The 92,853-nt window shown below is 64.4% G+C and carries 85 protein-coding genes and 1 pseudogene (1 of these 86 running past the window's edge); 32 read left to right on the top strand and 54 right to left on the bottom strand.

Features of this window, described 5'->3' with window-relative positions:
• The first annotated feature begins 84 nt into the window (after window positions 1-84).
• From AAHM40_RS08970 to AAHM40_RS08955, 4 genes are all read left to right on the top strand, one after another.
• Window positions 85-1,998, top strand: a complete 1,914-nt coding sequence (locus tag AAHM40_RS08970; protein ID WP_342244327.1) for a sensor histidine kinase — start codon at window positions 85-87, stop codon at window positions 1,996-1,998.
• Window positions 1,995-3,317: a sigma-54-dependent transcriptional regulator gene (locus AAHM40_RS08965; RefSeq protein ID WP_342244320.1), complete on the top strand. Its 1,323-nt coding sequence runs from the start codon at window positions 1,995-1,997 to the stop codon at window positions 3,315-3,317. Before AAHM40_RS08970 ends, AAHM40_RS08965 begins: the two co-directional genes overlap by 4 nt.
• Before the next feature lie 112 nt (window positions 3,318-3,429).
• Window positions 3,430-4,722 (top strand): NTP/NDP exchange transporter, encoded by a 1,293-nt coding sequence (locus AAHM40_RS08960; protein WP_342244319.1) that lies wholly within the window; start codon window positions 3,430-3,432, stop codon window positions 4,720-4,722.
• On the top strand, window positions 4,719-5,642 hold the full coding sequence (locus AAHM40_RS08955; protein ID WP_342244318.1) for an aldo/keto reductase: 924 nt from the start codon (window positions 4,719-4,721) through the stop codon (window positions 5,640-5,642). The genes AAHM40_RS08960 and AAHM40_RS08955 overlap by 4 nt, the downstream gene beginning before the upstream one ends.
• Window positions 5,643-5,719: 77 nt before the next feature.
• On the opposite strand, the gene AAHM40_RS08950 is transcribed toward AAHM40_RS08955, so the two are convergent.
• Window positions 5,720-6,469, bottom strand: a complete 750-nt coding sequence (locus AAHM40_RS08950) for a 3-oxoacyl-ACP reductase family protein (protein ID WP_342244317.1) — start codon at window positions 6,467-6,469, stop codon at window positions 5,720-5,722.
• Between the two features lie 121 nt (window positions 6,470-6,590).
• Between AAHM40_RS08950 and AAHM40_RS08945 the strand changes: the two genes are divergently transcribed.
• A complete protein-coding gene (locus tag AAHM40_RS08945) occupies window positions 6,591-7,529 on the top strand; it encodes a LysR family transcriptional regulator (protein WP_342244316.1) in 939 nt (312 codons plus the stop codon).
• Window positions 7,530-7,575: 46 nt separating this feature from the next.
• Here the strand turns inward: AAHM40_RS08945 and AAHM40_RS08940 are convergent, their stop codons facing one another.
• Window positions 7,576-8,850: a CynX/NimT family MFS transporter gene (locus AAHM40_RS08940; protein WP_342244315.1), complete on the bottom strand. Its 1,275-nt coding sequence runs from the start codon at window positions 8,848-8,850 to the stop codon at window positions 7,576-7,578.
• A 292-nt stretch (window positions 8,851-9,142) separates the two neighbouring features.
• On the opposite strand from AAHM40_RS08940, the gene AAHM40_RS08935 reads away from it, so the two are divergent.
• On the top strand, window positions 9,143-9,385 hold the full coding sequence (locus AAHM40_RS08935) for a hypothetical protein (RefSeq protein WP_274800629.1): 243 nt from the start codon (window positions 9,143-9,145) through the stop codon (window positions 9,383-9,385).
• A 163-nt stretch (window positions 9,386-9,548) separates the two neighbouring features.
• On the opposite strand, the gene AAHM40_RS08930 is transcribed toward AAHM40_RS08935, so the two are convergent.
• Entirely contained in the window at window positions 9,549-10,181 is a 633-nt protein-coding gene (locus tag AAHM40_RS08930) for a class I SAM-dependent methyltransferase (protein WP_342244314.1), read from the bottom strand.
• 113 nt (window positions 10,182-10,294) lie between these two features.
• On the opposite strand from AAHM40_RS08930, the gene potE reads away from it, so the two are divergent.
• The 4 genes from potE to AAHM40_RS08910 all read left to right on the top strand — a co-directional run bounded on the left by potE (window position 10,295) and on the right by AAHM40_RS08910 (window position 13,961).
• Window positions 10,295-11,644 carry a putrescine-ornithine antiporter gene (potE, locus tag AAHM40_RS08925; protein ID WP_342244313.1) on the top strand — a complete coding sequence of 450 codons (1,350 nt, stop codon included), beginning with the start codon at window positions 10,295-10,297 and terminating at the stop codon, window positions 11,642-11,644.
• Complete coding sequence (locus tag AAHM40_RS08920) at window positions 11,641-12,537, top strand: amino acid ABC transporter substrate-binding protein (protein ID WP_342244312.1); 897 nt, start codon at window positions 11,641-11,643, stop codon at window positions 12,535-12,537. Before potE ends, AAHM40_RS08920 begins: the two co-directional genes overlap by 4 nt.
• An 81-nt stretch (window positions 12,538-12,618) precedes the next feature.
• Complete coding sequence (gene ada, locus AAHM40_RS08915) at window positions 12,619-13,683, top strand: bifunctional DNA-binding transcriptional regulator/O6-methylguanine-DNA methyltransferase Ada (RefSeq protein ID WP_342244311.1); 1,065 nt, start codon at window positions 12,619-12,621, stop codon at window positions 13,681-13,683.
• Complete coding sequence (locus AAHM40_RS08910; RefSeq protein WP_342244310.1) at window positions 13,680-13,961, top strand: Ada metal-binding domain-containing protein; 282 nt, start codon at window positions 13,680-13,682, stop codon at window positions 13,959-13,961. The genes ada and AAHM40_RS08910 overlap by 4 nt, the downstream gene beginning before the upstream one ends.
• An 85-nt stretch (window positions 13,962-14,046) precedes the next feature.
• Here the strand turns inward: AAHM40_RS08910 and AAHM40_RS08905 are convergent, their stop codons facing one another.
• On the bottom strand, window positions 14,047-15,099 hold the full coding sequence (locus AAHM40_RS08905; RefSeq protein ID WP_342244309.1) for a Gfo/Idh/MocA family protein: 1,053 nt from the start codon (window positions 15,097-15,099) through the stop codon (window positions 14,047-14,049).
• A gap of 76 nt (window positions 15,100-15,175) precedes the next feature.
• Here AAHM40_RS08905 and AAHM40_RS08900 point away from each other — a divergent pair, with 76 nt between their 5' ends.
• Complete coding sequence (locus AAHM40_RS08900) at window positions 15,176-16,120, top strand: LysR family transcriptional regulator (RefSeq protein WP_342244308.1); 945 nt, start codon at window positions 15,176-15,178, stop codon at window positions 16,118-16,120.
• Window positions 16,121-16,235: 115 nt separating this feature from the next.
• On the opposite strand, the gene AAHM40_RS08895 is transcribed toward AAHM40_RS08900, so the two are convergent.
• Complete coding sequence (locus AAHM40_RS08895; protein ID WP_342244307.1) at window positions 16,236-16,931, bottom strand: lipopolysaccharide kinase InaA family protein; 696 nt, start codon at window positions 16,929-16,931, stop codon at window positions 16,236-16,238.
• A 227-nt stretch (window positions 16,932-17,158) separates the two neighbouring features.
• On the opposite strand from AAHM40_RS08895, the gene AAHM40_RS08890 reads away from it, so the two are divergent.
• Window positions 17,159-17,503 (top strand): cupin domain-containing protein, encoded by a 345-nt coding sequence (locus AAHM40_RS08890; protein WP_028630940.1) that lies wholly within the window; start codon window positions 17,159-17,161, stop codon window positions 17,501-17,503.
• A gap of 82 nt (window positions 17,504-17,585) precedes the next feature.
• Here AAHM40_RS08890 and AAHM40_RS08885 read toward each other — a convergent pair whose 3' ends face one another.
• The 5 genes from AAHM40_RS08885 to AAHM40_RS08865 all read right to left on the bottom strand — a co-directional run bounded on the left by AAHM40_RS08885 (window position 17,586) and on the right by AAHM40_RS08865 (window position 24,506).
• Entirely contained in the window at window positions 17,586-18,383 is a 798-nt protein-coding gene (locus AAHM40_RS08885) for an SDR family NAD(P)-dependent oxidoreductase (protein WP_342244306.1), read from the bottom strand.
• 276 nt (window positions 18,384-18,659) lie between these two features.
• Window positions 18,660-20,042 carry an aspartate aminotransferase family protein gene (locus AAHM40_RS08880; RefSeq protein ID WP_342244305.1) on the bottom strand — a complete coding sequence of 461 codons (1,383 nt, stop codon included), beginning with the start codon at window positions 20,040-20,042 and terminating at the stop codon, window positions 18,660-18,662.
• 215 nt (window positions 20,043-20,257) lie between these two features.
• Window positions 20,258-21,661: an APC family permease gene (locus AAHM40_RS08875; RefSeq protein WP_342244304.1), complete on the bottom strand. Its 1,404-nt coding sequence runs from the start codon at window positions 21,659-21,661 to the stop codon at window positions 20,258-20,260.
• A 145-nt stretch (window positions 21,662-21,806) separates the two neighbouring features.
• Window positions 21,807-22,859, bottom strand: coding sequence for an ABC transporter substrate-binding protein (locus tag AAHM40_RS08870; RefSeq protein ID WP_342244303.1), 1,053 nt, complete (start codon window positions 22,857-22,859; stop codon window positions 21,807-21,809).
• Window positions 22,860-23,015: 156 nt separating this feature from the next.
• Complete coding sequence (locus AAHM40_RS08865; RefSeq protein ID WP_342244302.1) at window positions 23,016-24,506, bottom strand: aldehyde dehydrogenase; 1,491 nt, start codon at window positions 24,504-24,506, stop codon at window positions 23,016-23,018.
• A gap of 232 nt (window positions 24,507-24,738) precedes the next feature.
• Here AAHM40_RS08865 and AAHM40_RS08860 point away from each other — a divergent pair, with 232 nt between their 5' ends.
• The gene (locus tag AAHM40_RS08860; protein ID WP_280283849.1) at window positions 24,739-25,656 is read left to right on the top strand and encodes a LysR family transcriptional regulator; all 918 of its coding nucleotides are present in this window, start codon (window positions 24,739-24,741) and stop codon (window positions 25,654-25,656) included.
• Between the two features lie 168 nt (window positions 25,657-25,824).
• Here AAHM40_RS08860 and AAHM40_RS08855 read toward each other — a convergent pair whose 3' ends face one another.
• Complete coding sequence (locus AAHM40_RS08855) at window positions 25,825-26,742, bottom strand: LysR family transcriptional regulator (RefSeq protein ID WP_342244301.1); 918 nt, start codon at window positions 26,740-26,742, stop codon at window positions 25,825-25,827.
• A gap of 108 nt (window positions 26,743-26,850) precedes the next feature.
• Between AAHM40_RS08855 and AAHM40_RS08850 the strand changes: the two genes are divergently transcribed.
• The 3 genes from AAHM40_RS08850 (at window position 26,851) to AAHM40_RS08840 (ending at window position 31,133) form a co-directional block, all read left to right on the top strand.
• Window positions 26,851-28,578 (top strand): amidohydrolase, encoded by a 1,728-nt coding sequence (locus AAHM40_RS08850; RefSeq protein ID WP_342244300.1) that lies wholly within the window; start codon window positions 26,851-26,853, stop codon window positions 28,576-28,578.
• 76 nt (window positions 28,579-28,654) lie between these two features.
• The gene (locus AAHM40_RS08845) at window positions 28,655-29,731 is read left to right on the top strand and encodes a C45 family peptidase (RefSeq protein WP_342244299.1); all 1,077 of its coding nucleotides are present in this window, start codon (window positions 28,655-28,657) and stop codon (window positions 29,729-29,731) included.
• A 70-nt stretch (window positions 29,732-29,801) separates the two neighbouring features.
• Complete coding sequence (locus AAHM40_RS08840) at window positions 29,802-31,133, top strand: MFS transporter (protein WP_342244298.1); 1,332 nt, start codon at window positions 29,802-29,804, stop codon at window positions 31,131-31,133.
• Window positions 31,134-31,593: 460 nt separating this feature from the next.
• Here the strand turns inward: AAHM40_RS08840 and AAHM40_RS08835 are convergent, their stop codons facing one another.
• From AAHM40_RS08835 to ptsP, 16 genes are all read right to left on the bottom strand, one after another.
• Window positions 31,594-33,870 carry a secretin N-terminal domain-containing protein gene (locus tag AAHM40_RS08835; protein WP_446731550.1) on the bottom strand — a complete coding sequence of 759 codons (2,277 nt, stop codon included), beginning with the start codon at window positions 33,868-33,870 and terminating at the stop codon, window positions 31,594-31,596.
• On the bottom strand, window positions 33,854-34,405 hold the full coding sequence (locus tag AAHM40_RS08830; protein ID WP_342244296.1) for a hypothetical protein: 552 nt from the start codon (window positions 34,403-34,405) through the stop codon (window positions 33,854-33,856). Before AAHM40_RS08830 ends, AAHM40_RS08835 begins: the two co-directional genes overlap by 17 nt.
• A 75-nt stretch (window positions 34,406-34,480) precedes the next feature.
• Window positions 34,481-35,080, bottom strand: a complete 600-nt coding sequence (locus AAHM40_RS08825; protein WP_342244295.1) for a hypothetical protein — start codon at window positions 35,078-35,080, stop codon at window positions 34,481-34,483.
• A complete protein-coding gene (locus tag AAHM40_RS08820; RefSeq protein WP_342244294.1) occupies window positions 35,077-36,162 on the bottom strand; it encodes a hypothetical protein in 1,086 nt (361 codons plus the stop codon). The genes AAHM40_RS08825 and AAHM40_RS08820 overlap by 4 nt, the downstream gene beginning before the upstream one ends.
• Complete coding sequence (locus tag AAHM40_RS08815) at window positions 36,104-37,150, bottom strand: hypothetical protein (RefSeq protein ID WP_342244293.1); 1,047 nt, start codon at window positions 37,148-37,150, stop codon at window positions 36,104-36,106. The genes AAHM40_RS08820 and AAHM40_RS08815 overlap by 59 nt, the downstream gene beginning before the upstream one ends.
• The gene (locus AAHM40_RS08810; protein WP_342244292.1) at window positions 37,140-37,730 is read right to left on the bottom strand and encodes a prepilin-type N-terminal cleavage/methylation domain-containing protein; all 591 of its coding nucleotides are present in this window, start codon (window positions 37,728-37,730) and stop codon (window positions 37,140-37,142) included. The genes AAHM40_RS08815 and AAHM40_RS08810 overlap by 11 nt, the downstream gene beginning before the upstream one ends.
• Window positions 37,730-38,155 (bottom strand): PulJ/GspJ family protein, encoded by a 426-nt coding sequence (locus tag AAHM40_RS08805; protein WP_342244291.1) that lies wholly within the window; start codon window positions 38,153-38,155, stop codon window positions 37,730-37,732. The genes AAHM40_RS08810 and AAHM40_RS08805 overlap by 1 nt, the downstream gene beginning before the upstream one ends.
• Window positions 38,152-38,565, bottom strand: a complete 414-nt coding sequence (locus AAHM40_RS08800; RefSeq protein ID WP_342244326.1) for a prepilin-type N-terminal cleavage/methylation domain-containing protein — start codon at window positions 38,563-38,565, stop codon at window positions 38,152-38,154. Before AAHM40_RS08800 ends, AAHM40_RS08805 begins: the two co-directional genes overlap by 4 nt.
• Window positions 38,534-38,968 carry a type II secretion system major pseudopilin GspG gene (gspG, locus tag AAHM40_RS08795; protein ID WP_342244290.1) on the bottom strand — a complete coding sequence of 145 codons (435 nt, stop codon included), beginning with the start codon at window positions 38,966-38,968 and terminating at the stop codon, window positions 38,534-38,536. Before gspG ends, AAHM40_RS08800 begins: the two co-directional genes overlap by 32 nt.
• A gap of 88 nt (window positions 38,969-39,056) precedes the next feature.
• Window positions 39,057-40,244 carry a type II secretion system F family protein gene (locus AAHM40_RS08790; protein WP_342244289.1) on the bottom strand — a complete coding sequence of 396 codons (1,188 nt, stop codon included), beginning with the start codon at window positions 40,242-40,244 and terminating at the stop codon, window positions 39,057-39,059.
• A gap of 4 nt (window positions 40,245-40,248) precedes the next feature.
• Window positions 40,249-41,964 carry a GspE/PulE family protein gene (locus AAHM40_RS08785; RefSeq protein WP_342244288.1) on the bottom strand — a complete coding sequence of 572 codons (1,716 nt, stop codon included), beginning with the start codon at window positions 41,962-41,964 and terminating at the stop codon, window positions 40,249-40,251.
• Window positions 41,954-42,697, bottom strand: coding sequence for an ABC transporter permease (locus AAHM40_RS08780; RefSeq protein WP_342244325.1), 744 nt, complete (start codon window positions 42,695-42,697; stop codon window positions 41,954-41,956). Before AAHM40_RS08780 ends, AAHM40_RS08785 begins: the two co-directional genes overlap by 11 nt.
• A 356-nt stretch (window positions 42,698-43,053) precedes the next feature.
• Entirely contained in the window at window positions 43,054-43,467 is a 414-nt protein-coding gene (arfB, locus tag AAHM40_RS08775; protein WP_342244287.1) for an alternative ribosome rescue aminoacyl-tRNA hydrolase ArfB, read from the bottom strand.
• A 56-nt stretch (window positions 43,468-43,523) separates the two neighbouring features.
• Window positions 43,524-45,269, bottom strand: coding sequence for a PTS fructose-like transporter subunit IIB (locus AAHM40_RS08770; protein WP_342244286.1), 1,746 nt, complete (start codon window positions 45,267-45,269; stop codon window positions 43,524-43,526).
• Entirely contained in the window at window positions 45,269-46,222 is a 954-nt protein-coding gene (gene pfkB / locus AAHM40_RS08765) for a 1-phosphofructokinase (RefSeq protein WP_342244285.1), read from the bottom strand. The genes AAHM40_RS08770 and pfkB overlap by 1 nt, the downstream gene beginning before the upstream one ends.
• Window positions 46,222-49,083: a phosphoenolpyruvate--protein phosphotransferase gene (ptsP, locus tag AAHM40_RS08760; RefSeq protein WP_342244284.1), complete on the bottom strand. Its 2,862-nt coding sequence runs from the start codon at window positions 49,081-49,083 to the stop codon at window positions 46,222-46,224. Before ptsP ends, pfkB begins: the two co-directional genes overlap by 1 nt.
• A gap of 205 nt (window positions 49,084-49,288) precedes the next feature.
• Here ptsP and cra point away from each other — a divergent pair, with 205 nt between their 5' ends.
• Window positions 49,289-50,278 carry a catabolite repressor/activator gene (gene cra, locus AAHM40_RS08755; protein ID WP_342244283.1) on the top strand — a complete coding sequence of 330 codons (990 nt, stop codon included), beginning with the start codon at window positions 49,289-49,291 and terminating at the stop codon, window positions 50,276-50,278.
• A 69-nt stretch (window positions 50,279-50,347) separates the two neighbouring features.
• Here the strand turns inward: cra and feaR are convergent, their stop codons facing one another.
• The 3 genes from feaR to AAHM40_RS08740 form a co-directional block, all read right to left on the bottom strand.
• Window positions 50,348-51,298: a transcriptional regulator FeaR gene (gene feaR / locus AAHM40_RS08750; protein WP_342244282.1), complete on the bottom strand. Its 951-nt coding sequence runs from the start codon at window positions 51,296-51,298 to the stop codon at window positions 50,348-50,350.
• A 161-nt stretch (window positions 51,299-51,459) separates the two neighbouring features.
• Window positions 51,460-52,869: an APC family permease gene (locus AAHM40_RS08745; protein ID WP_342244281.1), complete on the bottom strand. Its 1,410-nt coding sequence runs from the start codon at window positions 52,867-52,869 to the stop codon at window positions 51,460-51,462.
• A 38-nt stretch (window positions 52,870-52,907) separates the two neighbouring features.
• Window positions 52,908-54,395 (bottom strand): aldehyde dehydrogenase family protein, encoded by a 1,488-nt coding sequence (locus tag AAHM40_RS08740; RefSeq protein ID WP_342244280.1) that lies wholly within the window; start codon window positions 54,393-54,395, stop codon window positions 52,908-52,910.
• 240 nt (window positions 54,396-54,635) lie between these two features.
• Between AAHM40_RS08740 and AAHM40_RS08735 the strand changes: the two genes are divergently transcribed.
• Window positions 54,636-55,970: an aspartate aminotransferase family protein gene (locus AAHM40_RS08735; protein WP_342244279.1), complete on the top strand. Its 1,335-nt coding sequence runs from the start codon at window positions 54,636-54,638 to the stop codon at window positions 55,968-55,970.
• Window positions 55,971-56,059: 89 nt separating this feature from the next.
• Complete coding sequence (locus AAHM40_RS08730) at window positions 56,060-56,707, top strand: helix-turn-helix transcriptional regulator (protein WP_342244278.1); 648 nt, start codon at window positions 56,060-56,062, stop codon at window positions 56,705-56,707.
• An 85-nt stretch (window positions 56,708-56,792) separates the two neighbouring features.
• On the opposite strand, the pseudogene AAHM40_RS08720 reads toward AAHM40_RS08730, so the two are convergent.
• Both AAHM40_RS08720 and AAHM40_RS08715 read right to left on the bottom strand, forming a co-directional pair.
• Window positions 56,793-57,113, bottom strand: a pseudogene (locus tag AAHM40_RS08720) (IS110 family transposase); the annotation flags it as partial.
• A 223-nt stretch (window positions 57,114-57,336) separates the two neighbouring features.
• The gene (locus AAHM40_RS08715; RefSeq protein ID WP_342244277.1) at window positions 57,337-57,591 is read right to left on the bottom strand and encodes a hypothetical protein; all 255 of its coding nucleotides are present in this window, start codon (window positions 57,589-57,591) and stop codon (window positions 57,337-57,339) included.
• A gap of 209 nt (window positions 57,592-57,800) precedes the next feature.
• On the opposite strand from AAHM40_RS08715, the gene AAHM40_RS08710 reads away from it, so the two are divergent.
• Window positions 57,801-59,048 (top strand): MFS transporter, encoded by a 1,248-nt coding sequence (locus tag AAHM40_RS08710; protein ID WP_342244276.1) that lies wholly within the window; start codon window positions 57,801-57,803, stop codon window positions 59,046-59,048.
• Between the two features lie 179 nt (window positions 59,049-59,227).
• Here AAHM40_RS08710 and AAHM40_RS08705 read toward each other — a convergent pair whose 3' ends face one another.
• Genes AAHM40_RS08705 through AAHM40_RS08695 form a run of 3 tightly spaced genes read right to left on the bottom strand, consistent with a single transcriptional unit; the run spans window position 59,228 to window position 62,106 of the window.
• Complete coding sequence (locus AAHM40_RS08705; protein ID WP_342244275.1) at window positions 59,228-60,550, bottom strand: TRAP transporter large permease; 1,323 nt, start codon at window positions 60,548-60,550, stop codon at window positions 59,228-59,230.
• Window positions 60,547-61,077 carry a TRAP transporter small permease gene (locus tag AAHM40_RS08700; RefSeq protein ID WP_342244274.1) on the bottom strand — a complete coding sequence of 177 codons (531 nt, stop codon included), beginning with the start codon at window positions 61,075-61,077 and terminating at the stop codon, window positions 60,547-60,549. Before AAHM40_RS08700 ends, AAHM40_RS08705 begins: the two co-directional genes overlap by 4 nt.
• A 6-nt stretch (window positions 61,078-61,083) precedes the next feature.
• Complete coding sequence (locus tag AAHM40_RS08695; protein WP_342244273.1) at window positions 61,084-62,106, bottom strand: TRAP transporter substrate-binding protein; 1,023 nt, start codon at window positions 62,104-62,106, stop codon at window positions 61,084-61,086.
• Window positions 62,107-62,556: 450 nt separating this feature from the next.
• Here AAHM40_RS08695 and AAHM40_RS08690 point away from each other — a divergent pair, with 450 nt between their 5' ends.
• The gene (locus AAHM40_RS08690) at window positions 62,557-63,735 is read left to right on the top strand and encodes an OprD family porin (protein ID WP_342244324.1); all 1,179 of its coding nucleotides are present in this window, start codon (window positions 62,557-62,559) and stop codon (window positions 63,733-63,735) included.
• Between the two features lie 33 nt (window positions 63,736-63,768).
• Here AAHM40_RS08690 and hpaA read toward each other — a convergent pair whose 3' ends face one another.
• Window positions 63,769-64,686, bottom strand: coding sequence for a 4-hydroxyphenylacetate catabolism regulatory protein HpaA (gene hpaA, locus AAHM40_RS08685; protein WP_342244272.1), 918 nt, complete (start codon window positions 64,684-64,686; stop codon window positions 63,769-63,771).
• Between the two features lie 165 nt (window positions 64,687-64,851).
• On the opposite strand from hpaA, the gene AAHM40_RS08680 reads away from it, so the two are divergent.
• The 7 genes from AAHM40_RS08680 (at window position 64,852) to hpaI (ending at window position 71,042) form a co-directional block, all read left to right on the top strand.
• Window positions 64,852-65,511, top strand: coding sequence for a fumarylacetoacetate hydrolase family protein (locus AAHM40_RS08680; protein WP_342244271.1), 660 nt, complete (start codon window positions 64,852-64,854; stop codon window positions 65,509-65,511).
• A 10-nt stretch (window positions 65,512-65,521) separates the two neighbouring features.
• Window positions 65,522-66,295: a fumarylacetoacetate hydrolase family protein gene (locus AAHM40_RS08675; protein WP_342244270.1), complete on the top strand. Its 774-nt coding sequence runs from the start codon at window positions 65,522-65,524 to the stop codon at window positions 66,293-66,295.
• Between the two features lie 5 nt (window positions 66,296-66,300).
• On the top strand, window positions 66,301-67,761 hold the full coding sequence (gene hpaE / locus AAHM40_RS08670; protein ID WP_342244323.1) for a 5-carboxymethyl-2-hydroxymuconate semialdehyde dehydrogenase: 1,461 nt from the start codon (window positions 66,301-66,303) through the stop codon (window positions 67,759-67,761).
• Window positions 67,762-67,995: 234 nt separating this feature from the next.
• On the top strand, window positions 67,996-68,919 hold the full coding sequence (gene hpaD / locus AAHM40_RS08665) for a 3,4-dihydroxyphenylacetate 2,3-dioxygenase (RefSeq protein WP_342244269.1): 924 nt from the start codon (window positions 67,996-67,998) through the stop codon (window positions 68,917-68,919).
• An 11-nt stretch (window positions 68,920-68,930) separates the two neighbouring features.
• Window positions 68,931-69,341 carry a 5-carboxymethyl-2-hydroxymuconate isomerase gene (locus AAHM40_RS08660; protein ID WP_342244268.1) on the top strand — a complete coding sequence of 137 codons (411 nt, stop codon included), beginning with the start codon at window positions 68,931-68,933 and terminating at the stop codon, window positions 69,339-69,341.
• A 7-nt stretch (window positions 69,342-69,348) separates the two neighbouring features.
• The gene (gene hpaH, locus AAHM40_RS08655) at window positions 69,349-70,152 is read left to right on the top strand and encodes a 2-oxo-hept-4-ene-1,7-dioate hydratase (RefSeq protein WP_342244267.1); all 804 of its coding nucleotides are present in this window, start codon (window positions 69,349-69,351) and stop codon (window positions 70,150-70,152) included.
• A gap of 86 nt (window positions 70,153-70,238) precedes the next feature.
• A complete protein-coding gene (hpaI, locus tag AAHM40_RS08650; protein ID WP_342244266.1) occupies window positions 70,239-71,042 on the top strand; it encodes a 4-hydroxy-2-oxoheptanedioate aldolase in 804 nt (267 codons plus the stop codon).
• 420 nt (window positions 71,043-71,462) lie between these two features.
• Here hpaI and AAHM40_RS08645 read toward each other — a convergent pair whose 3' ends face one another.
• From AAHM40_RS08645 to AAHM40_RS08625, 5 genes are all read right to left on the bottom strand, one after another.
• Window positions 71,463-72,401, bottom strand: coding sequence for a p-hydroxyphenylacetate 3-hydroxylase reductase component (locus tag AAHM40_RS08645; protein ID WP_342244265.1), 939 nt, complete (start codon window positions 72,399-72,401; stop codon window positions 71,463-71,465).
• Window positions 72,402-72,487: 86 nt separating this feature from the next.
• Window positions 72,488-73,657: a p-hydroxyphenylacetate 3-hydroxylase oxygenase component gene (locus AAHM40_RS08640; protein WP_342244264.1), complete on the bottom strand. Its 1,170-nt coding sequence runs from the start codon at window positions 73,655-73,657 to the stop codon at window positions 72,488-72,490.
• A gap of 240 nt (window positions 73,658-73,897) precedes the next feature.
• On the bottom strand, window positions 73,898-74,320 hold the full coding sequence (hpaR, locus tag AAHM40_RS08635; protein ID WP_342244263.1) for a homoprotocatechuate degradation operon regulator HpaR: 423 nt from the start codon (window positions 74,318-74,320) through the stop codon (window positions 73,898-73,900).
• 106 nt (window positions 74,321-74,426) lie between these two features.
• A complete protein-coding gene (locus tag AAHM40_RS08630; RefSeq protein WP_342244262.1) occupies window positions 74,427-75,749 on the bottom strand; it encodes an APC family permease in 1,323 nt (440 codons plus the stop codon).
• Between the two features lie 86 nt (window positions 75,750-75,835).
• Window positions 75,836-76,651: a carbon-nitrogen hydrolase family protein gene (locus tag AAHM40_RS08625; protein ID WP_342244261.1), complete on the bottom strand. Its 816-nt coding sequence runs from the start codon at window positions 76,649-76,651 to the stop codon at window positions 75,836-75,838.
• A gap of 134 nt (window positions 76,652-76,785) precedes the next feature.
• On the opposite strand from AAHM40_RS08625, the gene AAHM40_RS08620 reads away from it, so the two are divergent.
• The gene (locus tag AAHM40_RS08620; protein ID WP_342244260.1) at window positions 76,786-77,574 is read left to right on the top strand and encodes a helix-turn-helix transcriptional regulator; all 789 of its coding nucleotides are present in this window, start codon (window positions 76,786-76,788) and stop codon (window positions 77,572-77,574) included.
• A 131-nt stretch (window positions 77,575-77,705) separates the two neighbouring features.
• On the opposite strand, the gene AAHM40_RS08615 is transcribed toward AAHM40_RS08620, so the two are convergent.
• The 5 genes from AAHM40_RS08615 to AAHM40_RS08595 form a co-directional block, all read right to left on the bottom strand.
• Complete coding sequence (locus tag AAHM40_RS08615) at window positions 77,706-77,969, bottom strand: DUF2790 domain-containing protein (protein WP_342244259.1); 264 nt, start codon at window positions 77,967-77,969, stop codon at window positions 77,706-77,708.
• 178 nt (window positions 77,970-78,147) lie between these two features.
• Window positions 78,148-79,059 (bottom strand): HlyD family secretion protein, encoded by a 912-nt coding sequence (locus AAHM40_RS08610; protein ID WP_342244258.1) that lies wholly within the window; start codon window positions 79,057-79,059, stop codon window positions 78,148-78,150.
• 7 nt (window positions 79,060-79,066) lie between these two features.
• Window positions 79,067-79,267: a DUF1656 domain-containing protein gene (locus AAHM40_RS08605; protein ID WP_342244257.1), complete on the bottom strand. Its 201-nt coding sequence runs from the start codon at window positions 79,265-79,267 to the stop codon at window positions 79,067-79,069.
• Window positions 79,257-81,476, bottom strand: coding sequence for an FUSC family protein (locus tag AAHM40_RS08600; RefSeq protein ID WP_342244256.1), 2,220 nt, complete (start codon window positions 81,474-81,476; stop codon window positions 79,257-79,259). Before AAHM40_RS08600 ends, AAHM40_RS08605 begins: the two co-directional genes overlap by 11 nt.
• Before the next feature lie 9 nt (window positions 81,477-81,485).
• Window positions 81,486-82,994, bottom strand: a complete 1,509-nt coding sequence (locus AAHM40_RS08595) for an efflux transporter outer membrane subunit (RefSeq protein ID WP_446731549.1) — start codon at window positions 82,992-82,994, stop codon at window positions 81,486-81,488.
• Window positions 82,995-83,172: 178 nt separating this feature from the next.
• Here AAHM40_RS08595 and AAHM40_RS08590 point away from each other — a divergent pair, with 178 nt between their 5' ends.
• On the top strand, window positions 83,173-84,126 hold the full coding sequence (locus AAHM40_RS08590; protein ID WP_342244255.1) for a LysR family transcriptional regulator: 954 nt from the start codon (window positions 83,173-83,175) through the stop codon (window positions 84,124-84,126).
• Window positions 84,127-84,179: 53 nt separating this feature from the next.
• Here the strand turns inward: AAHM40_RS08590 and AAHM40_RS27220 are convergent, their stop codons facing one another.
• Window positions 84,180-84,452, bottom strand: a complete 273-nt coding sequence (locus AAHM40_RS27220; RefSeq protein ID WP_446731552.1) for a hypothetical protein — start codon at window positions 84,450-84,452, stop codon at window positions 84,180-84,182.
• A gap of 122 nt (window positions 84,453-84,574) precedes the next feature.
• Here AAHM40_RS27220 and AAHM40_RS08585 point away from each other — a divergent pair, with 122 nt between their 5' ends.
• Together AAHM40_RS08585 and gap are read left to right on the top strand one after the other, a co-directional pair.
• Window positions 84,575-85,246, top strand: a complete 672-nt coding sequence (locus tag AAHM40_RS08585; protein WP_342244254.1) for a COG3650 family protein — start codon at window positions 84,575-84,577, stop codon at window positions 85,244-85,246.
• Between the two features lie 71 nt (window positions 85,247-85,317).
• A complete protein-coding gene (gene gap, locus AAHM40_RS08580) occupies window positions 85,318-86,316 on the top strand; it encodes a type I glyceraldehyde-3-phosphate dehydrogenase (protein ID WP_342244253.1) in 999 nt (332 codons plus the stop codon).
• A gap of 332 nt (window positions 86,317-86,648) precedes the next feature.
• On the opposite strand, the gene AAHM40_RS08575 is transcribed toward gap, so the two are convergent.
• The 7 genes from AAHM40_RS08575 to AAHM40_RS08545 all read right to left on the bottom strand — a co-directional run.
• Window positions 86,649-87,554: a DMT family transporter gene (locus AAHM40_RS08575; protein ID WP_342244252.1), complete on the bottom strand. Its 906-nt coding sequence runs from the start codon at window positions 87,552-87,554 to the stop codon at window positions 86,649-86,651.
• Window positions 87,555-87,638: 84 nt separating this feature from the next.
• Window positions 87,639-87,986 (bottom strand): Na+/H+ antiporter subunit G, encoded by a 348-nt coding sequence (locus tag AAHM40_RS08570; protein WP_342244251.1) that lies wholly within the window; start codon window positions 87,984-87,986, stop codon window positions 87,639-87,641.
• Window positions 87,983-88,252, bottom strand: coding sequence for a K+/H+ antiporter subunit F (locus tag AAHM40_RS08565; RefSeq protein ID WP_028631008.1), 270 nt, complete (start codon window positions 88,250-88,252; stop codon window positions 87,983-87,985). Before AAHM40_RS08565 ends, AAHM40_RS08570 begins: the two co-directional genes overlap by 4 nt.
• Window positions 88,237-88,737: a Na+/H+ antiporter subunit E gene (locus AAHM40_RS08560; RefSeq protein ID WP_342244250.1), complete on the bottom strand. Its 501-nt coding sequence runs from the start codon at window positions 88,735-88,737 to the stop codon at window positions 88,237-88,239. Before AAHM40_RS08560 ends, AAHM40_RS08565 begins: the two co-directional genes overlap by 16 nt.
• Window positions 88,734-90,233 (bottom strand): monovalent cation/H+ antiporter subunit D, encoded by a 1,500-nt coding sequence (locus AAHM40_RS08555; protein ID WP_342244249.1) that lies wholly within the window; start codon window positions 90,231-90,233, stop codon window positions 88,734-88,736. Before AAHM40_RS08555 ends, AAHM40_RS08560 begins: the two co-directional genes overlap by 4 nt.
• Window positions 90,230-90,565, bottom strand: a complete 336-nt coding sequence (locus AAHM40_RS08550; protein ID WP_342244248.1) for a Na+/H+ antiporter subunit C — start codon at window positions 90,563-90,565, stop codon at window positions 90,230-90,232. Before AAHM40_RS08550 ends, AAHM40_RS08555 begins: the two co-directional genes overlap by 4 nt.
• On the bottom strand, window positions 90,565-92,853 hold the 3' portion of the coding sequence (locus AAHM40_RS08545) for a monovalent cation/H+ antiporter subunit A (RefSeq protein ID WP_342244247.1). It continues 507 nt past the right edge of the window; only the last 2,289 of its 2,796 coding nucleotides appear in the window; the start codon falls outside the window, past its right edge; it ends in the stop codon at window positions 90,565-90,567. The genes AAHM40_RS08550 and AAHM40_RS08545 overlap by 1 nt, the downstream gene beginning before the upstream one ends.

The raw sequence follows: 92,853 nt of genomic DNA, 5'->3' as shown, positions 1-92,853 counted from the left end.
ATTTTTGCCCCCAGAACGGGGGCTCCTACGGTTCCCCCCACCGCTCGGCGCCCCGCGGCGACTGGAACGGCCCGGATGACTATGATGCAATGCCCTACCGCCAGCCTCCGCGCCGTACCGCCTGCATTGACCGTGAAACCGCGCCTGCTTCGCCACTCCCTGCTGTTCCTGCTGCTGCTCCTGTGCATGCTGGGCTTCGGCTACGTCGGCTATCACCTCAGCGAGGAGTCGGGCATCCGTCATCTGCGGGATAACGGCGAGCGCCAGCTGGAGCTCCACGCCCGCGCCGTGGAAAGCGAGATCAACCGCTACACCTACCTGCCCAGCCTGCTGGAGCTGGAGTCCAGCGTCAGCCACCTGCTGCTCAACCCCACGCCCTATCGGCGCAATCTGGTCAACGACTACCTCGAAGGCCTGAATCGCCGCAGCGGCGCCCGCGCCATCTACCTGCTGGACACCAGTGGCCGCGTACTGGCCACCAGCAACTGGCGCGACAGCGACAGCTACCTGGGCGAAGACCTGGCCTTCCGGGCCTACTTCCAGGAGGCCGTACAAGGCCGCCCCGGTCGCTTCTACGGCATCGGCAGCACCACGGGCGAGGCCGGTTACTACCTGGCCCACGGTCTGCGCTACCAGGGCCGAATCATTGGCGTCGCCGTGGTCAAGGTGAAGCTGGAAGCCCTGCAGGAGCGTTGGGAAAAGGCCCGCCTGCAAGCCTTCGTCAGTGACGAGAACGGCATCATCATCCTGTCCAGCGACCCGGCCCTGCGCATGAAGGCCGTGCGCCCGCTTTCGGCCGAAGACAAGGAACGCCTGGCGCGCAGCCTGCAGTACTACTGGTGGGCGCTGAACGAATGGGAACCACGCAGCCGCCAGGTGCTGGGCGAGGGCCTGGAAGCCATCAGCTTCGCCGCCAGCGGCCCCCAAGGTGAGGCGGAGGGCGAAGTCGCCTACCTGGCCCAGACCCGCACCCTCAACGACACGCCCTGGCACTTCACCCTGCTCTCCCCACTCGCCGACTTGCGCCGCGAAGCGGTGATCCAGGGCATGCTCGCCGCCGTCGGGTTCGCCCTGCTGGCCTTCCTGCTCATCGCCTGGAACGAGCGGCGCAAGGTCATCGCGACCCGGCTGGCCGCTCGTGAAGCATTGCTGGCGGCCAACAACGAACTGGAACGCAAGATCGCCGAACGCACCCAGGACCTGCGCGCCAGCAACAGCCGGCTGCTGGCGGAGATCCGCGAACGCAAGCAGACCGAGGACAACCTGCGCAAAGCACAGGACGGACTGGTCCAGGCCGGCAAACTGGCGGTCATCGGGCAAATGTCCACCAGCATCGCCCACGAGCTCAACCAGCCGCTCGCGGCCCTGCGTACCCTCTCCGGCAACACCGTGCGCTTCCTGGCCCGCGGCGCCCTGGACACCGCCAGCACCAACCTGGCGGCGATCAACGAACTGGTCGACCGCATGGGCCGCATCACTGCCAGCCTGCGCGCCTTCGCCCGGCGTTCCGACGACCACGGCCAGGCACGCCTGGGCAAGGCGGTGGATGCCGCACTGTTCCTCCTGCAAACCCGTCTGGAGCGCACGCCGCTGACCCTGCACCGGGACTTTGCCGACGAGTTGCTCGCCATCGACCAGACCCGCCTGGAACAGATCCTGGTCAACCTCATCGCCAACGCCCTGGACGCAATGAGCGGCCAATCCGATTGCCAACTCTGGCTTAGCGGCCAGATCGATGGCGACAAATACCGGCTTCAGGTGCGCGACAACGGCCCCGGCATCGACCCGGCCAACCGCGTTCACCTGTTCGAACCGTTCTTCACCACCAAGCCCGGCGAACACGGCCTGGGCCTGGGCCTGACCCTCTCCGCCAGTCTCGCCACCGCCGCCGGCGGCAGCCTGGCGGCGCACCACCCGGATACGGGCGGCACCGCCTTCGAGCTCTGCCTGCCACGCATGGAAAGCCCTGAAAAATCCCCCGCGAGCCCCGCCCCATGACCGAGCTGCTCAGCGTTCTCATCGTCGAAGACGACCCCCACGTACTGATGGGTTGCCAGCAGGCCCTGGCCCTGGAGGACATTCCCAGCATCGGCGTCAGCAGCGCCGAGCAAGCCCTGCAGAAGATCGGCGAGGACTTCGCCGGCATCGTCATCAGCGACATCCGCCTGCCCGGCATGGATGGCCTGACCCTGCTCGAACGCCTGAAGAGTCGCGACCGCAGCCTGCCAGTGGTCCTCATTACCGGCCATGGCGACATCTCCATGGCGGTGCAAGCGATGCGTGACGGCGCCTACGATTTCATGGAGAAACCCTTCTCCCCCGAGCGCCTGGTGGACGTCGCGCGCCGCGCCCTGGAGCAACGCGCCCTTGCCCGGGAAGTGACGGACCTGCGTCGCCAGTTGGCCGGCCGGCACTCCCTGGAGCAACGCATCATCGGCCGCTCGCCGGCCATCCAGGCCCTGCGCGAACTGATCGCCAATGTCGCCGACACCTCGGCCAATGTGCTGATCGAAGGCGAAACCGGTACCGGCAAGGAGCTGGTCGCCCGCTGCCTGCACGACTACAGCCGGCGCCAGACCAAACAGTTCGTCGCCCTCAATTGCGGCGGCTTGCCGGAAAACCTCTTCGACAGCGAAATCTTCGGCCACGAAGCCCACGCCTTCACCGGCGCTGGCAAACGCCGCATCGGCAAGATCGAGCATGCCCACCAGGGCACCCTGTTCCTCGACGAGATCGAGAGCATGCCGATCAACCTGCAGATCAAGTTCCTCCGCGTCCTGCAGGAACAGACCCTGGAGCGCCTGGGTTCCAACCAGTCGATCCCGGTGGACTGCCGCGTCATCGCCGCCACCAAGTTCGACCTGGACGAGGAAGGCAAGGCCGGTCGCTTCCGCAGCGACCTGTATTACCGACTGAACGTGGTCACCCTGGAACTGCCGCCACTGCGTGAGCGTCGCGAAGACATCCTGCTGCTGTTCGAGCACTTCCTGCAGCTCTCTTCCCTGCGATTCGACCGCGCTGTCCCCGAGCTGGACAACGCCACCGTTTCGGCGCTGATGGCCCACGACTGGCCGGGCAACGTGCGCGAACTGCGCAACGTCGCCGAACGCTTTGCCCTCGGGCTGCCGGTGTTCAAGAAGAGCAGCCAGACCCCGGACGGCAACGATCCCCGCTTTGCAGAAGCGGTGGAAGCCTTCGAGAAATCCCTGCTCAGCGCCGCCCTCGAACGCCACGGTGGCAACCTCAGCCAGGCCTGCATTGCCTTGGGCATGGCCAAGACCACACTGTTCGACAAGGTGAAGAAGTACGGGTTGTAGACACGGTTGCGGGGCGATACGAACTTGTAGGGGCAAATTCATTCGCCCCTACAGAAGAATCCCGCCCGTCCATGGTCTAAAACCACCAGACCACCCCACACGAACCTCCGCCATGTCCCTGCTGCACCGCGCCATCCACGCCAGGGCCGGTGAACTGGCCCCGGCCCTGGCCGCCTTCGCCCTGCTTCTGTGTCTGTTCGGCGGCTACTTCATGCTGCGGCCGGTGCGCGAAACCATGGGCATCGCCGGCGGCGTCGCCAACCTGCAATGGCTGTTCAGCGCCACCTTCGTCGTCATGCTGCTGACGGTGCCGGCCTATGGCTGGTTGAACGCGCGGGTACCGCGAAGGGTGTTCCTCGACTGCGTCTACCTGTTCTTCGCCAGCAACCTGCTGGGCTTTGCCTGGTTTCTCTGGCGTACACCCGATCCCCTGTGGGCGGCGCGGGCGTTCTACGTCTGGCTGTCGGTCTACAACCTGTTCGTGGTGTCGGTGGCCTGGAGCCTGCTGGCGGATGTGTTCGACCGTCGCCAATCCAAGCGGCTATTCCCCGCCATCGCCGCGGGCGCCAGCAGCGGCGGGTTGATCGGCCCCCTGCTGGGTGGCCTGCTGGTGAGCCAGGTGGGCACGGCCGGGCTGCTGGTCCTGGCCGCCCTGCTCCTGCTGCCGACCCTGGCCCTGCGTCGCTTCCTGATGAGCTGGCGCGGCATTGGTGGGGCAGGAAGGCCCGGCGCAGAAAGTGAACCGCCGGAGCGCCCGGTGCCCGGCAATCCCTTCTCTGGTATCAGCCTGGTGCTGGGCTCTCCCTATTTGCTGGGCATTTGCGCCTTCGTCCTGCTGCTGTCCTGCACCAGCACGTTTCTCTACTTCGAGCAGGCGCGGCTGGTGGCAGCACTGTTCCCGGACAGTCGACAACAGGTCCGCGTATTCGCCCTGATCGACTTCAGCGTGCAGGCGCTATCCCTGATCTGCCAACTGCTCGTCGCCGGACGCGTGGCCCAGCGATTCGGCGTTGGCGCCTTGTTGGCAGTGGTGCCGCTGCTGGTCGCCCTGGGCTTTCTCGCCCTGGCGTTGCTGCCGCAATTCGCCGTGTTGGCCGGCGTAATGGTGCTGCGTCGGGTGGGCGAGTACGCCTTCATTCGGCCGGGGCGGGAAATGCTCTTCGTACCGCTCGGCGCCCAGCAAAAATATCGGGCGAAGAACTTCATCGACACCGTGGTCTATCGCGGAGGCGACGCCCTCAGCGCCTGGCTCAACACGCTGCTCATCGGCATCGGCCTTGCTGCCGCCACGGTGGCGCTGGTTGGCGCAGGCGTAGCCCTGGTCTGGTCCGTACTGGGCTGGCGCCTGGGCGTGCGGCACGAGCACACTGAATCCTCGGCAAGCCCACAGGAGGCCAAGCCATGAGAACCGGTATCACCCGCGCCGAATTCCTCCGCCTCAGCGCGGGTACGGCACTTCTGGCCATGAGCCCATTCAGCCTCGGCGCCGACGTGGAGCCGCATCCATTACGCCGTCGCGCCATCCCTTCCAGCGGCGAACAGTTGCCCGTGATCGGCGTCGGCACCTACCGGGGCTTCGACATCTCACATGATGCCAGCGAGGCCTGGGCCGACTGTCGCAAGGTACTGGAAGCGCTCTTCGCGGCCGGCGGCTCGGTGATCGACAGCTCGCCCATGTACGGCCAGGCGGAAGAAGTGATCGGCGGCTTGCTGAACGAGCTGAAGGCCCATGAGCATGCGTTCGTCGCCACCAAGGTCTGGACCCAGGGGCGTCAGGGCGGCGTGAAGCAGATGCAACACTCCATGCGCCTGCTGCAGCGCCAGCGCATCGACCTGATGCAAGTACACAACCTGGTGGACTGGAAGGAGCACCTGACAACGCTGCGGCAATGGAAGGAGGAAGGCCGAATCCGCTACCTGGGCGTCACCCACTACACCTCCAGCGCGTATGGCGAACTGGAAAAGGTGCTGCGCGCCGAGAAGCTGGACTTCCTGCAGATCAACTACGCCCTCAACGACCGCGACGCCGAAGCGCGCATCCTGCCCCTGGCGCAGGAGCGCGGCGTGGCGGTGCTGGTCAATCGCCCCTTCGGAGGCGGCAACCTGCTGCGCAACCTCTTGCAGCAACCCCTACCTGAATGGGCCGCCGACTACGACTGCAGCAGCTGGCCGCAACTCTTGCTGAAGTTCTGCCTGAGCCACCCGGCAGTAACCTGCGTGATCCCCGGAACGGGCAACCCCCGCCACATGCTGGACAACCTCCAGGCCGGGCGGGGGCGGGAAGCGGATGAAGCCCTGCGCAAACGCCTGACCGATCTACTGTAGGAGCGAGCTTGCTCGCGAACGGATTCGCACGGGTTCATTCGCGAGCAAGCTCGCTCCTACATGGACGGGGGGCTCGATCAGGCCGAGAAGCCACCGTCGATCATCAGGTTGGCGCCGGTGATGTATCCCGCCTCCGGGCCGGCCAGGTAGGCCACGAAGCTGGCGATCTCCTCGGCCTGGCCATAGCGCGGCAGGGCCATGATCTGCTTCAGGGACTCGGCGAACTCGCCGTGGTCGGGGTTCATCTCGGTGTCCACCGGGCCCGGCTGCACGTTGTTGACTGTGATGCCGCGCGGGCCGAGGTCACGGGCCAGGCCTTTGGTGAAACCAGCCACCGCCGCCTTGCTCAAGGCGTACACCGAGCCGCCGGCAAACGGCATGCGCTCGGCATTGGTGCTGCCGATGGTAATGATGCGACCGCCCTCACCCATCACGCGGGCAGCTTCCTGGCTGGCGATCACCACACTGCGGACGTTGACGTCCAGCGTCCGATCCAGGTCGTCGATGCTGAACTCCTCAATGGGCGCCACGGCCAGCACGCCAGCGTTGTTCACCAGGATGTCGAGGCGGCCGTAAGTTTCCACCGTGTGGCGGATGGCAGCGCGGATGGCCTGCTCGTCGCGGCTGTCCGCCTTGATGGCGATGGCGCGGCCACCGTCGGCTTCGATGGCCTGGACCACTTCAAGTGCGCTGCTGGCGGATGCAACGTAGGTCAGGGCGACAGCGGCGCCTTCCTTGGCCAGACGCTTGGCAGTCGCGGCACCGATGCCGCGGGAACCGCCCTGGATGAATGCGACTTTGCCTTCGAGGGATTTGTGGTTGCTCATTGGGGATCTCCTGGAACTAGGGGGGTGTGGTTGAGTACGGCCCCAGTATTGATCTCCGATTCGCAACCGATAAGCCGGCAATCGCTATATTCAGTCGATACCAATGGTTTATGGAGAGCCCATGGAAACCCTCAGCAGCATCGAGTGCTTCGTGCGCGCCGCCGAGGCTGGCAGCTTTGCCGAGGCCGCGCGGCGCCTGGGCTTGACCCCCGCCGCGGTGGGCAAGAATGTGGCTCGACTGGAGTCCAACCTCGGCGTTCGGCTGTTCCTGCGCAGCACCCGGCGCCTGACCCTGACCGAGGCCGGCGAGCGCTTTCTGGCGGAAGTGAGTGGCGGGTTGGCGAGCATCCAGGGCGCGGTGGCGAACCTCGCCAGCAGCCAGGGCCAGCCGGCGGGCACCCTCAAGGTGAGCATGGGCGTCGCATTTGGCCGCGACTACATCCTGCCGCACCTCGCCGACTTCCTCGCCCGCTACCCGGCCATCGTCCCCGACTGGCAGTTCGACAATCGCCCCGTAGACCTGATCGGTGAAGGCTTCGATGCCGCCATCGGCGGTGGCTTCGAGCTGCCTCCCGGGGTGATCGCCCGCCAGTTGGGACCGGCCCACCGCGTGCTGCTGGCGTCCAAGGATTACCTGGCGCGCAGCCCGGCCATCGAATCACCGGAAGACCTCGCCCGGCACGACGGCATCCTCATCCGCTCGCCCCAGACCGGGCGCGTGCGCAGCTGGCCGTTGCGTACCCGCGACGACCGCCAGGCGACGTTCGAACTGAAGCTGCGCATGACCATGACCGACCCGGAGGCCGCCTGCCATGCGGCCATGCAGGGGCTGGGCGTCACACTGGTCAGTACGGTACACGCCCTGCCCCACCTCAAGCGCGGCGCGTTGGAACGCGTACTGCCGGACTGGTACGTGGATACCGGCAGCCTGTCGCTTTACTTCAGCGCGCAGAAGCTGCTTCCGGCCAAGACCCGCGTATTCATCGACTTCATCGTCGAGCGCTTCCGCCAGCAGAAGCTGGCGGAGCAGTTCAACGCCAACTGGCGGCCCCGACGCTGATGGGTTTCGCTTCGCTCTACCACATCCTATGTAATGGGTCCGAGCCTCAGAGATGCTCGCTGCGGGCGGCTACATACAGGTTGCGCCCGGCGCCGAGGCCGAATGCGGTAGCCGCCAGGCTGATGACGACGAAGATGATCCCTACCGCGCTCCAGCCGTGGGTCAGGTCATGCACCACCCCCACCATTAGCGGGCCCATTGCAGCCAGGGTGTAACCCACGCCCTGAGCCATGCCGGAGAGGTTGGCGGCCACGTGGGCATCCCGCGAGCGCAGCACGATCAGCGCCAGGGCGATGCTGAAGGTGCCGCCCTGACCCAGGCCGAGCACCACGGCCCACCCCCAGATTCCAGTGAGCGGCGCATAGAGCAAGCCCAGCAAACCGGCCAGGGTCAGGCCCATCACCAGTACCACGGCCAGGCGCTGGTCGCGGCCACGGGTAGCCAGCCAGGGGGCGCCAAGGGCGCTGATCAGTTGCGTCATCACCGAGCCCGACAGCACCAGCCCTGCCTCCACCGCAGAGAGTCCCCGGTCGGTCAGGATCGACGGCAGCCAGCCGAAGACGATGTAGGCCAGGGACGATTGCAGGCCCATGTAGAGCGTCACTTGCCAGGCTAGCGGGTCGCGCCACAGGCCCGTCACCTTGTAGGCCTGTCGATGGGCGTGTTGGCCCTGGCGCGCCTGGGGCAGCCAGATCAGCGCGGCGAGGATCGCCGGCAGCGCCCAGAAGGCCAGCGCCGGTTGCCAGGCGTGGTCCATCAGCTCCGCCAGCGGCACCGTGGCGCCTGCAGCCAGTGCCGCGCCCAGGCACAGGGCCATGGTGTAGACCCCGGTCATCAGCCCGGCGATATGCGGGAAGTCGCGCTTGACGATGCCCGGCAACAGCACGCCGATAACGCCGATGCTCGCCCCCGCCACCAGGCTGCCGAAAAACAGCCCGGCGACCGGGAACAGGCTGCGCAACACGATGCCGCTGGCCAGGGTGAGGAGGATCAGCAGCACCGTACGCTCGCTGCCCAGGCGTCGTGCCAGCAGGGGCGCCAGTGGCGCAAACAGGCCGAGGCAGAGCACCGGCAAGGTGGTCAGGAGGCCCGCGCCGCTGGCCGAAAGACCGGTGGCGTCGCGCACCATGTTCAGCATCGGCGCCAGGCTGGAGAGCGCCGGGCGCAGGTTCAGCGCCACCATCACCAGCCCGACCAGTAGCAGCAAGGCGCTGCCGCGCAGCGCCTGGGGCTGGGGTTCGTCGTCGACCTCGGCATCGATCAGCAGTTCTTCCGGCGGGCAGGCGGGCTTGGGGTCATCCAGGGGATTCGGGGCATTCATGCAAGGCAGTTCCAACAAGGGGCAAGGTCAGATCAGCAACGCGCGGTTGGCCGCTGCGGCGGCATCCGCGTCTTGACGTTCGATGGCGTCCCGCTCTGCACACGGTGCAGGTGAAGGGCCTACCGGTACGCCTTGGGAAGCGAAGCGGAAAATGTTAGCTCCCTAAGTAATTAGCCGCAACCGACATACTTGCGAGTAACGAAATAGTCATTATCGGTGGGGATGATTTTTCCCCCTCCCCGGCCATTGTTAGCCTGCGCGCTCTGAACCACACACCGCTCAGGGCCACCCCATGAAACACGCACACATCCTTGCGCTGGCCGTAATGGCACTGATCCTCACCGGGTGCGCCAGCCAACCCGAACCCGAGCAACGCCCCTACACCGACGCCGAGGTGAAGCAGTTCGCCCTGGAAATGCTCAGCCGCGCCGGCCTGCCCTACGACGATTACGAGAAAGTCCGCCAGGCCCTGACCCACCCCAAGGTGCCCGAAGCGGGGAAAGACCTGCCGAAGGAAATGCCGCGCAAAGGTTGAAGTCTCTATTCGAGCCTGACAGGGCTCACTGTGGGGGCCAATTCATTCGCCAAGCAGGCCAGTGGCCTGCCGTAGGTTGGGCAGAGGAACGAAGCCCAACGCGTGGACGTGACCGTAACGTTGGGCTTCGCGGAGCTCAGCCGCAACCTACGATTGCGAGCCCCTACCGAGCGATCTTGCGCCACACACTCGCCAACCAGGGCTGCTGCTCCCGTGGCAGGCCGCTCGGACGGTAGTAGTGCTCCACGGCTTCGAAGCCGGCCGCTTCCAGCAGGGCTTTCCAGCTTTCGTAGTCGTGCCAGGCGCCGTAGCGGCTGCCGTTCCAGCCTTCGTCGTTCTGCCCGCGCGGGTTGGAGCTGAAGAGCACGCCGCCGGGTTTCAGCGTGGCGTGCAGTTGGCGCAGGACGCGGGGCAGTTCCTGGCGCGGGACGTGAAACAGGCTGGCGTTGGCGAAGATGCCGTCGAAGCGCTCGGCGGGCAGGTCGAGGGCGAGGAAGTCTTGGTGCCAGACTTCGCAACCGGAGTCGGCACGAGCCATGGCAACGAAGCTTTCCGCGCCGTCCAGGCCGACGGCGCAATGCCCCAGACGGGTGAAGGATTGCAGGTCGCGGCCGGGGCCGCAGCCGAAGTCGAGGATGGTGAATGGCGCGCAGCCCCGGATATGCCGCAGCATCGCCTCGATGTTCTGGCTCACGTCGTGATCGCGAGTGCCCTCGCGGAAGTCTTCGGCGTTGCGATTGTAGTCGTCGAGGGTGATGGCGGTGATGCTGGCGAGGTCTTCGGGCTTCAGGGGCATGGGTGACTCGGGGCGAAAGAGTGCGAGAAAGTGAATTCTACTCCCTGCCCGTCAGCAACTATGCCGGGAGCAGCCTATCGTTCTGGATACGCCTTTCCAGCAAGGAGCCAGACATGGCCGCCTCCGGCAAGAAAATGAGCCTGACTGCACTCACCACCCTGGTGGCGGTGAACATGATGGGCTCCGGCATCATCATGCTGCCCTCCAGCATGGCCCAGTTGGGGGCGATCTCCCTGCTATCCTGGATCGTCACGGCGATAGGCTCCATGGCCATCGCTTACTGCTTCGCCCAGTGCGGGATCTTTTGCGCCCGTTCAGGCGGGATGTCGGCGTACACGGAGGAAGCCCACGGCAAGTCGGCCTTCTTCCTCTGTTCCTACCTGTACTTCCTCTCGCTGGCCATCGGCAACGTGGCCATCGCCATTTCCGCCGTGGGCTACCTGACACCCTTCTTCCCCTGGCTGGGTTCCGGCGCCATCCCGCTGTTCATCGGCGCGGTGGGGCTGATCTGGCTGACCACCCTGGCCAACTTCGGCGGGCCGAAAATCACCGGTCATATCGGTTCGATCACGGTCTGGGGGGTGATCATCCCGGTGGCGGGGCTGTCAGTGATCGGCTGGTTCTGGTTCGACGCCAACATCTTCGCGGCGGCCTGGAACCCCAACGACATCGCCACCAACGATGCCATCACCCAGAGCATTCCGCTGACCCTCTGGGCGTTCCTCGGCATGGAGTCCGCGGCGCAGAACTCCGATGCTGTGGAGAACCCCAAGCGCAACGTGCCGCTGGCCTGTCTGATGGGCACGCTGGGCGCGGCGGTGGTCTACGTGCTCTCCACATCGGTGATCATGGGCATCGTGCCCAACCCCGAACTGGCCAACTCCAGCGCGCCCTTCGCCTTCGTCTACGCGAAGATGTTCAACCCGTTGGTGGGTGACCTGATCATGGGCCTGGCGGTGATGGCCTGTGTCGGCTCGCTGCTGGGCTGGCAGTTCACCCTGGCGCAGACCGCCAAGGTCACCGCCGACCAGAAGATGTTTCCAGCGCTGTTTGCCAAGGTCACGCTGCTGGGCGCCCCTATCGCCGGACTGATCGCCAATGCCGTTCTGCAGAGCGGCATGGCGATTTCCACCATCTCGCCCAATGCCTCGGAGCAGTTCGGCAAGCTGGTGAACCTGGCAGCCGTGACGAACATCATTCCCTACATCACCTCGCTTTCGGCGCTGCTGGTCATCATGCAGAAGGCTGGCGTGACGGGATTCCCGCACCACCGCAACGTGGTGGTGCTGCTTATCGCGATGGCCTACAGCTTCTATGCGCTCTACGCCTCGGGGACGGAAGCGGTGTTCGGCGGCATGATCGTCACCGCCGTGGGCTACCTGATGTTCGGCTACATCGCCGACCGCTTCCTCGAAGAGCGCGCCGCGCAGGCTCGCGCCCTCGGTCTGGAGGACAAGGCATGAACCGGAAAGCAATGCTCTGGCTGCCCCTGATAGCGGCGCTGCTGCTGCCGTCACTGGCGCCGGCCCAGACCCTGGACCGCATCCGTGCCAGCGGCACCCTCACCCTCGGCTACTTGCCGGACCAGCCGCCGTTCTCCTCGGCCGAGGGCGAAGGCGCTTCCGGCTACGCCATCGACCTGTGCCAGAAAGTCGCCGAGCAACTGCGTACCCTTCCTGGCCTGGCCACACTGAAGGTGCGCTTCGTGCCCCTGGCGCCGGACAAGGCCCTGGACGTCGTTCAGGAAGCGGGCGTGGACCTGCTCTGCAGCCCCATGGTGGAAACCTTGAAGCGTCGGCAGAACCTGGCCTTCTCACTGCCGGTGTACACAGCTGGCATTGGCGTGGTGCTGCGCAAGAACGCCCCGCTGTCGCTGGTCAAAGTGCTCAAGGGCGAAGCGGAACAGACCGGTCCCACCTGGCGTGCCACGCTCAATCGCGGCCTTGCGGCCCACCGCTTCGCGGTGCAAGGCGGGACGCTGGTGGAAGAGTGGGCGCAGGAGAGGCTGCGCCTGCTGAAGGTACAGATCACCCTGGAGACCGTGGCCAGTCCGGCCGAGGGTGTGGAGCACGTAGCCAGCGGCAAAGTGGACGCATTCTTCTCCAACCAGATGATCCTGCGCAGCCTGGTGGCACGGGACACAGCCAACACCAACCTGATGGTGCTGGACCGCCGCTTCGAGTTCGAGCCGGTATCCATGGCCATGGCCCGCGGCGACGAGGACTTCCGCCTGCAGGTGGATACGGCGCTGAGCCAGCTCTATCGCTCCGGTGCCATCGTGCCGCTTTATACCCGCTACTTCGGCGCCCCAAGCGAACTGGACCAGACACTGTTCAAGGTGTATTCGCGCCGCTGAATTCGACAGCAAGAGTCGGGATGCCGGCGGTATCCTGCCGGCATACTCTCTGCCATGACCGAACAGCAAGCGGATAGCGCCATGAAGCCCTCTGCCAGGACTGCCATCGAACAGGACCCCCGCTGGACCGCCGTGCAGGCCCGCGACCCGGCCGCCGACCGGCAGTTCGTCTATGCGGTGAAAACCACCGGCATTTACTGCCGCCCCAGCAGCCCCACCCGCCTGCCGCGTCCGGAGAATGTGGAATTCTTCGACAGCGCGGAAGCGGCTGAAGCCGCCGGCTACCGTCCCAGCCGCCGCGCCGCTGCGGACATGACCAGCGTTGCCGCGCAGCACGCGGCGCTGGTATCGGCCGCCTGCCGGCAGATCGAAAGCGCCGAGGAGGCGCCAGGGCTGGAGGCCTTGGCCGAGTCGGTTGGCATGAGCGCCTCGCACTTCCACCGGGTGTTCAAAGCGGTCACAGGCGTCACCCCCAAGGCTTATGCCCGCGCTCGCCGAGCCCGCAAGGTGCGCGACCAATTGGGCGCTGGCACCTCGGTGACCGAGGTGATCTACGACGCCGGCTTCAACTCCAACAGCCGCTTCTACGCCGACTCCGCCCAGGTGCTGGGCATGAAGCCCGCCGACTACCGTGCCGGCGGCGTCAACAATGAGATCCGCTTCGCGCTGGGCGAATGTTCCCTGGGCTCCTTCCTGGTGGCGCAGAGCGGCGTTGGCGTATGCGCCATTCTCCTCGGTGATGACCCGGACGCCCTGCTGCGCGACCTGCAGGACAAGTTTCCCCGCGCTCGGCTGATCGGTGGCGACAGCGACTTCGAGCAACTGGTGGCCAAAGTCATTGGCTTCATCGAAGCGCCGCAACTGGGCCTGGACCTGCCGCTGGATGTACGCGGCACAGCCTTTCAGGAGCGGGTCTGGCAGGCGCTGCGGGAAATCCCGCCTGGCAGCACCGCCAGCTATGCGGAGATTGCCGAGCGCATCGGCTCGCCCCGCGCCGTGCGTGCCGTGGCCCAGGCCTGCGCGGCCAATAGCATCGCCGTGGCCATCCCGTGCCACCGAGTGGTACGCAGCGACGGCAACCTCTCCGGCTACCGCTGGGGCGTGGAGCGCAAGCGCCGCCTGCTGGAGCGCGAGGCCGAAGGGTGAAACGCTGGACCCTGCTGGGGGTGGACGAAAAGCCGTACACGAGCCCGCTGCCCGGCACACTGGGCGGGCATCGCCAGACACGAATCTACGGCCGCCTCGACTGCCCCACTGCCCTGCGCGCCATTGCGCGTGGCGGGTATGTATCGGCGCGGGTGTTCTTCCTTGATGCAGCCACGGCACAGGCGGCCGGGTATCGGCCTTGTGCGCGGTGCATGAAGGGCGCCTACCGGGAATGGCAGGCCCTGCAGGGGCGAAATCATTCGCTGTTTCTGCATTAAGTGCTGTAGGCAGCTGCATTGCCTGTAGGCTCTTGGCCCGTGGATAAATCTCTCGCAACAGCTAACGCAGACATAGCGATTGAAATCACCCCGACACGACCACCACGGTTCCGCCGTCCCGTGCGGCCCGGCCGATGGCGTCCACCACCCGCAGGTTCTGCAGACCGTCGCGCGCGCTTACCAGTGGTTCTGCCTCCCCGCGAATGACCTGGCAGAAATGTTCGAGCTGCCGCGCCAGCGGGTCTTCGCGCTGTAGGTCGGCCACCTCGCAGGTGAAGGGCTTCCACCAGGAATGGCCTTCTGGTTGGTCGTAGCGCTTCAGGCGCATGGTGGGCACGGCGAGGGAGCCACTGGTTCCGGCGATCAGGTAGCAGTCTTCATCGTCATAGCTGGGGTAGTCGCGGTTCTCCCGGGAGGTCTGTTCCCAGCTTCGAGCGGAGGCCGCCGTGTCGGAAAGCAAGAAGCTGCCCAGGGCTCCGTTGGCGAAACGCAGGCTGATTGACACCGTGTCCTCTACCGGGAAACCGCGCGTGGCGCTGGAAGCCAGGGCTTGCACGGCGACGATCTCGCCGCACAGCGAGCGCAGGTTGCCGACCTCGTGGATCAGGTTGATCAACACCGGCCCACCACCAGCCTTGCGCCGCCAGGGTGCAGCATCGAAGTAGTCTTCCGGCTTGTAGAAGAGCGCGCTGCCCATCACCGCTACCAGGCTCCCCAGGCGGCCTTCGCGGATGATCTCCCGCGCGCGTTGGAGAATCGGGCTGTGGGCGCGGTGATGGCCCACCAACAGGGGGACCTTCGAATCACGGGATGCGGCCAGCAGCCGCTCGCCCTCTTCCAGCGTATGGGCCACGGGTTTCTCGATCAGTGCAGCAACGCCGGCCTGAAGGCACACCAGCGCCTGCTCGACGTGCAACTGGTTGGGGGTCGCAAGAATGATGCCGTCCGGCCGATCCGATTCGAACAGCGCCTCCAGCGACGGGAACAGCGACACGCCGGCACGCTGGGCGACGTCCCGGGCCGCGGTCGCGGGGTCGACCAGGGCTGCCAGTTCGCAGGAGGGGTTGGCCTGGATGAGTTCAAGGTGGCGCTGGCCAATGAGGCCGGCGCCAGCAATGGCAATGCGGAGGATGCTCATGTCGTTCGATCTGTTCCTGTGGTGGAAGGGTCGATCGAAAGACTAATATTCACTAATCCATCTATAATCCGCCGCCATGAAAAATCAGAATGCGCTTTTAGCGAATAATGATCCCTTCCTGCGCGACCTCTTGCTGTTCTGCACCGTCGCGCGGCGCTCCAGTTTCATCGCCGGTGCGACCGAGCTGGGCATCTCTCCCGCCCACGTCAGCAAGCGCATCGCCATGCTGGAGGAGTCCCTTGGGGTCAAGCTGTTCAACCGCACCACACGGCGGGTGAACATCACTGCCGATGGCGAGGCCGCCTTCGCCTGGGCACAGACGATCCTCGAAAACGTGGAGGGCATGGTGGAGGCCCTGTCCGGCCTGAAGGGCGAGCCGCGCGGTGTGCTGCGCATCGCCACCAGCCTGCGCCTGGGGCGGGACTACGTGTCGCCGGTGCTGTCACTGTTGCGCCAACGCCATCCCGGGCTGGAGGTCTGGCTGGAACTGCTGGATCGGCGGGTTGACCTGATCGGTGAGAACGTCGACATCGACCTGCGGGTGGGTGAAGTCCACGAGCCGCACCTGATCGCCCACAAGATCGCCGAAAGCCACCGCATGCTCTGCGCCGCCCCGTCCTACCTGGCGCAGCGCGGCCATCCGCGCAGCCTGGCTGACCTGGCCCAGCACGACTGCCTGCTGTTTCGCGAGCGCGAACTGGGCTTTGGCGTGTGGCGCCTGTCCGGCCCCAATGGCGAGGAAACCGTGAAGGTCACCGGCCCGATGGCCTCCAACCACAGCGATGTGGTGCGCCAATGGGCCCACGAGGGTCACGGCGTGATCATGGCCTCGGTTTGGGATGTGGCCCCGAGCATCCGCGCCGGCAAACTGGTGCGCGTGCTACCGGCCTACCAGCAGGCCGCCGATGTCTGGGCCGTGACCGCCGCGCGGGCTTCGGGATCGGCCAAGGTGAAACTCTGCATCGAGTTCCTCAAGGAGCAGCTGACCCAGGGCCCTCATGCGCTGGATACCCGGCTGTGAAGCACGTCGACAAGCCTTGAACACTTGGCTGGACCTCTAGGCAGACCTCGCTGATTCATTCGCCCCGGCCCTCCCAGTGGGCGGGGGCTATCCGCGCTGGCGAAACATACCGGACTTAGCGCGCATAGTCGCTCTCCATCACGTCCCGGTACACCGTCGCAAAGGCTTTCCAGTCCTCATCCGGCATGGGCTTTCGGTGCTGCTTGAACTGCTCGTAGTCGTGCTTCGAAGCGCTGTAGGCAGTCAGGCGATGATTGGCCTTGGCCAGGCCGAGCAGGGCGACCTCCACATGCGGCTCCCGATCACCGGTGACTTTGACGAAGATGTTCTTCGGATAGAGCCGACCGTGCTCCCAGCCGGCACGGTGCATGCGCGCTATGGTGTTGGCCAGTTGCTGGATCAACTGCTGGCGCAAGTTGGCCGGCATTGGCTGGGCATACCACGCTTCGAGGCTGATGAAGCCGTCGAGACTTTCGGTGATGAGCAACGCCTGCCATTCGGTTTCGGTCTTGCGTGCGGCGCTGAACACCACCTTGGGCACGCGGATCCCCAACTTGGCCAGGGCCTGCAAGGCTCTCATTTCATGGAGGATGGTCGGCTCGCCGAACGGGTGGACCAGGTCGTGGTGGAAGTGGTTGATCTGCCGCTTGCTGTAGAGCAACCGACCATCCTGAGTATGCAGGCGCTGGATGCCGCTTTCGCCACTGAGCAACTGATCCTCAGAGTCGAACCATTCGCCATAGGTATCCCACCACTTGTCGAAGCTGCCTTCCGAGGCGGCGTTGTCATGGCTGAACCACTGGGTGTTCATGAGAGCACCTCCTCGTGGAGCGCCCCCGCTCCACCGGCTACTTCCGAGGCAACCCGACACGGGCCGCTACCTGAGACCGGAAGAATCGGCCCCCTGGATTCACGTTAGCGCCCTTTTGCCTATTTTGCCGGCGCGTTCATAGACACCTGGGGGTCGAATCCAGACAACTCCCGGCAGATCATTGGACCTATGGTGACGGGCCTTTCATCAGATTGTCTGGAGCTGAAATGTCCGACTTCATCACCGTCCTGCGCGAGACCTGCCCTACCCCCGTCCTGGACGCCACCAAGTGGAAGCGCATCGGCGGCGATCCGCACACCGTGAATCTCAACGCCTACCTGTCCAAGGACGGCAGCAAGATCATGGGCACCTGGATCTGCACGCCCGGCAAGTTCGAGGTCAACTACGAGAAGTGGGAGTACTGCCACTTTCTGGATGGCTACTGCATCATCACCCCGGAGGGCGAGCAGCCGAAGCACCTTAAGGCCGGCGACGTGTTCGTGATCGAACCCGGCATGAAAGGCACCTGGGAAGTGGTGGAAACGGTGCGCAAGTACTTCGTTTTCGCCTGATTTCCTTCCCTCTTGCGGGAACGAATTCACTCGCGAAGCAAAATGCCGGGCACTCACCCGGCATTTTGCGTTGGAGAGCCAATCAGGCTTTGTAGCGATCCGCTGCCGACGAACGCGACAGGTTCGGTGCCATGTGGAAACGAGCAGCCGTGAAGCGCTCCCAGTCGCCTTGCTCCGGCAGCGAGGGGATAGTCACCAGTTCGCCCTGATCCAGACCGGCCAACGCGGCATCCACCATCTCGACCACGTCCATCAGGATTTCCTGCGGGATGTTCTCGATACCGGTGCCCGAGCGCTCCCAGATTTCGGTACGGGTCGCCCCCGGCAGCACTACCTGCACCCGCACGCCCTTGTCCTTCACTTCCGAGTTCAACGACTGGCTGAGGTTGAGCACGAAGGCCTTGGTGCCGCTGTAGGTGCCATTGAACATTTCCGGCGCCAGGGCCAGCACGGAGGCGATGTTGATGAGGGTGCCGCGACCCTGGGCGACGAAGTTGGCGGCAGCGGCGGCGGCCAGGTGGGTCACGGCCACCACGTTGAGCTGGATCATTGCGTCGAAACGGTCGAGGTCGGTTTCCAGCAGGCTGCCGCTGACGGCCACGCCGGCATTGTTCACCAGCACGCTGATGGCGGAATCGCTGCGCAGGCGCTGGGCAACGCGGGTCAGATCGGCCTTGTCGGTCAAGTCGGCCTTCAGCACTTCCACCTTCACTCCGGCCTGCTGGCGCAGCTCGGCGGCCAGGGCTTCCAGGCGGTTCTGGTCACGGGCGACGAGCAACAGGTCATGACCCCGCTCGGCCAGGCGCTTGGCATAGGTGGCACCGATGCCGGTGGATGCGCCAGTGATCAGGGCAACGCCTTGGTGCTTGTGTTCGCTCATGGTTCTGTCTCCTGGGGAAGGGCTCGGGGGGTCGAGCAAGGAACTTAAATTACACTCATAATATTACATGCGCAATATATTCTCTTCGACCACTGGTCGCTGGGGAGGATTGGCCGGCTTGTTGGAGGAATGAACTCGCCCCGAAGGGCATGTACCAGGCAGCGAAACCCAGGCACAAAAAAACGGCGCGCGGGCAGCAATCCCGGGCGCCGTAACACTGCCTAGCAGCTGTGGTAGAGGACCGCCGGCCCTGGTCGCCGGCGGTCCGTAGCGGGACTAGAGGCGTCCCAGCTCCTGCGCGGTGCGATCCACCGCGATCTTCGTCTTGCTGACCAGTTCGTCGATCTCGGCACGAGTGGCCACGAGGGCCGGCGCCATGATCATGCGGCCGAGGGTGGAGCGGATGATCAGCCCCTCCTCGAAGCCGATGGTGCGGCAACGCCAGGCGATGTCGTTCTCGTTGGCGAAGCGCTTGCGGGTGGCCTTGTCTTCGGCGAACTGCAACGCAGCAACCAGACCAGCGCCCTGGATATCGCCCACCAGCGGGTGGTTGCCAAACACTTCGCGCAGGCACTGCTGCAGGTAAGGGCCGGTGTCGCTCTTCACTTGGGTCACCACACCTTCGTCGCGCAGTGCTTTGAGGTTCGCCAGGGCCACCGCAGCTGCCACCGGGTGACCGGAGTAGGTCAGGCCGTGGGCGAACACACCGCCTTGCTCGACCAGCACTTCGGCCATGCGCTTGCTGAGGATCAGGCCGCCCATGGGGATGTAGCCGGAGGTCAGGCCCTTGGCGATGGACAGGGTGTCCGGCTCGAAGCCGAAGTGCTGGTGGGCAAACCATTCGCCGGTACGGCCGAAGCCACCAATCACTTCATCGGCACACAACAGCACGTCGTACTTGCGGCAGATGCGCTGGATTTCCGGCCAGTAGGTTTCCGGCGGGAAGATCATGCCGCCGGCCCCCTGGAAGGGTTCGGCAACGAAGGCGGCAACCTTGTCGGCGCCCAGTTCGAGGATCTTCTCTTCCAACTGGCGAGCCGCGCGCAGTCCGAACTCCTCGGGAGTCAGGTCGCCGCCGTTGGCGAAGTAGTAAGGCTCATCGATGTGGGCGATGTCCGGCAGCATGCCGCCCATCTCGTGCATGAATTTCATGCCGCCCAGCGCCGTGGCACCCAGGGTGGAGCCGTGGTAGCCGTTCCAGCGGCCGATCATGACCTTTTTCTCGGGCTTGCCGAGAATCTGCCAGTAGCGGCGTACGGTGCGGATCAGCACCTCGTTGGCTTCGGAGCCGGAGTTGGTGTAGATGGCATGGCTGTAGTGGCCCGGCAGCAGGCTGAACAGCAGCTCCGACAGTTCCACCACGGCCGGGTGGGTGGTGTGGAAGAACATGTTGTAGTACGGCAGCTGCTCCAGCTGGCGGGTAGCAGCGGCTGTGAGGTCCTTGCGGCCGTAGCCGAGGTTGGTGCACCACAGGCCGGACATGCCGTCGAGGTAGCGCTTGCCGTCGTTGTCCCAGAGGTGGAGGCGCTCGCCACCGACGATCACTCGCGGCCCTTCGGCGTTCAGCGCCTTCTGGTCGAGGAAGGCATGGATGTGGTGGGCCGCATCCGCTGCCTGGTAATCACGGGTTTCGCGTTGTGCCTGGAATTGAGCGTTCATCTTTGGGGGTCTCCTCTTCCCGCTATTCAGCTGTGCCGATGCTGGCCGAAGCCGATGGGCAGGGAAAATATTAAATATGTCTTCGAGCTATACGAAAAAACTGCCCTGCCCGCCTAGCGCCCAGGCGCCCGATGCCCGGCAGGATGCCGGGCACGCGGGCAGGTATCCGGGCGACGAACTGCATGTCGCCCGCCCCTGCCTTCAGTCGCGGCGTGTCACTGGATCTGCTCCAGTGGCTCAGGGCGGAACAGGTCCTTGCGCATCACGACCTTGATCCAGACCACGGCAATCAGCGACACCAGCGCCAGCACCACACCGGCAATGCCGAAAATCTTGCCGGTCATGTCCGGGCTCGGCGAGGCATACCAGATGGCGTAAAGCATGCCGGCGATGCCGAACAGCTGCGGCAGCGGATAGAACGGCGTGCTGAACGGACGGGCGATGGCCGGGTAACGACGGCGCAGGGCGATTACATCCAGGTGCACGATGATGTAGGCCAGCAGCCAGGCCAGGGCCGCGGCGAGCAGCAGCAGGTTGATGGAGGCGGCATCCTGGCCCATGACCAGAATCGGCAGGCCGGTAATGGCGGCCACGAACAGTACCGCCACCCAGGGCGTGCGGGCGCGCGGGCTGAGCAGCTTGAACTGCGGGAAAGCCTGGCCGTTCTGCGCCATGCCATAGAGCATGCGCGGGATGGCCGCCAGCGAGGTGTTCAGGGTGCTGCAGGTGGCGGTAACCGCGGCGATCACCAGGAACACCTCACCCGCCTTGCCGAACACCGTGGTGGCGAACAGGTAATGCGGCAGTGCGTCGGTGGTCAGGGCCTCGGTGGGCACCATGAACAGTGCGCCCAGGCAGTAGAGCCCAATGGTGATAAAGATGACGGTCAGGCCGATAATCATTGAGCGCGGGATGTTGCGCTCGGGACGCTTGGTTTCCTCCACCAGCGGGCAGACGAACTCGGCGCCGACGAAGCCCCACACGGCCAGTGCGGTAAGGGTTAGCACACCCGCTCCCATGGGGTTCCAGTCGCCGTGCAGCACGGTGCTGGCGGTTTCGGTGGGCGCGCCTTCAACGACGGCGGCCAGGCCCAGCACCAGCAACACGATCACCATCACCACCGCCAGGGCGGTTTGCAGCTTGGCGAAGATGTCGATGCCCATCAGGTTGAGCACGGTGAACAGGCCGAGCACGCCGAAAGCGATGCTGAAGGGCGGGAACACACCCGGATAGACCTTGCCGACGATCAGGTCGAGCAGCAGCAGTTCGGCCGACAAGGCGAACATCGCGACCACCACATAACCGGAGAAGGTCGCCAGGATGGCCGGGAAATGCCCCAGGGCAACCTCGGTGTAACTGGAAAGGCCGCCGGCACGGGGAATCATCAGCGACAGCTCGGAGAAGGAAAACGCGTAACTCAGGGCCAGCAGGTAGGCCAGCCCCAGCGGGACGATGAAGCCCAACCCGGAGAAACCGGCGCCCTGCAGCATCAGCACCATCACACCCTGGGACACCACCAGGCCGATCGCCACCGCCAATAACGCGCCAAGGCCCAGCACGCGGCGGAATCCACCTTCTTCCACCTGCCCATGGGCAGGAACAGACACACTTGCACTCATGACATTCTCCCGATCTTGTACTTGTTATTGGCCCGCCCGGCCATAACCACCGACGAGCCTGGTATTGCAGGGCGCGGTAAGGGCCGGCCCCGCCAGTCACGCCCCGCCCGCTCGCCGCACTTCCGGCGTCTGCGGGGCGCAATGTTCAACGTGCTGCCCAGGCGTTGAAGCGCTCCTCCAGTTCCTCACCGTGGTTGACCCAGAACTCCGCGCTGACCAATTGCGCATCGGCCAGGTTTGCCGGCGCGGTGGGCAGTTGCATCTGAGTGGCGGCGGGCAGTGCGGCCAAGGCGTCCTTGTGGACCGGACCGTAGGGGATCTGGCTGGAGAAGGTTTTCTGCGTATCCGCCTGGCTGGCAAAGGCGATGAAGCGCTCGGCCAGGGCCTTGTTCGGGCTGCCACGGACGATGGCCCAGTGATCCGGGTCGTAGAGATTGCCATTCCAGACGATGGCGAGCCTGGAACCCTCCTTCTGCGCTGCAGCGATGCGACCGTTGTAGGCGGCCGACATCACCACGTCACCTGCCACCAGCCACTGCGGCGGCTGGGCGCCGGCTTCCCACCACTGGATATGGGGCTTGATCTGGTCCAGCTTGCGGAAGGCACGGGTCACACCATCCGGGGTTTCCAGCACCTTGTAGAGGTCTTCGCGTTTTACCCCGTCGGCCAGCAGCGCGGCTTCCAGGGTGTACTTGGCGCCTTTGCGCAGGCCGCGCTTGCCCGGGAAACGCTGGGTATCCCAGAAGTCCGCCCAGGAGGCAGGTGCGGCAGCCAGCTTGTCGGCGTTGTAGGCCAGCACCATGGACCAGACGTAGCTGGCCACGCCGCACTCGCTGACTGTGCCGGGCATGTAGCTGGCCGACTCGCCGAGCAGGGCTGGGTCGATACGCTCGAACAACCCTTCCTCGCAGCCGCGCAACAGCTCGGGGCTTTCCACTTCAACGACGTCCCAGGTGACTTGGTCGATGTCGACCATCGCCTTCACCTTGGACAATTCGCCGTTGTACTCACCAGCGACCACCTTGCCGGCGCCGCTCTGTTCAAAGGGTTTGAAATAGGCCGCATCCTGGGCTGCCTTGGTAGCGCCGCCGAAGGAGATCACGGTGAGGCTGGAGGACTGGGCCTGGGCGGGTACACCGGCGACCGCCAGCAGGGCGACGCCAAAGGCGACACGGATGCACGGTAAGGACTTGAGCATGAAAACTCCCTCACTACTTGTAAGTTGTGGTCAGTTGCTGAGGCAGTCGTGGCCAGGAAGCCGTGAACCCGCGCGTGCACCACGCGACAGGAAGGTGTTTCTCGTTATGGGCGGCCGCGCACCGTAGGAGCACGCGGCCGGGTCGTCATGGCGACCTCAGCGCAGCTGGAACCAGGTCGTTTTCAACTGACTGTACTTGTCGAAGGAATGCAGCGAGAGGTCGCGGCCGAAACCGGACTGCTTGCCACCACCGAAGGGCACGGTGACGTCCAGGGCGTCCACCGTGTTGACCGACACCGTGCCCGCCTTGAGCGCGCGGGCGACGCGGTGGGCGCGGTGCAGGTCATCGCTCCACACCGAGGCAGCCAGGCCGTAGATGCTGTCGTTGGCCAGGCGCAACGCCTCTTCCTCGGTATCGAACGTGCTGACGGCCAGCACAGGGCCGAACACCTCTTCACGCGCCAACTGCATGTCGCTGCTCACGTCGGCGAAGACAGTGGGTTCGACGAAGTTGCTGGAACCATTGAAGGACAGGCGACGACCACCGGTGAGCAACCGAGCGCCCTCCCCTTGCGCGCCTTCGATGAAGGACATGATGCGCGCAGTCTGCCCGGCGTCGACGATGGCACCGGCACGGCTGGCCGGGTCCAGCGGGTCACCAGGCATCCAGTCGCGAGCTTTGGCCAGCAGGCGTTCGATGAACTCGTCGCGGATCGAGCGCTGTACATACAGGCGAGAGTTGGCCGAGCAGACCTCGCCCTGGTTGAAGAAGATGCCGAAAGCGGCCTTCTCAGCGGCCAGGTCCAGGTCGCGACAGTCGTCGAAGATCAGGTTCGGGCTCTTGCCGCCACACTCCAGCCAGACCTGCTTGAGGTTGGACTGGGCTGAGTACTGCATGAAGTACTTGCCCACCTGGGTGGAGCCGGTGAACACCAGGCAATCCACATCCGGGTGCAGGCCCAGGGCCTTGCCGGCGCTTTCGCCCAGGCCCGGCACCACGTTCAGCACGCCTTCCGGCAGCCCGGCTTCCAGCGCCAGTTCGGCCAGGCGCAGGGCGGAGAACGGCGACTGCTCGGCAGGCTTGAGCACCACGCTGTTGCCAGCGGCCAGGGCTGGAGCCAGCTTCCAGGCGGCCATGTCGAGGGGGAAGTTCCAGGGCACCACGGCGGCGACTACGCCCAGCGCTTCGCGGGTGATGGTGGCCAGGGCGTTCGGCGCAGTGGGCGCCACCTGATCATAGAGCTTGTCCAGGGCCTCACCGTACCAGGCGAACACATGGGCGGCGCCGGGCACATCGATGTTCCAGGCATCCATCACCGGCTTGCCCATGTTCAGCGAGTCCAGCAGGGCCAGCTCTTCGCGATGGGCCATCATCAGTTCGGAAAGGCGCAGCAGCACCTTCTTGCGCTCCACCGGTGCCATGCGCGCCCAGGGGCCTTCGTTGTAGGCGCGGCGCGCAGTACGCACGGCGAGGTCAACCTCCGCCTCGCCGCAGGCGGCGACGCGGGCCAGCAGCTCATTGGTGGCCGGGTTGATGGAGTCGAAGGTGGCACCGGAGGCGGCGGCCACCTGGCGGCCGCCGATCAGCGCCTTGTCAGTGAATGCTTGCCGGGCAGCTTTCTGCTGCCAATAGCCGAGTTCTAACACGCTGCACTCCCAGATCGACCGTCGTCGCGGTCATGTTGTTATTCGGGTCGAGGCAGATGGTGCGCCAGCTACCGGCAGAGGAAAATTATTAAAAATATGCTCGAGTCATATGAAAAAGCTCGGCAGCCCATCAGGCCTGACACTGCGCGTCTGGGGTAAGGTGCCACTCACGACCACGAGAAGAATGAGCCGCCCGCACAGCGCCAGCGGCCGACAAGAAGCGGAGGTGCCAGTGGCTACCTATACCTTGCGACAACTCAAGTATTTCGTGACGACGGTGGAGGCCGGCAGCGTGGCCGAAGCGTCGCGCAAGCTGTACATCGCCCAGCCGTCCATCTCCACCGCCATCAAGGGCCTGGAGGAGAGCTTCGGTGTGCAGCTGTTCATCCGCCACCACGCCCAGGGCGTATCCCTCACGCCCAGCGGCGCGCGCTTCTACGAGAAAGCCCAGGAGCTGCTGCGGGTGGCGCGCGAATTCGAACAGAACGCCCTGGCCGACAACGACATCGTCGCCGGGCAGATCGACATCGGCTGCTTCGAGACCGTCGCCCCGCTCTACCTGCCGCAACTGATCGCGGGCTTCCGCGAGCGCTACCCCGGCGTGGACATCCGCATCCGCGACGGCGAGCAGCAGGAACTGGTGCAAGGTCTGACCGCCGGCACCTTCGACCTGGCCTTCCTCTACGAGCACGACCTGGACAGCACCATCGCCACCGAACCGCTGATGCCGCCGCAGAAGCCCTACGCGCTGCTGCCGGAGAATCATCGCTTCGCCAGCCAGCCCCAGGTCTCTCTGCGCGACCTCTGCCTGGAACCGATGATCCTGCTCGACGTGCAGCCAAGCCGCACTTACTTCGTCAGCCTGTTCCATGAACTGGGCCTGACGCCCAACATTGTCTTCAGCTCGCCGTCGATCGAGATGGTGCGCGGCATGGTCGGCCAGGGCTTCGGCTTCTCCCTGCTGGTCACCCGCCCCCACTCCGAATGCACCTACGACGGCAAGAAGGTGGTCACCGTCGACATCACCGAACCCGTCGCCACCTCCGGCCTGGTGGCCGCCCGCCTCAAGCGCGGCCAACTGACCAAGCCTGCGCAACTGTTCGTCGACTTCTGCCGCGAGCGTCTCGCCCATAAGGCCGAAGCTCCGTAGCTTGGCGTTGAGCGCAGCGAAAACCAACGATTCGATCCCCTGCCACTCCGCCCGATGGGTTTCGTGCCTCAACCCATCCAATTACGAACCTGTAATTGGATGGACTCGCCCTCGCCGAGGCGTCGAGCGCGCCGACGGCGGCGTCCGAGAAAACGCGCCCAGTGTCTTTCACGCGCTGGCGCCGTTCACCTGCCAGTACCCCCTCAGGTACTCGATGAACACCTTCACCTTGCGCGTATTGCGCCGGTGGGTGAGGTAGAGCACGTAGATCTGCGGGCCGAAGCCGCTCGGTTCGCGCCAGCACTCGGGCATCACCTCAACCAGTTCGCCTCGCGCCAGATAAGGTGCCGCGCTCCATTGCGGGATGAACTGCAGGCCCTGGCCATCCAGCAGGCAGGCGAGCAGGAAATCGTAGTTGTCGCTCGACACGCGCGGTATGGGCTGGTTCAGGCGGATGCGCTGATCGTCCTTGGTCACCCACCAGAAATGCCGGTTGAGTAAGGGATGCCGGAGGATCAGCCAGTCGTGCTGAAGGTAATTGTCCAGGGTCACCTCCCCGCCCCGACTCGCCAGGTAGGCGGGGCTGGCGCAGAGGGTGATGCGGTTCTCCACCAGGGGCTGGGCGATCACACCGGGCAGGTCGGTGGGACCATCGCGCAGGGCCAGGTCATAGCCGCCGTCCACCAGATCGACGTAGGTGTCGGAGAGATCCACCTCCAGGTGCACATGGGGATGTTCGCGTAGGAAGCGGCAGCAGACGGCGTTGAGGAAGGCCGGCGCGAAGGATGGCGGCGCGGTGATGCGCAGGCTGCCGCGCAGTTCGTGCTGCAACTGTTCGACCCCCTCGCCGGCGAGCTGCAACTGCATCAGCGCCTGACGAGCGCCTTCCAGGTAGATGTGCCCAGCCTCGGTGAGTGACATCCGACGGGTGGTGCGCTCGAACAGCTTGGCGCCAAGGCCCTCTTCCAGTTGCGCGATGGCCTTGGTCAACGAAGACGGCGTAGTGCCGAGCTGCTCGGCGGCGCGGCTGAAATTACCCTGTTCGGCGGCAGCCACGAACATGCCCAGCGCGGTCAATCGGTCCATGTTTATTTCCACTTCAGAAAAGAAGTTATGCCGTGCCTGGCGTTATTCCAGGCTGGCCGACTGGTTAGTCTTTGCCCACAGACCAACAAGAATCAAGGCCACCCACACATGAAGCCGATTGTCTCCCTGGCACTCTCCGTCGCGCTCGCCTTTTCTTCCATGGAAACTATGGCATCCGCCGATCTCATCCTGCACAACGGCAAGGTCTACACCGCCGAACCGGGCCAACCCCTGCAACAGGCAGTCGCCATCGAGAACGGCAAGATCGTGGCCGTCGGCTCCGACGCCCGGGTCTTGAAGCTCAAGCAGGCGAAGACGCAAGTGCTGGATCTCGGCGGCAAGGTGCTGATGCCGGGCTTCATCGACTCCCACGCCCATGTGATCAAGGGTGGGCTGCAGATGCGCCAGGCCAGCCTCAATGGCGAAGAGATTCCGCTGGATGAGCTGGAGCGGCGCCTGCGCCAGTGGCGCGAAGACGGCAAAGCGACGCGTGGCGAGTTCCTGGTAGTCGGCGGTCTGCCCACCCGCTACTGGGACCAGCTCGACGCCTTAGGACAGCGCTTCAACCACGGCGAGTGGGCCGATACGCCAATCCTTTTTGCCGGCTGGGATTACCACACCGGCTGGGCCAACCAGGCCATGCTGAAGCGCGCCGGTATCGACGCCGCCAAGGTGAAGCGCCTAAAGGGCGAAGCGCTGGCCACCATCGGCCACCACGAAAGCGGCCAGCCCAATGGATTCCTTGTGGACGCCGGCTTCTACGCAGCGCAGGAGCTGATCCCCCTGCCCTCCGACCGCGATTTGCTGGCCGGCGGCCGCGACGCCCTGAAGCACTTCAACAGCCTCGGGATTACCGCCTGGATGGACCCGCTGGCCAATGAGATTCCCGGTGGGCCGCTAGACAACAGTTCAGTTGGCATGCTGCCCACCTACAAGGCGATGGCTGAGTCTGGAGAGCTCACGGCCCATGTCGCCGCCCTGCTGATGGCCGACTCCAAGGCCACGCCCAAGGACCTCGACGAACTCGACAAGGTGCGCCAGCAATTCCAAGGCGTGCCGAACCTGAGCTTGCCGGGCATCAAGGTCTTCGCCGATGGCGTGGCGGAACACCCGGCCCAGAGCGCCGCGATGCTGGAACCCTACAAGAACGCCAACAAGCGCGGTGAGCTGCTGATCGACCCAGCGCATTTCGGCGAGCTGGTGGATGCCGCCGACGCCCGTGGCTGGCTGGTGCACGTGCACGCTATCGGTGACCGCGCGGTGCGCGAGTCCCTCAATGGCATCAATCAGGCGCGCAAGGCCCGCAACAGTGGTATCCCCCACTCCATCACGCACCTGCAGATGGTCAACCCGAGGGAGTTCGCCCGTTTCAAGCCGCTGGATGTGATCGCCTCCATGCAGCTCTACTGGGCCAGCGCCGACGAGCTGAGCATCGACCTGATCCAGCCCTATGTCAGCGCCATGGCCTTCCAGTACCAGTACCCGGCCCGCTCGCTGCTGAAGAACGGCGCCATCATCGCCGGCGCCAGCGACTGGCCGATCACCACCCCGGAACCGTGGAAGGCCATCTACCAGGCCGTCAGCCGTAAGGGACCGAAAGGCGTGCTGAACGCCGCCGAGGAAATCGACCGGGAGGCGATGTTCCAGGCCTACACCCTGAACGCCGCCCGCGCGATTCGCCTCGACGACCAGATCGGCTCGCTGAAACCAGGCAAACAGGCCGACCTGATCCTGCTGGACCGCGACGTGTTCCAGGTCGAGCCCGAGGCCCTGCGCGATACCCAGGTGCTGAAAACCTGGTTCGCCGGGCGCGATGTCTTCACCCGCAATCGCTGAACCACTTCTTCCCGCTAAAGGGCATCGCTCCGGTGTGCGGCCCCGAAACAATCCAACGCTCAACAGGTAACTTGCAGTGAAAGTCCATACCTTCGTCACCGACACCCAGAACCCACTGATCCGTGGCCGACAGATCGGTGAACGGTGGGCGGAGCAGATCCGGCAGACGGTATCGCTCTACCTCGATTTCTTCTCCCAGGTGGATGTCGATCCTGCCCAGGTCCGCCAGCTGGGCGAAGCCAGCCTCGGCGCCCTGGAAGCCTGGAGCCCGGCACTGGCCCAGGAAGTGGCTGCCACCGCAGAAGGTGCTGGGCTGCCGCTCTGGCAACTGGCGGCGCTGAACGCCCGCACGGAAATCCTCGCGGTGATGCCGACACCGCCCGAAGGCGAATGCTCTACCGCCGTGTTCGCCCCGCGCGGCGCCATGGTCCCGCGTACCATCCAGACCTGGGACTGGCACGACGCCCTGGTGCCCAATGGCCTGATGCTTCAACTCACCGGCACAGCCGGCCTCGGGGTCAAGCTGTTCACCGAGTTCGGCATGCTCGGCAAGATCGGCGTGAACAGTGCAGGCCTAGGCCTGCACTTCAACATCCTCCACCACCGCAGCGACAACGACAGCGCCGGCGTGCCGGTGCACGCCATCGCCAGGCGCCTGCTGGAAGAAGCCCGCAGCGTGGACGAAGCCATCGCGCTGGCCCGCTCGGCGCGGGTCAGCGCGTCCACCGTGCTGACGGTATTCTCGCGCCAGGATGCATCGCCCCGCGCGGCGAGCATCGAACTCTCCCGCGAAGCCACCGCCGTGGTACTCCCACGCGGGGACGGCTGGATTACCCACACCAACCACTTCCTCGCCCCTGAGCTGGTTCCCGGCGAACGCACCCTGGACGTGTCCACCACCTACGCCCGCCTGGACCATGTGAACGGCAACCTGGACGCCATGACCGGTAAACCCCTGGCCTCCCGTGCCAGCGCCATGTGCGGCGACCTGGGCGAGCAGGCGCCGATCTGTTTCCACCCGGACCTGGCCCTGGCACCCAAGGAGCGCTGGGAAACCCTGCTCACCATCGGCATCGACACCGAGCAGTTCGAGCTGGAATACGCCGCGGGCAACCCGGTGGTACTGGCCCGCTCGGGCAGCGTGCGTTTCTGACCCCAATCGGCGGCCGGCGCCACCGGCTGCCAACAGCTCCCTCCAACAACGACAAGACGAGCAAAGGCACATGGCCAATCAACCTTCCCCGGCAACGGGTTCGCAATCGGCGCTCCGGACGTTCTTCGTCTCAGGCATGGGCACCGCCCTGGAGTTCTACGACTTCGTCATCTACGGCATCGCCGCCGCCCTGGTCTTTCCGCAGGTGTTCTTCCCCGACCTGGACCCGCTCACCGCGACACTGGTGGCGTTCGGCGCCTTCGGTGCCGGCTTCTTCGCCCGCCCCCTGGGCGGCATGGTGTTTGGCCACCTCGGCGACAAGGCCGGCCGCCAAAAAGCCCTGGTGATCACCCTGCTGCTGATGGGCTTTTCCACCCTGGCCATCGGCTGCCTGCCCTCTCACGAGAGCATTGGCGCCGCGGCCCCCGTGCTGCTGGTGCTGCTGCGCCTTGTGCAAGGTTTTGCCGCGGGCGGCGAATGGGGCGGCGCAGCGCTGTTCGGTATTGAATCGGCACCACGCGGCAAGCGCGGCCTGTGGGGCAGCTTCACCAGCATGGGCATCGGTATCGGCGGCATCCTGGGTTCTGCGGTGTTCGCCATCGTCAGCACCGCATACGATGACAACCTGGCCGACTTCGCCTGGCGCATCCCCTTCTGGCTCGGCGGCATCCTGGTACTGATCGGCCTCTACGCACGCCTGTCCAACCCCGCCAGCAAGCCGCTGCAACGCAACGAAAGCCCCCGCCTGCCCCTGGTCGCCGCCCTGCGCTCGCGCCCCCGGGAAATGTTGCTGTGCACCGGCATCGCCTTCGGCTACGTGACCATCGCCTACATCGGCAGCACCTTCTTCCTCGCCTACGCCACGCAACTGGGCTATGGCAGCACCGAAGCCTTGCTGTTCGACGTATCCCTGTCGGTGGCCATCGTCATCAGCGCACCGCTATTCGCCAGCCTCTCCGACCGAATCGGCCGCCGCACCGTGATGATCCTCGGCGCCGCCCTGATGGCCGCCGGCTTCTTCGCCTTCTTCGCCCTGGTGGGTCGCCACAGCCTGCCCATCGCCTGCATGGCGTACATCGTGGTCGGCGCACTGATGGGCGCTACCCAGGGCCCGATCCCGGCCTTCCTCGCCGAACAGTTCCCCCGCGACATGCGCTACTCCGGCATGTCCGCCGCCTACCAGATCGGCGCAGCCTTCGGCGGCGGTACCGCCTCCAGCCTGGCCACCGCCATCCTGATCACCACTGGTAGCCCCTTTGGTGTGGCGGCGTACGGCGCGGCGGCGTTGGTACTGGTGGCGCTGTGTTCGTTCCTGTTACGGGAGACGGCGCATCTGAGCATGGAAGCGATTGATGCGGAGGCAGGGACCGGAGTGGGTGCGGAAGTGGTGCAGTCGGCATGAGCGGCCTGTAAGAACCGCCCTTTCACACACACGCCAAGGCATCGCTTGTTCAAATGAAGAACGGGCCCAGCAGGGCCCGTTTTCTTCTGGGCGTTGTACTCGCCGATAGGAACGGCCAACCAACCACTGCTTGTAGAGCCAACTCCCGGGCTGCCAGGGTGGCTCCAGCCCCAACCAGGGCAGTGCCTCCGTTCTGGCTCGCCGCCGCAAGGTTGCCTAGGGCACTGCCGGTACTCATACCGGCGGAAACGGTCAGCCCCTTCTCGACTCAGGGCGCCACAGTATCGTCTTCGGTAAAAGGACTCATGCATTGCCCGCCACCGCCCAGGATGGGTTGACCACTACCTGTTTCAATACAGCGCCACGCGCGAAGCCCGCAGCCACTTTTCGCACCGAGCCTAATAAGACTTGCCAAATCTGATATCCAACGGAGCGGCGTGTCCGCCATGCTAACGGGTCGTCAGTCCAACCCGCACTGTCCTGCCCTTCCGGAGCATGCAAGCGATCGATCTAGCATTGCGCGTAGCTTGGCGGTGACTTCCTTAGCGTCTTCGTCGCTTTCCAGCACATATGGCTGGATCAGCAGGATGACCTCCTCGCGGCTTTTGACGACCTCCTGGTCACCAAAGAGCGCTCCCAACCAAGGTATATCCTTAAGGAAAGGTACGCCGGTACTGGCGTCCGTGACGTTGTCCCGGATCAATCCGCCCATCAACACGGAACCACCGCTCTTAAGGGTCAAGGCCGTTTCCAGGGAGGTCCGGGTAATAATGGGGGCCGCTAGGCTGCCCCCTTTCCCCTCGCCGCCGCCCCCACCGCTGTCGCTCAGCTCCTGGCTCACAGTGAGATCGACGCGATTGTTGGAATAGACCACTGGAGCGACGTTCAAAATGGTACCCGTTGAGCGATAAGCGATCTCGTTGCGTAGGTTGGTAGTTCCGCCAGTCGTACTGTCATCGTTGATCTGCGCAGTTGGCACAGGAATATCGCTACCCACGTTGATATTGGCCTGTTCACCGCTCTTGACCAAAATGCGCGGGGTAGCTAGGACCCGGACACGCTGATCCTTGGCCATGGCGGAAATGGTCGCCATATTGCCCCCCGCAGTGTTAACCACGTAGTTGAATCCCCCGCCGCCCATGCTGCCACTCAGCTTGGCATTGCTGAAGTCTCCATTCAGGAACTTCCAGTCCATCCGCAAGGACTTTGCGTCACTGAGATTCACGCTCGCGATCGTGACTTCGATGAGTACCTGACGCGCAGGCTTGTCCATCTGACGGATAAGCTCCTGCATCTGCTGCCAAGTCCTGGCTGAGCCCCGGAACAGTATGGCGTTTCGGTTCTCGTCCTCCACTATCGTCCCACTGCCGGTGATGTCCGACGCCAGACTACCCAGCAAGCGATCCTGCCCTCCACTCATAAGAGCAGCAGCTCCGGCAGCCTGCAGCAAGGGAGAAACGGGAGCCTTAGCCCCTTCCTCGCTTGGTTTCCGGCCGCCGGTGGCCATCCCCGCGCGCGCTGAAGCACTATTTCTCAGACCGGACGTGATGCCGTAGGCCCCCTCCCCAGCAAGCCCCGATATCAGAGACCTCAGCGATCGGGCGAGCTCCGTGACCCGTGTATTGCGTGCTTCGTAATAGAACAACCCTTCTTTATCGCTTCCTTCGCCCTGCCCTACGACCGCCGCAGCAACGGGAATTCGATCCACCTGCTGCGCCCACTCACGCACCAGACCAAGAAGGCTTTCGTCATTGGCAAAAACGATGAGACCGTTGGAGCTGTCCAGCGGCACAAGGACAATAGTGCCGGAGGCTTGACCAATACTCACGCTGTAACCCTGAGCCGAAATCAGAGACTTGAGCTGCTCAGCCATGTCAGCAGCAGTTACGAACGCCGGATCGACCCTCAGGCTATGACGACCACGCATGAAGGGCTGATCGAGCAAGCGAACCGCTTCAGAGGCCTGCCGAACGATGGACGACATGCCCTTCAGCATCAATCCGCTTCGCGCCGCGTCAGCCGACACACTGAGCCCGGACTTTTCATAGGCACTGTTGAGCCAGGGAATGACGTCCCGCGTATCGACATTTTTCAGGGGCATGAACTGGAACACGGGTCGATATGCGATGGGCACCTCCGGCCGGGCATCCCCGCTAATCAGGATCGGTGGTTCGTCGGGACTCAACCCAACCTGTTTAATCTGGAATCGAAACACATCGCCCTGCCGAACGATCTCGACGCCATAGTTAGCCAGGATTTGCCTAGCCACTTCATAGACCATCTGCGGGGTTTGGGGTTGCTCCAGCCGGACCGTGACCCGATCAACCTTGCTCTTCAGGGCACTTTCGATCTCGAATGGCAATTCGAGGATATTGCCGAACACCTCGTTTATGAATGCCGGCAACTGGATATCCTCGATGTTGAGCCGGATATCGGCGGTCTTGTCATCAAGCACAACCTTGTCACCACGATCTACGATGCCCACGCGCTCCACCGCTAAACCGCTGGGCGTCCGGCTGAAGTGGGTCTCCAACTGAGCTGGCGCGACCTGCTGATCATCGCTCTCGGTAGTGGCGCTGGCGCCTGGCTCCTCATCGCCACGAGCACTCTCAACCTCCAGCAAGGGGTCAGGAATCTGCATGGGAGTGGTGCTGCAACCCGCTGATAGAGCCAGGCATGTTGCGATGAACAATGGACCGCACGAGAATCGCTCGGTCGGGTTATTGCTGTGGCGCATATAGTTCCCTGTCAAAACCTTGAATCTCGCCGTCTTCGGCGAGAGAGAATCGAATACCTTGCGTCGAGATCAGCTCCAGACGCTCACCTCCCGGCAAGATGGCGCCCCGGGAAAATCGCAAAGGCGGCGTAGTAGCCCCCTTTGAAATCAGTGCGAAGGTCCCTTGGTGATCCCGGACGATGCCGTGAAAACGCCAGGCAACTTCAACCCTGGCAACGCCGTCCTCTCCTGTCGAAACCCGCTTTTCTTTGTCGCGAGTTTCCGGTGACGAACGCTCGCCCCCCCACCACAGCATCTCGGCCAATCGCTTGGCCCCAGCCGGATCGACAGAATGAGGTTGGAGGCTCACAGGTACCCAGTCATCCTGGTTCGAGAAGCTCGCACTGGGGGGCTCCGTATCAGGTGCGATCAACCATCCGAAAGAAACAGTGAGTGCGGGGAACAGCAGGTACCAGCGCAGGGTTGATTGGTGGTCCATGAATGTCACGCGAGTCGGGCAATGGGATGCGGGCGCAAAGGCGAAGAAGTCTCGCATTTGCGGCCACCGCCAAACGCCGAGTTAGTGGTAGGAAACGTCCCAACCTTTCGCACTCATTTGGACCATGCGCCGCTATAGCGCAGCCTGGGACGGCTGAAGGAACAGAAAAGAGAGCTGGAGGTTAATCGCAGGAGATATCTGGTTGTTAAGCTCGAGGTAGTCCACCACGATTTGCCGTGGCTCTCCCTCGATCGCATGTAGCAGCCGGCTGAACGATTCGGGGTGAAACACACCCCGAACCTGAGCCTCGATCCGTGCTACAGAGTCCTCGCGATCAAATCCCGTAGGTGCCAGAACAGTAATCTTCGCGTCATCCACGCCAGCCATCGTGACCTGATCATCCAACCAGGCCTGAACATCCGCGCGCGCCTGAGATGCATTGGTGGACAACCAGAATCGCTCGCGCACGCGAAGCAAGGCATCATCCGCCTGCTTCGAACGTTCCGGCCACGACGTCTGACGGGAAATCGCTTGCAGCTTGAGCCAATCCTTAGCCAACCTCCGATAGTGTTCCTCACGTTCGACACGCCAATTCTGGCAAAGCAGAATCAGATGCACGACTAACAACAATACTGCCAACCAAAGCGACATTCGCAGGGGGAGACTTTCCTGATACTGCCGTCGGAGCTGGTTCCAGTGAGCGCGGAAGGAAATCCGGTTGTCCAACATCATTCCTCCCCTCCTGCGTGCGACAAGCTCAGGCTCAGTATTATTCCCCCATCACGCGGCACAGGTTCCACTCGCACATTCTCGAAGTTTCCAGCCTCCATGAAGCGATTGACATAGAAGCGAGGATCAACCTTGCGAGTGTCCAGTTGGAGCTCCAGCTCTTGCCCTCCAAAGCGCCAAGCGAGCAAGCGGCTATCGCGGTCCAACAGTGCGGCAACCTGGCTGAGCAATTTGCTTTGTGACGTGGCCCGCGAGGCTTGAACCAGATTGAGACTTGCTTCATTGGCCCTGAGCGCTGTGCTGCGAGCTATTAACACAGGCTCGACCTGACGGCTCAACTCATCGTACTGGGCCTGCAAGGCGCGCCCTGCCCACCACCAGGAAAATCCGACGCCCATGTTCAGTCCCCCCCCCAGCGCCAAGGAAGCCGCCAATACATGCGGAAGCCACCGCTCGCAGTGAGATGAAGCACCGACGACTGCGGAATTGGCCCATGGGCGATTGAGCGAAGAGATACAAGTAGCCTCGACAGCAAAAGACACCTCTACTCCTGTCAATCCTCGCAGCAGTGGGAGGTACTTCTCGGGGTCAGGCAACATGGGAAAGCAATGACTCATGGCCAAGGTATTTCCTTGCCACACCTGCAGATCCACTCCCGATCCGATTCGCACCATACGTACCGTTGCCCCCTCGGACTTGGGTAGCGCCTGGAGCAACGATTCAGGAATGCAGCGATAACGCTTTGGCGCATCGCTCAGGGTCGCAGCCGCTTCCTCACGTTCGCGCTCATCCCACGACCACACCATCGCTCGCCCGCCTCGCCAGACCACATAATGTCCGGCATGGCGGAATGGAGAGACTGATAAGAGCTTCAACGCCAGAGCCCGGGGACGATCGGATCGAGGAACATGTTCAAGGTCCAAGCAATGGAAGATGCACAGAGAGCGATCAATGACCCATTGCACCGGCCAGCCACTAAACACACCTACACTGCGACGCTTCCACTTCAGCGCGACTTGCCCGTCCTCACCACGGGCCTGCCATAAGCGGGGCGGAGAGAATTCCGGGAACGTCTCCAGACGCATGGATCGAGTCAGCTTCATTTCGCTTCACGGACCTTTTCAGTTGGAGCTGCCAAGGTGGCAGCATTCGATGGTCGGAGCTGAAGCTGACTTCGTACTCCGTCGCTCGCTCCACTCCAGTGGGATGCAAACGGATCGACAGCGTGGAGCTAGCGAGGCGGGTCCAGCCATCGTCGGGAACAAGGCTTGCGTGTGCACCCAACAGGGCACGCAAATCGGTGGATTGTGCGAGTGCCTGCTGCTCGCGAGCCGCCATTAGTCGACTTACTTGCTCCACTGGCAAGCCCCAGGCCAGATTCAAGACACGAGGATCTGCAGTATTGATGTTCAACGGCGTAGCGCTGGTCGTCACCAACTCGGTCCAGTCGGCATTCAGCAAGTGCTCCTCCCAAGGCTGCCAGCGATCGAGAAGGAAAACCTCCAACACCGAACGTGGAGTGCGACGCGAGTCTTGGCTGCCACCCCTCCGGGTGGCGCGACCACTGGCGCTGCCCAAGCGCGGAGCCCGCTCTGGCATGAGGTAGTCGGACCACTGCGCCAACATGGCCGGTACCTCTTCCGGCGTTACACCCAGGCCGAGCAGCAGGTTACCTAGAAGACGAGGATCCACAGCTGAGAGGCTGAGCCGTGCTGCATCATCCGTCAGCCCCAGGCACCAGCCGTTTGCCATGCAAAGTGGACGGCCATCCAAAGGCAGCTCACCGCCCACCGGCATGACCGACGAATCCATCTGCGGAACCTGGGCTACCCCGTCACTCGGAATCGTCAGCCCGGCGATGGTGTACCCCTGTGTCGCGATCAGCCACTGCACGCGCGCCAACAATGTACTTTCCTCGATCTCCCTCAACATGGCCGCACGCCGGTTGTCCATGACGTTCACGGAGCGCTCGACCCAAAGCACGGCTGCTGCTGCCAGTAAAGTCATGACGGCCAGGAACCAGACCACGCCGACCAGCACGAAACCACGACTGCGATGTTGTTCAGTGCTCATGTACAGACGGCCTGACTTTAGGTAGCTGTACAACGGCCAGGACGTAGAGATTGTCCTCTAATGCTTCGAGCACGATGGCCTCAGGTAGCTGGTCTAAGTTCATTGAGGATGGTGGCCATGTTTGATGCCACGCCCCACTGGCATCCAGGTAACTAAAATGGGCATCCGCTGGCAGCGACGAAACTGACCAACGGCTGTCCAACAGCGGACGCACGTATATCAGTTCCGCATCTCGCCCTTCGCCCCGCGCTTCGATACGAAACGCAAACGGCTGGGGAATACCCTGTCGACGGTCCACGGTGCCCAGAGAGACAGCTTCGAAACTGAGCTCGTCCCCACGTAAACTCATCGCAACATCCCCCTGTTCAGGAGCGACGAGGTTCTGCACGGCATCCAGGAACCAGCCATGGGCAAGCGTCTCGACTCGTTTGCTGCCCGCATGCAGGTGAAACGTACTATTGACCTTGCCAATGTAGGTCAGCGCCTGCATGAGAAGTGCGCTGACGAGCGAGACCAGCATGAGGACGACCAACACCTCAAGTAGCGTGAACGCAGACTGCTTGCAGACCCGTCGTTCCATCATCCGTCTCCAGAACGGCTGGCTACCCGCACGTGGCCGACCTTTTCAAGGCGAAAGCGAAAAAGAAGCTCATCTCGCGCTCGCACTTGCATTTCGACGCGAAACAACTGGGCATCGTAGAGGCCGGGCTGGGCACCATGACGACTAACCACGGGTTTGGGCGTTGAACGAGGCGAACTCTGCCAACTCAGCAGGTAGTACCCCAACCGAACTTCTCCATTGGGGTCTTCCATCGGATTCAGCGTTTCCAGGTACGCCATTGCGACCTGGGCAGCCTCAATGCGTTCCTCGGCGGCCTCGACTCGCTGCAAGCTTCTGAAACCGGAGTTGAGCCATGCCAGCAACGCGCCGCCCACTACAGCCAGCAATGTCATCGCCACGACGGCCTCAAGAAGTGTGAATCCCGCCTGGTGCGAAGCTCTCATGGAAGCCCTTGCGGAGCGCAGAATGGCGGGTCCAACCGGACGTCACGTGGCGGGCCATCGTGAATGATCCGCAAACTGCCGCCGAGACAGACCCCATTCGCCAGATAGCGCACGGGAGGTTCCGCGACGATCAACCAACCGGTAGGCAGATGCAACATCTCCGCGCGCGACGCGCCATCTGCATCGATGGTCAGCTCCCTCCCGTCGTTGCGTACTCGGAGGCCCAGGCTTTGAAGTTGCTCCTGAATATCCTGCAGAGCCACCCGACGAGACCAGGCCGACTGCATGTTTGCCAACCCTGGCAGCACGACCGCAGCGATAGCCGCGACCAAGGCGAGCACGACCAACAACTCAAGCAAGGTAAACCCTCGCACCCGATCAGCGCTGCGGCAGGTAGCCGACATCGGCATCCAGCCCTTCACCACCAGGCTGCCCATCCGCCCCCAGACTGAACAGAGTGAACGGTTGCTCGGTACTTGATCTATCGCTGTAGACGTAGGGGCGGTTCCACGGATCCAGCGGCACCCCACCCTCCAGGTAGGGGCCTTTCCAAAATGCCTTGATGCGTTCATCGGCCGGTGGAGCATTGAGCAGTCCAAGCCCTTCCTGCTCGCTCGGAAGGCGACCGATATCCAGGCGCATGGTTAGCAACGCCCCCTTGAGCATCTTTACCTGGGTATCAGCGGTCTGCGCCTTGGCCTTGTCCGCCTGACTGAACAGACGCGGCCCCACAAGCCCCATCAATAGACCGATGATCACCAGCACCACGATCATCTCGAGAAGGGTAAAACCTCGTTGTGCCACTTTGCTCATACCGATTCCGCAGATGTTTCCGCCTTCCGACGGGATTCAAATTGCCGGTCGCTCCCGCGATCGAAACGGGGCAGCTTGCAATCGTTACCTAGAGCGCCATGTCATTGGCGCTAGTGATGGCCAAGACAACACCAGTGATGATCAAGCCAAACACGGAGCCAATCAGCAGAATGGCCAGCGGCTCGATCAGCACCAGGGTCTTCTTCATCCGGCCCCGGCCGGCTTCTTCATACAGCGTTGCCAGACTCAGCAGCATCTCAGCGAGTTGCCCGGAAGCCTCTCCAACACGAACCAGGTTTGCGCCAATGGCCGTGATAGCCTGGCGCTCTTCAAGCGCCACAGACAGAGCAGCGCCGACCCTCACATCCTGGGTAACACGCTCCAGCACCTGGCGCTGTCGAGCGATGCGCATCCCTCCACCAGCCATTTCCAGAGCATCGACCAGCGCGACGCGGTTTCTCAGAAGCGTTCCAAGTACCTTGGACCATTGCGCGATCTCTGCCTGGAGCAGCCACTCACCAACCAGTGGCACCCTCGCCAGTTGATCGAAGGCCCAGTCCCGCAATCGCTCGTTACTCAAGCCCATCGCGACTCCGACGCACAAGCCCAGGACGATGAACATCAACAGGCCGGCATTCCCGTTGCTCCATACCCCGGTGCTCAGCACTATCCAAGCCAACCAGGGAAGTTCGGCCACTTCATCGAGCAAGTTGGCAAACTTGGGAACGACAAATACGAACAAGGTCGCTATCGCAAGCAAGCCGCTCAAGACCAGGATGCTCGGATACACCAATGCCCCAGTGATCTCCGCACGAGTGCGCCTTTCGTACTCCAGCTGCTGGGCGCAGTCGCGTAGCGCCCCGGCCAGGTCGCCAGTCAGTTCGCCAGCGGCCACGAGTTGGTAGACATACTTAGGCAAGGGCAGTCCGGATGCCTCTAGTACAGCGGGAAACGATTGCCCACTTCGCAAGCCGCTTCCGATGACCTCCAACGCAGCCGCCAGGACGGGATGGTGCGCAGTCCGCTCCTGAGCCGCCACAGCTTCCGCCAGCGTCACTCCAGCAGCGAGCAGAGTCGCAAGTTCATGGAAGGCCATGTTCAACTCCTCAGCACGCAGATAGCGGCGACGGCCAAGCGCCCGCCTCTTCTGCTCCAGGCGAAGTGGTGTCAATCCCTGGTTCTGCAGTTGCCGCAGCGCGTCCTGCCGAGAGGGAAGATTGAGTTCGCCGGTGAATCGCCGACCATTCCGATCGATGGCCTCATAGATGAAGATCATGAGATCAACCACTGGTTACACGACGAACTTCATCGAGACATGTTTCGCCGAGCCAGGCCTTCAAGAGGCCGTCGCCTCGAAGATTTCGCATGCCCTGCTCGTAGGCCAAACGCCGCAGTTGCTCAGCAGTTGCTCGTTGTACGATCAGTTCGCGCATTTCCGGAGTCAGATCAACTAACTCATAGATTCCTAGGCGCCCACGGTAGCCGGTACCTTCGCAACGCTCACAACCACGAGCCCGTTTCCACCGCGCCGATTGCCCTGGAAATAACCGAGCGGCGACCACGCGAGTGTCTTCCAGCTCCGCGTCGCCAATGCTCGGGGCGCACGTTTCCGCGCAGTACTGGCAGAGCCTGCGGACGAGGCGCTGGGCCTGAACCCCGCGCACCGGAGAGGCTACGAGAAATGGCTCGACCCCCATGTCCACGAGGCGGGTGAAGGCACTTACCGAGTCGTTGGTGTGGAGGGTCGAGAACACCAGATGGCCGGTCAGGGAAGACTGCACAGCAATCTCTGCGGTTTCCAGGTCACGAATCTCACCGATCATGATGACGTCCGGGTCCTGACGGAGAATCGAACGTAGCGCTGCGGCGAAGGTCAGGCCAATATCGGCGTGAGCCTGTACCTGGGTAATATTGGGTACCTGGCACTCGACCGGATCTTCCACCGTGATGATCTTGCGCACACCGTCGTTGATCTCCTCAAGGGTACCGTAGAGGGTGGTCGACTTGCCGGATCCAGTAGGTCCGGTAACCAGGATGATGCCGTGGGGCTCCGCTATCCATTGGCGCAGAATGTCCAGATGATCTGGCAACATGCCCAAACGATCTAGTCGCAAAGATTCACGCTCCTTGGGCAGCAACCGCATCACGACTGATTCCCCATGGACACCGGGCAATGTCGAGACGCGCACATCCAGTTCGGTGCCGCTGACGCGAATGCTCATGCGCCCATCCTGCGGAAGTCGACGCTCGGCGATATCGATGGCGGAGATCAGCTTGATCCGCGAAACCACGGCAGCAAATCGCTCGCGCGGCAAATTGAGCTGTTCCTGCAACACGCCATCAATCCGGAATCGAATGCGAAAATCGAATTCACGCGGCTCGATATGGATGTCCGACGAGCGCTTCTCGATAGCCTGCCCCATCACGTTGTTGACCAGTTCGACTATCGGAGCCTCCTCAGCCATTTCACGCAAATGGCGCACGTCGTCACGGCCGTCGCCCCCCTGGATAGCCCCTTGGCGGGCGAGATCGAGACAGCGTTCAAGCCAGGCGTCCATATCCTGGGCTCGACACAGAACCGGTCGTATGGCCCGTCCCGGATAGAAATACTGGAGGGTTTCCGGGATCGAAGGCGAAAGAGGATCTCGGGCGGCGAACAGCAGCTGTTCACCGTCCTCCCACACCACCACTTGTTCCTCCACGAACCAATCGGAGTTGATCGGGGAGGTTTGCAGGAACGCCGTAATCACTTGTTCCGAAGGCGGCTCGAGGTGCTCCCCCACCAACGGCATCTGCAATTGCTCAGCCAGAACTTGAAGCAACGCGCTTTCCGCAAGCGCGCCGGAACGCACCAGTATGCCTCCCAATCGCCCACCGACCTTGCGCTGCATGGCCAGGGCACGGTCGAGCTCTTGCTGGTTCACCAGCCCACGTTCGAGTAGCCGCTGCCCAAGTGACCGCCACTGCAAAAGCGCCTGCTGGGAATCAAAGGACATCGGCAAAACCTTCCTGGACACGACGGAACCACGCCAAACCAAGCAGAAACACCAGCGTCGACACAGCACAATAGAGCGCAATGACACCGAACTCTGGCAGCGGCGAGTCGAACAACACGGCACGAACCATTTCCACCGGGACAGTCAGCGGGTTCATGTACAGGTATGGCTGCACAGCAGGCGGCAGCGAGCTGAGCGGATAGAAGACAGGGCTGATGAACAGCAGGAGGATCAGGAGGAACTGGACGAACTGGCCAGTATCGCGGACGTAGACGCCGAGCCCGGATAGGAACCAGGCCAGCCCCGTTACGCAAAGCAGGAATGGCAGGAGCATCAGCGGCAGCAGGATAACCGGCCACCCCGGCGCGACGCCCTTGATGACGAGAAAGACGATAAGTACCAGGTAGCCAAGCGCCGAATTGATGAAGGCAGCCAGTATCGGTGTGACGGGAAGGATCTCAAGCGGGAAGACCAGTTTCTTCACCAGGTTGACGTTACCTGGAACGATGCCTGGTGCCCTGGAAAGGCCCTCGGCGAGAATGCCGTTGAGCAGGAGCCCAGCGAAAAGCGTCAGCGCAAAGGAAAAGGTGTCCTGGTCGCTTCCCCAGCGCGACTTGAGCACCACACCGAAGACGAAGGTGTAGATCAGGAGCAACAGAACGGGCGAAACGATGATCCAGATGCGCCCCATTACTGCATCCCGATAGCGCGACTCAACTTCACGCCTCGTCATGGCGAGCAAGAGCTCCAGGCGAAGTGCAAGCACGTCTGGCAGCGGGGGAAGCAGGTTCAAGGCGCAGATCTCCTGGCCACCCGTCACAGGTAGCGGCTCTTTTGAGGCCAGGGAATATGCGAAATTCGCGCATCCGACACCATCGGCAGCCGCCCCTGACGATTGGCGACTTTTCCGACTACGTCGACGGAACGTTCCAAGGAGCACCTATTCGATGCGCTGCCACCCCGAATGATTCAGTTGCATGGAAACGCTAAAGGCATGGAGCCTGTCCAATTACCCAGTCCGGCCATTCCCGTGCGGTGATGCCGCGAAACCCAAGAGGCGAATCAAGCGCACGGCCCCGCCCGAACACCTCAATAATCCACTTTCCCCCGCCCCGCCTTGACCGCCCCGCGCTTGGCCTTGCCTTCCAGGCGTCGTTTCTTCGAGCCCAGCGTGGGCTTGGTCGGCCGCCGCGCCTTTTCCACTTTGGCCACGCTGCGGATCAGTTCCGCCAGACGCTCCAGGGCGTCGGCGCGATTCTGTTCCTGGGTGCGGTATTGCTGGGCTTTGATGACGATCACGCCTTCGCCGGTGATGCGATTGTCACGCAGCGCCAGCAGCCGTTCCTTGTAGAAGGGCGGCAAGGACGAGGCATTGATATCGAAGCGCAGGTGCATTGCGCTGGACACCTTGTTGACGTTCTGCCCACCCGCGCCCTGGGCGCGGATGGCGGTCAGCTCGATTTCGTCGTCGGGCAAGTGAACGCTGTTGGAAATAAGCAGCATGGCAAAGGCAGTCGCAGGACAATCCACAGGATGGGTGGGCACCATCCTACAGGTCCTCAGGCAGTGCGGCTGCCTTCCAACACCATCTCCTGCTCAGCGCCGCGTTTGAGCAACGCATAGAGCACGCCGGTTACCAGGCTGCCGGCGACTATCGCCAGCAGGTAGAGCAGCGCGTGGTTGATGGCATTGGGGATCAGCATCACGAACAGCCCGCCGTGGGGCGCCATCAGCTTGCAGCTGAAGTACATGGACAGCGCGCCGGTCAGCGCCCCGCCGGCGATACTGGCCGGGATCACCCGCAGCGGGTCCTTGGCGGCGAAGGGGATGGCACCTTCGGAAATGAAACAGAGCCCCAGTACCAATGCCGCCTTGCCCGCCTCACGCTCGCTCTGGGCGAACTTGCGGCGCATCAGCAAGGTAGCAATTCCCATGCCGATGGGCGGCACCATGCCGGCCGCCATGGTGGCCGCCATCGGCGCGTAGCTCTGGGAGGCCAGCAGGCCCACTGAGAACGCGTACGCGGCCTTGTTGATCGGGCCGCCGAGGTCCACGCACATCATCCCGCCCAGCAGCAGGCCAAGGAGAATCGCGTTGGAGGTGCCCATGTTGTCGAGGAAATGGGTGAGGCTGGTGAGCATGCCGGCTACCGGCTTGCCGACGACGTAGATCATCACCAGGCCAGTGAACAGGCTGGAAAGCAGCGGGATAATCAGGATCGGCTTCAGCGCCTCGACGCTCTGCGGCAAGCTCAGATGGCGATTGATGGCCCGCGCCGAATAGCCCGCGAGAAAACCCGCGATGATGCCGCCGATGAACCCCGCGCCCAGGGTGCTGGCCAAAAGCCCGCCGATCATGCCCGGAGCCAGGCCCGGTCGGTCGGCGATGGAGTAGGCGATATAGCCCGCCAACAGCGGCACCATCAGCTTGAACGCCGCGTCGCCGCCGATCTGCATCAACGAGGCCGCCAAGGTGCCCTCCTCTTTGAACGCCTCGATGCCGAAGACGAAAGACAACGCGATCAGCAAGCCCCCCGCCACTACCATCGGCAGCATGTAGGAGACTCCGGTAAGCAAGTGCTTGTAGGCCCCCTTGGGCTCGGCCTTGGCCTTGCCCGCCTGGGCTTCCCCACCCGACTTGCCTTCCAGCAACTGCCCTTCGCTCAATGCTCGCTTCAGGGTGGCTTCGGACTGCTTGAGTGCGACGCCGGTGCTGCTGCGAAATACCTTCTTGCCGACGAAACGGCCGGTGTCGACTTCGATATCAGTGGCCAGCAGAACGACGTCGGCAGCAGCGATGGCGTCCGGACTCAACGGATCGCGTGCACCCACCGAACCCTGGGTTTCCACCTGGAGTTCGTAGCCCAGGCGCTGGGCCGCCTGCTTCAGCGCCTCTGCCGCCATGAAGGTGTGCGCCACGCCCGTGGGACAGGCCGTCACAGCGACGATGCGCGGGCGCGCGTTGCCGTCGGGGGCGGCAGCCGCAGCTTCGACTTGCTGCTCCCGCGCTTCGACCGCGCCGCGCAGGAGGAACGCTTCGCTGTCGCGCAGGGCTTCGCTCGGGCTGGCGAGGAAAATGCGCTTGCCGGCGAAGCGGCTGAGGTCCAACGGACCACTGCGCACCACCAGCACCCAGTCGGCGGCGTCGAGCGTGGCGGCGGATAGCTGGTTCTCCGGATGCTGCGGGTCGACGACCTCGACGCTGGTGCTCCAACCCAGACGCTGCGCGGCGGCATCCAGCAGGCGCGCGCACAGCACGCTGGTGACCATGCCATTGGGGCAGGCGGTGACTATGGCGAGTTTCATCAGGACACCTCTTGTTGTTCTGGCAGCGCCTGGACGTCGACGGCACCTTCGAGCTGTTGCAGTTGCGCGGCATCACTGATACCGAAACCGACCTGGGTTACGGCCTGGGCGGCGATGGCGGTGGCATGGCGCAAGGTACGCGCCGCCGGCCAGCCACTGAGCAGGCCATGGATCATGCCGGCCAGCAGGGAATCGCCCGCGCCTACGGTGCTGGCCACAGTGACCCGTGGCGGCTGGGCATGGAGAGCGACGCCGGGGCCGAACCAGTTCACGCCGTCGGCGCCTTGGGAGATGACGATGTGCTCGATGCCCATTGCCTGCAATTGACGGGCCTCCTGCCGCTGGGCCTCCACCCCGGTCAGATCACGACGGCCGACTTCAGCGAGCTCGTCCATATTCGGCTTGATCAGCCAGGGCACGGCAAGCAGGCCGGCACGCAGGGCTTCGCCGCTGGTGTCCAGGGCGACCTTCAGCCCATGGCGCTGGAGCCGCACAATCAAGTCGGTCAAGAAATGCGGCTCTACGCCACGAGGCAGGCTGCCGGCCACCACGACCAAGTCATGGCCAGGCGCGAGGCTATCCAGTTGGAGCAGCAGCTCGACCTGGGCCATCGCATCCACCCGCGGGCCGGGCCCGTTGATATCGGTGATGCGTCCGTCGACTTCCGCCAGCTTGATATTGCTGCGGGTCTCCCCTGGTACGCGGATGAAGGCATCGGTGAAGCCGCGCCGAGCAAACAGCGCCTCGAAGGCGTCGGCATTGTCCGCTCCAAGAAAGCCCGAGACGGTCAGGCTGTGACCGAGATCGGCCAGTACCTGGGCCACATTCACGCCCTTGCCGGCGGCGTGGCTGGCCTGCTCCAGGCTGCGATTGACCTGGCCGGGCTCCAGTCGGTCCAGGCGCAGGGTCAGATCGAGGGCAGGATTCAGGGTCAGGGTCAGAATGCGTGCCATCAGAAGCGCTCCGCCAGTTCGCGCACCGCCGCTGCGCTTTCCATCGTGAGCGCGCCCTCGGCCAGTTCGCGGGCCGCCGACAGGCTGAACTCGCGCACGCGCGCCTTGACCTCGGCGATGCCACCGGCGGACAGGCTCAGTTCGTCCACCCCAAGGCCGACCAGCAGCGGCACCGCCAGCGGGTCGCCGGCCAGCTCGCCGCACACGCCTACCCACTTGCCGTGGGCATGGGCCGCACGCACGGTGAGGTCGATCAGTTGCAGCACCGCCGGATGCAGGCCGTCGGCCTGGGCGGAGAGCGTCGGATGGCCACGGTCGATGGCGAGGCAGTACTGGGTCAGGTCATTGGTGCCGATGCTGAAAAAATCGACTTCCCTGGCCAGCACCGGCGCGATCAGCGCCGCCGACGGCACCTCGACCATGATTCCCAGCTGCAGGTCGGCCTGGGGAATCTCGGCGGCCAGGCGCAGGCTCATGTCGCGGGCCAGGCGCCATTCATCGACGCTGCCAACCATAGGGAACATGATGCGCAATGGGCGACCGTCGCTGGCACGCAGCAACGCACGCAACTGGGTTTCCATCAGGTGTGGACGTTGCAGGGTCAGGCGCACGCCACGCACGCCGAGGAAGGGGTTTTCCTCTTCCGGCACGGGCCAGTAAGGCAAAGGTTTGTCGCCGCCGACGTCGAGGGTCCGCGCCACCAGCGGACGCCCGTCGAGGGCATCGAACACGCGGCGGTACTCGGCTTCCTGGGTGGCCAGATCCGGCGCTTGGGGATGGGCCATGAAGATGAATTCGGTACGCAGCAGGCCCACGCCCTCGGCGCCCTGGGTCACGGCCTTGGCCGCACCAGCGCTCTCGCCCAGGTTGGCGCAGATTTCCACGCGATGTCCGTCACGGGTCAGGGCCGGCTCCAGCTTGTGCGCATTGGCCAGTTGCAGGCGACGCTGGCGACCTTCCTGCTCCTGGCGAGCGCGCTCCAGTTGCTCGGCATTCGGGGTCACGATCAGACGACCACGCTGGCCATCCAGCAGCAGTGGCGTGCACGCCGCCAGCATCAGGACACCCGCCCCGGCGCCGACCAGCGCAGGAATGCCCATGGCACGGGCGACGATGGCACTGTGGGAGGTGGCGCCACCTCGGGCGGTGAGGATGCCGGCCACGCGGTTACGGTCCAGGCGCGCCACATCCGACGGAGCCATTTCGTCCATCACCAGGATGTAGGGCTCTTCCGGTTCGGGCGCCTCCTCGGCCCCACAAAGCTGGGCCAGCACGCGGCGGCCGATGTCGCGCAGGTCAGCAGCGCGTTCTGCCAGCAGCGCATCGTGCAGGCTTTCCTGTTGAGCGGCAGCGCTCTCGATTACCGTCATCCAGGCGGCGGCGGCGCTTTCGCCCTGCTTGAGACGAGCGTCCACTTCATCGCCCAGCTCCGGGTCGGCGAGCATCTCCAGATGGGTGATGAAGATCTCGCGGATGGCCTTGGCTTCGCTGCGCAGCACCAGCGCCTCGATTTCGCCGCGTACATGGCTGATGGCCTGGAGCAGGCGCTCGCGCTCGAAGCCGGGGGACTCGCCACGCAGCGGATAGTCGAACTCCTTGTGCAAGTGGATGTGCGCCGGGCCAACGGCAATACCGGGGGCAGCCGGCACCGCCTGGAGCTGGCTACCCGGCGACGGGGCAGCGATGGCCAGGGCTTCCGGCTCTTCCTCCTGCACGGGCTCTGCACAGATCGGCAACGGTTCGATCTCCTCGCCCAGGCCCTGTTCGATGGCGGTTTTCAGCACCGGCAACACGGCGTCGGCGATGGCCGGCTCGGCCATGATCTCAATGACCTGGCCACGGCGGATGCCAAGGCTCAGCAGCTTGCTCAGGCTCTTGGCGGACACGGCAGCGGCACCGCTGTCGGCTACCCGCAGCCGAATCTCGCCGTCAAAGGTCTTGGCCAGTTGCACCAGCTCCTTGGCCGGACGCGCATGCAGGCCATGGGCGTTGGCCAGGGGCAGGCGCAGGCTGGGCCAGTCGGGCTGGCTGTCGCCCCCCAATGCTTCCAGCACGGCACGGCGCTGGGTGGCACGGGCCAGCTCGCGGCCCCGGCCTTCGATCAGCAGCGCACACAGACGCTCCAGCAGGGCCAGGTGGGCGTCCCCCAGGCTCGCCAGGCAGAACAGGCCATTGAGCGGTTGATCGAGATAGCGCAGTGGCTTTTCCGGCGTGAGGTACGCCAGGCCCGGACGTTGTACCGCCTGGTCGCTGTGCAACCACCAGAGGCCATCGCCCAGCGGCAGCGGTTCACCCTGCAGCAGCGCGGCGGCGAATCCGCTCCCCACGCAATCGGCACGGCGCAGCAGGCGCGCGCCTTGCAGCACCATCTCGTCGTAGTCTTGCGCCGCGACACCAAGGCCGATCAGTTGATCGTCCAGGGCCAGCTCCTGGGGCGCGCTCTGCAACAGCTTGAGGATGTCTTCCGGGGTTTCGGCGCGACGCAGCTCGCTGCCCAGATCCGCCTCGCCCAAAGCACGGGTGAGTATCTGCAGCAAGCGCAGGTGTTCGTCGGACTTGGCGGCAATGCCGATGGCGAGATAGACCCGCTGGCCATCGCCCCACTCCACGCCATCGGGAAACTGCATCAGGCGCACGCCGGTGGTGAACACCAGCTCGCGGGTTTGCGGGGTGCCGTGGGGAATGGCGATGCCCTGACCGAGGTACGTGGCACCCTGGGCTTCACGCGCCTCCAGCCCGGCAAGATAACCCGGCGCGACCAGGCCATCGCCCTCAAGCAATTCGGCGAGCATCCGCAATGCGGCAGCTTTATCCGTCGCGACCAGGCCCATGGAAATCTGCCCTGCGGTCAGTTCGAGCATTGCGTCACCTCTCACGGGCGTTGCGCCCTTCTTGTATTTGTCACCTGCCTTCAACCTGCGCTACCAACCGTCGCATTGGTTGGCTAAAGAGTAGACAGAGCGCCTGCTGAATCGTTTCACTAAACTGAGCTGGCACGTTACTCGATAATCTTCGATTCTTGAAGCCCGTCCGATGAAACACATCCGCATAACAGGAGTCGCCAACTTGAAACTCAGTGATATCGCCCGCCTGGCCGGTGTCTCGGTGACCACGGCCAGTTACGTGATCAACGGCAAGGCCGAGCAGAAGCGCATCAGCCCGGCGACCGTGGAGCGCGTGCAGGCGGTGGTGGACGAGCATGGTTTCAAGCCCAACCCCCAGGCTGCGGGGCTACGCAGCCGGCAAACGCGGACGCTCGGTTTCATCCTTCCGGACCTGGAAAACCCCAGCTACGCCCGCCTGGCCAAGCTGCTGGAACAAGGCGCACGGGCAAGGGGTTATCAGTTGCTGATCGCCAGCTCCGACGACGAACCGGACAGCGAGCGGCAACTGCTCAAGCTGTTCCGTGCGCGGCGCTGCGACGCCCTGATCGTCGCCAGTTGCCTGCCGAAGGAAGACGACAGTCTTGGGCAACTGCTGGATGAGGGCCTGCCGGTGATCGCCGTGGACCGGGTACGCGACCCCCGGCAATTCTGCTCGGTGGTCAGCGACGACCGCCTGGCCTGCCAGCAACTCACCCGCAGCCTGCTGCAACCGGCGCCCCGCCGTATCGCCCTGCTCGGCGCCCGGCCAGACCTGCCCATCAGCGCTGAGCGCAGCGCGGGCTTCCATGACGCGCTGAAGGGGAACAGGTACGAAGTACTGGAACTTCAGGGCGAAGACTTCAGCCGTGAATGCGGCCAGCGCCTGATGGCCGACCTGCTTCAACAGGGCGAGTTGCCGGATGTATTGATCACCACTGCCTACGTGCTGCTGGCTGGCGTGCTGGACGCCCTGCGCGAACACGGCGCCTGGCCCGAGCGACTGCGCGTGGGCACCTTCGGCGATACCCAATTGCTGGACTTCCTGCCGCTGCCGGTGAATTCCATGTACCAGCAGCATGAGTTGATTGCCGAACAGGTGCTGGGGCTGGCGTTGGCGGCGGTGGAGCGGGACGTCTACGAGCCGGGGGTACGCGGCGTGGCGCGGAAGTTGAAACAGAGGATCGCCCTGTAGGAGCGAGCTTGCTCGCGAAAACGGCGCCAGAAGAGCTTCGCGGGCAAGCCCGCTCCTACAAACGCGCCCTCAACCGATGAACGCGTTTGCGCGATATTCCCTCGGTGACTGCTCGAAGTGCTTCTTGAAGGTGCGGCTGAAATGCGCGGAATCGGTAAAGCCCCAGCGGAAGGCGATATCCGTGATCGAGTCATTGCGCAGGCGTGGATTGGCGAGGTCGGCGGCGCTGCGCTTCAGGCGCGAACGCTGGATGAAGCGGCAGACGCTGTCGCCCTGGTCCTCGAATAGCCGATAAAGCTGGCGCACCGAGATATTCAGTTGCTTGGCCAGGGCCAGCGGCGTCAGGCCGGGTTCCGACAGGGACTGGTCGATCAATTGCTGGGCCAGGCTGCGCAGGCCGGCATTGTGGGAGCTGTCCAGCTCGCAGGTGGTTTGTCCGGCTTGCTGCTTGAGGGTCGGCGCCAGCAGGGCGATCAGCGCTTCCTGCAGGGCATCGCCCTCCTCCAGGCCGGCGCAATGGTCCAGTTCCCCGCCGCAGATCTGCTCCACCAGGGTGCGCAGCACACGGCCGCTGGCGCAGTGCTGGGAGAGTTTGCCGAAGGTCGGCCGGCCCTCCGGCATATGGCGGCAGACATCCTCGCGGGACAAATGGAAAGAAGCGTGCTCGATCAGCCCATGGGGCAGGATCTCGCAAGCGCGCGCCGAATCCATCAGGGCCATTTCGCCGGGTGCCAGTTCGACGCTTTCGCCGTTCTGGCGCAACTGGGCGCGGCCGCTGCGCTGGACGACCAGGAAACAGTGGCGGTCGTCGTCATGATCGATGGAGGTGCGCTGGCGGCTGATCATCCCGGCATTGGTGCGGATCTGCGCCACTTCCAGGCCGGAGAGATCCTGGCGGGCGATCTCGCCGATGAACAGGCCTTGGCTTAGCGCCGGCCGCGACTCGAACCGCCCGCAAACACCTTGCAGGGCACGGAGCCAGGAATCGAAATCATGGGAGCGGACAGCTGGGGTAACCATCGGACACCTCCGGGGCGGGCTGAAGACGGCCTTGTCGTTATGGCCACATAATTAACATGTTAATAATGTACCAGCAAGCCATCATCGCCGCTGACTCGCTTACCCACGAGCAGGTATGAAAAAGGGCCGCATTGCGGCCCTTGAATCCCCCTTGGCATACCTCAGATATCCGGTTCGAAAAGTTTGCGTTTCATCACCAGCTTGACCCACGCCAAGGCAATCAGGCCCACCAGCCCCAATACCGCACCAGTCAGCAGGTACACCGTCTGAGTCATCTCCGGCGACGGGGAATTGTTCAGCGCGATGTAGCCCATGCCGAGGATGCCGACGATCTGCGGCAGCGGGTAGAAGGCTGACTTGTAGGGGCGCGGCAGGTCCGGCTGGCGTCGACGCAGCACCATCACATTGACGTGGGCGATGATGTAGGCCAGCAGCCAACTGGTGGACGCCGCGATCAGCAGCGTGATGATGGAGTCCGGCCCCATCAGCAGGAACGGCAGGGCGATGATGATCGCCACGAAGACGATGGCCATCCACGGCGTGCCAAATCGCTTGTGCAACACTTTCATCTGCGGGAAGGCCTGGCCGTTCTCGGCCATGCCGCAGAGCATGCGCGGCACCGCCGCCAGCACCGTGTTGACGGTCGAACAGGTGGCGGTCAGCGCCATGACCGTGGCAATGATCACCGCGCCCTTGCCGAACACCGCGAACACGTAGTCCAGGTAAGGCAACGGCGAGGTCGTCAGGGTTTCCACCGACAGGTAGCGGCTGGCGCCGACGCAGAAAATCACGAACAGGGTGAAGGTGATGGTCAGCGACAGCGTCATCGAGCGTGGGATGTTGCGCTCCGGCTGGCGTACCTCGCCAATCAGCGGGCAGATGAACTCAGCGCCCACCAGCAGCCACATGGCAAGGGCCACCAGGCCGATGAAGCTGCCATCGAGAATGCCATCCCAGCCCCAGTTCACGTCAGGTACGAAGCCTGCCGCCGGTGCTTCGGCCAGCCCGCCCACCGCGCTCAGGCCCACCAGCAACAGCGCCGCCACCATGGCGAAGGTGAAGACGTTCTGCAGCTTGGCGAACACATCAGTGCCGAGGATGTTCAGCGCCGTGAGCACGACCAGGATGCCCAGCGGCACCAGGGTGACCGGGAAGACGCCGGGGAACAGCTTGTCGAGGATCGAATCCACCAGCAGCAGCTCGGCGGAAAGCCCGAACATCGCCACGATCACATAGCCGGCGAACACCGCGACAATGGCAGGGAAGTGACCGATGGCCTTCTGCGTGTAGGTCGCCAGGGTCCCCGCCTGGGGAAACATCAGCGACAGCTCGGCAAAGCTCTGCACGTAGCACTGCGCCAGGATGAAGGCCACGGCGAAGGCGGCGATGAAGCCAAGGCCGCCAAAGCCCAGGCCCTGCAACGCCGACATCATCGCGCCCTGAACCACCACGACGCCGATGCAGATGGCGATCATGGTGGTGAAGCCCAGGGCTTTCTTCGCCTGCCGGGCGGACGCAGCGGTTGCAGCCGGTGCCGTCACGTCCAGGTCATTGGTGGAGGTCTTGTTCATTCTTGTGTTCCTCACGGGTGGATGCGGGGGAGCGTCGCTCAGTAGGCGATGCACACGGATTTGTTCTCGGTGAAGGCTTCGATCGCCGCATGGCCCATCTCGCGGCCGATGCCGGACTGTTTGAAGCCGCCGAAGGGCATGGAGGGGTCCAGCAGGTTGTGGGCGTTGACCCACACGGTGCCGGCCTTGAGCCGGGGGATCAGTCCCATCACCTGTTTCAGGTCGTTGGACCAGATGCTCGCGGCCAGGCCGTAGGGGCTGTCGTTGGCCAGGCGCACCACTTCGTCGATCTCGTCGAAGGGCGTGGCCACCAGCACCGGGCCAAAGATTTCCTCGCGCACCACCTGCATGTCCGGACGCACGTTGGCAATCACCGTCGGCTTGACGAAGAAGCCTTGCTCGCCGTGGGCCTCGCCGCCGCAGAGGACGCTGGCGCCCTGGGCGCGGCCGCTGTCGATCATGCCCAGCACGCGGCACTGCTGCTTGGCGGAGATCAGCGGGTTGATCTGTGCGCTCGGGTCCAGGCCCGCGCCGATGCTGAGGGTAGTGGCGATGCCGTGCAGGCGCTCCAACACCTGGTCGAACGACTTGCGCTGCACATAGAGGCGCGAGCCGGCGGTGCAGACCTGGCCGTTGTTGAAGAAGATTGCCCCAGCGGCACCTGCGGCAGCGTTGTCCAGAGCAGTGTCGTCGAGCACGATCACCGGCGACTTGCCCCCCAGTTCCAGGGTGAAGCGGGTCATGTTTTCCACCGCGGAGTGGGCGATCAGCTTGCCCACCGGGGTCGAGCCGGTGAAGGCTAACTTGTCGATGCCCGGATGCGCCGCCAGCGCAGCACCGGCTTCAGCGCCGACGCCGGTGACGATGTTCACCACACCGGCGGGGATGCCGGCGTCCAGGCACAGTTGGCCGAGTCGCAGGGCGGTCAGCGGGGTCTCGTCAGCGGGTTTGAGTACCACGGTGCAGCCGCAAGCCAGCGCCGGGACGACCTTCCACAGGGCCATCAACAGCGGGAAGTTCCACGGCACGATGGCACCGACCACGCCGACCGGCTCGGGCACCGTGTAGGCGCGGAATTTGCCGCCGGGAATGGCACCGGTGGACAGGTCCAGGCTCTTGCCTTCGATCTTGGTGGCCCAGCCGGCCATGTAGCGCACGTACTCGACGCCAGCGCCAACCTCGATGGCCCGCGACAGGTTGATCGACTTGCCGTTGTTCAGGGTTTCCAGCTGCGCCAGCTCTTCGCCATGGGCCTCCAGCAGGTCGGCCAGCTTCAGCAGCAGGCGTTCGCGGTCGGCCGGGCGCTGGGCCGCCCAGCTGCCTTCGAAGGCACGCCGCGCCGCGGCCACAGCCAGATCCACATCGTCCTTGCCGGCCACTGCCACCCGCGCCAGTTCTTCGCCCGTGGCAGGGTTATGCACCGGCATTTCGGCACCGGACAGCGCAGGTCGTGACTGGCCGTCGATCAACAGGCCGTGGCTGGCCCGGACAAAGGCTTCCACGCGGGGGTCAAGGGCAATGCTCATCTCGATTCCTCTTCTCGCTCGGCCGCCATGGCGACCGGGTCACTCGGATAGTCGAGAGGAACTGTGCGCCAAGCCCTGAGCGCGATCTTGACCCTGGCTGCCGCCGGACTTGCCAATGGCTGCCAGCCGCTCTGGCAGAAAAAGGCAAACCCCGTGGCAGGCAGATGCAAGTATTCGTCGACGGTTTGAGGCACAAATGCAGCCACGCAGCTTGCACCGCTGCCCTAGAGGAGAGTTCACATGAGTACCCGCGACAGCGCCTTCTGGCACCCCATGCTGCACCCCAACGAGATGAAGCAGCGCGAACCCATCCGTATCCTCCGCGGCGAGGGCTGCTTCGTCATCGATGACGAGGGCAATCGCCTGGTGGATGGCGTGGCAGGCCTGTGGAACGTCAACGTCGGCCACGGCCGGGCGGAGATCAAAGCGGCCATTACAGCCCAGTTGGATGAACTGGAATACTTCCAGCTATTCGACGGCATCAGCCACCCGCGCGCCGAAGAGCTGTCACGCTTGGTGATCGACATGCTGGAACCGGAGGGTATGCGCCGCGTGGCGTTCAGTTCCGGTGGCTCGGATGCCGTGGAAACCGCCCTGAAGCTGGCTCGCCAGTACTGGAAGCTGCAAGGGCAGGCCGACCGCACCAAGTTCATTTCCCTGCGCCAGGGCTACCACGGCACCCACTTCGGCGGGGCGTCGGTCAACGGCAACACCGTGTTCCGCCGCAACTACGAGCCGCTGCTGCCAGGCTGCTTCCACGTCGACACGCCCTGGCTCTACCGCAACCCCTACAGCCAGAACCCGGAAGAACTCGGGCAGATCTGTGCTGACCTGCTGGAGCGAGAGATCCAGTTCCAGAGCCCGGACACCGTGGCCGCTTTCATTGCCGAACCAATCCAGGGCGCTGGCGGCGTGATCGTGCCGCCGGAGAACTACTGGCCGCTGATCCGCAAGGTCTGCGACAAATACGGCGTGCTGCTGATCGCCGACGAAATCGTCACCGGCTTCGGCCGCTCCGGCTCCATGTTCGGCAGCCGCCTGTGGGGCGTGAAGCCGGACATCATGTGCCTGGCCAAAGGCATCTCCTCCGGCTACATCCCGCTGGGTGCCACCGTGGTCAACGAGCGCATCGAGCAGGCCTTCGCCGGCAATGGCAACTTCACCGGCGCCATCATGCATGGCTACACCTATTCCGGGCACCCGGTGGCCTGCGCCGCCGCACTGGCCAACCTCGACATCGTGCAGAAGGAAAACCTGCCAGCCAACGCCGCGAAACAGGGCGACTACCTGCTCAAGAGCCTGGCCTCCTTCCCTGAGCGCTTCGCCGCCGTGGGCGAAGTGCGTGGCAAGGGCCTGATGGTCGCGTTGGACCTGGTGAGCGACAAGGCCAGCCGCGAGCCCATCGACCCCATGGGTGGCTACGCCAACCGCGTGGCCGAGATCGCCCGCGCCAACGGCGTGATGGTGCGTCCGGTGGGCACCAAGATCATCCTCTCGCCGCCGCTGGTGATCGAGAAGGAGCAGATCGACACCATCGTCAATGCACTGGCGATCGGTTTCCAGGAAGCCCGGTAAGGATCAGCTGCGCGTCGGCGATACCTCAGGGCGCCGGGCCCATTCAAGAGCGCGGCCATGCCGCGCTCTTCCGTTCAGGAGGATGCGCCATGCACGATGACTTCGGCCTGCACTGCCTGCACGCCGTCAGCCGGATGGTCCCGGCTTCCTGCTTCGCCTTCTACCGGGTCGATCCGCAGCTTCGCGCCCGCGACTTCCAGCTGTTGCGCATGGACGCCCGCACCCACCGCGACTACCTCGACCATTACCGCGATTTCGACCCACTGCAACCCGCGCTCTGCCTCGACGAGCGCCGACCGGTGGTGCCACTGCGCGACGCCATGGCGCGCCAGGCAGATGCATCCCGGCGCATCTACCAGGGCTTTCTCGCCCGCCACGGCATTCGTGACGTGGTGGAAGTGATCGCCCATGACCAGCAGCGCCCGGTGGTGGGCATCTCACTGCTGCGCACGGGCGAGCTCGCGCCTTTCGATGCTGCGGATCTGCAGCGTCTCGACGGCCTACGCAGTCTGCTGGACCTCGCCGTGCGCCAGATCCCGGCCTATCCCACGCCGGATCGTGCCCCTCTGGAGGGCATGACCCCGCGAGAACAGGAAATCGCCCTGCTGCTGCGCGGAGGCCTGTCCAACAAGGACCTCGCCCGCCAGCTCGACCTGGGCCTGGCCACGGTGAAAACCCACCTTATCCACCTGTTCCGCAAGAGCGGTGCACGCAGCCGCACGGAGTACCCGCTGTGAAGGGCCGCACCGTCCCCATCACCGGCGCCGGCAGTGGCGTAGGTGCCGCCTGCGCGCGGCGTCTCGCCGCCGAAGGCGCGCAATTGGCGCTATCGCGTCCGGCGCGCAAGATCGCCTGCGCATCGTTGCGATCATTCTTGGCTCCACTGCGGTGTTCGGCGACGCGCTGTGCGGGTAACAAACGCACCTGACAACCCAGGGCCTGCACCTGTCTTGCCCAGGCTTGTGCGCCTGGCCCGGTCTCCAGCAGGACCGTCGCGCCCTTGGCGAGCAGGCCCAGAAACGTCGAGAAGGCCTCGCGCGACTGGATACGCTTTTCGTACACCAGCTTCCCGCACCCATCTTCGCCGGCGATCTGAAACACCTGCTTGGCCAGATCGACAGCGACGGTCGTGCACAGTGCGATATCTGCCGGGTGTGCAGCTTGCGGTTTCGTCGTACGCTTTTGCATGGCCTTGCCCTCGCTGTCGGTGGTTATCGTAGGGTGCCACCGTGGCGCGCTCGACGCCTCGGCGAGGGCGAGTCCATCCCATTGCGGTCTACTGGCACAGGCACCTGTCAGCGGCTGTGCGGCCATAAACATAAAGCCCGGCTTCCGCCGGGCTTCGAGGGGTTGCAGCGCGTTGGAATCAGCTGACGCGTTGAGCCTGCAGCAGACGATCCGAACCACCTTCAGCGATGCGGTTGGCACCGGTACGGTCGGAGCCACCTTCAGCGACCCGGTCCAGCACCATGAAGCCACCTTCAGCAGCCACCGGCTCGATGACCTGGATAGTGGTGGCTTCCCGGGACTCACCCAGCACCGGATGGGAGTCAGACGGCAGGGCCAAGGCGGAGGTGCTCAGGACGGCGATGAACAGGGCGGCGAAGGCTTGGGTTTTCATGATCGTGGGCTCCTCGAGGGGGCTGGAAACTGGGTACGGAGCCAATCTTACGGATGGGGCGTTGATTAAGAAGTGATCACTCCAGATAGAGAACATCAACGTCGTTGATGTTGAATCGATCCCTTTAAGATCAACGAGCAGGCACAGGGATATCCGAATCAAGTTAATATATTAACTTTCATCCTTCTTCGCTTTCCGTGCCCACTCGAATGCCTGATCCTAGCCCCTGGCCCGCCGCTATCCGCGCCCTGCGCCACCGTAATTTCCGCCTGTATTTCGCCGGCCAGGCCATTTCCACCCTGGGCAGTTGGCTGCAGCAGGTGGCGCTGGCCTGGTTGATCTATCGCCTCACCGGTTCAGCCGCGTTGCTGGGCGTCACAACCTTTGCCTCTCTACTGCCGCAATTGCTAGTGGGTCCGCTAGCCGGCGCCTGGATCGACCGCCACGACAAACGCCGCCTGCTGATCGGCGTGCAGGGGCTGCTCGGCTTGCAGGCCATCGCCCTCGCATTGCTCACGGCCACTGACCTGATCAGCCCCACGCTGATCATCACCATGGCGGCGCTGCTGGGCATCCTCAACGCCTTCGACACGCCGTTGCGCCAGTCCCTTTTGAGCCAATTCGTCAGCGGCAAGGAGGACTTGCCCAACGCCTTGGCACTCAACGCCATGCTGTTCAACAGCTCGCGCTTCGTCGGACCGCCGCTGGCCGGCCTGCTGCTGGGCGTCACCAGCGAGGCGGCCTGTTTTGCGCTCAATGCCTTGTCCTACCTGGGCCTGGCGGCAGGTCTGCTGGTGATCCGCATGGCCCCCACGCCACGCGCCGCCGGCTCCACTGGGGATGTCTTCCGTGAAGGCTTTGCCTATGTCGCCGGCCGACCGACCATCCGCCTGATGATGCTCAGCGTGCTGGTGGTCAATCTCACCGCGTCCAGCTACGCCGTGCTGCTACCGGTGTTCGCAAAGGACATTTTCGTTGGCGACGCGCGCACCCTGGGCTGGCTTTGGGGCGCCGCTGGCCTGGGCTCGTTGCTGGGCACGCTGTTCCTCGCCAATCGCCACGCGCTGCCAAGCCTGGTCAACAGCATCATGGCGTGTGCTCTGGCGGGCGGCGCAGGCTTGCTGGCCTTTGCCGCCAGCGAACAACTGGTTGTTTCACTGCTGGCCGTGACCCTGCTCGGCTTCGCCATCACCAACTGCAATGTCGGCACCAACATTCTTCTGCAGAGCCTTGCACCGGAACGCCTGCGCGGTCGCGTGGTATCGCTCTACACCTCGACGCGCTTCGGTTTCGACGCCATCGGCGGACTGCTGGTGGGCGTACTCGCCGAGCACGCGGGTGCGCCTATCGCTATGGCCTGCGCCGGCGTCTTGCTGCTGGGCTATTGCGCCTGGCTGTTGCCCCGACAGCGCCAGCTAGGTCGGGACATCGCCAGCGAACCGAGGGACGACGGCTGAGCCCTATCCTGCATCTGTAGGATGGCGACGCCGTCCTGCGATTCCATGACAGAACACCGCCAACGCGCAGCCAAGGGTGGGTCGCGCTTCATCGACCCAACCGGCGGGGCCAGACCCTGGCTCCGCCCGTTGGGTTTCGCTTCGCTCTACGCCAACCTACCGGTCAGCGCGCATCGGGATCAGAGGCTGAGCAGCCAGAGGCAGATGCCGGGGAAGGCCACCAGCAGGACGATGCGCAACAGATCGGAAGCCAGGAACGGCAGCACGCCCTTCGCGGTTTCCAGGTAGGGCACGTCGCGCGCCACCTTGTTGACGATGAACAGGTTCATCCCCAGCGGCGGGTGGATCAGGCCGATTTCCACCACCATCAGGGCGAGGATGCCGAACCAGATAGACTTCTCCACCTCGGTCATGCCGAAGAACTCCAGCCCCATGATCACCGGGTAGAAGATCGGGATGGTCAGCAGGATCATCGCCAGGGAGTCCATCACGCAGCCCAGCAGCAGGTAGAGCAGCAGGATGGCGCTGAGCACCAGGATCGGCGCCAGGCCACTGGCTTTGACCCACTCGGCCAGTTCGGTAGGCATCTGCGTCAGGGCGAGGCCGGCATTGAGCAGGTCGGCACCGAGCAGCACCAGGAAGATCATCCCCGAGGTTTCGGCCGTGCCCAGCAGACAGCGTTGCAGACCTTCCCAGCGCAGGCCGCCCTGGGTCAGCGCCAGCAAGCCACACGCTGCCGCACCAATAGAGGCGGCTTCGGTGGGGTTGGTCCAGCCGCCGTAGATGCCGACGATCACCACGAGGAACACGCCGAGAACCGGCACTACCTGCAGCAACGCCTTGATCCGCTCGGCCGCGCTGGCCGGCTCGCTGTGCTGGTGACCCTCCGGTTCGCGGGCGACCATCAGACGCACCACGATGATGTAACCCAGCGCCGCCAACAGGCCGGGAATCACCGCCGCGACGAACAGCTTGGCGATGGATTCCTGGGTCAGTACCGCATAGATGATCAGCGGCACCGACGGCGGGATCAGGATGCCCAGCGTACCTCCGGCCGCCACGGTAGCGGTGGCCAGGCGACCGGAATAGTTGTGCCGGCGCAGCTCCGGCAACGCCACTTGGCTCATGGTGGCCGAGGTGGCCAGCGAGGAGCCGCAGATGGCGCCGAAACCGGCGCAGGCGCCGATGGCGGACATGCCGAGACCTCCGCGCAGGTGGCCGACGAAGGCTGCAGCGCAACGGAAGATGGCCTTGGACAGGCCGCCGTGGGTGGCGAACTGGCCCATCAGCACGAACAGCGGGATCACCGCCAGGTCGTAGTTGGACAAACGCGACCAGGCCAGGTTGTTGAGACTGAACAACAGCGCTGAGAAGTCCCCGTCGTTTACCGCGAGGAAGCACAGAGTGCCGCCGACCAGCATGGTCAGGCCGATGTGCACGCGCAGCACCAGCAGCGTGAAAGTGGCGGCCAGCGCCAGCAGGCCAAGACTGAGTCCGCTCATGCGTGTGGCTCCTGGGCAAGGCAATGGAGGGTTCGGGCAGCGGCGGCGACGGCCAGCAACAGCAGGCTCGGCACGATCAGCAGCAGGGGTATCCACAGGGGGACCGAGAGCAGGGTCGAAACTTCGCCGTACTCTCGGCTCTCCAGCACCTGCAGGCCGGTGCGCCAGGCCAGCACCAGGGCGGCGATCACGCAGAGGGTATGTGCGAAGGCATCCAGCCAGGCCTGGGCCCGCGCCGGCAGCTTGAGGGTGAAGGCATCCACCTTGATGTGCTGGCCACGCAGCTCACAAAGCGGCAGGAAGGCGGCGATGGCCACGGCCGCGCCAATCTCCATCAGTTCGATATCGCCATGGACCGGTGTAGCGAACAACTTGCGGCCGATAACCGACAGCAGGGACATGGCCACGAGCGCCAGCAGGATCAACCCGCCACCCAGGGCGAATCCCTGGGTCACGCGGTACAACAGGCGGCCCGCCGTGCCACGCCCCGTTTCGGGCGCGGCGTCATAGGAAAGGGACTCGTTCATCGCAGGTCACCGGGCCTGGGTCGACAGGCTGCGGGCGCCTTCCAGCAAGGCCTTGCCATCCAGCCCCTTGTCGCTGGCCTCACTCGCCCAAGCCTCGGCCACTGGGGCGGCAGCCTGGCGCATGGCCGCGTAGGCGGACTCGTCGATGGCCACCATCTGCGCGGCCGGCGTTGCATTGCGGGCCTTGTCGAGGAAGCTGTCCCAGGCCGTGGCGAAGCGCTCGTTCAAGGTCGGGCCACTGTTGCGCTCGATGATGGCGCGCAGGTCCTCGGGCAGGCTGTTGAACTTGCGCTCATTCATCAGCATGGCGAGCACGGTGTAGGAGAACGCGGGCTGGCCGGCTGGAATGGAGGAGTGGTGGTCGGTGACCTCGTCCAGCTTGGTCGGCGGCACCACCTCCCAGGAGGCGAGAGCACCGTCGACCACGCCCTTGGAGATGGACTCGGTCATCTGCGCCGGCGGCATGCTCACCGGGGTCGCGCCAAGGGCTTCGACCAATTTCGCAGCGGTGCGGCTGGAAGCACGCAGCTTGAGATTCTTCAGGTCATCGAGGCTGGCCACAGCCTTGCCACGGGTGTGGATGTCCATGCCGCCATCGCCGTGGATGGACAGCACCTTGTAGCCCTTGAAGTCGTCCGTGGCGTACTGCTCGTAGTACTGCCAGATGATCGGATTGCTCGCCTTGGCTCCTGCCGGGAGCATGAAGGGCAGTTCCATGGCCTCGATGCGCGGGAACTTGCCCGCCGAGTAGGCCGGCGCCGTCCAGACGATGTCGGCCACGCCATTGCGCGCCATGTCGGCCAGCTTGGCCGGGGTGCCCCCCAACTGCATCGAGGGATAGAGCTGGCATTTCAGGCGGCCGGCGGATTCGCTGGCGAGCTGCTGGCACCAGGGTTCGATGATGTTGCGCTGGGCATTGGAATTGGCGGGCAGGAAGTGCGCGACCTTGAGGGTGTAGACCGGTTCTGCCAAGGCAGCGGAGGAAACGCAGGCAGCAGCCAGCAGGACGGCAAGCTTGGACATATTCATGGGGGTGAGCCTCGTTGTTCTTGTACTCGCGTGTGTGCCTGCCAAGCCCGCAATGCAGCATCGGCAGCGTCGATCTCGTCAGCAGACTCAAGATCTCGTTAACACATTAACTTTTAAAATGACGCTGTCAACCACAGACAACTCTTTGCCAGAAGCCATGCCCGTCATACTCATTCCACAAAAAGAGCAAAAAAGTCTATTAATCAATAATTTAATAACAGTACACATCACTCACGAAAAAGCTCTTTCGCCGGAGCCCTGGCAGAGAAACACAAAAATACCAATTGTTAAGATGTTAATCAGGTGCTAGAAATCTGCGTCGCCGACACTCGACCCAGTCTGGTGTCGGCACCATCGCAATGGCCTCTGGAGACAAGAACAATGATCAGGCCCCACCTGCAACGCACTCGTGAAGCAACCGTCCTCACCCTGCTGGCCCTCGCCTGCAGCATGCCAGCCGTCGCCGACCTGGCCGGCGACAGCAAGGCCAGCCTCGAGCTGCGCAACGTCTACCTCAACCGCGACTTCCGCCAGGAAGGGGCGCCCCAGTCCAAGGCTGCGGAATGGGGCCAGGGCTTCATCGCCCGCTTCGAGTCCGGCTTCACCGAGGGGAGCATCGGCGTCGGCCTGGATGCCTTGGGCGAGTTGGGGGTGAAGCTCGACTCCAGTCGCGACCGCCGTGGCACCGGCCTGCTGCCTTTCGGCCCCTCCAGCAAGGAGCCTGTGGATGACTACAGCGAACTGGGCCTGACCGCCAAGCTGCGCGCCTCGAAGAGCGTGCTGCGCCTGGGTACCCTGCAGCCGACCCTGCCGGTGGCGATGTACAACGACACCCGCCTGCTGCCTTCGACCTTTACCGGCGGCTTGCTCACCAGCCAGGAACTGAATGGCCTGACCCTTAATGCCGGACGCCTGACCGAAACCAACCTGCGGGACTCCTCCAGCCGCGATGACATCGGCTACGCCGGCCAGACCAGCGATCACTTCGACTTCGTGGGCGGCACCTATGCGCTGACGCCCAACCTCGCGCTGACGGCCTACACCTCGGAGCTGGAAGACATCTACCGACAGCACTTCGCCGGCCTGGTGCACACACTGCCCCTGGGCGAGGGCCTCAGCCTGCGCAGCGACCTGCGATACTTCGACAGCCGCGATACGGGCGCGGGCAAGGCCGGGCGCGTCGACAACCGCAACTTCAACGGCATGCTCAGCCTGACCACCGGCGCCCAGCGCTTCTCCGCCGCCTGGCAGCGCCTGTCCGGCGATAGCGCCTTCCCCTTCCTCACCGGTGGCGATCCCTTCGTGGTCAACCTGGTGACCTACAACACCTTCACCAAGCCCGAGGAAGACTCCTGGCAACTGCGCTATGACTATGACTTCGCCAGCCTGGGTATTCCGGGGTTGAGCTTCATGACCCGCTATGTCAGCGGCGATGGCGTGGAACAGGGCGCGGTGCGTGACGGCCGCGAATGGGAGCGTGACACCGACCTCGCCTACGTGGTGCAGAGCGGCAGCCTGCGCGGTTTCAACATCCGCCTGCGCAACGTCACCTTCCGCTCAGGCGACGGCCTGACCCAGGACATCGACGAGAACCGCATCATTCTCGGCTACACCCTGGCGCTCTGGTAGACCGCCCGCCCCCTCACCCAAACCATGAACGGATCAGCGCCAGGCCTCTTCCTTGTCCCCGGCCCGGCGCTGGCGATACTCCCCGGGGCTCATGCCGGCATTGCGGGCGAAGAAGCGGCTGAAGTAGGCCGGATCCTTGAAGCCCAGCAGGTAGCAAATCTCGTTGGCCGAGTTGCCGGTGAACAGCAGCAGACGCTTGGCCTCCTGCATGACCCGGTCGTGGATCAGGCGCTTGGATGGCAGGTCGGCGATACGTCGGCAGATGTCATTCAGGCGCGCCTCGGTCACCCCCATCTGGCTGGCGTACTGCACGAGGGGCCAATGCTCGCGGTAGTGCGCCTCGATCAGCCCGTTGAAGCGGTGGAACACCTGCAGGTCTTCGTGACGCGCCGGTTGCGCCTTGAGCGAACGTGCCGACAGACGCAGCAGGCTAATGAAGATCAGCCGCGTCAGCGCCGACAGGCTCGCCTCACGCCCCGGACGCTGGGCACCGAACTCACTGCGCAACTGGTCGAAGAGCACATCCAGGCGCTGCACTTCCTCGCGGTACTCCTCGCCCAGCTCGGCGAAGGCCACGCACACCGGCGCGATCTGCGGCCCGTCCGCCAGCCCCTGCTCCGCCTCCAGCAGCGGCCACACCAGTTGCTGACGCACGGTCAGCACATGGCCGTCGGCGTCCTGCTCGGTGACGAAGGCATGCGGGATGGTCGGCGGTGTGAGGAAGAACAGCGGTCCTTCCTGGCGGTATTGCTGCTCATCCAGGTAGACCCGCACCGCACCGCTCTTCACGTAGTGCACCTGGAAAAACCGGTCGTGGCGATGCACGGGCATGTTGCGGCCGAAGAAGTCCGCCAGCTTGCCCAGGGCCTCGTAATGCACCTCGGCGTCGGCGTAGCGCTGGTCGTAGACCTGGCCGATGTTGATGTTGGGAATGGGCTGGCGCTCTGACATGGCGACCTTTCTCCGCTGCTTTGCCCACCTTCGATGACGAAAGGCGAAGACGCAAGGCTTGACGATCATTAACATGTTAAATATAACGTTAACACATTAACTAAATATCGTTACGGGTGGCGCCCCTACCACGGCCCACCCGCTTTTTATCCACAGGAGACCACCATGCGCCCTGCACTCGACCACGTCGCCACCGGCACCCTGTTTGGCGTCGCGCTGAACTACCAGGGCCTGCTGGAGAGCCGTCTGGACGAATTCCAGCAGCCTCCCTACCAAAAGCCGCCGGTCAAACCGGTGCTGTTCATCAAGACCCCGAATACCCGCAATGGCCATGGCCAGCCGGTGGTCTACCCGCAAGGCGTCGAGCGCCTGCAACCGGGCCCGGCCCTGGGCGTGGTGATAGGCCGGAGCGCCAGCCGCGTGCGTGCCGAAGACGCCCTGGCCCATGTGGCCGGCTATGTGATCGTCAACGAATTCAGCCTGCCGGAAGAGAGCTACTACCGCCCGGCGGTGAAGGCCAAGTGCCGCGACGGCTTCTGCCCCATCGGCCCGGAGTTCGTGCCGGCTTCCGAGGTGAAAGACCCGCACGCCCTGACCTTGAAGGTCTTCGTCAACGGCGAACTGCGCCAGGAAAACAGCACCGCCAATCTGGTGCGCAGCATTCCCCGGCTGATCGAGGAGATCAGCAACTTCATGACCCTGCACGAGGGTGACGTGCTGATCACCGGCACCCCGGAAGGCCGCGTCGACGTGCAGCCCGGTGACCTCGTGGAAGTGGAAATCAGCGGCCTGGGCCGCCTCGCCAACACCGTGGTTGCGGAATAAGGAGCCCGAGATGAAACACGCACGCATCCGCCACCAGGGCGAAGTCCATGACGTCACCGTGGAAGCGCACAACGCCGTCCGCCTGGCCGATGGCCGCCTGCTCGCCGAGGATCAGGTCCAGTGGCTGCCGCCGGCCACCGGCAGCATGTTCGCCCTCGGCCTGAACTACGCCGACCACGCCGCCGAACTGTCCTTCAAGGCCCCTACCGAACCGCTGGCCTTCATCAAGTCACCGGGCACCTACACCGGCCACAACCAGGTTACCTGGCGCCCGGACAACGTTGCCTACATGCACTACGAGTGCGAACTGGTAGCGGTGATCGGCAAGCCGGCGCGCAACGTCAAGCGAGAGGACGCCCTCGAGTACCTCGCCGGCTACACCGTCTGCAACGACTACGCCATCCGCGACTACCTGGAGAACTACTACCGGCCCAACCTGCGAGTGAAGAACCGCGATGCCACCACTCCGGTGGGCCCGTGGATCGTCGACGCGTCTGATGTGCCCGATCCGTCCAACCTCAAGCTGCGTACCTGGGTCAACGGCGAGCTGAAGCAGGAAGGCACCACTGCGGACATGATCTTCGACATCCCCTACCTCATCGAATACTTCTCCAGCTTCATGACCCTGCAGCCGGGCGACATGATCGCCACCGGCACGCCGGAGGGCCTGGCCGACGTGGTGCCCGGCGATGAAGTGGTGGTGGAAGTGGAAGGCGTGGGCCGCCTGGTCAACCGAATCGTCAGCGAAGAGACCTTCTTCGCCAGCAAGCAACAAGAGGCATGAGCAGCATGATCAAGCACTGGATCAACGGCCAGGAAGTCGAGAGCAAAGAGGTCTTCGTCAATTACAACCCGGCCACCATGGACGCCATCGGTGAAGTCGCCAGCGGCGGCGCCGAAGAAATCGCCGCCGCCGTGGCCGCCGCCAAGGACGCCTTCCCCAAGTGGGCCAACACCCCGGCCAAGGAGCGCGCCAAGCTGATGCGCAAGCTGGGTGAACTGATCGACCAGAACGTGCCGCACCTGGCCGAGCTGGAAACCCTGGACACCGGCCTGCCGATCCATCAGACGAAGAACGTGCTGATCCCCCGCGCCTCGCACAACTTCGAGTTCTTCGCCGAGGTCTGCACCCGCATGGACGGCCACAGCTACCCGGTGGACGACCAGATGCTCAACTACACCCTGTACCAGCCGGTGGGTGTCTGTGGCCTGGTCTCCCCCTGGAACGTGCCGTTCATGACCGCCACCTGGAAGACCGCGCCCTGCCTGGCGCTAGGTAACACGGCGGTGCTGAAGATGTCCGAGCTGTCGCCCCTGACCGCCAACGAACTGGGCCGCCTGGCGCTGGAAGCCGGCATCCCCAAAGGCGTGCTGAACGTGGTGCAGGGCTACGGCGCTACTGCCGGCGACGCCCTGGTCCGCCACCCGGACGTGCGCGCCATCTCCTTCACCGGCGGTACCGCCACCGGGCGCAATATCATGCAGACCGCCGGCCTGAAGAAGTACTCCATGGAACTGGGCGGCAAGTCGCCGGTGCTGATCTTCGATGACGCCGACCTGGACCGTGCCCTGGATGCCGCGCTGTTCACCATCTTCTCCCTGAACGGTGAACGCTGCACCGCCGGCAGCCGGATCTTCATCCAGGAGTCGGTGTACGACCAGTTCGTCGCCGAGTTCGCCGCCCGCGCCAAGCGCCTGATCGTCGGCGACCCGCAGGACCCGAAGACCCAGGTCGGCTCGATGATCACCCAGGCCCACTACGACAAGGTCACCGGCTACATCCGCATCGGCCTCGAGGAAGGCGCCACCCTGTTGGCGGGCGGCCTGGAGCGCCCGGCCAACCTGCCGGCGCACCTTGCCCGTGGCCAGTTCATCCAGCCCACGGTGTTCGCCCATGTGGATAACCGCATGCGCATCGCCCAGGAAGAAATCTTCGGCCCGGTAGTCTGCCTGATGAAGTTCAAGGACGAAGCCGAAGCCCTGCGCCTGGCCAACGACACCGAATACGGACTGGCCTCGTACATCTGGACCCAGGACATCGGCAAGGCTCACCGCCTCGCCCGTGGCATTGAGGCCGGCATGGTCTTCATCAACAGCCAGAACGTGCGCGACCTGCGCCAGCCGTTCGGCGGCGTGAAGGGCTCGGGCACCGGCCGCGAAGGCGGCCAGTACAGCTTCGAGGTCTTCGCCGAGATCAAGAACGTGTGCATTTCCATGGGTAGTCACCACATCCCGCGTTGGGGTGTGTGAGCCCACCCACGATCTGCTGCGCGTCGGAATAACTGCGTTGGAAATGGCTTCGGAGTGCTCATTTACAGCTCGTAAACTCCGCCTCCTCAGCCATTTCCGCCTTGTTCTTCTCTAGCTCGCGAGATCGTGAACAGGCTCACAAGCTGTCCAAAAAAAGAGCAACCTAAGTGCCGGCGTGCAACCGACCCAATAACAAGGTTCCCCAAGCGGGAAATGACACGAGGAGTTACCGTCATGGGCAAACTTGCTCTGGCTGCCAAGATCACCCACGTCCCCTCCATGTACCTGTCCGAACTGCCGGGCCCGCGCCAGGGCTTCCGCCAGGCCGCCATCGACGGGCACATCGAGATCAGCCGCCGCTGCCGCGAGCTGAACGTCGATACCATCGTGGTGTTCGACACCCACTGGCTGGTCAACGCCAACTACCACATCAACTGCGCGCCGAACTTCGAAGGCCTGTACACCAGCAACGAGCTGCCGCACTTCATCGCCAACATGGAGTACGGCTTCCCGGGTAACCCCGAGCTGGGCCGCCTGCTGGCCGAGGAATGCAACCGCCTCGGCGTAGAGACCATGGCTCACGATGCCACCACCCTCGGTCCGGAATACGGCACTCTGGTGCCCATGCGTTACATGAACACCGACCGCCACTTCAAAGTGGTTTCGGTTTCGGCGCTGTGCACCTCCCATTACCTCAACGACAGCGCCCGCCTCGGCTGGGCCATGCGAAAGGCGGTGGAAGAACACTACGACGGCACCGTCGCCTTCCTCGCCAGCGGCTCCCTGTCCCACCGTTTCGCCCAGAACGGACAAGCGCCGGACTTCGCCACCAAGGTCTGGAGCCCCTTTCTGGAAACCCTCGACCACCGCGTGGTGCAGATGTGGGAATACGGTGAGTGGGAGGACTTCTGCGCCATGCTCCCGGAGTACGCGGTGAAGGGTCACGGCGAAGGCTTCATGCACGACACCGCCATGCTGCTGGGTGCGCTGGGCTGGTCGAAGTACGACGGCAAGGCGGAGGTGGTGACCCCCTACTTCGGCTCGTCCGGCACCGGCCAGATCAATGCCATCTTCCCGGTCACTCCGCAGGACGGCTCCGCCATCCCCGCTGCCCAGGCCTCCAACCCGGCGGGCGTCGTCTCCACCAGCCGCCTGTAAGGAGCATCGCCATGCCCCATCTGGTCCTGCTCTACACCCCTGACCTGGAGCGCGAAGCGGACATCGGCGGCCTGTGCCGCGCGCTGGCCGACCGCATGCTGGAACAGCGCGACGAGGCCGGCCGCCAGGTGTTTCCTACCGGCGGCACCCGCGTGCTGGCCTACCCGGCGGCGCATGCCGCCGTGGCCGACGGCAAGGGTAACTACGGCTTCCTCTACGCCAACCTGCGTATGGGTGCCGGGCGCAGTCCGGCCGTGCACAAGCAGGTCGGCGACGCCTTGCTGGCGGTGCTGCGCGGACACCTCGATGCCCTGCTGGAACAGCGCCCGATCGGCATCACCCTGCAGATCGACGAAAGTCCCGGCCAGGTGTTCGACGCCAAACACAGCAGCCTGCACCCCCTGTTCCAGAAGAATTCCTGAGGTTTCCATGCTCGACGCCAGCATCATCCAGCAAGCCGCCGCCCGCCTAGACGCCGCCGAGCGTTCCCGCGAGCAGGTGCGCCAGTTCTCCCTCGACTACCCATCCATCAGCATCGACGACGCCTACGCGATCCAGCGCGCCTGGGTGGCGCAGAAGATCAAGGATGGCCGCAAGCTGGTGGGCCACAAGATCGGCCTCACCTCCCGCGCCATGCAGGTGTCGTCCAACATCACCGAGCCGGACTACGGCGCGCTGCTGGACGACATGCTCTTCGAGGAAGGCAGCGACATTCCGTTCGAGCGCTTCATCGTGCCGCGCGTGGAAGTGGAGCTGGCCTTCATCCTCGGCAAGCCCCTGCGCGGCCCGAACTGCACGGTCTTCGACGTGCTGGAAGCCACCGAATGGGTGATTCCGGCACTAGAAATCATCGACGCGCGCATCCATCAGGTCGACCCGGTCACCAAGGTCACCCGCAAGGTCTTCGACACCATCTCCGACAACGCCGCCAATGCCGGCGTGGTGATGGGCGGCCGCGCCGTGCGCCCCAACGAGATCGACCTGCGCCGGGTACCGGCGATCCTCTACCGCAACGGCGTGATCGAGGAGTCCGGTGTCTCCGCCGCCGTGCTCAACCACCCGGCCAAAGGCGTGGCCTGGCTGGCCAACAAGCTGGCGCCCTACGACGTCACACTGGAAGCAGGCCAGGTCATCCTCGGCGGTTCCTTCACCCGCCCGGTGGCGGCCAATCCCGGTGACACCTTCCACGTCGACTACGACCAACTGGGCTCCATCGCCTGCCGTTTCGTCTGAGCCTCTCCTGTAGGAGCGAGCTTGCTCGCGAAGCTTTTCGCCAGCAGAGCTGGCTCCTACCGTCCGCGCCTTCCAAGGAGTCCCCCATGGACCTGCCGATCAACACCTTCAAACAGCGCCTGCAATGCGGCCAGCCGCAGATCGGCCTCTGGCTCGGCCTGGCCGATGCCTACTGCGCGGAACTGGCGGCCAACGCCGGCTTCGACTGGCTGCTGCTGGACGGCGAGCACGCGCCCAACGACCTGCGCAGCCTGATGGCGCAACTGCAAGCCATCGCGCCCTACCCGTCGCAGCCGATCATCCGCCCGCCCGTTGGTGATGCTGTGCTGATCAAGCAGCTGCTGGACATCGGTGCCCAGACCCTGCTGGTGCCCATGGTCGAATCCGCCGAACAGGCGGCCGAGTTGGTGCGCGCCATGCGCTATCCGCCCTCCGGCATCCGTGGCGTTGGCAGTGCCCTGGCCCGTGCCTCGCGCTGGAACAGCATCCCCGGCTACCTGGACCAGGCTGACGAGCAGATGTGCCTGCTGGTGCAGATCGAGAACCTCGAAGGCCTGGCCAACCTGGACGTGATTGCTGCTGTAGAAGGTGTGGATGGCGTATTCATCGGCCCGGCCGACCTCTCCGCCGCCATGGGCCATCGCGGCAACCCTGGCCACCCGGAAGTCCAGGCCGCCATCGAGGACGCCATCGTCCGCATCCGCAGCGTCGGCAAGGCCGCTGGCATCCTCTCCGCCGACCAGACATTGGCACGCCGTTACATCGAGCTCGGCGCGGCCTTCGTCGCGGTGGGCGTGGATACCACAGTGCTGATGCGTGGGCTGCAGAGCCTGGCGGGGGCGTTCAAGGGGACGCCGGCGCCGGTAAGTGGGGGTGGTGGGGTGTATTGATAGCCTTCGCGGAAAACAGCAAGCCGGCTCGACGAGCCGGCTTTTTTGTGTTTGCAATTTTGGCACCGAGTGTCCCTGAACATCCCTCTCCCCCGGCCCCCGCCCTGCGCCCCGGCCTGATCGCTTCGCGCTCAGTCGTTCATCGGCACCGGAAGCGGTGCTTCCGAAAGCGTGCCTCTTCACCCCGGAGGGAGAGGGGTGACTCACGCGGACAGCCCGTGCCAATGCCCATCTCATGCACGAACAGCTCCCTCTCCCTCTGGGAGAGGGTTGGGGTGAGGGATGCATCAGCTTGCTCGAGTCCCGAGTGGAACACCTACGGCCTGCAATCGCGAATGAATTCACCCCCACAAATGACCCGCGCACAAACAAAAATGGCGCCCACATTGGGGCGCCATTGTCTTGCCCGGATGATGCCAATCACCCCAACGCAATCACCGCCTTGAGCATCTGCTTGAAAGTCTCCACCTGCTCTTCGCTGAACTGCGCGAACACCTTGTCCTGCTGCTCGCGAGCGATGCGCCAGAGCGCCTCGGCCTGCTCCACCCCGGCGGCGGTCAGGACGTAGCGATCCTCGGCATCGGCCACCATGCCCTTGCGCTTGAGGATGGCCACCGCCTCCTCGATTTCGCGCATCGGCATCGCCACTTCGCGCAGCAGGTCACACAGGCCGAGACCGGCGTCGTTCTCCAGCACCATCAGCATGCGCGCCTCGCTGGTACGCAGCCCGGTGGAGAGCTGCCTGGGCTGGTAGTCGGCCTGGTAGCCGCGCACCGCCTGGGTCATCAGGTAATAGAGGTTGTGCGACAGGCGCCCCTGGAAGGCGCTGGAGGCGGGCTGGCCTTCAGCCTTCTGGGTCATGCGCGTGTGCGGCAGGACCATGGAATAGGCGCCCTGGTGATAGAGCAACGGTGAACGGCCGAAATCGTCGAAGGCCAGCACTTTGCCGATCAGGATGACGTGGTCGCCGCCATCCACCTGCTGGTGCATTTCGCACTGGAAGCGCGCCGCGCAGTCAGGGAACAGCGGCGCGCCGCCGATACCGCTGTCGAAGGCCACTCCCTCGAACTTGTCGTCACGCGGGCGGGCGAACTGGTTGGACAAATCGATCTGGTCGGCGGCGAGGATATTCACCGCGAAGTGGCTGGCCCGATGGAACACCTCCAGGCTGCTGGAGCGCTTGTCGATGCTCCAGAGCACCAGCGGCGGTTCGAGGGACACCGAGTTGAAGCTGTTGGCGGTGACCCCGGCACGGGTGCCATCGGGCGCCGTGGCGGTGACCACGGTGACGCCGGTGGCGAAGTTGCCCAGGGCGCGGCGGAAGGCACGGGAGTCGAAAGCATTTTCTTGGGACGACATGACGCAGCTCCTGGCGGCCGCCCCATGGGACGGCCGCGCGATGGTTCGAACAAGTAGCACGCAGGTGGGAAGGACGGCGAGACGGCTCACACCATGGAGGGGTCCGGCTCCAGTCCCATCAGCTCGCGGCCGAGGATCTGCGCGCAAACGTCGTAGTCGGTGTAGGCATGGGCACCGGTCATGTGGGAGTCGCGGAACAGCCGCTGCATCTCGTTGCTCTCGAACCAACTGGTACCGCCAGCGGCTTCGAAGAGGCGGTCCACCGACTGGATGCACATCTTCACCGCGTAGGCCTGGTTGGTGCGCCAGAAGGCCAGGGTCTCGCGGCTCGGGTACTGGTGGCGCTCGCCGTGTTCGGCGTGTTCCTGCCAGGTCTTCTCGAGGAAGGCACGGGCGGCGGCGACCTGGTGGGTAGACTCGGCCAAGCGCATCAGCGCTGGCGTGGCAGTCCCCACACTGACGCCGGTGTAGGCACGCACGCGATTCCGGGTCTTTTCCTTGTAGGCCTCGAGCATGCGCTCGGCGATGCCCAGGCTGATGGCCGCGAAGCCACTGGCGAAGTACGGGCGGTAGGGCGCGTAGAAGATCTTGCTGTCCGGGTACAAGCCGAAGCCGTCGGAGCGGCCCTCCATCATGTCCTTGGCGGCCTGGATGCGATAGTTCGGGACGAAGGCGTCCTTGATAATCAGCGTCTTGGTGCCGCTGCCCTTCATCCCGGCGGCGTACCAGTCGTCACGAATCTCGTAGTCGCTGCGCGGCAGCACGGCAAAGCAGTAGACCGACTCGCCTTCGGCATTCTTGCGACGGCAGCCGACAATCGCCCATTCGGCATGGTCGCTACCGCTGCTCCAGCCCATTTCGCCGTTGAACAGAACCCCGCCCTCGACTTCCTCGACCTTGCCGAACGGTGCAATGGAGCTGCTGGCAGTGGCGTCGGAATCTTCGCCCCAGACTTCCTCCTGCAGGCGTGCAGAGAACATCGCCAGTTGGTGGCTGTGGGTGCACAGCAGGCTGAAGGCCCAGGCGGTGCTGGCGCAGGCGCCGGCCAGGGCAATCACGCAATCGGCGAACTCCGGCAGGGAGATCTCCATGCCGCCGTACTTCTTCGGCTGCAGCGCGCGGTGCAGGCCAATGCCCTTGAGCATGGCGATGTTCTCGTCGGGAACCTGGCGCAGTTGCTCGGCCTTCGCAGCGTTGGCAGCAATGGCAGGCAGGATGGCTTTCAGGTCGTCGAGAAGGGGGTTTGGCTTTTTCATGTCGGGCCCTGCTTATTGTTAGAGGTGGCGCCGTCGGGCCGAAGCGGTCCTGATGGCCGGATCAGGCCGCTGCCGCAGGCGGTAACCCAAGTGGGTGCAGGGCGATTATGGAAGCGAGGCCCGGGCCTCAAAATGGACGTTACGAAGTCTCGATTGCACTTTTCATGGGGTCTCCCTGAAGGAGCCAGCTTGCTGGCGAAAGGTTCGCGAGCAAGCTCGCTCCTACGAGGTGGCGCGTGATCAGGGCTTGATCTGCTTCAGCTCATTGAGCAATTCGAAGAGCTGCTTGAGCTTCGCCTCGCCGAACTGATCCTGGATCTTCTGGTAATTGGCTTCCATCCCCGAGCTCATAGACACGAAGCACTGCTGGCCTTTTTCAGTCAGGTTCACCAACACGCGGCGCTGGTCCTGCGGAGCCTTGCGGCGCACCAGCATGCCATCGCGCTCCAGACGCGCCAGCACGCCGGTCATGCTCGGCTTGAGGATGCAGGCGAGGTCGGCCAGTTGGTAGCTCTCCAACTCGCCGTGCTGGCGCAGCAGACGGATCACCCGCCATTGCTGTTCGGTCAGGTCGTGCTGGTTCAGCAAGGGGCGGAAGAAGCTCATGGCTGCTTCGCGGGCCTGCAGGAGGGTGAGGGTCAGCGAGGGTCTTGGATTGGGCATGGTGGTTTGGGTCCGGGGAACATCGTGAAGATTTTAACGAAAAATCAACAGAATGCAGCAGCCCCGAGAAAACGAAGGACGAGCGCATGGCGCCCGCCCCGGTGCATCAGGCCTCTTCGAAACTCAGCTCTGGCGGCTGGCGACGGAAGCCGCCGGTGAGCCAGCCGAGGTAGATCACCCCCAGCGCCAGCCAGGACAAGCCGAGGATGATCGCCAGGTGGTCCAGGCTGACCATCAGCCAGAGGGTCGCCACCATCCCCGTCAGCGGGAACAGCAGGAACTGCACCAGCTCGCTCGGACCGCGGCGCTCGCCGTTCAGCCAGTAGTGGAAGATCACCGAGAGGTTCACCAGGGTGAAGGCCAGGAAGGCGCCGAAGTTGATGAAGGATGTCGAGGTGGTCACGTCCATCCGCAGCGCCAGCAGGGCCACCACGCCACACAGCAGGATGCTGCCCACCGGCGTGCCGAAGCGCTCGCTCAAGCGGCCGAACAGCGACTGCGGCAGCACACCGTCTCGGCCCATGGCGAACAGCAGGCGCGAGGCGCTGGCCTGGGCCGACAGGCCCGAGGTGAACTGCCCGACGATCAGGCCGATGAGGAAGACCGAGACGAACACATCGCCACCGATATTGCGGGCGATTTCATAGGCCGCCGAGTCGGCGCTCTGGAACTCGACCGACGGGTGCGCCAACTGCACGAAGTAGGAGGTGGCGATGAAAATCAGCCCGCCGATCAGGGTGATCAGCAGGATGGCCCTGGGGATGGTACGGCGCGGGTCGCGGGTTTCCTCGGTGAGAGTGCTGACCGCATCGAAACCGAGGAAGGAATAGCAGGCGATGGCGGCGCCGCTCATGATCAGCGGCAACTGCATGCCCTCCTTGAGGAAGGGTGCGAGCGACCACAGCGGCTTGCTCGCATCCCCCAGCACGTAGTGCACGCATAGCGCGACGAAGGCCAGCAGCACCAGGAACTGCACCAGCATCAGCACGCCGTTGACGTTTTTCGCCAGGCGCAGGCCCACCACGTTGATGGCGGTGGTCACGCCGATGAAGGCCAGCACCCAGACCGCCTGGGGTACCGCCGGGAAGGCCGAGTGCAGGTAGGCCGCACCGATCAGCCAGATGGCCATGGGCAGGAACAGATAGTCCAGCAGCACCGCCCAGCCGGCGAGGAAGCCCAGCTTGGGGTTGATGGCCTTGCGCACGTAGCTGTAGGCCGAGCCGGCCACCGGGAAGGCCGCGGCCATCCGTGCATAACTGAAGGCGGTGAAGAGCATGGCCACGGAGGCCGCGACATAGGCCGCCGGTACCAGGCCGCCCGTGGTGTCGGCGAGGATGCCGAAGGTGCCGAGGACAATGATCGGGGTCATGTAGGCGATGCCGAAAAGCACCACCGACCCCAGCGACAGGGTGCGCTGAAGATGAGCCATTACCGCTACTCCGAATTGTTGGTTGTTGTGGCAGAGCCGACGTCGGCGTAAAGCAGCCGCCCTGCGGATGGGGCGGCCAAGGGAGATCAGGGAATCAGCAGGTCGCGGCGGCCATCGGCATGCTCGATACGCTCGCCCGGAAGTTGCAGGCGGCGCTCTTCGAGGTAGCGGTAGTCGCTGCGCGCGGTCTTGAGGCGCTCGAGGTCCAACTCGACGATCTGCCGGCACTCGTCACGGCCGGCCTCGCAGAGCAACTGGCCGAAGGGGTCGACCACCGCGCTGCCGCCGGCGAACACCAGGCCGCCGTCGCCTTCGCCGACGCGGTTCACCATCACCGCGAAAGCCTGGTTTTCCTGGGCACGGGCCATGATCGCGGTGCGATGGGTGGGGCCGTAGGGGTCCATGTTGCCGTTGGTCACCAGGATCAGCTCGGTGCCCAGTTGGCCGAGGGCGCGGGCGCTTTCCGGGAACTCGATGTCGAAGCAGATCAGGATGCCGACGCGGATGCCCTTCCACAGCGCCGTGGCATAGCGATCACCGGGGGTGAAGACGCCACGGTCAGACGCCCAGAGGTGGGTCTTGCGGTAGCGCAGGGCAATGCCTTCCGGGGTGATCAGCAGGGTGGTGTTGTAGAAGGAGCCGGCGTCGTTCTCCGCCACGCCCACCACCACCGCCACATTGCGCTTGCGGGCGGCGCGCTGTACCGCCTGCACGCTGGGCCCCTCCAGCGGCTCGGCGACGGCGGCGATGCTCTCGGCGGTGGGGAAGCCGGTCAGCTGGGTTTCCGGGAAGACCACCAGGTCGGTATCCGGCGCACAGGCGGCGATGGCCGCCAGGGTGCGTTCGAGGTTGTAGGCGGTATCGCCGTCACGGCCGGCGAGTTGGACGAGTTCGACCTTCATGGGTGCTCCTGGTTCTTGTCAGCGGGCGGGCAGGCGTCACAATGCTCGGCACCCGCCCTGGCATGTCCGGAGTATGGTGCGCGCCGGGGCCTGGGGTAATTACGCAGGCGTGGTAACCCATCGGGGGTAGAAACATGAGTCTGACCTTGCAGGACATCGCCTGGCACCAGTCCGTCGGCCGGCTGATCGAACAGCTCGACCGCCCCGGCTTCTGGCTAGCCCTGGTGCGAATGCTTGCGCAATACCTGCCCTTCGACAGCTGGGTCGTCCTGCTCTTCAGCCACGGCCGGCCGCAGGTGTTCGCCGAATGCCCAGGCGCCGACGGCGGCCCCGACCCGCTGTTCCAGGATTACCTGCGCGGCCTCTACCAGCTGGACCCCTTCTACATCGCCAGCCGCGAGCACAACGCCGGCGGCCTGTTCCGCCTGGCCGACGTGGCGCCGGAATGCTTCGAGCAGACCGATTACTACCAGCGTTACTTCCGCCTCAATGTAGTGGCCGACGAGGTGCAATTGAACGTGCCCCTGGACGGCGGGCGCACCCTCTGCCTCTCGCTGGGTTCGCAACAACCCTTCAGCCCGGAACAGATCGCCCTGCTCGGCCTGATCCGGCCCTGGGTCGCCGGCCTGATGCGCCAGCGCCTGGCCTTCGAGCAGGAGCTGATGGCCAGCCCGCCGCCCCCGGCGCCGACCTGGCAGGAGCAACTGGAAGCCGCCGGGCAGAAGGTGGAAACCGCCCTCACCACCCGCGAGCTGGAAGTGGGCCGGCTGATGCTGAGCGGCTGCTCCAGCAAGGAGATCGCCCGCAAGCTGGAAATCTCCGCGGAGACGGTGAAGGTCCATCGCAAGCACATCTACAGCAAGCTGGGGATCAAGTCGCAGTCGGAATTGTTCAGCCTGTTCCTGAAGGCACAGAAGGGGTGAGGGAGTGGCTCTTCTGTGGGGGCGAATTCATTCGCCAAGGGACGCAAAGCGGCCCCATTGGGATCAAGGGGCAAACCTTCGGTTTGCTTGGCGAATGAGTTAGCCCCTACAACTATCAGGCTCCTCGAAACTTAGCCGTTACTGCAACCCTGGCCAAACACCATATATTCCAGGCGATGAACTTTGCCTTGATGATCTTCGTAAGTCATATAGGCCGGAACTATTCCGCAAACATCCTGGATTTCGCTGCGAGAAATAACCTTGGCGATATCAAGTTCCATCCCGTAATGGTACTGCTCGATAGCTGGTTGCACTGCCACGGCAGTTTCCGCCTGCTCTGCGGCCAGGGCGAAAGAGGACATGCCGGCCAGCGCCAGCAAGGCAAAAGCTTTCATTGGATAGCTTCCAGAATGTTTTAAGTTTGAACTTCGACCAGTTCTCCACGAACTGGCCGAAGGTACAGCGCAACACCTTGCGGTGATGTTTACGGCAGCAAGCGCCTCATCGCGGGAGGCGGGATTATTTTATTGAGCGGGCAACTTTCGAAACAGCGCCAAACACCACAAGGACTCTTTACTGGGCGAACAACAATCCGTTGAGAAAGCCGGACGTTTCCGGTTCCGCGCCCTCCTCCCCGATCACCACGGTGCAGGTCATGCCGGCGGCCAGCAGCACGCCGTCGGGCACCTCGTCCAGGTGAATGCGCACCGGCACCCGCTGGGCCAGGCGCACCCAGTTGAAGGTGGGGTTCACGTCGGCGATCAGCTCGCGGCTTTCCGGGTTGTCGCGGTCGTAGATGCCGCGCGCGATGCTGTCCACATGGCCGAGGATGCGTTCGCCGCTCATCAGTCGCAGGTCGGCGCGCTCGCCCACCTTGATGTGCGGCAGGCGGGTCTCCTCGAAGTAGCCGTTGACGTAGAAGGACCGGGCGTCCACCAGGGCCATGCTCGCCTCGCCCTTAGCGGCATAGTCGCCCTTGTAGACGTTGAGATTAGTGATATGCCCCGCCACCGGGGCGCGTACCTCGGTACGCGACAGGTCGAGCTTGGCCGCGTCCAGGGCGGCTTGCGCTTCCTGATATTCGGCCAGGGCGGCGGCGGCCAGGTGGCCGGCGTCCTCGCGGCTCTCGCGGGAGACCACCAGGTCGTCCATGTCGGCACGGCGGTCGGCGTTGACCTTGCGCATCTCCAGCGCTGCCTTGCGCGCGGCCACCAGGGCCTCGGCCTGCTTGACCGCCACCGCGTAGTGGGCGGCGTCGATGCGCAGCAGCAGGTCGCCCGCCGCTACCTGCTGGTTGTCGTGCACCGGCACCTCCACCACCAACCCGGCCACATCGGGAGCGATGTTGATCACGTCGGCGCGCACCCGGCCGTCGCGGGTCCAGGGGGCGTCCATGTAATGCAACCAGAGGGTGCGCACCAGCAGCACGGCCAGGGCGAGGATGAGCAGGGTCGCGCCGACACTGATGATTCGTTTCAGGGACATGGTGGCCTCAACGGTAGATGGTCAGCGCCAGGGCGCCATACAGGCAGGTGAACAGGCCGACGCGCAGCAGCGCCGGGTGCCAGGCGTGGCGATACAGACCGCACCCGGCGAAGAGGCGGTCCAGTCCCCAGCCGAGCAGGAACGCCACCAGGAACAGCAGGGTCAGGCTTGGCATGTAGACGCCGTGCAGGGCGATCTCACGCGGCATGGGCGACTCCTTGCAGAAGGACCGGTGCTTCATCACCGCCCAGCGGGTTCTGCGGGTCCAGCAGCGAGCTGCGGATAAAGTGCAGGTAGCTTTGCAAGCGCCGTAGGGGCGAGGTATCGAACTGCGGTGCGCAGGGCTCAGCGGTGTTGCGCACGGTGTCGATGGCCAACTCCACGGTCGCCAGGGCGCGCTGGCGATTGGCTTCCGAAGGCTGGATAAACAGGCGTGCGAGGGCTCGGCCCATGGCGCGGACGGCGTTTCGCCAGGGCATGGATTCGGCATAGCAGGACAGCGCCGGCAGGCGCGCCTGCTCCAGGCGCAGCTCGATCACCGCATGCCCCACTTCCTGCACCAGGAACATCCAGCGCAGCAGCTGGCGCTGCACGTCCGGGCGTCCGGCGGAATACAGATAAGCCTGGTTCAGCAGGTCGCGGGTGCCGCTTTCAAAACCGGACACCAGCCCCTTCATCCGGCCGCTTACCGCGCGCACCACGCACATGCGCAGGTCACGCTCAAGGCGTCGCCACAGCCAGGGCCGGTTGGGCGGCAGGAGCACGGCGGCGGCCGCAGTCGCCAGCGCCATGGACAGCACCGAGGCCAGGTACTCGTTGAGCACGCGGTGGGGGTCGAACAGGGTCTGGTTGGCCGGCATCGAGGTCATGCTGAACCACACCAGCAGACCCAGGCCAGCGCCAGCCAGCTGCGGCCGCGCCAGCAGGAAAGCACCGAGGGCGACCACCGGCGCCAGGGCGCAGCAGAGCAGCGCGAATCCGTCGATTTCGGGCAACGCGCAGAAGGTCAGAACGATGCCCAGGCAAGCGCCGGCAGTCGCACCCAGGGTGAGTTGCAGCGACAGTCGCCTGGGGTTGGAGGAGGAAGACGCCAGCGCGGAAACCATGCCCACGGTCATGGCGAAGGTGCCGCCGCTGGGCCAGGCAGTAGCCATCCAGAACACACTGAGCGACAGGATCAGCAGGCTGCTGCGTAGGCCCGCGACGGCGGCGGCCACCGCATTGGCGCGGGGCCGGAAGTTCTCGTTCCACTGCTCGCGGACGTGGTGATCGTCCAGCAACGAAGCGTGGGTCTGGGCGTAGTTGTGCAGGTCGTCGGCGAAGCGGTAGAGCAGCTCGGCAGCGGTGTCGTAGTCCAGCGTCTGGGCTTCACTGGGCTGCTGCATGGCAAGCTGCGCGCGGCCGCTGCGGATCAACTGCATCAGTTCCTGCTTGCAGGCCTCGAGGCGGATGGCGAGCTGCGCCGCGTCGGCCTCGCTGCTCAGGCGGTCGCGCAACGGCATGAGCAACCGCGACACTTCGGCGAGGCAAGGCTGCAGAGCCTCCAGTACTCCGTCTCTGTTGGAGCCAGCTCTGCTGGCGAACGCTTCCGGCTCCGTGCCTTCGCGAGCAAGGCTCGCTCCTACAGCCAGGCGCCGGAGCAACTGGTGCAGGCCGTGGAAACGGGTGGATAGCACCATGAACTCGTTGTTCAGGCGCGCCAGGCGGCCGCTGCGCATGCGCATGTGCGGGTCTTCGAACGCGGTGGCGCTGCGCATGTTTTCCAGGCTCACGGCGGCCGCCGCGAAGCGCGCATTGCTGGCATCGAAACGCGCACTGTCCAGTCCACCGGCCAACCCTTCGCAGGCAAAGGCGGCGAAGTCACGAAAGCGCCCGTGCAGGGTGTTGCGCAAGTCGGTACGGGTGCTCTGCGGCAGGACCAGGCCATTGACCAGGCCGGTGCAGAGGATGCCCAGGCTGATCTCCAGCACGCGCCAGAGGGCGAGCATGAAGGCGTCGTCCGGGTGGGTGGTGGCCGGCAGGCCGATCATCACTGCCGTGTAGCCGGCCAACACGCAGGCATAGCCACGGAAGTCGCGATAGCGTGCGGCGCCAGCGGTGCACAGGCCGATCCAGATGGCCAGGCACAGCATGAACAGCACCCGCTCCTGATTGAACAAGGCGATCAGCGCCACCATCACCGTCAGCCCGAGCAGGGTGCCGATGATCCGGTAGAAACTCTTGGCCAGGACCTGCCCGCTCTGTGGCTGCATGACGATGAACACCGTCACCAGCACGGTGCCCGGTTGTGGCAGCTCCAGGCGATAGGCCAGCCAGAGGGCGAGAAAGGCAGTGAGCAGGGCCTTGAAGATAAAGGCCCAGGTCAGGCCGTCACTGCGCGCCCAATCGGCCAGTGCGCGGTTGAAGAATTGCACCATGAAGGGTCCTCAGGGCATGGGGAGAAAGCGCAGGCGCGGTTCACGCGGCGCCAGACTGGCGTCGCCCGGACCGACAGGCTCGGGCAGCGCGCCGCCGCCCAGGGCCAGCAGCAGGTCGGCCTGCGCACTGAGCGAGGCCGCGCGCACCTGCTGTTGCTGGAGCTGGCGCTGGAACAGGACGGGTTGGGTTTCCAGCACTGCGTCGAAGCCGGTGAGGCCGCGCTGCTGGGCCAGCAGCGCGAGGTCGCAGGTCTTCTGCGCGGCCGCCACGGCTTCGGCGGCGAGTTCCTGCTGCTGTTGCAGCGACTTGATCCGCACCAGGGCATCGGCCACCTGTTGCAGCGCGCCGATCAACGTCTGGTTGTAGTGCTCCACCGCCAGGTCGTACTCGGCGGCGGCGGCGCCCAACTGGCCACGGCGCAGCCCGCCATCGAACACCGGCAGGCTGAGGGCCGGGCCGAGGTTGTAGGTGAGCTTGTCGTAGCGCAGGAAATCCAGCACGCCGCCCTGGGTGGCATTGGTGCCGATACCGCCCAGCAGGTTGATGTTGGGGTAGAAGCCCGCCTTGGTAACCTCGATGCCGCGCGCCTGCACCGCCACTTTCCAGCGACTGGCGACCAGGTCGGGCCGGCGCCCGAGCAATTCCAGCGGCAGCTGTGCGGGAAGGCTGGGCAGGCGATGCAGATCAAGGGTCGGTCGTTGCAGGCGCTCACCCTCCCCCGGCCCCTTGCCGGCCAGGGCGGCGAGCTGGTTGCGGGTGAGCGCGATGGATTCGTTCAACGAATCGATCTGCCGATGGGTTTCCGGCAAGGGCGCCTCGGCGCGGCTGACTTCCAACCGCGTGCCGATGCCGTCCCGCAATCGCTGCTCAGCCAGACGCAGGATGTGTTCCTGCTGTGCAAGGCTGGCTTGTGCGACGTCTTTTTCTCCGTGCAGCAGCGCCAGGCGGATGTAGCTGCGCACCAGGTTGCCCTGAAGCTCCAGCGCCGCCAGGCGTTCCTCGGCCACCGCCACCCGGACCTCGTCCAGCGCCTGGTGACTGCGGCTGCGCTCGCGCCCCCAGAGGTCGAGGTCATAGGAAAAGCCCAGCAGGCTGGTGTTATTCCAGCTAGTGGTGCGGGCGAGTTCACCGGGGCCGTAGAAGTAGTCGTCGGGCCAGCGCTTGCGTTGCAGGTTGGCGTCGAGGTTCACCTGCGGCTGCTCGGCCGACTCCACCACCCCGGCCAGGGCGCGGGCTTTGCGCACACGGGCGGCGGCAACGGCCAGGCTGGGGCTGCCAGCCAGGGCCTGCGCCATCCAGGCGTCCAGCTGCGGGTCGCCATAGACGCGCCACCATTGGGCGCTGGGCCAGGCGGCGTCACGTTCGGCGCGGCGAATGGCCGAACCGGGGTCCAGTCGGGCGGCGTCCAGGCGTTCGGCCTGGGGGGCGATGCCCTGACTGTCGATACAAGCGCAGAGGAGCGAAACAACGGCGAACAGACTGGCGCGGGCGACGCCGGGCCAAGGATTGCGGTGCACTGCGGCATATCCTGAATGCTGGGTAGCCAGGCACGGGGCCTGGATCGGCGGCGATTCTAGGCCCGGCCATCGAGCACGATAAGGCGACGGATAGATGAAGGATTGTGTACTGAATCAGCCATAATCCCGGACACACTTCGTGACAAAATTCGCCCTCCCTTCCGGGCCAGGACCCTCCATGGACATCCTCTTCAACATGCGCGCCTTCGTTTGCGTGGCGGAGACCGGCAGCTTCACTGCCGCTGCCCAGCGCATGGACCTCACCACGTCCTACATCTCCCGCGCCGTCGCCACCCTCGAAACCCACCTGCGCACCCGCCTGCTGCACCGCACCACCCGCCGCATCGCCCTGACCGAAGCCGGCCAGCGCTACCTGCTGCGCTGCGAGCAGATCCTCGGCTACATCGAGGAAGCCGAAGCGGAAGCCAGCGAGGCCCATGCGCGGCCGGTGGGCAACCTGAAGGTGCATGCCATGACCGGCATCGGCCAGCACTACCTGATCAAGGCCATCGCCCAGTACAGCGAGAAGTACCCGGACGTGAGCTTCGACCTGACCCTGGCCAATCGCACCACCGATATCCTCGACGAGGGCTACGACATTTCCGTGGTGATCGCCCAGGAGCTGCCGGATTCGGGTTTCATCTCCAAGCAGCTGGGCACCACCTACAGCGTGCTCTGCGCGTCCCCCGGCTACATCGAGAAGCACGGTGCGCCGCGCCTGCCCTCGGAGCTCTCGAAGCACCGCTGCCTGCGCCTGGTGAACAACGTGATGTCCCTGGACAAATGGCTGTTCGACGGCCCGGACGGCCAGGAGATGGTCAGCGTCAACCAGACGCCCTTCCAGGTGAACACCGCCGACGCCATGACCGAGGCGATCAAGGCCGGCATCGGTGTCGGCGTGCTGCCGGTGTACTCGGCCATCAGCGGCCTCAAGGACGGCAGCCTGGTGCGCGTGCTGCCCCATTACAGCCTCTTCCCGCTGGGCATCTACGCGCTCTACCCGTCGCGGCAATTCCTCGATGCCAAAATCCGCACCTGGGTGGAATTTCTCCGCGAGTTCGTCCCGGAACGGGTCGAGGCCGATGAGAGAGCGGTGGCGGAGTTCAGTCTGAAGTTGGGTGCGCACGGGTAGCACCCTTGTGGGGGCCAATTCATTGGCTATGCCTGCTTTAGCTGTTGCAGCGATTAATGGAGCGCTTTAGCACAGGACTTCCAAGCCTTCTCGCTTGCTGACACTGCCCTCACCCCCGCCCCTCTCCCAGAGGGCGAGGGGTGACTCGCGCCAGCGAGGCTTGAGCCATCCTGAAGCCGCTGTAGTGGGTATTCAAAAGGCACTGATGACGAGCGAGGTCTGTAGTGGTCAAGTTTTGGTGGACACCTCTCCGCTACCTCCTCCAACCATGCCGCCAGCCCCAGGGCCTCCTTGCAACAGCCACGGGGCCAACGGCGATCAACCAGTACCCGCTATGGCTGGTGTGGGCAGCTTCATAGACGCGCTTGCACAGGATCATCTGCCCCCTCGACCCTTGAGCTGGGCGTCCTGCACCGGTAACGTGGCCGCTCCCTGAAGGAGACCCGTGATGCGCCTTGCCCGCCCCCTGCTGTTCAGCCTCTTGCCCTTGTTCGGCGCGTGCCAGATGTTCGCCGAAAAAGCCCCCGCCCCTGCCACCAACCTGGTGCGCCTGCAGGGTGAGCTGAGCGTAGACGCCGGCCAGGTGATGTTCAGCCCCTGTGGCGAGAAACGCCGTTTTACGCTGGTGGACAGCGGCGCCACCGGGTTGCTGCCTGAGGCGGCCAACCTCTCTGCGGATGGCCCAGGCACACTGTTCGCGGACATTCGCGCCAGTATGGGATCGACCAGCGTGCAAGGCGCCGACGGCCAGTTGGCCCTGCATACTCTCTACCGCCTGCAGCGCGAAGGTCATGGCTGCGAAGACCTCAACTTCAAGCGCCTGCTGTTGCGCGCCAGCGGCCATGAGCCGGACTGGAGTATCAGCGTCAGCGGCAAGGGCCTTGTGCTCGACCGCCCCGGCCAACCCTCCCTGGCCCTGCCCTACATGGAAGAACAGCTGCCAGACGGTCGCTTCAACCTGTCCAGCGAGGCCAACGGTCAGCGCCTGGAGCTCTGGGTGGCGCCGCAACGCTGCGTCGACAGCATGAGCGGCGCGGTTCAGCACCTGACCGCCGAGCTTCGCCTGGACGGCGAACCGCAGCGTGGCTGTGCGTCTTTCGGCGGCGCCCGCAACGACTGAGGCCGTGCAGCGACTCCTCGCTTGTCCTTCATCGCTAAGCTGAATGAAGGACAACCGGAAAGGAGAACACCATGCTGCGTATCGCCCTGAATGGATATGGGCGCATCGGTCGCGCGCTGGTTCGTGCGCTGTTCGAGCGGGGTCTCGACCAGCGCCTGCGCGTCGAAGCCATCAACGACCTCGGTGACTTCGAGTCACTCGCCCACCTCACCCGCTTCGACTCCACGTTCGGCCGCTTCCCCGGCCATGTCGCACTGCACGACGAACGCCTGCAAGTGAACAACCAGATCATCCACCTGCTGCGCGAACGCGACCCCGTGAACCTGCCGTGGAACCAACTGGGCGTAGACCTCGTGCTGGAATGCTCGGGCAAGATGAAGAAGCGCGCGCAGGTAGAGCGGCACCTGACCGCCGGCGCGCCGCGGGTACTGTTATCCCACCCGCTGGACAGTGCTGACCTGACGGTGGTTTACGGGGTCAACCACGAGCAGTTGGGCAGTCAGCAGATCGTCTCGAACGCCTCCTGCACGACCAATTGCCTGGCACCGCTGGCCATGCTGCTGCACCGCGAGGTGGGTATCCGCAGCGGCCTGGTGACCACGGTGCACGCCTACACCAACGACCAGAGCCTGCTCGATAAAAGCCACGGCGACCTGTACCGGGCGCGCGCGGCGGCCGTGTCGATGATTCCCACCAGCACCGGCGCGGCCAAGGCCATCGGCCTGGTCCTTCCGGAACTGGCCGGCCGCCTGGATGGCCTGGCGGTGCGCGTGCCGACGCCGAACGTGTCGCTGCTGGACCTTACGTTCATTGCCGAACGCCTAACCAGCCGCGAGGCAATCAATGCCGCCCTGGAGGCCGGCGCGCGCGAGTTGCTGCCAGGGGTGATGGAGTGCAACGTGCTGCCACTGGTGTCCAGCGACTTCAATGGCTACCCGACTTCCTGCGTGGTGGACCTCAATCACACCCGCGTACAGGGTGACCCGGTGAAGGTGCTGGCCTGGTACGACAACGAATGGGCCTTCGCCAACCGTATGCTGGATGTGGTGCTCGCCTGGCTGAATCCCTAGGCTGCGTACGGATAGTGTCTGCGCATCGGTGATGCTGCGTTGAAGGCGGCCTCGAGCGCGAGTCCGATCAGAATGCTCATTTACAACGCGTAAACTGCGCTTCTTCGGCCGACTGATTCGCTGGCGCTCACCCTTCGGGCCAGCCTTCGGCTGTTACTCCCGATGGTCGTTGCGCCTTGCCTGACCTTCGCTCGACGACTTTTCGTACACAACCTGGCTTGGGGTCCAGGGACAGCGCGTGGTGCGGAGTGAGCCGTTGGGCCGGCGGGCCGGATGGTCAACGGTCGACACCTCGCAAAGGCCAGCCGTGCGCTTGCGGCTGTTCAAGGCAATCAATCCAGCACGCCGGCCGGCGTCGGGGATGTGCTTCTCCATTGGCTCAGCGCCACCCCGGCAAAGACCAGGCCGGCGGCGAGCATCTGCATGCTGTTCAGGCGCTCACCGAGCAGCCCCCAGGCGAAGACCAGGGTGAACACCGGGATCAGGTTGATGAATCCCGTGGCCTGGCTGGCCGGCAGGCGCGATACGCCGAAGTTGTAAAGGCCGTAGGCGCCCACCGTGACCACGGTGCCGAGGTAGATCATGGCACCGATACCCAGCGGGCTGACGGATTCCGGCAACGGCGAGGTGACCCAAGCCAGGGGCAGGAAGAAAACGCTGCCGATGAACGCCTGCAGGGCAGTAAGAAGGAATGCCGAATAACGCGACGACAGGTGTTTGAGCAGCAGGGTGTAGCCGGTGGCGCAAAGCATCGCGAGGAACTCATAGAAGTTGCCCAACAGTGGCTGCGGCGCATGGCCGTCGGACTCACTGGCCAGGCTCAGCCAGACCGCGCCAACCACGGCGAGGAGGAAACCGGCCAAGGTGCTGCGGGTGATGCGTTCATGCAGCAGCGCGTAGGCGCCCACCGCCACCAGCAGCGGCAATAGCGCGGTAATCATCCCGGCCTGGGAAGCGCTGGTGTACTGCAGCGCCAGCGCTTCGAAGATGAAGTAGAGGCAGGGCTCGCAAGCGGCCAGGCCGAGCAGGTACTTCCAGTCACCGGGGCGATAGTCGAGGGCTCCGCGCCAACGCCAGGCTGCCAGGAAGACCAGACTCCCCAGGGCCATTCGGGCGAAGATCACCCAGTGCGGGGCGACTTCCTGGAAGGCCAGTTTGAGGGCGATGAAGGAGCTGCCCCAGAGCGCCATGGCCAGCACCAGGCAGGCCACCGCCACCAGTCGACCTTGCTGCGCCATGCTTCACCTCCGGAGGAAAAGCGCCAGTCTAGGCGGCCGCTCGCAATGCCAGACAGGCACAGCAAGCAGGAGAAACTGTAGCGCTCACTGGTTCCATGGCTTGCCACGAGTCTTCTGGTCCAGGGGCAACTGCTGCAGGACCGCGGCCTTGGCCAGCATGTAGGCGCTGACCGGGGCGCTGATGAAGAGGAACAGGCTGATCAGCAGTTCGTGCAGGCTCAATCCATCAGCATCGGCAGAGAAGAACACCAGCGACCCAACCACCACGCCGCCCACACCCAGGGTGGTGGCCTTGGTCGGGCCATGCAGTCGCATGAAGAAGTCCGGCAGGCGATACAGGCCGAAGGCGCCAATCAGCACGAAGGCACTGCCGAGCAGCAGCAGCGCCGATACGAGTATTTCCGCCCAGAGGGACAAGGGTTCGCCACTCATTCGATGATGTCTCCGCGCAGCATGTACTTGGCCACTGCCACGGTGCTGACGAAGCCGAGCACCGCGATTAGCAGGGCCACTTCGAAGAACAGGTCGCTGCCCTTCCAGATGCCATAGAGCATCAGCAAGGCAATGGCGTTGATGTAGAGGGTGTCCAGTGCCAGCACGCGATCCGGCAGGCAGGGCCCCTTGATGAGCCGGGCCAGGGCCAGCAACAACGCCAGGCCGAGCATGGCCAGGCAAAGCGGTATCACGTAGGCGAGCATGGGAAGATCTCCATCAGCGGCGCCTCGTAGCGCGACTTGATCTCGGCCACCATGGCCGCCTTGTCCGGCACATCGAGGCCATGCACCAGCAGGGTCCGGCGATCGGCACTGAGGTCGGCCGCCAGCGAACCCGGCGTCAGGGACACCACGCTCACCAGCACACTGATGGCCACTTCGTTGTCCAGCTCGATGGGCACCTCGACGAAAGCCGGACGCAGTGCCTCGACGCGCCCCAGTGTCAGCCGCGCCACCTGGAAGTTGGCCACCAGCACGTCACCCATCACCATCAGCAGGAAACGCATCAGCTTGAGCGGGTGCCAGCGCTTGGGCCGCTCGATCAGCAGCGGCTGGAAAAAGAATGGAATCAGCCAGCCGAGGAAGGCGCCCAGCAGCCAGTGGCCGAAGGCGAAGGAATCCACCAGCAGCAACCATACGAACAGCAGCAACAGGCTCTCGGCGGGATGAGGGAAGAGTCGACGCATCATGCTCCGGCCTCCTCGAGAATCGCGCTATAGAGGTTCAGGTCGTGCAACTGCAGAGCGCTGGCCTGAACGTAATCCATCAGCGGCTGGGCAAAGGCGACCAGCACCAGGCTGCCAGCCAGCAGCAGCAGGGTGGCAAACAGCCGGCCACTATCCAGTTCGGCACTGCCGAGCACCTGATGGCCGGTGCGCCAGAACAGGGTGCTACCCGCGCGGCTCAAGGCCACCAGGCTGACGAATCCACCGATCAACAGCACGCTCCATAACGGCAGCGCCCCACTGCCCGGCAGCACGGCCTGGAGCAGCAAGAGTTTGGCGAAGAAACCCGACAACGGCGGCAAGCCAGCTACGGCGATCGCGCCGAAGAAGAAGGCCGCCCCCAGGATGCCCGGATTCTGCAGCGCCGGGCCCTGGACGAGGTTGCCGGCCTTGGCGCCACGCTGGCGGCTGACCAGGTCGGCGAGGAGGAACAGCGCCCCCGCCACCCAGGTGCTGTGCAGCAGATAGAAGAGTGCCGCGCCCTGCGCTTCGGGCGTGCCCAGGGCAATGGCGGCCAGCAGGGTACCGGCGGACACCACCACCAGGTAGGCCAACAGTCCTTGCAGGGTGGTAGCGGCCAGCGCACCCAGGGCACCGAGGATCACCGTGGCCAACGCCAGTGGCCAGAGCCAGGGCTGGGCCAGGTTGGCCAGCTCGCCGGCACCGGGGCCGAATACCAGGCTGTAGACGCGCAGGATGGAGTAGATGCCAACCTTGGTCATGATTGCGAACAGTGCAGCCACCGGCGCGCTGGCCGCGGCATAAGCACGCGGTAGCCAGAAGTACAGCGGCAGCAGCGCCGCCTTGAGAGCAAAGACCAGCAGCAGTACCAGCCCCGCGGCGGCCAGGACCGGGGTGTTCTCCGGCCCGGCAGCGGCCACTTGGCGAGCCATGTCGGCCATGTTCAAGGTGCCAGTGATGCCATAGAGGGCGCCCACCGCAATCAGGAACAGCGCCGAACCGGCGAGGTTGAGGATCACGTAGTGCATCCCTGCCCTCACTCGCTCGCCACCGCCGCCGTGCAGCAGCAGCGAGTAAGAGGCAATCAGCAGGATCTCGAAGAACACGAACAGATTGAACAGATCGCCAGTCAGGAAGGCTCCGTTGATCCCCAGCAACTGGAACTGGAACAGCGCATGAAATCGCAGGCCGATGCGGTCATCGCCACGCACGGCGTAAAGCACCGCGGCGCTGGCCAGCACGGCGGTGGCCAGCAGCATCAGCGCAGCCAGGCGGTCGAGCATCAACACGATGCCGAACGGCGGCTGCCAACTGCCGAGCGTGTAGACGCGCAACTGGCCATCGTCGGCCTGTTGCATCAGCAGCAGCGCCAGCGGCACCAGGGCCAGGGTGGCGAATGCAGAGAGGCTGCGCTTCAAACGCTCATTGGACGGCAGCACCAGCAGCAGCGCGCCGGTGAACAGGGGAATCAGGATGGGCAGGATCGTCAGATGAATCATGGCGCCGACTCCTCGTCGGTGCGACCGTCGACGTGATCGCTGCCCAGATCGCCAACGCCGCGAAGGGCCAGCACCACCACGAAGGCGGTCATGGCGAAGCCGATGACGATTGCGGTTAGCACCAGGGCCTGGGGAACCGGGTCGGCGTACTGCACGTCACGCCCAAGCACCGCCGCCTCACCGACCAGGCGACCCATCGCGAAGAGGAACAGGTTGACGGCATAGGACAGCAGGGTCAGCCCTATGACCACGGGAAAGGTCCGGCCCCGCAGCAGCAGGTAGACACCACTGGTGGTAAGCAGGCCGAGGGTTACGGCGAACAGCGCCTCCATCAGTGAATCTCCTTGATCGCTGCAGGCGCCAGGCTCACCCGCCCCAGGTTGACCAGCACCAGCAGGGTGGCACCGACAACGGTCAGATAGACACCCAGGTCGAACAGCATGGCGGTGGCCAGTTCGAATTCTCCAACCAGCGGCAGTTCGAAATGACCGAAGGCGGACGTGAGGAAATTGCGCCCGAAGAACCAGCTGCCGAGGCCAGTGAGGGCGGCGATCAGTACACCTGTGCCAGCCATGCGCTGGTAATCCAGTGACATGCGTTGTTCCACCCAGGCGATGCCGCTGGCGATGTACTGCAGCACCAACGCCACGGCGGTGACCAGCCCGGCGATGAAACCACCGCCCGGCAGGTTGTGCCCGCGCAGGAAGATGAACACCGAGATCAGCAGCGCCAGCGGCAGCAGTAGGCGCGACAGGGTTTCGAGGATCAGCGGGTGCTTGGCGTGAGCCCACCGACGTCCCTGGGGATCACAGGTGGGGTTGGTCAGGTGCAAGCCCGAGAGCATGGCGAAGATGCCCACGGCGGCAATAGCCAGGACGGTGATCTCGCCCAGCGTGTCGAAGCCGCGGAAATCCACCAGTATCACGTTGACGACGTTGGTGCCGCCTCCTCCGGACACACTGTTGGCCAGGAAGTACCCGGCAATACCGTCATAAGGACGTGTCAGCACGGCGTAGGCCAGCAACGCCACCATCACCCCAACGCCGCAGGCCAGAACGAAGTCGCGCAGGCCGCGCAGGCTGGAGCTTTCGCCCGGTGTTCTGGATGGCAGGTAATAGAGCGCCAGTATCAGCAGTACGAGTGTCACAACTTCTACGACCAGCTGGGTCAGGGCCAGATCCGGGGCGGAAAAGCGGGCGAAAGCCAAGGCGACCAGCAGACCGGCCACGCCGAGAACCATCAGCGAAATCAACCGCTGGCGATGGAAGATCGCCGTCAACACGCCCGAGGCGGCCAGCACCACAAGCCCCAGGGCGGTAATGCCATCCAGCGGAGTCAGTGGACGCGCACCGGCTATCTGAGGCAGCGGCGCCAGGGAAAGCGCCACCAGCACCACAGCGCTGCCCAGCAACCAGGCCAGGTAGCGTTGCAGCGAGCCGTTTTCCAGGTAGCCGGTAATCCAGCGGGCGACCCGGGTGACATGCTGCACCTGCTGTTCGAACACCTCCTTGGCGTCGGTGTCGGGCAGATCGGCATACCAACGGAACAATGGTTTGCGCAACACGTAGACGAGCACGCCGCCGACCAGCGCCACCAGACTCATGGCCAGCGGCAGGTTGAATCCATGCCAGATCGCCAGGTCGTACTCCGGCAGCGTGCCACCGAGACTCGCGGAGGCAGCAGCGGCCAGCAACGGCGCCACTGTGTAGCCCGGCAGCATGCCAACCACCAGGCAGAGAAACACCAGGATTTCCACCGGAACCTTCATGTAGCGCGGAGGTTCGTGGGGCGGGAATTTGGGCAGGGCCGCCGGCTCGCCATTGAAGAACACGTCATGGACGAAGCGCAGCGAATAGGCCACCGAGAATACCCCGGCCAGGGTCGCTGCCGCCGGCACCACCCAACTGAAGCTGCCCAGCAGGTCCTGCTGCAGGGTTTCGCCGAAGAACATTTCCTTGCTGAGGAAGCCGTTGAGCAACGGCACACCAGCCATTGCGAGCGACGCCACCATCGCCAGCACGGCCGTGTGCGGCAGGTACTTCCACAGCCCGTTTATCAGTCGCATATCGCGGCTGCCGGTTTCGTGATCGATGATCCCTGCCGCCATGAAGAGCGAGGCCTTGAACGTGGCATGGTTGATGATGTGGAACACCGCCGCGACGTTGGACAACGACGAGTCGAGGCCGAACAACAGGGTGATCAGGCCCAGGTGGCTGATGGTCGAGTAGGCCAGCAAGCCCTTGAGGTCATGCTGGAACAGGGCCATGCCGGCACCGAACAGCAATGTCGCCAAGCCGCTCAGGCTGACCAGATAGAACCAGAGGTCGGAGCCGGCCAACGCGGGGTAGAGGCGCGCCAGCAGGAACACCCCGGCCTTCACCATGGTGGCCGAGTGCAGGTAGGCCGACACCGGCGTGGGTGCCGCCATGGCGTGGGGCAGCCAGAAATGGAACGGGAACTGCGCGGACTTGGTAAACACGCCCAGCAGCACCAGGACCAGGGCCACCGGGTAGAGGCTGTGGGCGCGGATCTGCTCACCCGCGGCGAGCACCTGAGTCAGTTCGAAGCTACCCGCGATGTGCCCCACCAGCAGCACCCCGGCGAACAACGCCAGGCCACC

The sequence above is a fragment of the Pseudomonas sp. OTU5201 genome, assembly GCF_038440135.1.
Taxonomy (GTDB): domain Bacteria; phylum Pseudomonadota; class Gammaproteobacteria; order Pseudomonadales; family Pseudomonadaceae; genus Metapseudomonas; species Metapseudomonas resinovorans.
This window is presented reverse-complemented; position numbering and strand designations above follow the sequence as displayed.

What these genes read in the sequence shown, in the direction of transcription:
- AAHM40_RS08590 (WP_342244255.1), top strand. Translation starts at nt 83,173, where the DNA reads ATGGACATCCTCTTCAACATGCGCGCCTTCGTTTGCGTGGCGGAGACC.
- AAHM40_RS08960 (WP_342244319.1), top strand. Translation starts at nt 3,430, where the DNA reads ATGTCCCTGCTGCACCGCGCCATCCACGCCAGGGCCGGTGAACTGGCC.
- AAHM40_RS08705 (WP_342244275.1), bottom strand. Translation starts at nt 60,550, where the DNA reads ATGAGCGGACTCAGTCTTGGCCTGCTGGCGCTGGCCGCCACTTTCACG.
- AAHM40_RS08550 (WP_342244248.1), bottom strand. Translation starts at nt 90,565, where the DNA reads ATGGAGGCGCTGTTCGCCGTAACCCTCGGCCTGCTTACCACCAGTGGT.
- hpaI (WP_342244266.1), top strand. Translation starts at nt 70,239, where the DNA reads ATGGACCTGCCGATCAACACCTTCAAACAGCGCCTGCAATGCGGCCAG.
- AAHM40_RS08870 (WP_342244303.1), bottom strand. Translation starts at nt 22,859, where the DNA reads ATGCTCAAGTCCTTACCGTGCATCCGTGTCGCCTTTGGCGTCGCCCTG.
- gap (WP_342244253.1), top strand. Translation starts at nt 85,318, where the DNA reads ATGCTGCGTATCGCCCTGAATGGATATGGGCGCATCGGTCGCGCGCTG.
- AAHM40_RS08630 (WP_342244262.1), bottom strand. Translation starts at nt 75,749, where the DNA reads ATGGCTCATCTTCAGCGCACCCTGTCGCTGGGGTCGGTGGTGCTTTTC.
- AAHM40_RS08790 (WP_342244289.1), bottom strand. Translation starts at nt 40,244, where the DNA reads ATGATCTTCATCTATGAGGCCATCGATCGGAATGGTCGGCGATTCACC.
- AAHM40_RS08620 (WP_342244260.1), top strand. Translation starts at nt 76,786, where the DNA reads ATGAGTCTGACCTTGCAGGACATCGCCTGGCACCAGTCCGTCGGCCGG.
- AAHM40_RS08615 (WP_342244259.1), bottom strand. Translation starts at nt 77,969, where the DNA reads ATGAAAGCTTTTGCCTTGCTGGCGCTGGCCGGCATGTCCTCTTTCGCC.
- arfB (WP_342244287.1), bottom strand. Translation starts at nt 43,467, where the DNA reads ATGCTGCTTATTTCCAACAGCGTTCACTTGCCCGACGACGAAATCGAG.
- AAHM40_RS08625 (WP_342244261.1), bottom strand. Translation starts at nt 76,651, where the DNA reads ATGAAGGTCGAACTCGTCCAACTCGCCGGCCGTGACGGCGATACCGCC.
- AAHM40_RS08645 (WP_342244265.1), bottom strand. Translation starts at nt 72,401, where the DNA reads ATGTCGTCCCAAGAAAATGCTTTCGACTCCCGTGCCTTCCGCCGCGCC.
- AAHM40_RS08680 (WP_342244271.1), top strand. Translation starts at nt 64,852, where the DNA reads ATGCGCCCTGCACTCGACCACGTCGCCACCGGCACCCTGTTTGGCGTC.
- AAHM40_RS08950 (WP_342244317.1), bottom strand. Translation starts at nt 6,469, where the DNA reads ATGAGCAACCACAAATCCCTCGAAGGCAAAGTCGCATTCATCCAGGGC.
- AAHM40_RS08600 (WP_342244256.1), bottom strand. Translation starts at nt 81,476, where the DNA reads ATGGTGCAATTCTTCAACCGCGCACTGGCCGATTGGGCGCGCAGTGAC.
- gspG (WP_342244290.1), bottom strand. Translation starts at nt 38,968, where the DNA reads ATGAGCAAAGTGGCACAACGAGGTTTTACCCTTCTCGAGATGATCGTG.
- AAHM40_RS08940 (WP_342244315.1), bottom strand. Translation starts at nt 8,850, where the DNA reads ATGAATGCCCCGAATCCCCTGGATGACCCCAAGCCCGCCTGCCCGCCG.
- AAHM40_RS08840 (WP_342244298.1), top strand. Translation starts at nt 29,802, where the DNA reads ATGGCCAATCAACCTTCCCCGGCAACGGGTTCGCAATCGGCGCTCCGG.
- hpaE (WP_342244323.1), top strand. Translation starts at nt 66,301, where the DNA reads ATGATCAAGCACTGGATCAACGGCCAGGAAGTCGAGAGCAAAGAGGTC.
- AAHM40_RS08695 (WP_342244273.1), bottom strand. Translation starts at nt 62,106, where the DNA reads ATGAATATGTCCAAGCTTGCCGTCCTGCTGGCTGCTGCCTGCGTTTCC.
- AAHM40_RS08905 (WP_342244309.1), bottom strand. Translation starts at nt 15,099, where the DNA reads ATGAGCATCCTCCGCATTGCCATTGCTGGCGCCGGCCTCATTGGCCAG.
- hpaD (WP_342244269.1), top strand. Translation starts at nt 67,996, where the DNA reads ATGGGCAAACTTGCTCTGGCTGCCAAGATCACCCACGTCCCCTCCATG.
- AAHM40_RS08815 (WP_342244293.1), bottom strand. Translation starts at nt 37,150, where the DNA reads ATGAGCACTGAACAACATCGCAGTCGTGGTTTCGTGCTGGTCGGCGTG.
- AAHM40_RS08825 (WP_342244295.1), bottom strand. Translation starts at nt 35,080, where the DNA reads ATGATGTTGGACAACCGGATTTCCTTCCGCGCTCACTGGAACCAGCTC.
- ada (WP_342244311.1), top strand. Translation starts at nt 12,619, where the DNA reads ATGAAGCCCTCTGCCAGGACTGCCATCGAACAGGACCCCCGCTGGACC.
- AAHM40_RS08850 (WP_342244300.1), top strand. Translation starts at nt 26,851, where the DNA reads ATGAAGCCGATTGTCTCCCTGGCACTCTCCGTCGCGCTCGCCTTTTCT.
- AAHM40_RS08875 (WP_342244304.1), bottom strand. Translation starts at nt 21,661, where the DNA reads ATGAGTGCAAGTGTGTCTGTTCCTGCCCATGGGCAGGTGGAAGAAGGT.
- AAHM40_RS08710 (WP_342244276.1), top strand. Translation starts at nt 57,801, where the DNA reads ATGCCTGATCCTAGCCCCTGGCCCGCCGCTATCCGCGCCCTGCGCCAC.
- AAHM40_RS08770 (WP_342244286.1), bottom strand. Translation starts at nt 45,269, where the DNA reads ATGAAACTCGCCATAGTCACCGCCTGCCCCAATGGCATGGTCACCAGC.
- AAHM40_RS08740 (WP_342244280.1), bottom strand. Translation starts at nt 54,395, where the DNA reads ATGAGCATTGCCCTTGACCCCCGCGTGGAAGCCTTTGTCCGGGCCAGC.
- AAHM40_RS08810 (WP_342244292.1), bottom strand. Translation starts at nt 37,730, where the DNA reads ATGGAACGACGGGTCTGCAAGCAGTCTGCGTTCACGCTACTTGAGGTG.
- AAHM40_RS08780 (WP_342244325.1), bottom strand. Translation starts at nt 42,697, where the DNA reads ATGACGAGGCGTGAAGTTGAGTCGCGCTATCGGGATGCAGTAATGGGG.
- AAHM40_RS08640 (WP_342244264.1), bottom strand. Translation starts at nt 73,657, where the DNA reads ATGAAAAAGCCAAACCCCCTTCTCGACGACCTGAAAGCCATCCTGCCT.
- AAHM40_RS08735 (WP_342244279.1), top strand. Translation starts at nt 54,636, where the DNA reads ATGAGTACCCGCGACAGCGCCTTCTGGCACCCCATGCTGCACCCCAAC.
- AAHM40_RS08930 (WP_342244314.1), bottom strand. Translation starts at nt 10,181, where the DNA reads ATGCCCCTGAAGCCCGAAGACCTCGCCAGCATCACCGCCATCACCCTC.
- AAHM40_RS08715 (WP_342244277.1), bottom strand. Translation starts at nt 57,591, where the DNA reads ATGAAAACCCAAGCCTTCGCCGCCCTGTTCATCGCCGTCCTGAGCACC.
- AAHM40_RS08605 (WP_342244257.1), bottom strand. Translation starts at nt 79,267, where the DNA reads ATGCCGCGTGAGATCGCCCTGCACGGCGTCTACATGCCAAGCCTGACC.
- AAHM40_RS08560 (WP_342244250.1), bottom strand. Translation starts at nt 88,737, where the DNA reads ATGATGCGTCGACTCTTCCCTCATCCCGCCGAGAGCCTGTTGCTGCTG.
- AAHM40_RS08575 (WP_342244252.1), bottom strand. Translation starts at nt 87,554, where the DNA reads ATGGCGCAGCAAGGTCGACTGGTGGCGGTGGCCTGCCTGGTGCTGGCC.
- AAHM40_RS08675 (WP_342244270.1), top strand. Translation starts at nt 65,522, where the DNA reads ATGAAACACGCACGCATCCGCCACCAGGGCGAAGTCCATGACGTCACC.
- AAHM40_RS08945 (WP_342244316.1), top strand. Translation starts at nt 6,591, where the DNA reads ATGGAAACCCTCAGCAGCATCGAGTGCTTCGTGCGCGCCGCCGAGGCT.
- AAHM40_RS08890 (WP_028630940.1), top strand. Translation starts at nt 17,159, where the DNA reads ATGTCCGACTTCATCACCGTCCTGCGCGAGACCTGCCCTACCCCCGTC.
- AAHM40_RS08970 (WP_342244327.1), top strand. Translation starts at nt 85, where the DNA reads ATGCAATGCCCTACCGCCAGCCTCCGCGCCGTACCGCCTGCATTGACC.
- AAHM40_RS08570 (WP_342244251.1), bottom strand. Translation starts at nt 87,986, where the DNA reads ATGAGTGGCGAACCCTTGTCCCTCTGGGCGGAAATACTCGTATCGGCG.
- AAHM40_RS08955 (WP_342244318.1), top strand. Translation starts at nt 4,719, where the DNA reads ATGAGAACCGGTATCACCCGCGCCGAATTCCTCCGCCTCAGCGCGGGT.
- AAHM40_RS08920 (WP_342244312.1), top strand. Translation starts at nt 11,641, where the DNA reads ATGAACCGGAAAGCAATGCTCTGGCTGCCCCTGATAGCGGCGCTGCTG.
- AAHM40_RS08835 (WP_446731550.1), bottom strand. Translation starts at nt 33,870, where the DNA reads ATGCGCCACAGCAATAACCCGACCGAGCGATTCTCGTGCGGTCCATTG.
- AAHM40_RS08820 (WP_342244294.1), bottom strand. Translation starts at nt 36,162, where the DNA reads ATGCGTCTGGAGACGTTCCCGGAATTCTCTCCGCCCCGCTTATGGCAG.
- pfkB (WP_342244285.1), bottom strand. Translation starts at nt 46,222, where the DNA reads ATGGCACGCATTCTGACCCTGACCCTGAATCCTGCCCTCGATCTGACC.
- hpaA (WP_342244272.1), bottom strand. Translation starts at nt 64,686, where the DNA reads ATGTCAGAGCGCCAGCCCATTCCCAACATCAACATCGGCCAGGTCTAC.
- AAHM40_RS08830 (WP_342244296.1), bottom strand. Translation starts at nt 34,405, where the DNA reads ATGCGAGACTTCTTCGCCTTTGCGCCCGCATCCCATTGCCCGACTCGC.
- AAHM40_RS08855 (WP_342244301.1), bottom strand. Translation starts at nt 26,742, where the DNA reads ATGGACCGATTGACCGCGCTGGGCATGTTCGTGGCTGCCGCCGAACAG.
- AAHM40_RS08555 (WP_342244249.1), bottom strand. Translation starts at nt 90,233, where the DNA reads ATGATTCATCTGACGATCCTGCCCATCCTGATTCCCCTGTTCACCGGC.
- AAHM40_RS08610 (WP_342244258.1), bottom strand. Translation starts at nt 79,059, where the DNA reads ATGTCCCTGAAACGAATCATCAGTGTCGGCGCGACCCTGCTCATCCTC.
- AAHM40_RS08800 (WP_342244326.1), bottom strand. Translation starts at nt 38,565, where the DNA reads ATGCCGATGTCGGCTACCTGCCGCAGCGCTGATCGGGTGCGAGGGTTT.
- AAHM40_RS08785 (WP_342244288.1), bottom strand. Translation starts at nt 41,964, where the DNA reads ATGTCCTTTGATTCCCAGCAGGCGCTTTTGCAGTGGCGGTCACTTGGG.
- ptsP (WP_342244284.1), bottom strand. Translation starts at nt 49,083, where the DNA reads ATGCTCGAACTGACCGCAGGGCAGATTTCCATGGGCCTGGTCGCGACG.
- AAHM40_RS08565 (WP_028631008.1), bottom strand. Translation starts at nt 88,252, where the DNA reads ATGCTCGCCTACGTGATACCGCTTTGCCTGGCCATGCTCGGCCTGGCG.
- AAHM40_RS08895 (WP_342244307.1), bottom strand. Translation starts at nt 16,931, where the DNA reads ATGAACACCCAGTGGTTCAGCCATGACAACGCCGCCTCGGAAGGCAGC.
- AAHM40_RS08880 (WP_342244305.1), bottom strand. Translation starts at nt 20,042, where the DNA reads ATGAACGCTCAATTCCAGGCACAACGCGAAACCCGTGATTACCAGGCA.
- AAHM40_RS08885 (WP_342244306.1), bottom strand. Translation starts at nt 18,383, where the DNA reads ATGAGCGAACACAAGCACCAAGGCGTTGCCCTGATCACTGGCGCATCC.
- AAHM40_RS08935 (WP_274800629.1), top strand. Translation starts at nt 9,143, where the DNA reads ATGAAACACGCACACATCCTTGCGCTGGCCGTAATGGCACTGATCCTC.
- AAHM40_RS08805 (WP_342244291.1), bottom strand. Translation starts at nt 38,155, where the DNA reads ATGAGAGCTTCGCACCAGGCGGGATTCACACTTCTTGAGGCCGTCGTG.
- hpaR (WP_342244263.1), bottom strand. Translation starts at nt 74,320, where the DNA reads ATGCCCAATCCAAGACCCTCGCTGACCCTCACCCTCCTGCAGGCCCGC.
- AAHM40_RS08730 (WP_342244278.1), top strand. Translation starts at nt 56,060, where the DNA reads ATGCACGATGACTTCGGCCTGCACTGCCTGCACGCCGTCAGCCGGATG.
- AAHM40_RS08745 (WP_342244281.1), bottom strand. Translation starts at nt 52,869, where the DNA reads ATGAACAAGACCTCCACCAATGACCTGGACGTGACGGCACCGGCTGCA.
- AAHM40_RS08700 (WP_342244274.1), bottom strand. Translation starts at nt 61,077, where the DNA reads ATGAACGAGTCCCTTTCCTATGACGCCGCGCCCGAAACGGGGCGTGGC.
- AAHM40_RS08660 (WP_342244268.1), top strand. Translation starts at nt 68,931, where the DNA reads ATGCCCCATCTGGTCCTGCTCTACACCCCTGACCTGGAGCGCGAAGCG.
- AAHM40_RS08690 (WP_342244324.1), top strand. Translation starts at nt 62,557, where the DNA reads ATGCCAGCCGTCGCCGACCTGGCCGGCGACAGCAAGGCCAGCCTCGAG.
- AAHM40_RS08965 (WP_342244320.1), top strand. Translation starts at nt 1,995, where the DNA reads ATGACCGAGCTGCTCAGCGTTCTCATCGTCGAAGACGACCCCCACGTA.
- AAHM40_RS08900 (WP_342244308.1), top strand. Translation starts at nt 15,176, where the DNA reads ATGAAAAATCAGAATGCGCTTTTAGCGAATAATGATCCCTTCCTGCGC.
- potE (WP_342244313.1), top strand. Translation starts at nt 10,295, where the DNA reads ATGGCCGCCTCCGGCAAGAAAATGAGCCTGACTGCACTCACCACCCTG.
- feaR (WP_342244282.1), bottom strand. Translation starts at nt 51,298, where the DNA reads ATGGTTACCCCAGCTGTCCGCTCCCATGATTTCGATTCCTGGCTCCGT.
- hpaH (WP_342244267.1), top strand. Translation starts at nt 69,349, where the DNA reads ATGCTCGACGCCAGCATCATCCAGCAAGCCGCCGCCCGCCTAGACGCC.
- AAHM40_RS08585 (WP_342244254.1), top strand. Translation starts at nt 84,575, where the DNA reads ATGCGCCTTGCCCGCCCCCTGCTGTTCAGCCTCTTGCCCTTGTTCGGC.